The 114,495-nt window shown below is 62.6% G+C and carries 100 protein-coding genes and 1 tRNA gene (2 of these 101 cut by a window edge); 44 read left to right on the top strand and 57 right to left on the bottom strand.

All coding sequences use genetic code 11. The features are described 5' to 3' along the window. Both NKJ37_RS02785 and NKJ37_RS02780 read right to left on the bottom strand, forming a co-directional pair. Positions 1–1,261, bottom strand: the 5' end (the start) of a protein-coding gene (locus tag NKJ37_RS02785; protein WP_352772582.1) for an ABC transporter permease. The gene continues 1,289 nt to the left of window position 1, outside the view; 1,261 of the gene's 2,550 nt are visible here — the first part of the coding sequence; it begins with the start codon at positions 1,259–1,261; its stop codon lies beyond the left edge, outside the window. Then, positions 1,261–1,956, bottom strand: a complete 696-nt coding sequence (locus NKJ37_RS02780; RefSeq protein WP_023811310.1) for an ABC transporter ATP-binding protein — start codon at positions 1,954–1,956, stop codon at positions 1,261–1,263. Before NKJ37_RS02780 ends, NKJ37_RS02785 begins: the two co-directional genes overlap by 1 nt. Before the next feature lie 84 nt (positions 1,957–2,040). On the opposite strand from NKJ37_RS02780, the gene NKJ37_RS02775 reads away from it, so the two are divergent. Next, positions 2,041–2,685, top strand: a complete 645-nt coding sequence (locus NKJ37_RS02775; RefSeq protein WP_352772579.1) for an arylesterase — start codon at positions 2,041–2,043, stop codon at positions 2,683–2,685. 125 nt (positions 2,686–2,810) lie between these two features. Further along, a complete protein-coding gene (thpR, locus tag NKJ37_RS02770; protein ID WP_127382293.1) occupies positions 2,811–3,407 on the top strand; it encodes an RNA 2',3'-cyclic phosphodiesterase in 597 nt (198 codons plus the stop codon). Here the strand turns inward: thpR and NKJ37_RS02765 are convergent. Further along, positions 3,311–3,829 carry a low molecular weight protein-tyrosine-phosphatase gene (locus NKJ37_RS02765; protein ID WP_352772577.1) on the bottom strand — a complete coding sequence of 173 codons (519 nt, stop codon included), beginning with the start codon at positions 3,827–3,829 and terminating at the stop codon, positions 3,311–3,313. The genes thpR and NKJ37_RS02765 overlap by 97 nt on opposite strands. 50 nt (positions 3,830–3,879) lie before the next feature. Between NKJ37_RS02765 and NKJ37_RS02760 the strand changes: the two genes are divergently transcribed. From NKJ37_RS02760 to NKJ37_RS02735, 6 genes are all read left to right on the top strand, one after another. Beyond that, positions 3,880–4,176 (top strand): 4a-hydroxytetrahydrobiopterin dehydratase, encoded by a 297-nt coding sequence (locus NKJ37_RS02760; protein ID WP_023811314.1) that lies wholly within the window; start codon positions 3,880–3,882, stop codon positions 4,174–4,176. 123 nt (positions 4,177–4,299) lie between these two features. Next, complete coding sequence (locus NKJ37_RS02755; RefSeq protein ID WP_127413204.1) at positions 4,300–4,662, top strand: YkvA family protein; 363 nt, start codon at positions 4,300–4,302, stop codon at positions 4,660–4,662. 270 nt (positions 4,663–4,932) lie between these two features. Beyond that, a complete protein-coding gene (locus NKJ37_RS02750; protein ID WP_127296348.1) occupies positions 4,933–5,436 on the top strand; it encodes an invasion associated locus B family protein in 504 nt (167 codons plus the stop codon). 191 nt (positions 5,437–5,627) lie between these two features. Then, the gene (rlmN, locus tag NKJ37_RS02745) at positions 5,628–6,863 is read left to right on the top strand and encodes a dual-specificity RNA methyltransferase RlmN (RefSeq protein ID WP_023811317.1); all 1,236 of its coding nucleotides are present in this window, start codon (positions 5,628–5,630) and stop codon (positions 6,861–6,863) included. Continuing rightward, positions 6,860–7,309 carry a hypothetical protein gene (locus NKJ37_RS02740; RefSeq protein ID WP_128304282.1) on the top strand — a complete coding sequence of 150 codons (450 nt, stop codon included), beginning with the start codon at positions 6,860–6,862 and terminating at the stop codon, positions 7,307–7,309. Before rlmN ends, NKJ37_RS02740 begins: the two co-directional genes overlap by 4 nt. Then, positions 7,309–7,788 (top strand): hypothetical protein, encoded by a 480-nt coding sequence (locus NKJ37_RS02735; protein WP_352772572.1) that lies wholly within the window; start codon positions 7,309–7,311, stop codon positions 7,786–7,788. Before NKJ37_RS02740 ends, NKJ37_RS02735 begins: the two co-directional genes overlap by 1 nt. 6 nt (positions 7,789–7,794) lie before the next feature. Here NKJ37_RS02735 and NKJ37_RS02730 read toward each other — a convergent pair whose 3' ends face one another. Both NKJ37_RS02730 and NKJ37_RS02725 read right to left on the bottom strand, forming a co-directional pair. Further along, a complete protein-coding gene (locus NKJ37_RS02730) occupies positions 7,795–8,436 on the bottom strand; it encodes a LysE family translocator (protein WP_127296353.1) in 642 nt (213 codons plus the stop codon). A gap of 125 nt (positions 8,437–8,561) precedes the next feature. Continuing rightward, a complete protein-coding gene (locus NKJ37_RS02725) occupies positions 8,562–10,631 on the bottom strand; it encodes a putative bifunctional diguanylate cyclase/phosphodiesterase (protein WP_352772570.1) in 2,070 nt (689 codons plus the stop codon). 287 nt (positions 10,632–10,918) lie between these two features. On the opposite strand from NKJ37_RS02725, the gene NKJ37_RS02720 reads away from it, so the two are divergent. Together NKJ37_RS02720 and NKJ37_RS02715 are read left to right on the top strand one after the other, a co-directional pair. Further along, positions 10,919–12,142, top strand: coding sequence for an argininosuccinate synthase (locus NKJ37_RS02720; RefSeq protein WP_352772568.1), 1,224 nt, complete (start codon positions 10,919–10,921; stop codon positions 12,140–12,142). 5 nt (positions 12,143–12,147) lie between these two features. After that, on the top strand, positions 12,148–12,669 hold the full coding sequence (locus NKJ37_RS02715) for a hypothetical protein (protein WP_352772565.1): 522 nt from the start codon (positions 12,148–12,150) through the stop codon (positions 12,667–12,669). A gap of 71 nt (positions 12,670–12,740) precedes the next feature. On the opposite strand, the gene NKJ37_RS02710 is transcribed toward NKJ37_RS02715, so the two are convergent. After that, the gene (locus NKJ37_RS02710; RefSeq protein WP_128304286.1) at positions 12,741–13,538 is read right to left on the bottom strand and encodes a lytic murein transglycosylase; all 798 of its coding nucleotides are present in this window, start codon (positions 13,536–13,538) and stop codon (positions 12,741–12,743) included. Positions 13,539–13,679: 141 nt separating this feature from the next. On the opposite strand from NKJ37_RS02710, the gene NKJ37_RS02705 reads away from it, so the two are divergent. The 7 genes from NKJ37_RS02705 (at position 13,680) to rpsP (ending at position 20,652) form a co-directional block, all read left to right on the top strand. Continuing rightward, on the top strand, positions 13,680–14,930 hold the full coding sequence (locus NKJ37_RS02705; protein WP_352555592.1) for a flavin monoamine oxidase family protein: 1,251 nt from the start codon (positions 13,680–13,682) through the stop codon (positions 14,928–14,930). A 177-nt stretch (positions 14,931–15,107) separates the two neighbouring features. Next, a complete protein-coding gene (locus NKJ37_RS02700) occupies positions 15,108–16,205 on the top strand; it encodes a zinc-binding metallopeptidase family protein (protein WP_352759331.1) in 1,098 nt (365 codons plus the stop codon). 63 nt (positions 16,206–16,268) lie between these two features. Continuing rightward, entirely contained in the window at positions 16,269–16,868 is a 600-nt protein-coding gene (locus NKJ37_RS02695) for a DUF1236 domain-containing protein (protein ID WP_352772562.1), read from the top strand. Between the two features lie 171 nt (positions 16,869–17,039). After that, on the top strand, positions 17,040–17,990 hold the full coding sequence (locus NKJ37_RS02690) for a CPBP family intramembrane glutamic endopeptidase (protein ID WP_352555595.1): 951 nt from the start codon (positions 17,040–17,042) through the stop codon (positions 17,988–17,990). Positions 17,991–18,260: 270 nt separating this feature from the next. Next, positions 18,261–19,865, top strand: coding sequence for a signal recognition particle protein (gene ffh, locus NKJ37_RS02685; protein ID WP_352555597.1), 1,605 nt, complete (start codon positions 18,261–18,263; stop codon positions 19,863–19,865). Between the two features lie 7 nt (positions 19,866–19,872). After that, positions 19,873–20,199: a chorismate mutase gene (locus NKJ37_RS02680; RefSeq protein WP_023811329.1), complete on the top strand. Its 327-nt coding sequence runs from the start codon at positions 19,873–19,875 to the stop codon at positions 20,197–20,199. A gap of 51 nt (positions 20,200–20,250) precedes the next feature. Further along, positions 20,251–20,652, top strand: a complete 402-nt coding sequence (rpsP, locus tag NKJ37_RS02675; RefSeq protein ID WP_023811330.1) for a 30S ribosomal protein S16 — start codon at positions 20,251–20,253, stop codon at positions 20,650–20,652. Positions 20,653–20,733: 81 nt separating this feature from the next. On the opposite strand, the gene NKJ37_RS02670 is transcribed toward rpsP, so the two are convergent. The 3 genes from NKJ37_RS02670 to NKJ37_RS02660 form a co-directional block, all read right to left on the bottom strand. Beyond that, a complete protein-coding gene (locus NKJ37_RS02670; protein ID WP_023811331.1) occupies positions 20,734–20,997 on the bottom strand; it encodes a YMGG-like glycine zipper-containing protein in 264 nt (87 codons plus the stop codon). 134 nt (positions 20,998–21,131) lie between these two features. Then, complete coding sequence (locus NKJ37_RS02665; RefSeq protein ID WP_023811332.1) at positions 21,132–21,533, bottom strand: DoxX family protein; 402 nt, start codon at positions 21,531–21,533, stop codon at positions 21,132–21,134. Positions 21,534–21,642: 109 nt separating this feature from the next. After that, complete coding sequence (locus tag NKJ37_RS02660) at positions 21,643–22,572, bottom strand: bestrophin family protein (protein ID WP_245273215.1); 930 nt, start codon at positions 22,570–22,572, stop codon at positions 21,643–21,645. Positions 22,573–22,735: 163 nt separating this feature from the next. On the opposite strand from NKJ37_RS02660, the gene NKJ37_RS02655 reads away from it, so the two are divergent. Then, positions 22,736–23,143, top strand: a complete 408-nt coding sequence (locus tag NKJ37_RS02655) for an ACT domain-containing protein (protein WP_352772558.1) — start codon at positions 22,736–22,738, stop codon at positions 23,141–23,143. 174 nt (positions 23,144–23,317) lie between these two features. Here NKJ37_RS02655 and NKJ37_RS02650 read toward each other — a convergent pair whose 3' ends face one another. Next, positions 23,318–24,352 (bottom strand): aspartate-semialdehyde dehydrogenase, encoded by a 1,035-nt coding sequence (locus tag NKJ37_RS02650; protein WP_023814446.1) that lies wholly within the window; start codon positions 24,350–24,352, stop codon positions 23,318–23,320. A gap of 457 nt (positions 24,353–24,809) precedes the next feature. Between NKJ37_RS02650 and NKJ37_RS02645 the strand changes: the two genes are divergently transcribed. After that, entirely contained in the window at positions 24,810–26,684 is a 1,875-nt protein-coding gene (locus NKJ37_RS02645) for a DEAD/DEAH box helicase (protein ID WP_023814445.1), read from the top strand. Positions 26,685–26,782: 98 nt separating this feature from the next. Here NKJ37_RS02645 and NKJ37_RS02640 read toward each other — a convergent pair whose 3' ends face one another. Next, positions 26,783–27,889, bottom strand: a complete 1,107-nt coding sequence (locus tag NKJ37_RS02640; RefSeq protein ID WP_023814444.1) for a glycosyltransferase — start codon at positions 27,887–27,889, stop codon at positions 26,783–26,785. Positions 27,890–28,336: 447 nt separating this feature from the next. On the opposite strand from NKJ37_RS02640, the gene NKJ37_RS02635 reads away from it, so the two are divergent. Continuing rightward, positions 28,337–29,047, top strand: coding sequence for a DUF805 domain-containing protein (locus NKJ37_RS02635; RefSeq protein WP_023814443.1), 711 nt, complete (start codon positions 28,337–28,339; stop codon positions 29,045–29,047). Positions 29,048–29,110: 63 nt separating this feature from the next. Further along, entirely contained in the window at positions 29,111–29,773 is a 663-nt protein-coding gene (locus NKJ37_RS02630; protein WP_023814442.1) for a DUF805 domain-containing protein, read from the top strand. Here the strand turns inward: NKJ37_RS02630 and NKJ37_RS02625 are convergent. From NKJ37_RS02625 to leuD, 6 genes are all read right to left on the bottom strand, one after another. After that, positions 29,770–30,246: a GNAT family N-acetyltransferase gene (locus NKJ37_RS02625; protein WP_352759343.1), complete on the bottom strand. Its 477-nt coding sequence runs from the start codon at positions 30,244–30,246 to the stop codon at positions 29,770–29,772. The genes NKJ37_RS02630 and NKJ37_RS02625 overlap by 4 nt on opposite strands. Positions 30,247–30,250: 4 nt before the next feature. Further along, positions 30,251–31,354 carry a 3-isopropylmalate dehydrogenase gene (gene leuB, locus NKJ37_RS02620; protein ID WP_352677481.1) on the bottom strand — a complete coding sequence of 368 codons (1,104 nt, stop codon included), beginning with the start codon at positions 31,352–31,354 and terminating at the stop codon, positions 30,251–30,253. A 160-nt stretch (positions 31,355–31,514) separates the two neighbouring features. After that, positions 31,515–31,865 (bottom strand): VOC family protein, encoded by a 351-nt coding sequence (locus tag NKJ37_RS02615; protein WP_128304297.1) that lies wholly within the window; start codon positions 31,863–31,865, stop codon positions 31,515–31,517. Positions 31,866–31,878: 13 nt separating this feature from the next. Next, on the bottom strand, positions 31,879–32,262 hold the full coding sequence (locus NKJ37_RS02610) for a RidA family protein (protein ID WP_352723110.1): 384 nt from the start codon (positions 32,260–32,262) through the stop codon (positions 31,879–31,881). Between the two features lie 312 nt (positions 32,263–32,574). Next, positions 32,575–33,504, bottom strand: coding sequence for an Ivy family c-type lysozyme inhibitor (locus NKJ37_RS02605; protein ID WP_352772552.1), 930 nt, complete (start codon positions 33,502–33,504; stop codon positions 32,575–32,577). A gap of 84 nt (positions 33,505–33,588) precedes the next feature. Beyond that, complete coding sequence (gene leuD, locus NKJ37_RS02600; protein WP_023810900.1) at positions 33,589–34,194, bottom strand: 3-isopropylmalate dehydratase small subunit; 606 nt, start codon at positions 34,192–34,194, stop codon at positions 33,589–33,591. A gap of 127 nt (positions 34,195–34,321) precedes the next feature. Here leuD and NKJ37_RS02595 point away from each other — a divergent pair, with 127 nt between their 5' ends. Further along, complete coding sequence (locus NKJ37_RS02595) at positions 34,322–34,747, top strand: GNAT family N-acetyltransferase (protein ID WP_352555961.1); 426 nt, start codon at positions 34,322–34,324, stop codon at positions 34,745–34,747. A gap of 231 nt (positions 34,748–34,978) precedes the next feature. Here NKJ37_RS02595 and NKJ37_RS02590 read toward each other — a convergent pair whose 3' ends face one another. From NKJ37_RS02590 to NKJ37_RS02575, 4 genes are read right to left on the bottom strand one after another with little or no spacing between them, the layout of a single operon-like run. Continuing rightward, positions 34,979–36,145: an NAD(P)/FAD-dependent oxidoreductase gene (locus NKJ37_RS02590; protein WP_352772549.1), complete on the bottom strand. Its 1,167-nt coding sequence runs from the start codon at positions 36,143–36,145 to the stop codon at positions 34,979–34,981. A 29-nt stretch (positions 36,146–36,174) separates the two neighbouring features. After that, positions 36,175–37,776: an ATP-binding protein gene (locus NKJ37_RS02585; RefSeq protein ID WP_352772547.1), complete on the bottom strand. Its 1,602-nt coding sequence runs from the start codon at positions 37,774–37,776 to the stop codon at positions 36,175–36,177. Then, entirely contained in the window at positions 37,767–38,459 is a 693-nt protein-coding gene (locus NKJ37_RS02580) for a response regulator transcription factor (protein WP_128304302.1), read from the bottom strand. Before NKJ37_RS02580 ends, NKJ37_RS02585 begins: the two co-directional genes overlap by 10 nt. 3 nt (positions 38,460–38,462) lie before the next feature. Next, the gene (locus NKJ37_RS02575) at positions 38,463–40,001 is read right to left on the bottom strand and encodes a DUF4153 domain-containing protein (RefSeq protein ID WP_352772545.1); all 1,539 of its coding nucleotides are present in this window, start codon (positions 39,999–40,001) and stop codon (positions 38,463–38,465) included. Positions 40,002–40,423: 422 nt separating this feature from the next. Here NKJ37_RS02575 and NKJ37_RS02570 point away from each other — a divergent pair, with 422 nt between their 5' ends. Both NKJ37_RS02570 and NKJ37_RS02565 read left to right on the top strand, forming a co-directional pair. After that, on the top strand, positions 40,424–41,314 hold the full coding sequence (locus NKJ37_RS02570) for an HpcH/HpaI aldolase/citrate lyase family protein (RefSeq protein WP_352442389.1): 891 nt from the start codon (positions 40,424–40,426) through the stop codon (positions 41,312–41,314). Between the two features lie 51 nt (positions 41,315–41,365). After that, positions 41,366–41,572: a DUF1737 domain-containing protein gene (locus tag NKJ37_RS02565; protein WP_013528780.1), complete on the top strand. Its 207-nt coding sequence runs from the start codon at positions 41,366–41,368 to the stop codon at positions 41,570–41,572. On the opposite strand, the gene NKJ37_RS02560 is transcribed toward NKJ37_RS02565, so the two are convergent. Then, positions 41,559–42,245, bottom strand: coding sequence for a hypothetical protein (locus tag NKJ37_RS02560; RefSeq protein WP_352612530.1), 687 nt, complete (start codon positions 42,243–42,245; stop codon positions 41,559–41,561). The genes NKJ37_RS02565 and NKJ37_RS02560 overlap by 14 nt on opposite strands. Before the next feature lie 175 nt (positions 42,246–42,420). Here NKJ37_RS02560 and NKJ37_RS02555 point away from each other — a divergent pair, with 175 nt between their 5' ends. After that, the gene (locus NKJ37_RS02555) at positions 42,421–43,107 is read left to right on the top strand and encodes a TetR/AcrR family transcriptional regulator (protein ID WP_352723102.1); all 687 of its coding nucleotides are present in this window, start codon (positions 42,421–42,423) and stop codon (positions 43,105–43,107) included. A gap of 31 nt (positions 43,108–43,138) precedes the next feature. Here NKJ37_RS02555 and NKJ37_RS02550 read toward each other — a convergent pair whose 3' ends face one another. Further along, complete coding sequence (locus NKJ37_RS02550; RefSeq protein ID WP_023763026.1) at positions 43,139–43,561, bottom strand: metallopeptidase family protein; 423 nt, start codon at positions 43,559–43,561, stop codon at positions 43,139–43,141. Between the two features lie 183 nt (positions 43,562–43,744). Here NKJ37_RS02550 and NKJ37_RS02545 point away from each other — a divergent pair, with 183 nt between their 5' ends. Genes NKJ37_RS02545 through NKJ37_RS02535 form a run of 3 tightly spaced genes read left to right on the top strand, consistent with a single transcriptional unit; the run spans position 43,745 to position 49,543 of the window. Then, the gene (locus tag NKJ37_RS02545; RefSeq protein ID WP_352772542.1) at positions 43,745–44,782 is read left to right on the top strand and encodes an ImuA family protein; all 1,038 of its coding nucleotides are present in this window, start codon (positions 43,745–43,747) and stop codon (positions 44,780–44,782) included. Beyond that, positions 44,724–46,199, top strand: a complete 1,476-nt coding sequence (locus tag NKJ37_RS02540; RefSeq protein WP_352772539.1) for a DUF6504 family protein — start codon at positions 44,724–44,726, stop codon at positions 46,197–46,199. Before NKJ37_RS02545 ends, NKJ37_RS02540 begins: the two co-directional genes overlap by 59 nt. Continuing rightward, positions 46,196–49,543 carry an error-prone DNA polymerase gene (locus NKJ37_RS02535; RefSeq protein WP_352772536.1) on the top strand — a complete coding sequence of 1,116 codons (3,348 nt, stop codon included), beginning with the start codon at positions 46,196–46,198 and terminating at the stop codon, positions 49,541–49,543. The genes NKJ37_RS02540 and NKJ37_RS02535 overlap by 4 nt, the downstream gene beginning before the upstream one ends. A gap of 225 nt (positions 49,544–49,768) precedes the next feature. Here the strand turns inward: NKJ37_RS02535 and NKJ37_RS02530 are convergent, their stop codons facing one another. From NKJ37_RS02530 to NKJ37_RS02515, 4 genes are all read right to left on the bottom strand, one after another. After that, positions 49,769–50,011 (bottom strand): Trm112 family protein, encoded by a 243-nt coding sequence (locus NKJ37_RS02530; protein ID WP_127261272.1) that lies wholly within the window; start codon positions 50,009–50,011, stop codon positions 49,769–49,771. A gap of 197 nt (positions 50,012–50,208) precedes the next feature. After that, the gene (locus tag NKJ37_RS02525; RefSeq protein ID WP_023810888.1) at positions 50,209–50,880 is read right to left on the bottom strand and encodes an LON peptidase substrate-binding domain-containing protein; all 672 of its coding nucleotides are present in this window, start codon (positions 50,878–50,880) and stop codon (positions 50,209–50,211) included. A 103-nt stretch (positions 50,881–50,983) separates the two neighbouring features. Beyond that, positions 50,984–51,985: a thioredoxin gene (gene trxA / locus NKJ37_RS02520; protein ID WP_127297739.1), complete on the bottom strand. Its 1,002-nt coding sequence runs from the start codon at positions 51,983–51,985 to the stop codon at positions 50,984–50,986. An 84-nt stretch (positions 51,986–52,069) separates the two neighbouring features. Beyond that, positions 52,070–52,567 (bottom strand): prolyl-tRNA synthetase associated domain-containing protein, encoded by a 498-nt coding sequence (locus tag NKJ37_RS02515; protein ID WP_128304309.1) that lies wholly within the window; start codon positions 52,565–52,567, stop codon positions 52,070–52,072. Positions 52,568–52,797: 230 nt separating this feature from the next. Between NKJ37_RS02515 and NKJ37_RS02510 the strand changes: the two genes are divergently transcribed. After that, positions 52,798–52,872 (top strand) — tRNA-Gly (locus NKJ37_RS02510). A 148-nt stretch (positions 52,873–53,020) separates the two neighbouring features. On the opposite strand, the gene brxL is transcribed toward NKJ37_RS02510, so the two are convergent. From brxL to NKJ37_RS02460, 10 genes are all read right to left on the bottom strand, one after another. Then, on the bottom strand, positions 53,021–55,072 hold the full coding sequence (brxL, locus tag NKJ37_RS02505; protein ID WP_352772533.1) for a BREX system Lon protease-like protein BrxL: 2,052 nt from the start codon (positions 55,070–55,072) through the stop codon (positions 53,021–53,023). Next, positions 55,069–57,345 (bottom strand): BREX-1 system phosphatase PglZ type B, encoded by a 2,277-nt coding sequence (gene pglZ / locus NKJ37_RS02500; RefSeq protein ID WP_352772530.1) that lies wholly within the window; start codon positions 57,343–57,345, stop codon positions 55,069–55,071. Before pglZ ends, brxL begins: the two co-directional genes overlap by 4 nt. After that, positions 57,342–60,716 (bottom strand): Eco57I restriction-modification methylase domain-containing protein, encoded by a 3,375-nt coding sequence (locus NKJ37_RS02495; protein WP_352772527.1) that lies wholly within the window; start codon positions 60,714–60,716, stop codon positions 57,342–57,344. The genes pglZ and NKJ37_RS02495 overlap by 4 nt, the downstream gene beginning before the upstream one ends. A 4-nt stretch (positions 60,717–60,720) precedes the next feature. Beyond that, positions 60,721–64,134, bottom strand: coding sequence for a BREX system P-loop protein BrxC (brxC, locus tag NKJ37_RS02490; protein ID WP_352772524.1), 3,414 nt, complete (start codon positions 64,132–64,134; stop codon positions 60,721–60,723). A 31-nt stretch (positions 64,135–64,165) separates the two neighbouring features. Further along, on the bottom strand, positions 64,166–64,711 hold the full coding sequence (locus NKJ37_RS02485; RefSeq protein WP_352772521.1) for a hypothetical protein: 546 nt from the start codon (positions 64,709–64,711) through the stop codon (positions 64,166–64,168). Beyond that, the gene (locus NKJ37_RS02480; protein WP_352772518.1) at positions 64,698–65,582 is read right to left on the bottom strand and encodes a hypothetical protein; all 885 of its coding nucleotides are present in this window, start codon (positions 65,580–65,582) and stop codon (positions 64,698–64,700) included. Before NKJ37_RS02480 ends, NKJ37_RS02485 begins: the two co-directional genes overlap by 14 nt. 130 nt (positions 65,583–65,712) lie before the next feature. Further along, a complete protein-coding gene (locus NKJ37_RS02475; RefSeq protein ID WP_352772515.1) occupies positions 65,713–66,624 on the bottom strand; it encodes a hypothetical protein in 912 nt (303 codons plus the stop codon). A 1,166-nt stretch (positions 66,625–67,790) separates the two neighbouring features. Then, positions 67,791–68,252 carry a hypothetical protein gene (locus NKJ37_RS02470; protein WP_352772513.1) on the bottom strand — a complete coding sequence of 154 codons (462 nt, stop codon included), beginning with the start codon at positions 68,250–68,252 and terminating at the stop codon, positions 67,791–67,793. A 524-nt stretch (positions 68,253–68,776) separates the two neighbouring features. Next, positions 68,777–69,301 (bottom strand): ImmA/IrrE family metallo-endopeptidase, encoded by a 525-nt coding sequence (locus NKJ37_RS02465; RefSeq protein ID WP_352772510.1) that lies wholly within the window; start codon positions 69,299–69,301, stop codon positions 68,777–68,779. A gap of 52 nt (positions 69,302–69,353) precedes the next feature. Further along, complete coding sequence (locus tag NKJ37_RS02460) at positions 69,354–69,698, bottom strand: helix-turn-helix domain-containing protein (RefSeq protein ID WP_352772508.1); 345 nt, start codon at positions 69,696–69,698, stop codon at positions 69,354–69,356. Between the two features lie 123 nt (positions 69,699–69,821). On the opposite strand from NKJ37_RS02460, the gene NKJ37_RS02455 reads away from it, so the two are divergent. Genes NKJ37_RS02455 through NKJ37_RS02445 form a run of 3 tightly spaced genes read left to right on the top strand, consistent with a single transcriptional unit; the run spans position 69,822 to position 71,680 of the window. Beyond that, complete coding sequence (locus NKJ37_RS02455) at positions 69,822–70,106, top strand: multiubiquitin domain-containing protein (RefSeq protein ID WP_352772506.1); 285 nt, start codon at positions 69,822–69,824, stop codon at positions 70,104–70,106. Then, positions 70,081–71,262 carry a ThiF family adenylyltransferase gene (locus NKJ37_RS02450; RefSeq protein ID WP_352772503.1) on the top strand — a complete coding sequence of 394 codons (1,182 nt, stop codon included), beginning with the start codon at positions 70,081–70,083 and terminating at the stop codon, positions 71,260–71,262. The genes NKJ37_RS02455 and NKJ37_RS02450 overlap by 26 nt, the downstream gene beginning before the upstream one ends. Further along, positions 71,249–71,680 (top strand): ubiquitination-like system serine protease family protein, encoded by a 432-nt coding sequence (locus tag NKJ37_RS02445; protein WP_352772500.1) that lies wholly within the window; start codon positions 71,249–71,251, stop codon positions 71,678–71,680. Before NKJ37_RS02450 ends, NKJ37_RS02445 begins: the two co-directional genes overlap by 14 nt. Before the next feature lie 215 nt (positions 71,681–71,895). Here NKJ37_RS02445 and NKJ37_RS02440 read toward each other — a convergent pair whose 3' ends face one another. The 4 genes from NKJ37_RS02440 to NKJ37_RS02425 all read right to left on the bottom strand — a co-directional run bounded on the left by NKJ37_RS02440 (position 71,896) and on the right by NKJ37_RS02425 (position 76,099). After that, on the bottom strand, positions 71,896–72,405 hold the full coding sequence (locus NKJ37_RS02440; protein ID WP_352772497.1) for a hypothetical protein: 510 nt from the start codon (positions 72,403–72,405) through the stop codon (positions 71,896–71,898). Positions 72,406–72,843: 438 nt separating this feature from the next. Continuing rightward, on the bottom strand, positions 72,844–75,204 hold the full coding sequence (locus NKJ37_RS02435) for a primase-helicase family protein (protein WP_352772494.1): 2,361 nt from the start codon (positions 75,202–75,204) through the stop codon (positions 72,844–72,846). A 2-nt stretch (positions 75,205–75,206) separates the two neighbouring features. Continuing rightward, entirely contained in the window at positions 75,207–75,401 is a 195-nt protein-coding gene (locus tag NKJ37_RS02430) for a helix-turn-helix transcriptional regulator (protein WP_352772491.1), read from the bottom strand. A 98-nt stretch (positions 75,402–75,499) separates the two neighbouring features. Continuing rightward, positions 75,500–76,099 carry a hypothetical protein gene (locus NKJ37_RS02425; protein WP_352772488.1) on the bottom strand — a complete coding sequence of 200 codons (600 nt, stop codon included), beginning with the start codon at positions 76,097–76,099 and terminating at the stop codon, positions 75,500–75,502. 128 nt (positions 76,100–76,227) lie between these two features. On the opposite strand from NKJ37_RS02425, the gene NKJ37_RS02420 reads away from it, so the two are divergent. Together NKJ37_RS02420 and NKJ37_RS02415 are read left to right on the top strand one after the other, a co-directional pair. Further along, complete coding sequence (locus NKJ37_RS02420; protein ID WP_352772485.1) at positions 76,228–76,986, top strand: PGN_0703 family putative restriction endonuclease; 759 nt, start codon at positions 76,228–76,230, stop codon at positions 76,984–76,986. Positions 76,987–77,070: 84 nt separating this feature from the next. Continuing rightward, positions 77,071–77,829 (top strand): NYN domain-containing protein, encoded by a 759-nt coding sequence (locus NKJ37_RS02415; RefSeq protein WP_352460691.1) that lies wholly within the window; start codon positions 77,071–77,073, stop codon positions 77,827–77,829. A gap of 33 nt (positions 77,830–77,862) precedes the next feature. Here the strand turns inward: NKJ37_RS02415 and NKJ37_RS02410 are convergent, their stop codons facing one another. Continuing rightward, the gene (locus NKJ37_RS02410; protein ID WP_352772482.1) at positions 77,863–79,119 is read right to left on the bottom strand and encodes an integrase arm-type DNA-binding domain-containing protein; all 1,257 of its coding nucleotides are present in this window, start codon (positions 79,117–79,119) and stop codon (positions 77,863–77,865) included. 411 nt (positions 79,120–79,530) lie between these two features. Between NKJ37_RS02410 and NKJ37_RS02405 the strand changes: the two genes are divergently transcribed. Continuing rightward, positions 79,531–80,094: a type 1 glutamine amidotransferase domain-containing protein gene (locus tag NKJ37_RS02405; RefSeq protein WP_352581958.1), complete on the top strand. Its 564-nt coding sequence runs from the start codon at positions 79,531–79,533 to the stop codon at positions 80,092–80,094. Positions 80,095–80,155: 61 nt separating this feature from the next. Here NKJ37_RS02405 and NKJ37_RS02400 read toward each other — a convergent pair whose 3' ends face one another. After that, positions 80,156–80,947 carry a SapC family protein gene (locus tag NKJ37_RS02400; RefSeq protein WP_352772479.1) on the bottom strand — a complete coding sequence of 264 codons (792 nt, stop codon included), beginning with the start codon at positions 80,945–80,947 and terminating at the stop codon, positions 80,156–80,158. Between the two features lie 218 nt (positions 80,948–81,165). Between NKJ37_RS02400 and NKJ37_RS02395 the strand changes: the two genes are divergently transcribed. Then, positions 81,166–81,582 carry a DUF6916 family protein gene (locus NKJ37_RS02395; protein ID WP_352772476.1) on the top strand — a complete coding sequence of 139 codons (417 nt, stop codon included), beginning with the start codon at positions 81,166–81,168 and terminating at the stop codon, positions 81,580–81,582. A gap of 106 nt (positions 81,583–81,688) precedes the next feature. On the opposite strand, the gene NKJ37_RS02390 is transcribed toward NKJ37_RS02395, so the two are convergent. The 6 genes from NKJ37_RS02390 to NKJ37_RS02365 form a co-directional block, all read right to left on the bottom strand. Beyond that, positions 81,689–82,282, bottom strand: a complete 594-nt coding sequence (locus tag NKJ37_RS02390; RefSeq protein ID WP_023810882.1) for a GNAT family N-acetyltransferase — start codon at positions 82,280–82,282, stop codon at positions 81,689–81,691. A gap of 3 nt (positions 82,283–82,285) precedes the next feature. Continuing rightward, the gene (locus NKJ37_RS02385; RefSeq protein WP_023810881.1) at positions 82,286–83,608 is read right to left on the bottom strand and encodes a DUF8189 domain-containing protein; all 1,323 of its coding nucleotides are present in this window, start codon (positions 83,606–83,608) and stop codon (positions 82,286–82,288) included. A gap of 31 nt (positions 83,609–83,639) precedes the next feature. Then, a complete protein-coding gene (locus tag NKJ37_RS02380; protein ID WP_023810880.1) occupies positions 83,640–84,164 on the bottom strand; it encodes a phage tail protein in 525 nt (174 codons plus the stop codon). 9 nt (positions 84,165–84,173) lie between these two features. Then, positions 84,174–84,680, bottom strand: coding sequence for a phage tail protein (locus tag NKJ37_RS02375; RefSeq protein ID WP_023810879.1), 507 nt, complete (start codon positions 84,678–84,680; stop codon positions 84,174–84,176). A gap of 12 nt (positions 84,681–84,692) precedes the next feature. Next, positions 84,693–85,193, bottom strand: coding sequence for a phage tail protein (locus NKJ37_RS02370; protein ID WP_023810878.1), 501 nt, complete (start codon positions 85,191–85,193; stop codon positions 84,693–84,695). Positions 85,194–85,409: 216 nt separating this feature from the next. After that, positions 85,410–97,757 (bottom strand): inverse autotransporter beta domain-containing protein, encoded by a 12,348-nt coding sequence (locus NKJ37_RS02365; protein WP_352772471.1) that lies wholly within the window; start codon positions 97,755–97,757, stop codon positions 85,410–85,412. Between the two features lie 257 nt (positions 97,758–98,014). Between NKJ37_RS02365 and NKJ37_RS02360 the strand changes: the two genes are divergently transcribed. Both NKJ37_RS02360 and NKJ37_RS02355 read left to right on the top strand, forming a co-directional pair. Continuing rightward, entirely contained in the window at positions 98,015–98,581 is a 567-nt protein-coding gene (locus tag NKJ37_RS02360) for an invasion associated locus B family protein (RefSeq protein ID WP_352772469.1), read from the top strand. Positions 98,582–98,648: 67 nt separating this feature from the next. After that, entirely contained in the window at positions 98,649–99,893 is a 1,245-nt protein-coding gene (locus NKJ37_RS02355; protein ID WP_023810875.1) for a M24 family metallopeptidase, read from the top strand. A 281-nt stretch (positions 99,894–100,174) separates the two neighbouring features. Here NKJ37_RS02355 and NKJ37_RS02350 read toward each other — a convergent pair whose 3' ends face one another. The 5 genes from NKJ37_RS02350 to NKJ37_RS02330 all read right to left on the bottom strand — a co-directional run bounded on the left by NKJ37_RS02350 (position 100,175) and on the right by NKJ37_RS02330 (position 106,018). Continuing rightward, complete coding sequence (locus NKJ37_RS02350) at positions 100,175–101,611, bottom strand: amidase (protein WP_023814187.1); 1,437 nt, start codon at positions 101,609–101,611, stop codon at positions 100,175–100,177. Between the two features lie 321 nt (positions 101,612–101,932). Beyond that, positions 101,933–103,024 (bottom strand): Gfo/Idh/MocA family protein, encoded by a 1,092-nt coding sequence (locus tag NKJ37_RS02345; protein WP_128306114.1) that lies wholly within the window; start codon positions 103,022–103,024, stop codon positions 101,933–101,935. A gap of 75 nt (positions 103,025–103,099) precedes the next feature. After that, positions 103,100–104,263 (bottom strand): ABC transporter substrate-binding protein, encoded by a 1,164-nt coding sequence (locus NKJ37_RS02340; RefSeq protein ID WP_128305961.1) that lies wholly within the window; start codon positions 104,261–104,263, stop codon positions 103,100–103,102. A gap of 70 nt (positions 104,264–104,333) precedes the next feature. Continuing rightward, positions 104,334–105,194, bottom strand: coding sequence for an ABC transporter permease (locus NKJ37_RS02335; protein ID WP_128305960.1), 861 nt, complete (start codon positions 105,192–105,194; stop codon positions 104,334–104,336). Further along, positions 105,191–106,018: an ABC transporter ATP-binding protein gene (locus NKJ37_RS02330; RefSeq protein ID WP_352772465.1), complete on the bottom strand. Its 828-nt coding sequence runs from the start codon at positions 106,016–106,018 to the stop codon at positions 105,191–105,193. The genes NKJ37_RS02335 and NKJ37_RS02330 overlap by 4 nt, the downstream gene beginning before the upstream one ends. A gap of 336 nt (positions 106,019–106,354) precedes the next feature. Between NKJ37_RS02330 and NKJ37_RS02325 the strand changes: the two genes are divergently transcribed. Further along, entirely contained in the window at positions 106,355–107,299 is a 945-nt protein-coding gene (locus NKJ37_RS02325) for a MurR/RpiR family transcriptional regulator (RefSeq protein WP_128305959.1), read from the top strand. Between the two features lie 116 nt (positions 107,300–107,415). Next, on the top strand, positions 107,416–109,230 hold the full coding sequence (locus NKJ37_RS02320; protein ID WP_352772462.1) for an NAD(P)-binding domain-containing protein: 1,815 nt from the start codon (positions 107,416–107,418) through the stop codon (positions 109,228–109,230). 234 nt (positions 109,231–109,464) lie between these two features. Here the strand turns inward: NKJ37_RS02320 and NKJ37_RS02315 are convergent, their stop codons facing one another. Next, a complete protein-coding gene (locus NKJ37_RS02315; protein WP_352442370.1) occupies positions 109,465–110,697 on the bottom strand; it encodes an amidohydrolase/deacetylase family metallohydrolase in 1,233 nt (410 codons plus the stop codon). Positions 110,698–110,727: 30 nt separating this feature from the next. After that, complete coding sequence (locus NKJ37_RS02310; protein WP_352612550.1) at positions 110,728–111,093, bottom strand: RidA family protein; 366 nt, start codon at positions 111,091–111,093, stop codon at positions 110,728–110,730. Positions 111,094–111,314: 221 nt separating this feature from the next. Here NKJ37_RS02310 and NKJ37_RS02305 point away from each other — a divergent pair, with 221 nt between their 5' ends. Then, positions 111,315–111,800: a hypothetical protein gene (locus tag NKJ37_RS02305; RefSeq protein WP_352442369.1), complete on the top strand. Its 486-nt coding sequence runs from the start codon at positions 111,315–111,317 to the stop codon at positions 111,798–111,800. Between the two features lie 12 nt (positions 111,801–111,812). Here NKJ37_RS02305 and NKJ37_RS02300 read toward each other — a convergent pair whose 3' ends face one another. Next, positions 111,813–111,956, bottom strand: coding sequence for a hypothetical protein (locus NKJ37_RS02300; RefSeq protein WP_352442368.1), 144 nt, complete (start codon positions 111,954–111,956; stop codon positions 111,813–111,815). A 110-nt stretch (positions 111,957–112,066) separates the two neighbouring features. Between NKJ37_RS02300 and NKJ37_RS02295 the strand changes: the two genes are divergently transcribed. The 3 genes from NKJ37_RS02295 to NKJ37_RS02285 form a co-directional block, all read left to right on the top strand. Beyond that, complete coding sequence (locus tag NKJ37_RS02295; protein ID WP_352723092.1) at positions 112,067–112,858, top strand: COG4705 family protein; 792 nt, start codon at positions 112,067–112,069, stop codon at positions 112,856–112,858. A gap of 433 nt (positions 112,859–113,291) precedes the next feature. Next, on the top strand, positions 113,292–113,969 hold the full coding sequence (locus NKJ37_RS02290; RefSeq protein ID WP_352442366.1) for a winged helix-turn-helix domain-containing protein: 678 nt from the start codon (positions 113,292–113,294) through the stop codon (positions 113,967–113,969). Continuing rightward, positions 113,966–114,495 carry the beginning of a HAMP domain-containing sensor histidine kinase gene (locus tag NKJ37_RS02285; RefSeq protein WP_023813395.1) on the top strand. It continues 844 nt past the right edge of the window, so only the first 530 of its 1,374 coding nucleotides appear in the window; its start codon is at positions 113,966–113,968; its stop codon lies beyond the right edge, outside the window. Before NKJ37_RS02290 ends, NKJ37_RS02285 begins: the two co-directional genes overlap by 4 nt.

The following is a 114,495-nucleotide window of genomic DNA, read 5'->3' as shown; positions in this document are numbered from 1 at the left end:
CCGCAAGCAACAGCGCGATGCCTATGGCGGCCGCGACATAAGCGGGGCGCGGCAAGCCGCGGCCTTCCAGCCCCATTTCGCGAAACAGCGCGGTTGCCGGCACGTCGCGGGCGCGGCCGAGCGGCAGCAGCGCGAAAGCCAACGTCACCAGCAGGCCGAACAGCGCCGCCATACCGAGCGCGCCGGGATAGAAGCCGCCTTCGGCAGGCACCGGAATGACGGATTGCAAGGCCGCACTCGCCGCGAACGGCATCAGTGCGCCGAGCACAAGGCCCAGCACGATACCCAATCCGGCTATGATCAGGATCTGCACGAGATAGATGGCAAAGACGAAGCCGCCCGAAGCGCCCAGGCTCTTGAAGGTGGCGATGACGCCGCGCTTGCCGTCGAGATAGGCGCGTACCGCATTGGCGACGCCCACGCCGCCGACCACCAGCGCCGTCAGCCCGACCAGGGTCAGGAACTGCGAGAAACGTTCAATGTTGGACGACAGCGCGGGCGCCGCGTTGCTGCGTGTGCGGATCGACCAGCCTGCTTCGGGGAAATCCGTGGCGGCCTTGTCCTGGACGGCTTTCAGCCGCACCTCGTCGGCGTCTGCCGGCAGCCGGATCTTGTAGGCATTCTCGACCAGGCTGCCCGGCTGGATCAGTCCAGTGGCCGCCAGTCCGTCGGTCGAGATCATCAGCCTTGGGGCGAAGCCGAAACCGTCGGACACGGCGTCCGGTTCGGCGACCAGCCTGGCGCGCAGTTCGAAAGTGGCGGTGCCGAGCTTCAGCCGGTCGCCGATCTTGACGTGCAACCGCTCGAACAGAAGATCGGGTGCCGCCGCACCGAAGACGCCGAACTCTTCGCCGAACAGTTCCTGTTTCGACAGTGCCGGCTCGGTCTCCAGCGTGCCATAGAGCGGATAGGCATGGTCGACCGCCTTGGCCTCGACCAGCGCCTGGTCGGATCCGTCGGCCAGACGCGCCATCGAACGCATGCTGGCGGTCCGGGAAACCGTGCCGAGCCCGTCAAGGAAGCTGCGCTCCGCCCGGCTGGCGTCACGCTGGTTGATCTGGAAGCGAAGATCGCCGCCGAGCAGCGTCTGGCCCTGATTGGCGACACCGGCGGTGATCGAACGCGCCACCGAGTTGACGCCGCCGATGGCCGCGACGCCGAGCGCGATGCAGGCGAGGAAGATCAGGAAGCCGGACAGGCCGCCGCGCATCTCGCGCAGTGAGAAGCGGACCGCGAGCCTCAACGTCCGGGACAGCGGCATCAGGCCGTCACCTTGACGGGGGCCGGTGCCTCGATCCGGCCCGAGCGCATCGAAACCTGGCGCGAACAGCGCGCCGCGAGCGCCGGATCATGGGTCACCAGCACCAGCGTCATGCCGCGCTCGGCCGCCTTGGCAAACAAGAGGTCGGCGACCTGCCGCCCGGTCGCCTGGTCGAGATTGCCGGTCGGCTCGTCGGCGATCAGGATGCGCGGCGACGGCGCCAATGCGCGGGCGATCGCCACGCGCTGTTGCTCGCCGCCCGACAATTCGCCGGGATAGTGGGTGACGCGGTCGCTGAGGCCAACCGCCGCCAGCTCGCGCGCCGCCACCGAAAACGGATCGGCATGGCCGGCCAGTTCCAGCGGCACCGCGACATTTTCCAGCGCCGTCATGTTGGGAATGAGATGAAAGGACTGGAACACGATGCCAATGTTTCGGCCACGAAACGAAGCAATCTGGTCCTCGCTTTTGCCGTTGAGCAGCTCACCGGCGATTCGGACCGTACCCGAATCGACCCTTTCCAGGCCTGCCAGGACCATCAGCAATGTCGACTTGCCGGAACCCGAAGGCCCGACGATGCCGGTCGCCTCGCCGGTCGCCACATCGAGGCTCACCCCCTTCAGCACATGGACCGATGAAGCGCCCTCGCCAAGGGTCAGGGATACATCTTTCAGCGCGATGACGGCTTCTGTCAAAATGAAATCGTCCTATATCTGGAAAGGCTCTGCTTGCCGGAAGCCGTCGACTGAAGAATTCCTAGCTCATATGGGGCCTGCCGCATGTCTTTCAAACGCAGTATTGCCGCAGGCTTGATGGTTTTCCTCGCCATCAGCGGCGCCATGTCGTCGGCGAGCGCCGAGCCGTTCAAGATCGTCGGCTTCGGTGACAGCCTGATGGCGGGCTTCGGTCTTGGCCCGGACCAGGGCTTTACCGACAGGCTGCAGGCCGCGCTTGGCGCCAGGGGCCAGGATGTGATCGTCGCCAATGCCGGCGTCTCCGGCGACACGACGAGCGGCGGCCTGGCTCGGCTCGACTGGTCGGTGCCGGACGGCACGCAGCTTGTCATCCTCGAACTCGGCGCCAACGACATGCTGCGCGGCGTTTCGCCCGACATCACCAGGAAGAACCTCGACGAGATGCTGAGCAAGCTGAAGCAGCGCAAGATTGCCGTGCTTCTGGCCGGCATGCGTGCCGCACCCAATCTCGGTCCCGACTACCAGAATGCGTTCGACGCCATTTTTCCGGACCTGGCGAAGAAATACGAAGTCGTGCTCTACCCGTTCTTTCTCGAAGGCGTCGCCGGCCAGCCCGGCATGCAACTCGAGGACGGCCTGCATCCGAGCGCAAAAGGCGTCGACCAGATGGTCGAACGCATCCTGCCGACGGTAGAGAAGGTGATCGCGGCAGTGCCGGGCGATTCCTAGCGGATTGGAACTGTTTCCGCCCGGCAAACTTTTAACAGGGACTGTGGCCAACAAACCTCTTGCTCCGTTTGACTATCGATGATTCGCTATAGGTGACAGTTCGATTCGAGGAAGGGAGGCTCTTCATGCCGCGTCTTTTCACCGCCCTCGAAATTCCGCGTGACGCTGCCCTTTCGCTGTCGCTGCTGCGGGGCGGCTTGCCGGGAGCCCGCTGGATCGATGTCGAAAACTACCATCTGACGCTGCGCTTCATCGGCGATGTCCCCGGCCATGTCGCCGACGAGATCGCCAACGCGCTCGACCGCGTCCACCGCCCTTCCTTCTCGCTGGCGCTGTCCGGCGTCGGCGCTTTCGGGCAGAAGAAGCCGCATGCGGTGTGGGCGGGTGCTTCCGCCTCGCCCGGTCTGGCTGCCCTTCAGGGCGAGATCGACCGCATCTGCCAGCGGCTCGGCATCCCGGCCGATCCGCGCAAGTTCATGCCGCATGTGACGCTGGCGCGCTTACGCAATTCGACTCCGCTGGACGTCGCCCAATATCTGTCGGCGCGCGGCAATTTCTCGACGCTGCCGTTCCGCATCGGCCGTTTCGTGCTGATGTCGTCGCGCGATTCGGTCGGCGGCGGACCCTATATCGTCGAGGAAGCCTGGCCGCTGTCAGGCACGGACGCCCGCGCCTCCAGCCTTGTCGCCAGCGCCTCCGACGCCTCGCGGATCATGCGATAGGCGGAAGCGAAGGCTTCTGCCTCTTCATGATAAGGATCCGGCACGTCGCGTGCCTTTCCCTGCGCGAACTCCAGGAACAGATGGATGCGGTCCTGCACGGCCGCCGGCGCCAGCGCCTTCAGGTCGGCGACATTCGACCGGTCCATGCCGAGGATCAGGTCGAAACGGTGGAGGTCCTGCGGCGTGACCTTGCGCGCCCTCTGTCCGGAAATGTCTACGCCGTGCCGCACCGCGATCGCGATCGCGCGTCGATCGGGGGCAGAGCCGGCCTCCCAGTCACTGGTTCCCGCTGAATCGAGCAGGATATCCCGGGCCGATCCGCGCTCGGCCCAAACGGCGCGGAAGACACCTTCCGCCAGCGGCGACCGGCAGATGTTGCCGAGGCAGACGAAGAGAATGGAGTTTATGGGCTTCGCGCTCATCGATCCGTCGCTATGGTGAGGGTCGTTTTCGAATAGCACAGGATATGGACATGGCGAGAGAGAAACTGGGCAGGCAAGCCGCTGAAGCCGCATTGACCGGTCTCGACGGCTGGGCGCTGGCGGAAGACGGCGCCTCCATCAAGCGCACATTCACCTTCGCGAATTTCTCCGAGGCTTTCGCCTTCATGACCCGCGTCGCGCTTGCCGCCGAGACGATGGACCATCATCCCGACTGGTCGAATGTCTACAAGACAGTCGACGTGACGCTGAACACTCACGACGCCGGCGGCGTCACCGCGCTCGATATCGATCTGGCCAAGAAAATGAACCGTTTTGCCGGCGCCTGAGGCCTGGTATCGCCTCGGCAGGCTCAAATCGGCGCCGGCATCTTGTAGCGGGGGTCGGGTTTCACCACATTTTCCCCCGCGGGCATGCGCCGGATGCGCAGGGGCGCTCGCAAGGAGAGACTGATGGCGCAACAATCCGGTTTTGATTTCTTCGGCTTTGGCGGCAAGCTGGCGGACGAGAGCGAAGTGCGCGAGAAATTCTGGCGCACAGCCAAGAAGGCCGCACGGCAGATCCCCTTCATGGAAGAGGTCGTGGCCGCCTATTACTGCGCCATGGACAAGAACACGCCGCTGCGCGCCAAAGGCATTCTGCTCGCCGCGCTCGGCTATTTCGTGCTGCCGGTGGATGTCATCCCCGACTTCGTCTTCGGGCTTGGCTTCACCGACGACATCGCCGTGCTCACCGCCGCGATCACCGCCGTCAGTGCCCACATCACCACTGCGCACCGGCAGGCCGCCAGGGACGCCATGGCCGACAAGGGCTGAACTCGCGCACGGAACTCCGTTGAAGCCGGCTTTCTGCGGCAGCGTAAAAAGTCAAACTCTTGCCGCTTTCGTGGCCTCCAAGTCGCCAAAGGGATGTCGCGCCAGCCGCTCGCAAGGCGGCGGCGCGGGAATGGCGGCGGTTTCCTCGGGGTGAGGGTCCTTTTCTCTTCGGAAATTCACCGTTTGGTAACCCAGATTAAATCAAAATGAAGCGACGGGCAGGACGCCAAGCCGGCCTGCCTCCGCACCATTTGGAATACGGGAAAAGCGATGCGCGGATTGATTGCTATAGTTTCGAGTCTGGCCCTGGTGGCCGTGGCAGCGCCGGCACTGGCGCAGTCTGCGACCAAAATCGGCCAGCACAATGCCTGGGGCACCTACAGCTACCAGGCGTCGGGCGGCAAGGTCTGCTATGTCCTGACCGTGCCGACCGACAAGCAGCCGCCGACGCTCGACCATGGCGACATGTTCTTCTTCGTCAGCCAGCGGCCCGGCCAGCAAGTGTCCTACGAGCCGCAATTCATTGCCGGCTACAACTTCCAGGACGGCTCCAAGGCCACCGTGACCATCGATAAGAAGACGTTTTCGATGTTCACCCGCGGCAAATCGGCCTGGGTCGAGAATGCCGCCGAGGAGCCGGTGCTGATCGCCGCCATGAAGACCGGCACCGACATGAAGGTGACGGCGAAGTCCGGCCGCGGCAACCCGACCAGCTACGTCTTCTCGCTGAAGGGCATTTCGGCGGCGCTGACGTCGATTGCCAAGTGCAAATAGGCTAGGCTTTGTTTTAGTGAAAGGCCGGGCCGCAAAGCCCGGCCTTTCGTTTTTGGGTCTGTTGGTGGATCTCTGGCGAGGGTGCATCATCGCACAACCCATGACTCTGCCGTCAACCTGTGCTATGCGCCGCGCTTCCTTTCCGGCACGATGCGTGAAATCGGCCGCAAACCGCTTATATCAGTGCAACCATGACCCTTTCATTCGATCTCACCACTGACGGCGCCCGCGACGCGTTGCGTGCCCGCGCGGCACAGCCCGAAAAGCCGTCGCTGATCGGCCTGACGCGGGTCGAGCTCGCCGAGGCTCTGGTTGCATCAGGCACCGTGCCCGAGCGCCAGGCGAAAATGCGCGCCCAGCAGTTGTGGCACTGGATGTATGTGCGCGGCGTCTCCGATTTCGCCGGCATGTTCAACATCTCCAAGGATCTGCGCGCCGAGCTCGACAAGCATTTCACCGTCGCCAGGCCCGAGATCGTCGAGGAGCAGATTTCCGCCGACGGCACGCGAAAGTGGCTGTTCCGCTTTCCGCCGCGCGGCGCCGGCCGGCCGGTCGAGATCGAGACTGTCTACATTCCCGAAGAGGGTCGCGGCACGCTGTGCATCTCGTCACAGGTGGGCTGCACGCTGACCTGCTCGTTTTGCCACACCGGCACGCAGAAGCTGGTGCGCAATCTAACGGCTGAGGAGATCCTCGCCCAGCTGCTCACCGCCCGCGACCGGCTCGGCGATTTTCCCGACCGCGACACGCCCGACGGCGCCATCGTGCCGGCCGAGGGCCGCAAAGTGTCCAACGTCGTCATGATGGGCATGGGCGAACCGCTTTACAATTTCGAAGCGGTGAAGAAGGCGCTGCTGATCGCTTCCGACGGTGACGGCCTGTCCCTGTCGAAGCGGCGCATCACGCTGTCGACCTCCGGCGTCGTGCCGGAAATCTTCCGCACCGGCGAGGAGATCGGCGTCATGCTGGCGATCTCGCTGCACGCCACCAATGACGATCTGCGCGACTTGCTTGTGCCGATCAACAAGAAGTATCCGCTCAACGAGCTGATCGCCGCCTGCCGCGCCTATCCCGGCTTGTCGAACGCCAAGCGCATCACCTTCGAATATGTGATGCTGAAGGACGTCAACGATTCCATCGAGGACGCCAAGGGCCTGATCAAGCTGCTCAAGGGCATTCCGGCCAAGATCAACCTGATCCCGTTCAACCCGTGGCCGGGCACCAATTACCAGTGCTCGGACTGGGAGACGATCGAGAAATTCGCCGATTACATCAACAATGCCGGCTATGCCTCGCCGATCCGCACGCCGCGCGGCCGCGACATTCTCGCCGCCTGCGGCCAGCTCAAATCCGACTCCGAGCGCATGCGCAAGGTCGACCGGCTGGCGCTGGAAGCGATGATGATAGCGGGGCACGGCGAGGCGTGAGCCGCCCCTTCGCCTGGCTAAAACGCTTCGCCATCATGGCGGTCGGCTATGTCGCCGCGGTGCTGACCTCGATCCTGGTGCCGGTGCTGCTGATCGCTCTCCTGGAAGGCATCGAAGACGGCAACTGGTCCATCATTTTCGCTTTCGACTGGCTGGGCTCGTTCCCGCTCGCCGTCTTGACCGTAACGATCGGCGCGCTGTTGATCGTCGGCCCGGCGCTCTTTGTCGCCGAACGGTTTTCACTTCGGGGATGGTACTACTTCGCCGCCACCGGTGCGATCACGTCCATCGCCTTTGGCGTATCCATGCCGCGCTCGGCCAGCAGCTTTGTCTTCAATCCGGGCTTTCTGGGTTTTCTCGCCACCGCCGGCATCGCCGCCGGTTCGGTCTACTGGCTTCTGGCTGGACGCAGGTCCGGCACGCGACAGACTCTGGGCAGAGATTGATGGCGCGTCTCGTCGGCTACCTCGTCCGTTTCATTGTCATCCTGTTCGGCTATGCCGTCGCCTCGCTGGCGGCGAGTGCCTTCCTCAACATCCTGTTCCTGGCATCGCTCGGCTACACGCCGGAACATGCGCACCCGACGGCGACGGCTTCCCTGTATTTCTCAATTCCCTTCGCCGCCCTGTTCGTCGCCTATTTCGCCCTGATGCCGGCCTCTGTCGTCATCCTGCTTGCCGAAATCCTGGGCCGGCGCGACTGGCTGTTCTATGCGCTGGCAGGCGCGGTGGTTGCCGGTGTTTTCCTCGGGCTTGCCGACCGCAGCGATGACACCGCCTTCATCGTCAGGGACACCAGCGCCATCATGGCCGTGATCGGCAGCGGCATGGTCGGTGGTATCTTTTACTGGCTCAGCGCCGGGCGCTGGGCCGCAAGCTGGTGGCAAGGCGAACCAGGCTCAAAAGAGGATGGCCGGACAGGATGACGGCGCCTACTTCGCCTGGGCCGTCAGGATCTTGAGGGCGAAGGCGGAGAACACGCCGGCAAACAGATAGTCGACCACCCGCGTGACGCGCGGGCTGGCCTTCATCGCCGCCGAAAACTTTTCCGCCGCCAGCACCATCGGCACCGTCACCGGCACCGACAGCACGATGAACATCAGCCCAAGGAAAAACAGCTTTCCCGGTGCGTTCGGATCATGCGCGGAGACGAACTGCGGCAGGAAGGTCATGAAGAACAGGATGATCTTCGGGTTGAGCAGATTGACGCCGAGGCCCGCCGCCCAGCTGCGCAACAGCGAAATCTCGGGGCCTGTCTTCTTCTCCGGCGAAAATGCCGAGCCCCTGGTGATTGCCTGCCAGGCCAGGAAGACGAGATAGCCGGCGCCGAAGATCTTCAGCACGAAGAAAGCCATCGGCGAGGCGACGATCAGCGCCGAGACGCCGACCACCACCAGCGTGGTGTGGATGAGCGTGCCGCACAGCGCGCCAGCCATCGAGGCAAAGCCGGTGGCACGGCCCTGGCTCAGCGTGCGCGAGACGAACAGGGTCATGTCCGGCCCCGGCGTGATCGCCAGGATGACCGTGGCGATGGCGAACTGGATCAGCGTGGTGGTGTCTGGAATGAACGACATGAGCGGCCCCAAGGGATTGCGAGGCCTATACAGGATGCGCCATGACGATGCCAGACACAGCAGCGACCCGATCTCGATCCAGCAGGCGTCCGCACGGCATTCGCTGGACGGCCGGCCGCGGCGTCCTATGCCTGCCTGCTCAGCCGCATCCTCGCCGGCTCCTCCGCGACGAGTTGATCGTTGCGGACATCGGCGTCCCCGGTGATCTGGTCGATCGGCTTGGGCCGGCCGAGGAAATAGCCTTGCGCCTCGTTGCAGCCTTCGACCTGCAGGATGGTGAGCTGGACATGCGTCTCGACGCCTTCGGCAAGCACCGGAATGTCGAGGCTGCGGCCCAGCGTCAGCACCGCCCGGATGATGGCCTTGGCCTGCGGGCTTCGCTCGACGTCAGCCATGAATGAACGGTCGAGTTTGATCTTGTCGAACGGAAACGAGCGCAGCGTATCGAGCGACGAATAGCCGGTGCCGAAATCGTCGATCGCGATGGTCACGCCCAGCGCCTTGATCTGGCGCAGGACATGCAGCGTCCGCACCTTGTCGGCGACGATCGTCGATTCGGTCAGCTCCAGCTCCAGGCGTTTCGGCGACAGCCCGGTCTCGACCAGTATCTGGTGGACGAGCTTGGCGAGATCGGCATGGGCGAACTGCACCGGCGACAGATTGACCGCGATCTTGTGGCCATTGTCCCACGAGGCCGCCTGGCGGCACGCGGTCCGCAGCACCCATTCGCCGATCGCCATGATCGAGCCGTTCTCCTCGGCAATCGGGATGAATTCGGCGGGCGGGATCATGCCGTGCACCGGATGGGTCCAGCGCAGCAGCGCCTCGTAGCCGCAGGTAGCGCCGGTCGGGACCGAGGTCTGCACCTGATAGTGAAGCGAAAGCTCGCCGCGGTCGATCGCCTGGCGAAGGTCGGTGGCCAAGGCACGGCGCGCCCGCGCCGTCTCGTCCATGGCGGATTCGTAGAAGCAGACGGCTCGCGTGACGTCGTTCTTCGCCCGGTACATGGCAAGATCGGCATTGCTGACCAGCCGCTCGCGGTCGGCCCCGTCGCGCGGATAGACGGCGACGCCGATGCTGGCGCCGGCGGCGATTTCGAAATCGTCGAGCCGCAACGGCTCGAACAGGGATTTCTCCAGCCGCGAGACCAGCCCGAGAAGGTCCTTCTGATCCTTGAAGCGCTTGATCGCGGCGAACTCGTCACCGCCGAGCCGGGCGACGAATTCGCCCTCGCCGATGAGTTTCGATAGCCTGCGGGCGACGATCTTGAGCGCCTGGTCGCCGGCCGCATGCCCCCTGAGGTCGTTGATCTCCTTGAAGCGGTCGAGATCGATGACGATGACCGCCGTCATAGTGTCCTCGCCCTCGCATGCCCGGTCGATTTCATGGTCAAGGCGGTCGTTGAAGGAGACCCGGTTGGGAAGGCCGGTAAGGGCGTCGTTGAGGGCGAGATGCTGAAGCCGCTCGAAGCTCTCCAAACGACCACGCTCATCGATCAGATAGCTGGCGAAGCCGGTAGCCGCGACGATCAGGCCCACCACGGCGACGGCGACCGCCATTGCCACCAGAATATCGGGATTGGTGCCTGTGCTGATGAAGGACAGCGGCGTCACCGCCACCGCGGCCATAGCCGTGAAATGCAGGCCGACGATCGCCAGCACCAGCAGCCCGATGGCGAGGTAGTGCGACCAGCGGTATGGTCGACGCACGGCATGGCCGACAGCCACGGCGGAAAACGCCGCCGAAATCACCAGTGAAGCGGCAACATAGGAGCCGTCCCATTCGACGATGCCGGCAACGTGATAGGCCATCATGCCGGTGTAGTGCATGGCCGAGATCGCCAGCCCGACGACGCATCCGCCCCACTCCGGGACCAGACGCTTGTCGGAGGCAAGGGTGAAGCCCGCTCCGGTGCCGGCAATGGCGATGACCAGGGACACCATGGTCAAGACCGGATCGAAGGTGATCGGCGCGCCGGGCTCATAGGCCAGCATGGCGATAAAATGCGTGCACCAGATCGAGGAACCGGCCGCGACTGCGGTCAGGAACAGCCAGCCCCGCATCTGCACGCCGGCGGTTTTCCTGGCACGGTCGAAGAGGCCGATCGTCACCCAGCAGCCGGTGACGCACATCAGCGCCGCCAGCAGGACGAGCCACAGATTATGCTCCGTGGCGATACATGATATAACGCGCATCAGGAATGGCCCAGCCCGAGGGTGCCCGCGACGAGGCAAGGCCGTCTCGGCACTTCGCCTACACAGCTTGTCGTCATATTAGCGACGGAGCGTGAAAACTTGATTAAATCCCTCCAGCAAATGCAGCCCTTGATTGCAGCAGGTTGTTTTCCCTGCCCACCCCTCGCCATGGACTGGACCAGAAGCCATGCATGCACGTGTGCTTGCTCGCTCTGCCGTTCCTGCTAAAAGGCGCTGCGACAATCCGTGACGCCCAGGCTGGGGCGTCCGCCATCGACGGAGTAGAAATGTCCAAGGCCAAAGACGTCAAGAAGGTCGTGCTCGCCTATTCCGGCGGTCTCGACACATCCATCATCCTGAAATGGCTGCAGACTGAACTCGGCGCCGAAGTCGTGACTTTCACCGCCGATCTTGGCCAGGGCGGCGAACTCGAGCCGGCCCGTCGCAAGGCCGAGATGATGGGCATCAAGGACATCCGCGTCGTCGACGTGCGCGAGGAATTCGTGTCCGACTTCGTCTTCCCGATGTTTCGCGCCAACACCGTCTATGAAGGCACCTATCTGCTCGGCACCTCGATCGCGCGGCCGCTGATCTCCAAGCATCTGGTCGATATAGCCCGGGAAACCGGCGCCGACGCGATCGCGCATGGCGCCACCGGCAAGGGCAACGATCAGGTTCGCTTCGAGCTTTCAGCTTACGCACTGAACCCCGACATCAAGGTCATCGCGCCGTGGCGCGACTGGTCGTTCAAATCGCGTACCGACCTGATGAATTTCGCCGAGCAGCACCAGATCCCGGTGCCGAAGGACAAGAAGGGCGACGCACCGTTTTCGGTCGACGCCAACCTCTTGCATTCGTCCTCCGAGGGCAAGGTGCTGGAAGACCCGTGGGTGGAGCCGCCGGAATTCGTTCATCAGCGCACCGTTTCGCCGATGGACGCGCCGGACAAGGTCACCGAGATCGAGATCGAGTTCCTGAAGGGTGATCCGATCGCGCTGAACGGCAAGAACCTGTCGCCGGCGACCATGCTGGCGGCACTCAACGATCTTGGCCGCGACAATGGCATCGGCCGGCTCGACCTGGTCGAGAACCGCTTCGTCGGCATGAAATCGCGCGGCGTCTACGAAACACCAGGCGGCACCATCCTGATATCAGCCCATCGCGCCATCGAATCGATCACGCTCGACCGAGGTGCCGCCCACCTCAAGGACGAGTTCATGCCGCGCTATGCCGAGCTGATCTACAACGGCTTCTGGTTCGCGCCCGAACGGCTGATGCTGCAGGCGATGATCGACAAGAGCCAGGAAGACGTCGAAGGCACGGTGCGCCTCAAGCTCTACAAGGGCAATGTCATGGTCACCGGCCGCAAGTCGAAGAAGACGCTTTATTCGGATGCGCTGGTCACCTTCGAGGACGATCGCGGCGCCTACGACCAGAAGGACGCCGCCGGCTTCATCCGCCTCAACGCGCTGAGGCTAAGGACGCTGGCCGCGCGCAGCCGCACCAAGTAGCGCGGATGCGCGGTTTCGGTCGCTGCTTGGCGCCGCTGGTTGTTCTGGCGACGCCGGCCGCCGGCCAGGAGTTCGACCCCGCCTCTCTCGACCTTCCGGCCCTGATCGAGTGCAGGGCGGACGTTCCGACCTACAACGACTTTGCCCTGTGGCTGTCCAGCGCACTAGGTGCCGTTGAAACGCTTGGCTGGCAGGAGGTTGCCTCGGGCAATCCGTTTCTCAGCCAATACGAACTGCCGGCCAAAATCCGCGTGTTCAACCGCGAGACGGGATCGATCGTGTTTACCGCAGCCGGGCCGATGGCCGTGCTCGATGGCATTGCGGCGCCAGAGCTTGCCAGGGAGCTCAATGTCATTGCCGTTTTTTCGACGCCGGAAAAATTCCTTGGCGAGAAGGTCGTTGTCCAAAGCACCGAAGAGTCGGAAGGATTGACCTTCTCCACGGGCATCAAGCTCAACGTCTCGACCGTCGAGTCGCACCCCGGCAAGACGCTGGCGGGCTGCTCCTACACGCTCGAAATCAAATGAAACCCGACATTCGCGCCGGGTTTCCGATCAAGTCAAAAATAGCCGGGGCCTTCTGCCCGGAGCATGATCCGTCAATCGCCGTCGATCGCCGTGGCAATGCGGGCGATGGCCTGCTGATAGACGCTCGCGGAATTCCAGCCGGCAATCGCGCCCATATTCGCACTCGCGCTCGCGCCCGCCCGCCAGCCATGCCCCTTGAGGAAGTTGGCGGTGGAAGCCAGCGCCGTGCTCTTGTCGCGCAGGTTTCCGCCACCGACGCCATATTTCAGGACGTTTCCGGGCAGGAACTGCGTGTGTCCGATCTCGCCATGCGCGGCCCCGACCGACGAGGCTGTCAACGCCCCGCGATCAACCAGCTTCAGGGCTGCGATGGCATGCGGGTAGAAGAACCCCGGCCGGCGGCAATCATAGGCAAGCGTCAAAATGGCAGAGACGGTGTTCTGGTTGCCCATGGCCGAACCGAAGCCGGTTTCCATACCCCAGATGGCGAGCAACACGCCCGGCGACACGCCGTAATTCGCTTCGATCTTGGAGAACAGCGCCGCATTCGACTTTTTCAGCGACCGGCCCTTGGAAATAATCGCTGCGCCACCACGACGCCGCATGAAATCGTCCACCGAGCCGCTGAAGGCCTTGTGAATGCCGCGGTCGACTGAGATCGTCTTTGTCGCGTAGTTTGCCCCGGCCAGAGCGGCCAGCCCCTTGGCGCCTACACCTTCCGACCTGGCCTGCGCGGCAAAGTCCTGCTTCCAGGCGTCGAAGCCGGCGCCGGTCTTGCCGCAGCTGGCTGCCGCCTGTGCGCCCGTCGCCAGCGCAAGCACCGCCACCACGGCCGCTGCAAACATCTTTCCCTTGGCAAGAATTGCCATGTTGATCTCCTGGTTGCCTGAATCACGTCCCAATTGCGAACTTGCCAGCGAAACGCGCACTTGTCACTGTCACCGCTGCAATGCTGGCGAATGCCGTGGAATTTGCCTAGGATCAAGTGATTATTGTGGCAGGGGGGCTGCATGCAAGACGTTGATGTCGTCATCATCGGTGCCGGCTCGGCGGGTCTTGCCGCCGCCAGGAGCTTGCAGGCGGCGGGGCTTTCCTTCACGCTGCTCGAAGCGATAGACCGAATCGGCGGGCGAGCCTGGACCAGCGACCAGCATTTCGGCGTGCCTTTCGACATCGGCTGCGCCTGGCTGCATGCGGCCGACCGCAATCCCTATTTTCCCGAAGCCCAGGCGGCAGGCTGGACGTTGCATCATCACGACATGAACGTCGATCATCTCTACTACCGCGAGCGCAAGGCGAGCGAAGCGGAAGAAGCCGACATGAAGGCCGCCGACGCAAAGCTGTTCGAACTGCTGGCCAAGCATGAAGTGAAGGACGGAGATGACGATCGTCTTTCGGCGCTGTTGGCAAAAGGCCATGCACCGCGCGCCGCCGCCACCTTCGCCGGGCCGATGGATTTCGGTGCCGACGAGGACGAAATCTCGATCCTCGACTTCCAGGCCGCTGCCGATCTCGACCCGAACTACTTCAGCAAGGAGGGCCTTGGCGCGCTGGTGGCGCGTTTCGGCGCCGGCGTGCCGGTCGAACTTTCGACGCCGGTGCGCAAGATCCTGTGGGACGTGCCGGGCGTCGCCTGCGTCACCGATCGCGGCACCGTCCGCGCCAAGGCGGTGATCGTCACCGCTTCGCCGGCGGTGCTCGCCTTCGAGGAGATCGCGTTCTCGCCGGCCTTGCCAGACACGCATTTCGGCGCCTTCTTCGACCTGCCGATGGGCATGCTGACCAAATTGCCGGTCGAAATATCGGGCACCAGGCTCGGGCTGCAGCCCTTCGACGACCTGCTGATCGAACGGATGGCCAGGCACGACATCTATTTCCTGTGCTTCCCGTTCGACCTCGACCTGATGGTCGGCTTCGTCGGCGGCGATTTCGCCTGGGAAATGTCGGCGGCCGGCGAGGCGGCCGGCATCGACTTCGTCGTCGACCGGCTGTGCGGCATCTTCGGCGGCGATACGCGCAAACATGTCGGACGCGCCATGATGACCAATTGGGGCGGCGAGCGCTTCGTACGCGGTGCCTATGCCGCCGCTCGCCCCGGCCGTTCACTGGCGCGCGCCGCACTCATGCAGCCGGTGGCCGACAAGATCTTCTTCGCCGGCGAGCATCTGGCCGGTCCGCTGATGCAGACCTGTGGCGGCGCACGGCTGTCAGGCGAAGCGGTGGCAAGACAGGTTGTCACCCAGCTTGCGGCGAGGACATGATCCGAACCGAAGGACGGAACCAACGACAGGTGGAACCTGGTCTTCGCTTTGCGAAACCTCGTTCTGCAGAGATTATGTTCCAACAAGTTCGACAAAATGCGGAACGCCGCGCGGCTGTTCGCGTTGGGCACGGGCCGCCGTGAACATCTATGTCACCTCCGGTGAATTGAGACCGACATGAAACTCTTCGACTGCCCCCATTGCGGCCATCGCATCTATTTCGAGAACGCCAAGTGCCTGAACTGCGGGAACCCGGTGCTCTACGATCCCGAGCACGCGCGCTTTGCGCTGGCGGGCGTCGACGGCGTCTTCCAGTGCACCAACGCCGACGAATGCGCCTGCAACTGGATGGCGGAACCGGGTCACGCTTTTTGCCGCGCCTGCGTGCTGAACCAGCTGATCCCGGATCTCTCCGTCGACGGCAACCGCCGCCGCTGGATCCGTGTCGAAGCGGCGAAGAAGCGCGCCATCTACTCGCTGCTGGCCTTCGGGCTGCCGGTAGTCCCCAAGCAGACCCCTGCCGACGAGGTCGGCCTGGCCTTCGACTTCCTCGCCGATCCGATCGGTGGCGGCCCTGGTGGCGAGCGGATCCTCACCGGCCACGACAATGGTTTGATCACGCTCAATGTCGCCGAGGCGGATTCGGCCGAGCGCGAGAAGCGGCGCGTCGAGATGGGCGAGAACTACCGCACCTTGCTCGGCCATTTCCGCCATGAGCTCGGGCACTATTACTGGGACCGCCTCATCCGCGACGATCCGCACAGGCTCGAAGCTTTCCGCGCACTGTTCGGCGACGACCGTGCCGATTACGAACAGGCGCTGAAGGCCTATTATGCCGATGGTGCGCCGCCCGACTGGCAGCAGGGCCACATCTCGGCCTATGCGACCTCGCATCCTTGGGAGGACTGGGCCGAGACCTGGGCTCATCACCTGCACATCACCGACACGCTGGAAATGGTGCACGCACTGAACTTTCCGCTCGGCCGGCTGGAGACGGTGGAGGCCAACGACTTGCCGCGCGGCGACACCGGCGGCGAATTGCAGGCAGCACCCTCGGAGCCGGCGACCGCGCCGGAGCCTTTCGAAAAGATCCTTGCCCGCTGGCTGGTGCTGTCGGAGGCCTCCAATTCGATCAACCGCTGCATGGGCCTGCCCGACCTCTACCCCTTCGTCATTTCGGACGTCACGGCGCGGAAATTGGAATTCGTTCACGAACTTCTGACCGATTTGCCGAAAGAACACGGAACAAATCGTGAGTTGGCGCAGGCGCTTTAGCGGGAACGCATGAGCTGCTGCCCCGTTTTCGCTGGCGAGGGACCATGAAAACGGAGAGAAACCATGAAATCCCTATTGTTTCCTGCGGTAGCCGGAATGCTGACCGTGATGTCCGGCGCCGCGTTTGCCGATACCGCCGTCTCAGCCGTCACCGATCTTAACGTGCGCGCCGGGCCCGGCCCGCAATACCCTGTGATCGGCGTGCTCGCCGCCGGTCAGTCGGCAACGCTCAATGGCTGCATCGAAAACAGCAAATGGTGCACCATAGCCGAGGCCGGCGGCGAGGGCTGGGTCTATTCCGACTATGTGACGGCCGATATAGGCGGCAGCCGGGTGGTGCTGACGGAACGGCGCTCCAGCGTTGCTGTCGTCTCGCCGCCGGAGGACATCGGCAACTACTCGACCGATTATACCGGCGCGATCATCGCCAGCGATCCGGTCGTGGATGACTTCCCTTCGCCCCCGGCTGAAGTCCGCACCTATGTCGACACGCATCGCCTCGATCCCATCTATCTCGAAGGCGAAGTGGTGACCGGCGCGACCCTGCCCGACACCGTCGAGCTGCGCGAGATTCCGGACTACAATTACCGCTATGTCTATGTGAACGGCCAGCGGGCGCTGATCGATCCGCAGACCCGGCGCATCATGTACGTCGTTCGCTGACGACAAGCGGCACAAGCGGCCGCAGCGACAGCAGCGGCCGCCAGCAGGCGGCGCTGCCGCGCGGCGCTCTCCTGCGCCGACTTTGCTCTGGCTTAGTCTTTGCGGAAAACCATTCCGATTTTCCCGGCCATCGGTTAGTCAACAGGCGATGACTTTGGGAAGGGAGCCCGCGTGACCATCGATCCGGCCGCCTTCGAGCGTTACAGGCATTCGCCGAACGCCAGGACGACCTTACCGCGCCTGTTGCTCGGAACGGGGATCGTGGTCCTTTTTTGGGCAGCAACCACCGTGGCCGTGCTGGTCGGCGGCACCTATGCCTTCATCGCCTGGCAGGCGACCCCATCATCCGGCATTCAGGGCTTCCTCGCTTCGCCCCTCGGCATCCTCACCGCGCTCGTCTCGTTTGCCGGCATCTGGATCGGCCTGTGGGTCGCGATGCGCTGGGTGCATGGCGAGAAGCTGTCGGCGCTGCTCGGCAACAGCCGACGAGTTTCATGGCCCGGCTTCCTCAAAGGGCTGATCGCGGTGCTGATCACGTCGTTCATATCCGAAATCCTGCTCTATCTGCTGCAGCCGCAGATCACGCGTGGCCCGATCAGCCTGTCATCCTGGCTGCTGTTTGCGATCCCGATCGCCGCGCTTACCTTGGTGCAGACCTCTTCGGAAGAGCTGCTGTTTCGCGGCTACCTGCTGCGCGGTCTCGCCAGCCGGTTCACGAGCCCATTCGTCTGGGCCCTGCTGCCGGCCCTGCTGTTCACCTCGCTGCATTGGAGTGCGAGTTCGTCACCAGCCATCAATGCTTGCGTGCTGGCGTCGATCGCCGCTTTCGCGCTGCTGCTGACACTTGTCGTCTACGCAACCGGCAATCTCGGCGCCGCCTTGGGTGCTCATCTCGGCAACAACCTGACCGGGTTTCTCTTGATCTCGCATCAGGAAAGCTACAATTCCTTCGCCCTGTTCAATGCCAGGCCGCTCGAAGGACCGGGCTGGGCGACGTCGGATGCGGTTCTCATCGCCTTCATCGGCATCGCCTGCAGCCTGCTGACCATCGTGCTGCTTCTACATCCGCGTTCGCCGCTCAGGGTTGCCGCCGAATTTCCGGACCGGGCGAGCACGGCCTGATTGCAGGCCGGGAACGACGCAATCCGGTCTTTGTCTTGACTCCGTGTCCGATTTCCTGTCTACACGCCCCGAATTCCGCGACGAGTATCCCTCCGAGCAAGCCGACCAGGACGCCGAAGCCTCTTTGAGGTGAAGTGCTGTAAATCGATCCTGGAGGCCAACACCCGGCAGCGCTGAGCGCCCCCGGGTGGTTTTGGCTTTTGGTTGGACACTGGGCGCGAACGCATTACCTCTCGGGCATCATCCGGATGCCAGGGAAAAGGAAAACGAATGTTTGAATCGCTACAGGAACGTCTTGGTTCGATCCTGAACGGCCTGACCGGCCGCGGAGCCCTGTCGGAGGCTGATGTCTCGGCGGCGCTGCGCGAGGTGCGCCGGGCGCTGCTCGAAGCAGACGTGGCGCTGGAAGTGGTGCGCTCCTTCACCGACAAGGTGCGCGAGAAGGCCGTCGGCGCTGCCGTGGTCAAGTCTATCAAGCCCGGCCAGATGGTCGTCAAGATCGTCCATGACGAACTGGTCGACATGCTCGGCGCCGAAGGCGTCGCCATCGATCTCAATGCCCCGGCGCCGGTCGTCATCATGATGGTCGGCCTGCAGGGTTCCGGCAAGACGACCACTTCGGCCAAGATCGCCAAGCGTCTTTCCGAGCGTCAGAACAAGAAGGTCCTGATGGCCTCGCTCGACACGCGGCGCCCCGCTGCGCAGGAGCAGCTGCGCCAGCTCGGCGAACAGGTCAAGGTCGCCACGCTGCCGATCATCGACGGCCAGTCGCCGGTCGACATCGCCCGCCGCGCCGTGCAGGCGGCCAAGCTCGGCGGCCACGACATCGTCATCCTCGACACCGCCGGCCGCACCCATATCGACGAGCCGCTGATGGTTGAGATGGCCGACATCAAGAAGGTGTCGAGCCCGCACGAAATCCTGCTGGTCGCCGATTCGCTGACCGGCCAGGACGCCGTCAACCTGGCCAAGAGCTTCGACGAGCGCGTCGGCATCACCGGCCTCGTCCTGACCCGCATGGACGGCGACGGCCGCGGTGGTGCTGCACTCTCCATGCGCGCCGTCACCGGCAAGCCGATCAAGCTGATCGGCACTGGCGAAAAGATGGACGGGCTGGAGGAATTCCACCCCAAGCGCATCGCCGACCGCATCCTCGGCATGGGCGACATTGTCTCGCTCGTCGAAAAGGCCGCCGAGAACATCGACGCCGAACAGGCGGCGGCGATGGCCAAGAAGATGCAGTCGGGCAAGTTCGACCTGAACGATCTCGCCGGCCAGCTTCAGCAGATGTCGAAGATGGGCGGCATGGGCGGCATCATGGGCATGATGCCCGGCATGGGCAAGATGAAGGACCAGATGGCCGCCGCCGGTCTCGACGACAAGATGTTCGGCCGCCAGCTCGCCATCATCTCGTCGATGACCAAGGCCGAGCGCGCCAATCCCGATTTGCTCAAGCATTCGCGCAAGAAGCGCATCGCCGCCGGTTCCGGCACCGACGCGGCCGAAATCAACAAGCTGCTCAAGATGCATCGCGGCATGGCCGACATGATGAAGGCGATGGGCGGCAAGGGCAAAGGCGGCGGCCTGATGCGCGGCATGATGGGCGGCCTCGCCTCCAAGATGGGCCTCGGCGGCATGATGCCCGGCGGCCCCGGGGGCATGGGTGGCGGCATGATGGGCGGCGGCATGCCGGACCTGTCGAAGATGGATCCCAAGCAGCTCGAAGCCTTGCAGAAGCAGGCGCAAGCAGCCGGCCTCGGCGGCGGCATGAAAGGCCTTCCCGGCGGCGGCCTACCCGGACTGCCCGGCGGCATGAAGCTCCCCGGCCTGCCCGGAATGGGCGGCGGCCTGCCCGGCCTTGGCAAGAAGAAGTGAGGACGCCATGAACGAAGAGAAGGACATGGCCGACGCTCGCGCTCTCCTGGCCGATTACCGCGCCTCGATCGACAACATCGACGCGGCCCTCATCCACATGCTGGCCGAGCGCTTCCGCTGCACCAAGGCGGTCGGTGTGCTGAAGGCGACGCATGGCCTGCCCCCGGCCGACCCGGCACGCGAGCAGCAGCAGATCGCCCGGCTTCGCCAGCTGGCGAAGGATGCCCATCTCGACCCGGATTTCGCGGAAAAATTCCTCAACTTCGTCGTCCGCGAAGTGATCCGCCACCACGAACAGATCGCCGCTTCCAACGGCGTGATGAAAGCCGGCTGAGAAACCAGCCACCAACCGATCAACCAAATCAGCCTTTTTAGGAGAAAATAAATGCCCTTGAAGATCCGACTGGCCCGTGCGGGCTCGAAGAAGCGTCCTTACTACCACGTCGTCATTGCCGACGCCCGTTCGCCGCGTGACGGCCGGTTCATCGAGTCGATCGGCTCGTGGAACCCGCTGCTGCCCAAGGACGGCGAACGCGTCAAGGTCGACGCCGACCGCGTCAAGCATTGGCTGGCGCATGGCGCCCAGCCGACCGACCGCGTGCTGCGTTTCCTCGACGAGGCCGGCCTCGTCAAGCGCGACGCCCGTTCCAACCCGAAGAAGGCCGAGCCGGGCAAGAAGGCGCAGGAACGTGCTTCGCTCTTGAAGAAGGCGCAGGAAGACGCTGCTGCCGCGGCTGCGGCCGCCGCAGCAGCACCGGCCGAGGCGGAAGCCGCCACCGCCGAATAAGTATTGCCCTATCGCATCCAGGAAAACGGCGGGCCAAGGCCCGCCGTTTTGCTGTCCAGTTCTGTCTGTAAGAGCTGCCGATCAATAACCGCTCGGGCAGCGGTCGATGTAGACGCGGCCCCGCCGATCGCGATAGCGGCATTCGCCGCTCTCGCTTGCCCGGCCGATCAGCGCACCGGCAACAGCACCGACAGCGCCACCGACGACGGCGCCTTCAACCGGATCGCCGGCGACCGCCGCACCGACGGCAGCGCCACCGAGGCCGCCTACGGCCGCGCCTTTTTCCGTTTGCGAACAAGCGGCAAGCGGCACCAGCAGCGCCATCAAAAGCATCGTTTTCTTCATCGTCGTTCCTCTCCGATAGGAGCCGCCTCCGCCGCCAAGCGAATCTCTAACTCGCAACTCGGCGATTCGATCCCTAAGACATTGCCCGGCAAAGGGTTCCAGGCTTCGAGTTGAAAGCGATGCTTCGATCGGATCTATCGGCTGAACGGGATCAGCGCGCGGACCCTGGCATCGCGCAGATACAGGCCACCCCACAGGATAATGCCGAGATAGACGCCGAACAGCATGTGCGAGAACAGCGGGTTGTCGACGCGGACATTGGTGGCGATTGCGCCGCCCATATACGCGGTGAGCAGGATGGCGCCGAGCACCGCGGTGCGCGGCAAGGCGTAGAGCGCGGTCGAGATGACGCCAAGCATGCGCGCGACATTGGCATCGGCCGGCCAGCCGAGCGGCACCATCGTCTGGGTGACGACATCGAGCGGCGGCAGCTTGATGACGCCGTCGAAGATCATGAACAGCACGATGACGCCGCTGAGCACGCGGCCGGTCCACAAAGCGCCCGGCGAGACGGGCGCGGTTTCGGAAATGCTCATGGTGGTCCCTCCTGATGGTCGAGCCCTTTCGCAGGGGTCGACCCAAGGACGTGGCATGGGGCCGCGATCCGACAGCGGGGCGGATTCTTTTAAACCCGCGCGCCTTCGCCTACGAAAAATAGAACTTTTCCGCCGGGATCATCTTCGGCGGCGTTTCGCCCAGCGCCTCGAACACCGAGATCTCGCAGACGCGGCAGAGACCGTCGAGGGCGAGGTCGTTGGCCTCGGTGCCGAACGGATCCTCGAGCTCTTCCGAAAGCGCGTCGAGGCCGAAGAAGGTGTAGGCGATCAGCGCCGTGAACAGCGGCGTCGCCCAACCGGTGGTCGAGATCAGGCCGATCGGCAGCAGCAGGCAGACGATATAGGCCGTGCGATGCACCAGCAGCGTGTAGGCGAAAGGTAACGGCGTACCGGCGATCCGCTCGCAGCCGGCCTGGATGGCCGCGATCGACGCGAGCCTCTCATCGAGGATACGAAAGCCGATCGAGTCGACGTCGCCCGCCCGGCGCTGCGCATTGGCACGCCGGCCCATGCGCCTGACCATCTCATCCGCCGGATTGGAAAAGGCTGCTGCCTTGTCCGCCTCGGCGTCGATGAAGGCGCGGGCATCCTTCATGCTGTCGATCTTGCGCAACTGCCCGCGCAGGAAATGACAGAAGGCGAGCGCTTCCATCAGCAAGGCGCGCTGTTCGGTCTGGTCCGGGATGAGGCTGGTGGTGGCGCGTGCCAGGTTGCGCATTTCGAAGACCAGCGCGCCCCACAGCTTGCGCGCCTCCCACCAACGGTCGTAGGCGGCGTTGTTGCGGAACGAGAGATAGATCGACAATGTCACGCCGACCAGGCCGAAAGGCGTGATGTTGAAGACGCTGAAATCAAGCTGGAACCGGCGCGCCACGGCCAGGATGATCGCGGAATAAAGCGCGAAGCCCAATATCTGCGGCAGGATACGTGGCACGACCGAACCGCGCATGATGAAGAACAGCTGTAGGAATGTGGGGCGCGGGCGAACGATCATCGAAGGCCTTTCACGGACCGCCATCGGCCCTCACCTCCTTTATTGTGCGATGCGACAGCTCTGCAAGCCCAGCCACCAGCGACACCGCCATGTCGTCCTTGCAGCGCCTGGACTATCGGCACGCGCCGGTCGCGGATATTGAAGAGCACATGGGCTGCGGCCCATTTCTGCAAGCGAGAGAAACCGAATGACCGGCGAGACCGATCTGAAGACACTGCTGGCATCGATGACGCCGGAACTGCTCGCCGGCACCTATGTCTTCGCCATGCTGGCGCCCGGCGTCGTTCAGCCGGAAGGCCTCGAGCCGGTGATGATCTTTCGTGAGCGCGAGGGCGTGACACTGATCGTAACCGAGGAGAAGGCCATCGCTGCGGCACTGACCGCGTCATTCCGCTGCCGGATGGTCACGCTGAACATCCATTCGTCGCTGGAAGCCGTCGGCTTTCTCGCCGCCATCACCACGCGCCTCGCCGCCGCCGGCATGGGCGTGAACCCGGTTTCGGCCTTCTACCACGACCATCTGTTCGTGCTGGTCGACCGGGCGGAGGAAGCGCTGGGGCTGTTGAACCAGCTGGCCAGGGAGAACAGAGCGTAGCGCATCGGCCAGAGCTGCCGATCTCCCCCTCGTGGGGAGATCGGCATCCATCAATGCCTTCGCTAACCTTCAGCACCCGGCCGAAGGCCGAGCCCGCGACTGCGGGCCGCCGGTCGTCCGGCGCCCCCGCGGAGCGCCCGCCGCGGCAGCGGCGATACGGCCCGTGAGCGAAAACTAAGCCGCCTTCTTCTTCGGCTGGATCAGGCCGCGCTCGACCAGCAACTCGGCGATCTGCACTGCGTTGAGCGCCGCGCCCTTGCGCAGATTGTCGGAGACGATCCACATCGACAGGCCGTTGTCGATGGTCGAATCCTCGCGGATGCGCGAGATGAAGGTGGCGTCTTCGCCGGCCGATTCCAGCGGCGTGATGTAGCCGCCGTCCTCGCGCTTGTCCAAGACCTGACAGCCCGGCGCCTCGCGCAGGATATCGCGCGCCTCGTCGGCGGTGATCGGCTTTTCGAACTCGATGTTGACCGCTTCCGAATGGCCGATGAACACCGGCACGCGCACGCAGGTCGCCGTCAGCTTGATCTTGGGGTCGAGCATCTTCTTGGTCTCGGCGACCATCTTCCACTCTTCCTTAGTGGAGCCGTCATCAAGGAAGACATCGATGTGCGGGATGACGTTGAAGGCGATGCGCTTGGTGAACTTCTTGACCTCGACGCCATCGGCGACGAAGACCGCGCGGGTCTGGGTAAAGAGTTCGTCCATACCTTCCTTGCCGGCGCCCGACACCGACTGGTAGGTGGCGACAACGACACGCTTGATGGTGGCGAAGTCATGCAGCGGCTTCAATGCCACTACCAGCTGCGCCGTCGAGCAATTCGGATTGGCGATGATGTTCTTGCGCGTGAACAGCGAGATCGCGTCCGGGTTCACTTCCGGCACGATCAACGGCACGTCCTGATCGTAGCGGAAGGCCGACGAATTATCGATGACGACGCAGCCCTGCTTGCCGATCTTCGGCGACCATTCCTTGGAGACGCTGCCGCCAGCCGACATGATGCAGATGTCGGTGTCGGAAAAATCATACTGGTCGAGCGTCTTCACCTTCAGCGTGCGGTCGCCGAACGACACTTCCGTGCCCTGGCTGCGCCGCGACGCCAGCGCCACGACTTCGCTTACCGGAAAGCCGCGCTCTTCCAGTATGTTGAGCATTTCCCGGCCCACATTGCCCGTGGCGCCGACGATCGCTACCTTGAAACTCATCGAAAAATCTCCTGTCCCTCTCCGCTTGGTTTTTGGAGAAACCCGCTGGCCGATGCGGGTTCCGTCCCCCGGGCCGAACCCGGGAGAGGGTGGTTAGGCCAAGGGAGTCACACCGTTTTGGTGGTGGTTTTGGTAGTTTTTTTGGCCAAGAATGGGGTTTTGCTGGAACGAGGGGACGCGCCGACGCGCCCGGCCCAATGATGTGCATTGAGGCTGGGGGCATCGAATGCAAGAAGAGCCATCAAAAGGCCGCGCATCGAAAAAACGATCCCGTTCAAAGCGGGCTTTTACGCGGTTTGCGTCAAGAGTCAATTGCGATGAGCGTCCTGTTGCCCTGTACAATCGCGGCGGCACGAAGTACGAACGGCATGACCATCCGGCTCATGGAGCGTCCCGACGCCCGCCGAAGACAGGCCCATTGCTGGGCATATAAGAATCCGAATTCCGAAAGAGTAAGATGTCCAACTTCGATGCACTCGTTCCCGCGCTGGCAAGGGCGCTGGAAAAACGCGGCTATTCCGAGCTGACGCCCGTCCAGAAGGCGGTTGTGGCGCCGGAACTCGGCGAGGCCGATGCGCTGGTTTCGGCGCAGACAGGCTCCGGCAAGACGGTGGCCTTCGGCCTCGCTCTGGCGCCGACCCTGCTTGAGGGCGCGGAGCGCTTTGGCCACGCCGCCGCACCGCTGGCGCTGGCGGTGGCGCCGACGCGCGAACTCGCCTTGCAGGTGACGCGCGAGCTGGAATGGCTCTACGAACTGACCGGCGCCACCGTGGCGTCCTGCGTCGGCGGCATGGACATGCGCTCGGAGCGGCGTGTGCTGGAGCGCGGCGCCCATATCGTCGTCGGCACGCCCGGCCGGCTGCGCGACCACATCACCCGGCGCTCGCTCGACATGTCGGCGCTGAAGGCGGTGGTGCTCGACGAGGCCGACGAGATGCTCGATCTGGGCTTTCGCGAAGACCTCGAATTCATCCTCGACGCCGCTCCTGCCGAACGCCGGACGCTGATGTTCTCGGCCACGGTGCCGCGCTCGATCGCCACGCTCGCGCAGGGCTATCAGCGCGATGCGGTGCGCATCTCGGCCGCCGGCGAGGAGAAGCAGCATCTCGACATCGAATACCGGGCGCTGAGCGTCGCCCAGCCCGACCGGGAAAACGCCATCATCAACGTTCTGCGCTATTACGAAGCTAAGAACGCGCTGGTGTTCTGCAACACGCGTGCCGCCGTCAATCATCTGACCGCGCGCTTCAACAACCGCAACTTCTCCGTCGTCGCCCTCTCCGGCGAGCTCAGCCAGAACGAGCGCAGCCATGCGCTGCAGGCAATGCGCGACGGCCGCGCAAAAGTCTGCATCGCCACCGATGTCGCGGCGCGCGGCATCGACCTGCCCAACCTCGAACTGGTCATCCACGCCGACCTGCCGACCAACCCGGAAACGCTGCTGCACCGCAGCGGCCGCACCGGCCGCGCCGGGCGCAAGGGCGTCAGCGCGCTGATCGTGCCCAACAGTGCCCGCAAGCGCACCGAGCGGCTGTTGCAGAACGCCGGCCTCAAGGCGACATGGGCGAGCCCGCCCTCGGCCGACGACGTGATGCGGCGCGACGACGAGCGCATCCTGGCCGATCCGGTTTTCGACGAGCCGGTGAAGGACGACGAACGCGGTTTCATCGACGCGCTGCTCGCAAGACATGGCGCCGAGCAAGTGGCTGCCGCCTTCGTGCGCCAGTGCCGCGCCAGCCGCTCGGCCCCCGAGGACCTCATGGAGATCGCGCCCTTCACGCCGTCGCGTGAAAGACCGGCAGGCGAAGGTTTCGCGCGCCGCGACGAGGCGCCCAGCCGTCGCGACGATTTCGGTGACAGCGTCTGGTTCTCGTTGTCGATCGGGCGCCGGCAGAATGCCGAGCCGCGCTGGCTCATCCCGATGCTGTGCCGCACCGGCAGCATCTCGAAGCGCGAGATCGGCGCCATCAAGATGCAGCCGGAAGAGACCTACGTGCAGATATCAGCCGACTGGGCCGACCGCTTCCTGGCCGCGATCGGTCCCGATCGCAAGCTGCAAGGCAACATCCTGGTGAAGCGGCTCGAGGGCACGCCCGATCTGTCGCGCGCCGGCTACCAGCCGCCAAGCCCCGACAAGAAACCGCATCGCGGCAAGGCGCCATTCGACCCCAACGCGCCGAAGCGCAAATTCGAAAAACGTGCACCGGCAGCAGTCGATCAGCGCCCGGCCACCGCGCATGAGGCAAAGCCATGGGCGAAGAAGCCGGGCAAGCCGAAATTCGACACCACCGGCGCGCCCAAGCACAAGAAAGCGAAGAAGCGGCCCACCTAGAGCATTTCACCGTTTCACGGAAACGGCGATCTGCTCTAACTCTTTGTTTTGACGCAATTCTAGACGGAAAACCGCGTCACACCTTTCCTAGAATTGCTCTAGGACTTCGGCCGGAGGGACGCGCTTGCCTGCAGGCCAGCCTTGATGGCAGCCCAGCTGGCCGATGCCGGCGTCGGGCGATGCTGCTTTGCGATGCGTTCCGTCAGCGATGAGCGCCAGTCCGGGTCTTCCGCCATCCTGCGGATCGCAGCGTACCAGCCGGCCTGGTCATTGGAATCGATCGCCGGCATCAGCCCGCCGCTCGCCTCGATCAGCGACGGCGCGGTCGAGACGATGACGGGAACGCCGAAATCGAGACATTCCGAGGCGCCATAGCCCCAGCCCTCGATATGCGAGGGAAAGACGCCGAAGGAAGCGCTGCGATAATATCGGATGAGTTCCTCATCGCTGATCGCTCCGGTGAACGTAACCCGCTCGAGCAGTCTCGGATGGGCCTTGAGATAGGCGCGCAGCGGATCGATCATCCAGCCCCAGCGCCCGGCGCAGACGAGCCTCGGCAGCTTGACGCCCTCGTCGAGCGCCTGCTGCCATATCCGTGCCAGCAGGATGTGGTTCTTGCGCACTTCGATGGTCGAACAATAGAGCACGAACGGCTCGTCGGCCTCGATGCGCGAAGTCTCGCCCATGCGCGAAGCCGTCTCGTACAGGATGGAAGGCATCGGAAACCGGTATACCACCGGCTGCGTGACGCCTGCCTGTTGCATATGATCGGTCAGCGTCGCACCAACTTCGTCGGATGCACAAAATGCCGGCGCGCCGGAACGCACGAGGTGCTCGAGATATGACCCGTAGCGAGCCTCGCCAGGGCTCATACCAACCATGTCGGGGCGCAGTGTCGGGATGAGGTCGTGGCAAAGAAACGCGAGGCCACCGGCGCGCCCGGAGACGGCGGCTCGGTCGTCCCCGGTCAGAATGTGATGGCTGATCAAGACAAAGCCGCGTTCAGTCTCGTCCGGTTGGCTTGGAGCCTGACGCGGGGCCGACCGGATCCGCGCCCGCTGGTACAGACGATAGGCCCGGATCAGCAGCCTCGTCGCCTGATAGGCAATCCCTTTGCGGCCATGGGTCATCGTCTTTGCGAGATGGCGGTCGGCGTCGCGCTTGCCCCATGGCTGCTGCCTCACCGCTTCGAGGGCCTGCGACATCGCCGTGCGTCTCCCAGGCCATCGTTTGAGGCGCCAGGGTGAAATCTCGCCCGTCGCGACATGGTCCTGCTCGAAAGGAGCGAGGGGGCGAAACCGGCCTTCCCACGGTCGGAACGCCACCACCTCCACGCAAGGGTCGGGATCGGCCAGGGCTGCGCTGACGAGAAAGCTTTCCACCCGTGGGATGCCGACAAGTCCCTGGCCGGACGGCCAGAACGTCAGGCCGGTGGCGTCGATGGCCAGCCTGGGAGGTCTTCTTTCCCCTCCATCTTCATTTACGGTTTTACTGTCAGGACTCTCGACTGTCATGTCTGCTTCTGTCGAAGGCGGTTGCACTCGATGCCTTATGCTTCATTTGCCGCGAAGAGGGTAGCCATGCTGGCCGTCTTGCCCATCGGCACGGCCCTGTGCCACCTTCGGCTAGGACGTGGCGAGCGGGGGTGGCAAATGCGCGGCGAAGTGCTTCACTATGACGAGGTCCAGGGCTTCGGCTTCATCACCGGCGCCGACGGCAGCCAATACACCTTCACCCGAGAAAACCTGCGCCGTGAAACTGCCATGCGGAAGGGCGCGTCCGTCGAGTTTCAGGCGGGCGGCGGCCAGGCTCACGACGTCTTTTCGATTGCCGCCCAGACCGCTACTTCGGCCACTGACGCCGGCACGAACCCCGCACCGACTCAAGCCGGCAGCAAGGCCGCGGCAACCCCGCCCCCGGCACAGCATTTCGGCCGCTCCTCCGAGCCGGCCGAACCCAGCGATCTCTGGGGCTATTTCTGGCGCGGCGTGACGCAGAACTACTTCAATTTCGCCGGCCGCGCCCGCCGCAAGGAATATTGGGGCTACTGCCTGTTCTGGACGGTTTGCCTGCTGATCATCGGCGGCATCGGCCTGTACACCGATATGGATATGGGCGGTTTCGACAGTGATATTTCGGGCGCGATAACGGTCGGGCTGTGCGGCACGTTCCTGCTGGCGACACTGCTCCCTAGCCTCGGCATGATCGTGCGCCGGCTCCACGACATCGGCCTGTCAGGCTGGCTCAGCCTGCTGATCCTGATCCCGACCATCGGCAGCCTGATCATCCTGGTCTTCGCGCTGATCCCGACGCAGGCCCGGGAAAACCAGTGGGGGCCGGTGCCGGCGGGTGTCAGGATTTAGCCGCCACGTGTATTGCAATCACAAACAACCCTGGGTAGTATTTGCGCAACGCGGGGGAGAAACATGCGTGGCACGATATTCCACTACGATCAGGATCAGGACTACGGCTACATCGACGGAATCGACAGCAAGCGTTATATCTTTGCCCGTGACGATGTGAGCCATGAAGTGACCCTCGCCAGGGGCACCCTTGTCGAGTTTCAACCGGATGACGGTACGGCGCACGATATAGTCGCCGTCACCCCGACAGCGCCATCGCCAAGCACGGGCCAGCCACGCCGTTCGGCCGAGAGCAGGCCCGCCTATTCCATGGGTCTGTGGGCTTACTTCTGGCGCGCGATAATTGCGGACTATAGCAATTTCAAAGGTCGCGCCCGCCGCAAGGAATTCTGGGCCTTCTGGCTATTCTACACCCTCGGGATATTGGCGCTTCTAGGCTTCGGAATACTCGTTGACCTAGCGTTCAATGGCTTCAAAACCAATGCGGACAGGACGACGATGAGGGCCATAGGGCTCATACCCTTCCTGGTTTTCTTTTCGGGATTGATCCTGCCGTCGATTGCCCTCGTCGTGCGGCGTGTGCATGACGCGGGTCTGAGCGGCTGGTTTGCACTGCTGGGCTTCATCACTCCCATTGGCAGCATTGCCTTGCTGGTCTTCGGACTTCTGCCGTCCCAGGTGGGCGAAAATCCTTGGGGACCAGTGCCGGCAGGCGTCAGGATCTAGCCGCTTTTCAACGCCTCACCCGAAAGTCTGAGAAAGACCTTCTGGCCGTGGCGTTCGGCGCCAAGCCGGTCGTAGAAGCGCAGCGCGCCTTCGTTCCAGTCCTCGGTGGTCAGGTCGATGCGGCCGATGCCTTCGCGCAGGCAATGATCGGCGAGAAAGCCGATCATTGCTCGGCCGACGCCGGCGTTGCGGGCTTTGTCGCGCACGAACAAATCCTTGAGGAACAGCAGCCGCTCAAGATCGATGCCGGGATGCGCGATCGCCACCGACGCCAGGCCGCTGACCTCGCCCTCGACGAAGGCGAGCGCGAAATGCGGATAGGCCGGGCTTTCCTCGCCAAGCCATTTTCGTGCGGCAGACACGGCCCGGCCGGCATCGAGAGGTGGCTGCCGGTAGTGAACCGCCATCTCGCACAATATGGCCGCGAGCGCCGTCGCGTCCTCGATCGTCGCCCAGCGGACGTCGACCGTCACGATATCAGCCCAGGAATTTGGCGATGATCGCGTCGCCCATCTGAACCGTACCGACCTCGGTCATGCCATCGGACATGATGTCTTTCGTCCGCAGGCCCGCGTCGAGCACGGCGGCGATCGCGCCTTCGACGCGGTCGGCTTCATCGACCATGCCGAAGGAATAGCGCAGGCACATGGCGAAGGAAGCGATCATGGCGATCGGGTTGGCGATGCCCTTGCCGGCAATGTCGGGCGCCGAGCCGTGCACCGGTTCGTAGAGTGCCTTGCGCTTCTTGGTTTTCACATCAGGCGCGCCGAGCGAGGCCGACGGCAGCATGCCGATCGAGCCGGTCAGCATGGCGGCGATGTCGGACAGCATGTCGCCGAACAGATTGTCGGTGACAATGACGTCGAACTGTTTTGGCCAGCGCACCAGCTGCATGCCGCCGGCATCGGCCAGCATGTGGTCGAGCTTGACGTCGGAATAGCGTGCCTTGTGGGTCTGGGTGACGACCTCGTTCCACAACACGCCCGACTTCATCACATTGCGCTTTTCCATCGAGGTGACGTGGTTCTTGCGCGTGCGTGCCAGTTCGAAAGCGACGCCCGAAATGCGCTCGATCTCGAACGTGTCGTAGACCTGCGTGTCGATGCCGCGCTTCTGGCCGTTGCCGAGATCGATGATCTGCTTGGGCTCGCCGAAATAGACGCCGCCGGTCAGCTCGCGCACGATCAATATGTCGAGGCCTTCGACCACCTCCTGCTTGAGCGAGGAGGACGCCGCCAGCGCCGGGTAGCAGATGGCCGGGCGCAGATTGGCAAACAGCTCCATGTCCTTGCGCAGCCGCAGCAGGCCGGCCTCAGGGCGCACCTCGTAGGGCACCGCATCCCATTTCGGACCGCCGACGGCGCCGAACAGCACCGCGTCGGCCGCCATCGCCTTTTCCATGTCGGCATCGGAGATCGCCGCGCCATGCGCGTCATAGGCGCAGCCGCCGACCAGCCCCTCATCGGTGGCAAAACCGCTGCCGAGCTTGTCGTTCATGACCGCGATCAGTTTCTTGACCTCGGCCATGGCCTCGGGACCGATGCCGTCACCGGGGAGCAGGAAAAGATGCTTCGTTGCCATGGAGAAACCGTCCTGGAAAGATTTGAACCGCGGCCTTGCTAAACGCCAAGCCGGTTGTGCGCAAGGAGTAACGCAGCGATCAAGAACAACCTCGTTCGTTTGCGATCCTTCGCGCCCCCCTCTGCCCCGCCAGCCTCCCGCAAATTGCAGCGCCTTGCCTTCACCGATGCGAGAGAATGTTGACCAGCCTGCCGAACGGATCGCGGACGTAGAAGCGGCGCACGCCCCAGGGCTCGTCGGCCGGTCCGTATTCGATGGCGAAGCCCGCCGCTTTCATGGCATCGAGCGCCGCATCGACGTCATCGACCTCGATCGAAAGATCCGGCACCGGCGTTTCGGAGCCGCCTTGCGCCATGAAACTGACCTGGACATCCATCTTTGCTTGCGAGCCGTAGGTGGCGATCCAGCCAAGATCCATCAAAAGGTCGAGGCCCAGCACATCCTGGTAGAAGCGCTTTGCCGCCACGATGTCCGATGTCTCAATGTTGGCAACGATGCGCCGGACTTTCATCGTCGGTCGCCTTTCAAGCCGTGCGCCGCAGCGCCGTTACCTCGATCTCGATCTTCATTTCCGGTTTGTTGAGCTGGCAGACGATCATCGTCGCCGCCGGCCTGATATCGCCGAACGTCTCGCCCAGAATCGGGAAGACGATGTCCACGAAGGCCTGGTCGGTGATGTAGTAATGCGCCCGCACCACGTCGGCCATGTCGAAACCGCCATCCTGCAGCGCCTTGGCAATCGTCGCCAGGCAATTGCGCGTCTGCGCCTCCACCGGCTCCGGCATCGTCATCGTCGCATAGTCGTAACCGGTCGTTCCGGAGACGAAACACCAGTCGCCCTGCACCACGGCGCGCGAATAGCCGGCGGTCTTTTCGAAGGGGGAACCGGTGGAGATGAGTTTTCGCATGGGGTTCTCGTGAGTTGTGGTGGGCCATTTTGCAGGGAAAGGGCAGATCTGACCATGGGTCAACGCAGAGCGACTGGCGCTGCAAAGGCATTTTTATGCCGGCGGGACAGCACCCCCCTCTGGCCTGCCGGCCATCTCCCCCGCAAGGAGGGAGATCGGATGTCTCGAATGCTTTCGCCAGTTACAAACGGTGCAGAGATAGGCAGAGCGGCCAAGCTGCCGATCTCCCCCCTTGCGGGGGAGATGCCCGGCAGGGCAGAGGGGGGTGTGAAGGATCGCGGCGAAACAGTTTTTGGTTCACCGCCGAAATGCCTAGTTCGCAGACCCCAGCGCCTTGTCCAACGCCGCCTTCACATCGGCCGGCCATGTCGCCACATCAGGCCACGCCTGCGGCTTGCCATTGTCGCCGCGGCGCGCAAAATAGAGCCTGTGCTGGGCTGGGTCGACCGCCATGAAGCCGTCATTGCCGCCGCAGTCATGCGGCACGCAGCCGCTGGCGAAGAAGGCGCCCGAAGCGGTCTTTTCCGTGCCGCCGCCGACCAGCAGGCTGGTTGCCATATCGGGCATGTCCTTGCCGAGCAGCTTTTCCGCTTCCTTGTAGACAGCCTCGTTGTGGAAGGCGTCGGTGATGTTCTGGTACTTTTCCGGATCGATGTCTTTCCAGTCCGTGCCGGGTTCCGGCATGTAGGTCAGATTGCCCGAAATCGTCAGCCCATCGGTCGGCGACCATTGCAAAGCCGGCTTCTCATCCCCCGGCAGCAGATAGGGCACGAAATAGATGGCGTTGTCGGACACCGCCGAGGGCGGGGCGCCGCACTGGTCCTGCTCGACCATTGTGCTCTGGATCGTGCCACCTTCCGGTTTCCAGACGATCACCGTCGCCGGCCCGCATTGGTTGCCGCCGTCGCCGACATCGAACAGCGCCACCTTGACGCCGCCGACTTCCACGATTCTGTCAAAGAAGACGTCATAGTTCGTGGCCAGCTGCTGGCCGTCATAGGCAAGCACCTTCTCGCCATACTGTTCCTTCTGGGTGATGGTCAGCGTGCCGCCTTCGAAAGGGACGGGCGCCTGCTTGTCGTCATCGGCAGCGTCGGCGGCCTTCGTCCCCTGATCGGCGGACGGCTGGTCCGTCGCCGGGGCCGGCTGGGTGGCGGGTGCCTGTGTCTGCGCAAACGCGCTCACGGTTTGCCCCAGCAACAAGGCCAGCCCGCAAACGCCGGCAAGAAGCAAACGTGTCATGACTGTCCCTCCACTCAGTCGCAACGAACCCGGCGCAACGAAGGCCTGAAAAGCGGCCGGGCCTCCGCCTGGAGTGTGTACCGCTCAGGCCCAGGGGCGCTGTTCGGCGTTTCGCTTCTCGAACGAGGCGATGGCGCCGGCCTTCTCCATGGTCAGGCCGATGTCGTCGAGCCCGTTGAGCAGGCAGTGCCGCTTGAAGTCGTCGAGGTCGAAGGTCACGACACCGCCGTCGGGACCACGGATTTCCTTGGCTTCGAGGTCGACCGACACGGTGGCATTGGAGCCGCGCGAGGCGTCGTCCATCAGCTTCTCGAGATCCTCGGGGCTGACGGTGATCGGCAGGATGCCGTTCTTGAAGCAGTTGTTGTAGAAAATGTCGGCGAACGAGGTCGAGATGACGCAGCGAATGCCGAAGTCGAGCAGCGCCCATGGTGCGTGCTCGCGGCTGGAACCGCAGCCGAAATTATCGCCGGCGACCAGGATCTGCGCCTTGCGGTAGGCCGGCTTGTTGAGCACGAAATCCGGGTTTTCCGAGCCGTCGTCCTTGTAGCGCATTTCGGCGAACAGGCCTGTGCCGAGTCCGGTGCGCTTGATCGTCTTGAGGTAATCCTTCGGAATGATCATGTCGGTGTCGACATTGACGATCGGCATCGGAGCGGCGACGCCGGTGAGCTTGGTGAACTTTTCCATGGCTTTTGCCCGTGTTTTCGTTGCGGGGGAATTTGCTGACGCCGGTTTACACAAAGCCGGCGGCAAATAAAAGGCAACTGTTCGTGCATGGTGGCACAAGCCAGCCCGATGGTGCAGTCTGACGGCCATGGCAGAAAACGCACACGTCCTCTATAACAGCGAAGCCGCGCTCGACATCGCCGAATTCCGGCGCGTGCTGGTCGAATCCGGCCTCGGCGAGACACGACCGGTCGATGATGAAGCACGGCTGCGGGCGATGCTGTCGGGCGCCAACCTGGTGCTGACCGCGCGTCTCGACGTCGAAGGCAAGCCGCTGGTCGGCGTGATCAGAGGCATCACCGACTTCTCCTGGGTCTGCTATATCTCCGAACTCGCCGTTTCCCAATCGGCGCAGGGGCTCGGCATAGGCAAGGGCCTGATGGACGAGGCGCGGCGGCAGCTTGGACCGTCGGTCGCCATCAGCCTGATCTCCATGCCCGATGCCGTAGGCTTCTACGAACGTATCGGCATGAAGCGCATGGCGGATGCCTTCTGGTTCGACCGCAAGGGCTGACGTGCGGTCACCTGCCTTGCAACGGCTAGCGGGACAGCGCCCCCCTCTGTCCTGCCGGACATCTCCCCCGCAAGGGGGGAGATTGAGCGCTCAACCGCTTTCGCCAATTCCTGCGTCGCAGGAAAGAGCAAGGCGCTGAAGCTGCCGATCTCCCTCCTTCCCGGAGAGATGGCCGGCAGGCCAGAGGGGGGTGGGCGGGAACTCGACAGAACGGCGGTCTGCGCTGATCGCTCAAATCACATTCAATTCCCGAAACGCCCGCCCTTCCGCGACACGGCCATACCCGAACGCCGAGCAGTCCACCGTGCGGTAGCCACCATGCACGATCAGTTCGGCCAGCGCCTTGCCGACCGCCGGCGCCTGCTGCAGGCCGTGGCCGGAGAATCCGTTGGCGAAGATGAAATTGCCGACTTCGGGATGCGGACCGATCACCGCGTTCTGGTCGAGCGTGTTGTAGTCGTAGTGGCCGGCCCAGGCGCGGGTCGGCTTGATTGCCTCGAAGGCGGGAATGCGGGTCGCCAGCACCGGCCAGATTACCTCTTCGAACAGCGGCCAGCTTACCTCGAAGTCACCGGGATCGGGTGCGCGGTCGCCTTCCTCCGGTTCGGCGCCGCCGGTGAGGTAGACCGAGCCTTCCGGACGAACATAGATGCCGGAGGGATCGACCAGCAGCGGCATGTCGGCATATTTCTCGCGCGCCTCGAAGACGAAGACATTGCGCTTGCGCGGCTCGACCGGGAGTTCAAGCCCGGCCATGGCAGCCACCTTGCCGGCGTTCGGGCCGGCGGCGTTGACGACGATGCCGGCCTTCAGCGTCTCGCCATTGCCGAGGCTCACTCCCGTGACGCGGTTGCCATCGCGCGCGATGCTGGTGACATCGGCGGCGATGAAATCGACTTTCTTCTGCCGCAGCGCCTTTCGGAACAGCGTCAGCATCGCATGCGCGTCGAACCAGCCTTCGCCGGTGCGGCCATAGGCGCCGGCTGAAATGCCCTCGGTCGACAGCCACGGGAACCGGCGCGTAAGCTGGTCGGCATCCTCGAGCACGATGTCGGCGCCCTCCGCGATCTGCGCCTCGTGATTGCTCTTGAGGATCGGCAAGCCGTCCTCGCCGGCAAGGATGAGGTAGCCGCCCTCGCGAAAGCCGATATCGGCATCATCCCCGAACTCTTCCTTCAGCCGCCGGAACAGTTTTAGCGTGAACTGCGACAGGCGGATGTTTTCCGGGATCGAGAATTGCTGGCGGATCGAAGCCATGGACAGCGTCGTTGCCGCATGCGCGAATTGCGGATCACGCTCGACCAGCGCGATCGTGCCGGAAAACCCTTGCTCACGCAGGTAATAGGCGACCGAGGAGCCGACGATGGCTCCACCGATGATGACGATGTCGTAGGGCATTTTTTCTCCGATCCGGCCGATGGTGTCCGTCACGCCACCGGCACAATGATCTCGAAGCGCGTGCCGCGTTCGCTGTCAACCAGCGCGATCATACCATCATGCGCTTTCAGGAGGGCCAGCACGATGCCGAGCCCCATGCCGGTGCCGCCCTGTTCGCGCCGCGTGGTGAAGAACGGCTCGAAAATGCGCGCCCGATTGCTCGGCGAAATGCCGGCGCCGTCGTCGCTGACCAGGATGCTCGCCTTGCCGTCGGCGCTCGTAGCGGAGACAGAAACCGCCGTCGCGCCGTGCCTGGCCGAATTGTCGATGAGATTGGCCAGCACGATAGCCGCGTTCTCGGCCGATATGCGCAATCTGATGTCGCCGCCGGCTCCGACGCAAACCGCCAGCCTGTTGTCGACGGGCAGCAGCGCCAGCGCCGCACCGATCGATGTGCTTTCGCCGCTCGGCGCCAGGTTTTCGGCACGCGCTAGGTCGAGCAGACGGCGAACCAGCAGATTGAGCCGCCCGGCGTCGGTGACGATATTGTCGGAAAAGCGCCGCCGCTCCGTATCGTCCATCGCGCCACCGGAATCGCGCAGCAGTTCGGCCGCGCCCTGGATCGCCGTCAGCGGCGATTTGAGCTCGTGCGAGACATGGGTGGCGAAAGTCTGGATGCTGTCCGACCGCGCCTGAAGCTTTTCGGCCATGTCGAGGAAGGCTGCGGACAGCTCCGCCATCTCTCGCGTGCCGTGATGGTCGAGCGGCCGGATCGCCGTGCGGTCGCCGGCGGCGATGCGCTCGGTGCGGTCGATCAGCGCATAGATCGGCCGGCTGACGGTGCGCAGGAAGATGAGACCGATGAGCAGCGTGCCGCCGAGAATGGCAATCGCCGCCAAGGTCACCTTGCCGCGTTCGCCATAGAGATGCTTGATGATGTTGTTGGGCGTCCGCGACACATAGACAACGCCGGCGACCTGGCCATCGACGGCGACCGGCAGGGCGACGAAGATACGCACCTTGGTGCCGCGGCTGACTGAATAGAGCGGTGGCGTCGGCTGGTCGGGAATGCGCAGCCTGAGCGCGCTGGCATAGTGACCGGCAAGTGCTGTGCGCACCTCCTCGGCCGCACCGAGCGACTGGCCGACCTCGCCACGACCGGCGATGACGACGCCCCGGGGATCGAGCAGCCGGAAGCCGGCCAGCGTGGTTTTCTGCGTGGCGTCGAGAATACCGGACAGACGGGTGCCGATCGCGGCAAAGGCGGGATCGACGATCGCCGGCATCGCCGCCGGCCGGGTCGGCAGCACATAATCCGAGGCAAGATCGAGTTGCGGTTCGATTGGCCTGTAGAGCGGGTCCGGATTGACGCTTCGGCTTGAATCCCCGCCTGGCCCCGGCATCGGCGCGCCGAGCTTGTCCGCCGCAATGCCGGCGTCACGCACATCCTGCGCATAGATGGCGGCGATGGCCGCCCCTTGCGCGATCAGCTCCGCTTCGGTCTGACGGATCAGCTGGTTCTCGTAGAGGCGGAAGAAGAACAGGCCGACCAATGGCAGGGCCATCACCATGATCAAGATGGCGACGACGACCGTGGCAAGCCGTGGCCGCCATTTGCGGCCGACCCATTTGCCGGAAGTCGTCAGCCGCATCGGCCGAGCCGGAAGCCGACGCCATGCACCGTCTCGATAACATCCAGGCAACCCACTGCTGCCAGCTTGGCGCGGATGTTGCGGATATGGCTGTCGACGGTGCGGCCGGCGACATGGATGTTTGCGGCATAGGCGCTGGCCATCACTGCGTCGCGGTCGAGCACATGCGCGGGCCGCGTCAGAAACCCTTTTAAAATCGAGAATTCGATCCCCGTCAGGGCAAGCGCCTTGCCATCGAAGCTGGCAGCGTGACTGGCCGGCGCCAGAGCCAGTTTGCCATGCGAAAACTGCCTGTCGTCGACCGGTTCGGGCGCCGCCGGGCGGGCGCGCCGCAGGATGACGTTGACGCGGGCGACCAGCTCGCGCGGGCTGAATGGTTTCGTTACATAGTCGTCGCCGCCCATTTCGAGCCCGAGGATGCGGTCGATCTCCTCGTCGCGCGCGGACAGGAACAGCACCGGCACATCGGATGTGTGCCGCAGTCGCCGGCAGACCTCCAGCCCGTCCATCTCCGGCATGCCGATGTCGAGCACGACAAGATCCGGCGCCCGGCGGCCGATCGCTTGCAGGGCGGCGGCACCGTCGGCCACCCCTGTCGTTTTCATGCCGGCCTTTTCCAGCGCAAAGCAGATCACCTCGCGGATGTGCGGGTCATCGTCGGCGACGAGGATGTGATGCGGCATGGATCAGCGGCCCGGCATGGAAAGTTCGATTGCGGAGGGAATCACGAACGGCCCCTTGGTGTCGAGATATCGAAGCAGCCGCCAGTCGCGAAAGCTCCAGGCCCGCCAGTTCTGCTGGATAGTTCGATACCAGATTTCATCGCTGCCGCGCACGCCGGCCAGTTCGCGGACAGTGCCGGCGGCCGCCGTCTTGCCCTGCTGCTCGAGGAACCGATCGAGTGCGGGAAACGCGCCCGGACCGAGCGAGTGAAGATACCAGGCGTCTAGGGGAATGCCCTGGCCGGTCATTTCGAGGGAATGGTCGACATTGTAGTTGGCGATCGTCGCTGCAAAATTGATGAAACAGCCGGCATAAAGCGCCAGAGATAACGTCAGAAGATTGGCGGACAGCAGCCATTCGTTGGATTTTCCCAGTGCGATGCGGGCGATGATCAGGGCAAGCCCCGATGCGACCAGCCCCATCCAGACGAAGGCGGCGACGCGCCAGTAGGTCAATGCATAGATGCCGACATAGAGGTCGAGCCGCAGGATCGACGAAATGACCAGCATGATGTTCTGCGCCACCCAGGCATAGACCAGCCGGCGGATGAGCGGATCGGCCGATGTCTCGCTGCCTGGTCGCAGCGCCGTCAGCACGAAGCCGGCGGCAAGCAGCGCAGTGACGATCAGGGGATAGGCGCCACGATGCGCGTAGGCCGCGTAGCTCAGCCCGTCGGGAAGGGCCGCCCCGCCCCACAGATAGGTGGCGTCGAGCGCCGTCTGCAGCGCAAACAGGACGTTGAAGATGATCAGGGCGCGCAGGATGGCGGCCTTGCCGAACAGGATGTCTTCGATGGTGGTGACGGTTTTGTCGGCTTGAGCGCTGACGGCCGGCGCCGCGTGCGGGATGCGACGAACTAGGCGCGGCAGGCGCGGCCGCAGAAAAGCCCAGACAGCAGCTAGCACGAACAGCCAGAAGGCAATCCGCGCCAGTTGGATAAGATCGAGCAGCCTCACGAGGTCGATCAGCGACAGCCAGTAGTCGATCACCGGATTGGCGGCGCCGAACAGCGCCAGGAAGACCGCACCCAGCGTCAGCGGCATCACCCAGACAGCGATCGCCGCCAGCCGGATGCGCCGTCGGCCGAACCGGCGCGCCGTCTTGCGCCAGCGGATGAAATCATTGGCGAAGCGGAACGGCGCCGCCAGCCCGAACAGCGCGATCTGGCCGGCAATGCGGGCGATGCTGTGCCGCAGCCGCCCGCTCAGCGAAAGCGCAAAGACGGTCAGCGCCGCCAGCGCGATCGAAACTGACAGGGTGCTGACGTTTTCAGCCAGCGGCAGCAGCGCGACAAGCAAGGCGGCGGGCTTGAGCCAGACCCTGCCGTCGCTGAAGGCCGCGGGATGCACGGCGACCACCGCGGCGGCAATCAGGGTGGCAAACAGGAAAACCGTGATGCCGGCGGGTTGGCCATAAAAGAGAGAATCCGCAAGTGCTGCCAGCAGGATGGCGACACCGAAGCGGCTGCAATAGCTCGGCGCGGCGGTGAAGAAGGATATCATGACCTGGCCTTCCTGATGGCGTCCGGCCGGATTGCCGGCGGGGTTCTGCGGACAAAGGGAATGAGGATCGCCGTGGCGTTCGCGCGCGGCGATCGGCCAGCCACCAGCCTTCGCTGCGCAGCCGGTGAGGCAGGAACCAATAGGGTTTTGCTCGCTTTTGCATGCCGCCTGTTTGTCAGGCCGACGGGGAAAGGGTGGGGCGGATGCGAGGAGGTTTTCCGCAGGCATGTGCAGTTTTCGTGCAGGGTCGGGACGCCGAGCGTCTACCTCCCCCTTGTGGGAGGTCGGACCGCAGGTCCGGGTGGGGGTCCGGCGCCGCACCCCCACCCCGCTGCTTCGCAGCGACCCTCCCCACAAGGGGGAGGGTGGGCGCACAGCCCTGCGCGCTTGCCTCCAACAACCGCAGGCGGCATAGATCACCCATGGAAACCTATCGCCCGCGCCGCTCCGTGCTCTACATCCCGGCCTCCAATGACAAGGCCTTGGCCAAGATCGCGCAGCTTGCCTGCGACGCAATCATCATCGACCTGGAAGACGCCGTCGCTCCGGCCGACAAGATCACTGCCCGCGAAAAACTGGCCAGCATTTTCGCCGGCCATCCCGTTGCCAGCCATATTGGCAGACGCTGCGAGATGATCGTGCGCATCAATGCGATATCAAGCGAATGGGGCGCCGACGACCTGCTGGCTGCCGCAAGCTGTGAGCCCGACGGCATCCTTCTGCCCAAGGTCGACACGCCGCGCGACCTGCTCGAGGCCGGCGATGTGCTTGACGACAATTTTGTCCCCGATAGCGTGAAACTATGGGCGATGATCGAGACGCCCAAGGCGCTGCTCAACATCGGCGCCATCGCCGAGCTTGGCCGTGATCCGGCCTCGCGGCTAAATTGTTTCGTTGCCGGAACGAATGATCTGGTCAAGGAGACCGGCATTCTGGCAACGCCTGATCGACGCTACCTCGTGCCATGGCTGATGCAGATGGTGCTGGCCGCGCGCGCCGGCGGCATCGACATGCTCGACGGCGTCTCCAACGATTTTCGTGACCTCGACGCTTTCACACATGAATGCGCGGAAGCCGCAGCCATGGGGTTCGACGGCAAGAGCCTTATCCACCCGGCCCAGATCGAAGCCGCGAACCGAGCCTTTGCGCCGTCCATGGAAGCGGTGGCCGAGGCGCGCTCGGTGAAGGAAGCCTTCGCGCTGCCGGAAAATGCCGGCAAGGGCGTGATCGCGCTGAACGGCAGGATGGTCGAGCGGCTGCACTTGGCGCAGGCCGAAAAACTGCTGGCGAAGGCAGCCGCCATCGGGTCATAAATGCTCGATGGATGCGGGCGAGCTATAGCTACTCACGACAGGAATTGAACAATGAAACTCTACCGCTTTCTGTCCGCTCCGGACGATGCCAGCTTCTGCCACAAGGTGACGGCGGCGCTGAACAAGGGCTGGCACCTGTTCGGCTCGCCGACCTATGCCTACGACAAGAAGGCCAAAGCGATGCGTTGCGGCCAGGCCGTGGTCAAGGATATAGACGGCCAGGAATACGGACCCGATACGAAGCTCAGCGACTGGTAGGCTCCGCTCGCATCCACAGCCAGCCGGCCAGCCAGGCGATGGCTGCCGCAAGCGTCACCAGGCCCAGGTCAAGAGCCCACTCCGGCACGAACGCACGGAGCGCGATAGGCACCGCGCCAATGAAATAGAGGGCGAGTGGAATGCGCGGAACGCCTCTTGCAACGACAAGAGAGATTACAAACGCAAGTGTCCCAAGCAGAAAAAGGAACGAACTGACGACCAAAGCCAGTCCGAGAGGGCCGGCGCGCAGCTCGATGATGGTTGTCAGCGGAAGTTTCGAAAATACCAGATTGATCACCACTTCCACACCGACCAAACTTGCCAGTGCAACGAAGTTGATGACAAACGCGATGGTGCCGAACAGGCCCGCGCGCCGGCCAAACGCAAGAAACAGGCCGACGACAAGACCAAGCGCCAATATCTCGGCGACCGGTGCGAGAAGTTGCGTCAGATCGGTGGTCGCGATGAGCGAGCTGCGTTTGGCCGCGTTGACCAGGAGAATAAGCGCGCTTCCGACGCCGGCCGCGGAGGCAAGCCGATAAAGCGTAGCGCTGGGCACAGCCGCGCTCGACTGGATGGTCGTGGAATTCTCTTTGCGCTGAGGTTCTTCGGCTGAACTCCTCAGCGAAATGAGCGATTGCGGACGGCGGGGTTCGGCGGTTCTGGCAAGCATCTTCGTTTCCTCATCCGGGAAAACGGGAGCCGCGAAGACCGCAGGCCTGTTCCGATCCCATCTGTAATCACTGCTTACATGCTCTTGCCTGCATTGTAAACAGTGATTACATAAATCGCGGATCGTGCTACAGATGCGTGAAGCAGGCCTCCGGAACGAAAACGAAGGAGAAGAGATGGCAAACGCCAAGACGCCTCACCGCACCGGCTACCACCATGGCCATTTGCGGGACACGTTGATCGATGCTGCAATTCAACTTGTCGAGGAAGGCGGCCCCGACAATGTAAGCGTGCGCGAAGCCGCAAAGCGGGCCGGCGTTTCCCCCGGCGCCCCCTTCCGGCATTTTCAGTCGAAAACAGCGCTGCTGACCGCGGTCGCCGAACAGGCCATGAACCGGCTGACAGAGGCCGTTGCCAATGCACTTTCAGCAGTCGACAGCGCGGATCCCATCGTGGCCTTCGAAGCAATCGGACAAGGCTATCTGGAATGGGCGATCGCCAATCCCACGCATTTCCAGATCATCAGTTCCCGAACCCTGATTGATTTCGACGCGTCGGACAGTCTTCGCGGTCAGAATGAGGCCATTCGCCGGAAGATGATCGACCTGCTGACCCAAGCGCAACACCAGGGTCAACTGGCTGCGAACGCGGATTTCGATCATCTGGTTCTTGCCGCTCGTGCCTTTGTCTATGGGTTGGCACGAATGGTGGTTGATGGTCATTTTCCGGAGTGGCATCCGTCCGAGCCGCCATCGCTCGCCGTGCGCAAGGCGCTGCATCTTTTCATCAGCCGAATGACCAACCTATCTGAAGCGGGATCCCAGAAACCCTTGCCGCCGCTGGGTTGTGGACCGACTGGATAGGAATGGACATTTCACGCGACGCAGGAACCAGCTATTCCGCCGCCTCTTCGATCTTCTCCATATCATCGTCCGACAGGCCGAAATGGTGGCCGATCTCGTGGATCAGCACGTGGGTGACGATGTCGCCCAGCGTCTCTTCGTTCTCGGACCAGTAGTCGAGGATGGCGCGGCGATAGAGCGTGATCCGGTTTGGGCCTTCGCCGGTCTGCGGGTTCCAGCGCTCGGCGATGCCGCGTCCCTCGAACAGACCGAGCAGGTCGAACGGCGTTTCTAGCGACAGATCGTCCATGATCTCGTCGGTCGGGAATTCGGCGATCTGGATAACGATCTCGCCGGTCAGCTTGCGAAAATCCTCCGGCAGATGGGCGTACGCCTCCAGCGCCAGGAACTCCATTTCGTCCATCGAGGGCGAGAGTTCGTCGTGCCAGGTGCGGGTCTTGTAGATGCGGGCCATGCTTTGTCCTTTGATCCCGGCATATAGGCTTTCGCACCGTAATCGGCAAATGACACGGGCCGATGCGCCTGCGCCATCCGCGCGGAGAGGAATAAATTCCCCATGTGTCTGCTTGACTCTTGGGATGCGCTCTGGAATCTATAGGGAACATAACAGGAACAATGTGAGTGGAAGCTGACCGTCATGGCGATGACCGCCGTGGCGCGGGAGACTGTTTTTGCCCTGCGCCGCCAGATCGCGAAAATCGAGGGAACGCTGCCCGAGCGCTTGGCTGCGCCGGCCGCCGCGCCCTTTGATGCCGACGTCAACACCGATCTCACAATCGTCCGGCGTGGCATTGCCGCGGCGTTGCCGGATGCGTTCCTGCCTATTGGCGTCGAGCGCCTCGACGCCGCCCTGAGCGGCGGCCTGCCGAAGGCCGCCCTGAGCGAAATCCATGGCACGCAAACCCGCGATGCCGGGGCCGTCGCCGGCTTCGCTTTGTCGCTCACAAGCCTGATCCTCAAGCAAACGCCGGGGCTGCCGGTGCTGTGGATCGGCACATCGGAGATCTTTCGCGAGGCCGGCTTTCCCTATGCCAGGGGGCTTCACGCCTCGTTCGGCATCGAGCCGGAGCAATTGCTGTTTTCCGAGGCACCGAGACTTGTCGATGCGCTGTGGGTCGCCGAGGAGGCGGCCCGGATGACGGCGCTCGCCGCGGTCATCCTCGAAATTCGCGGCAATCCGCAGCGGCTTGACCTGACCGCGACACGCCGGCTGCATGCAAGGGCGCAAGCGGCCGGCCGCCCGGTGTTCCTGCTGCGGCAGGCGGCCGAGCCCGAACCGACGGCGGCACCCGTCCGCCTCATCGTCACGTCGGCACCGGCGGTGCCGCGCGACACCATCGCCGGGCCGCTGGCCGGCTCGATCGGCCGCCCGGCCTTCACCCTCACCATCGGCAAGAGCCGCACGGCCCTGCCTGGACAATTCACACTGGAGTGGAATCCCGATGAATGCGCATTCGACGAAAGATGGGGTGACGAAAGAAGGAGCGAGGGAAGAGACCGGGCAAAGAATCCTGTCCCTGTGGTTTCCCTATCTGGCGGCGGAAAGAATCCTGCGGCAGCGTCTGGGGCGGTCCTGGCGTTCCCGGCCGTCGGATCACCCATCTCACCCGCCGCTCGTGATCAGCCATCGCGACCGCAACGCACAGCGCATCTCGGCCCTCGACGAGCGGGCTGAGGCGCTGCATCTGAAGCGCGACATGGGCATTGCCGATGCGCGCGCCATGCATCCGTCGATCGACATCGTCGAGGCCGATCCGGAAGCCGACCGCCGCCTGCTCGAAGGCCTTGCCGACTGGTGCGACCGCTACACCCCGCTGGTGGCGCTGGATGGCGCGGACGGCCTGTTTCTCGACGTCACCGGCTGCACCCATCTGTTCGGCGGCGAACGTGCCATGCTGGACGACATCCTGTCGCGCTTCTTCCATCAGGGTTTCGATGTCCGTGCCGGGCTTGCCGCGACGCCGGGCGCGGCCTGGGCGGCGGCACGGTTTTGCGGCGACCGCATCGTTGGGTCAGGCGAGGAGGAAGCGCTGCTGGCACCCCTGCCGCTGGCCGCGCTGCGCATTGAGCCGGCGACCCGCACCAGCCTGGAAAGCGTCGGCCTGCGCACGGCGGGCGCCGTCATGGCGGCACCGCGCGTGCCGCTCGCCCGCCGCTTTGGCGCCTTGCTGCTCCTGCGCCTCGACCAGGCGCTTGGCCGTCTCGACGAAGCGGTGTCGCCGCGCCTTCCCGTCGCGCCGCTTTCGGTCGAACGCCATCTCGCCGAACCCGTCACCCTGACCGAGGACATCGAACGGCTGGTGGGCATGCTGGCGGCGACCTTGAAAACCGATCTCGAGCGCCGCGGCGAGGGTGCCAGGACACTGGCGCTGCTGCTCTTTCGGGTCGACGGCGCCGTCAGCCGCATCGCGCTCGGCACCTCGCGGCCGATGCGCGAACCCATGCTGATCCAGAAACTGTTCCATGAGCGGCTGGCCGCGCTCGAACAGGATATCGATGCCGGTTATGGCTTCGACTTGGTGCGGCTTTCGGTGCTGGCGGCAGCCACCTTCGACATGCAGCAGGCCGATCTGACTGGCGAAACGGCCGACGACGGTGCCGACATCGCGCTGTTCGCCGACCGCATCCGCGCCCGGCTCGGCGAGGGCGCGGTTCTCCGGCCGGTCGCGGTCGAAAGCCATCTGCCGGAGCGTGCCGTCGCCACGATCCCCTTCACCGAAGCGCCACGCCGGACCACGCCGCCGAAGAAGCCGGACAGGCTGCAGGCACCAAAAACCATATTTCCGCCGGAACGGCCGATCCGGCTGTTCCGCTCGCCCGAACCCATCGATGTGCCGGCCACTGAAATGCCTGAAGGACCACCGCTGAACTTCCGCTGGCGGCGCGCGCTCTACCGGGTCACGCGCGCCGAAGGGCCGGAACGCATCGCCGCCGAATGGTGGCGCGAGGCAGCGAGCGACCCGATCACGTCAACCCGCGACTATTTCCGTATCGAGGACGCCGATGGTCGCCGCTATTGGCTTTACCGGCAAGGTCTTTACGGCAACACGCAGGTGCCGCCGCGCTGGTTCATGCATGGTGTCTTCGCATGAACGCGCTGACCGTCATTCCCTTTGCCGAGTTCGGCATCCAGTCGAATTTCTCCTTCCTGCGCGGCGCCTCCAAGCCGGAGGAGCTGGTGGTCGCGGCCAAGCTCCTGGGCTTCTCGGCGATCGGGCTTGCCGACCGCAACACGGTGGCCGGCGTGGTGCGCGCCTGGCAGCAGGCCAAGGTCGAGACACTCTCCTATCATCCCGGCTGCCGGCTGGTTTTTGGCGACGGCACGCCGGACATCCTCGCCTATCCCCAGGACCGCAAGGGCTGGGGGCATCTGTGCCGCATGCTCACCCAGGCCAATCTGCGCGACGAGAACGAAAAGGGCGCCACCCTTCTCCAGCGCAGCGACCTGCTCGAATGGGGGGATCTGATGTCGCTGGCAGTCCTGCCCGATCTGTCGGCGGGGGCGCAGGACGGTCTCGCCTTGCTTCGGCTGCTCAAGGATCGTTTCGGCAGAAATCTCCGTCTGGCCGTTTCGCCCGACTACGCCGGCAATGACCGTTTCCGCATCGAGCAGGCCGCGGCTCTTGCCGAGAGCGTCGGTATTCCGCTGATGGCGACCAACGACGTTCTCTATCACACCGCCGAACGGCGCCCGCTGCAGGACGTGCTGACCGCGATCCGCCTCAACACGCCCGTCGCCGAGGTCGGGCTGCAACTCACCGCCAATGCCGAGCGTCATCTGAAGCCGCCAATGGAGATGGCGCGCCTGTTCCGCAGGCATCCGCAAGCATTGGCCGAGACCTTGCGGTTTGCGGAAGAATTGACCTTTTCGTTGAGCGACCTTCAGTACAATTATCCGGACGAGCCGACGGAATCGGGTCTTGGCCCACAGGCTGAACTGGAGCGGCTGGCTCGGGAGGGAGCGGCCAACCGCTATCCGGCGGGTGTGCCGGATTCGGTGATCAAGCGCATCCAGGAAGAGCTCACTCTCATCGAGCGCCTCAACTACGCCCGCTATTTCCTGACCGTCTACGACATCATCAAATTCGCCCGTGGCCAGGGCATTCTCTGCCAAGGACGTGGTTCGGCCGCCAATTCGATCATCTGCTTCTGCATCGGCATCACCGAAGTCGGACCCGACAAGATCGATACGCTCTTCGAGCGCTTCATTTCCGAGGAGAGGAACGAGCCGCCGGATATCGACGTCGACTTCGAGCATGAGCGACGCGAAGAGGTGATGCAATACATCTATGAGAAATACAGCGGCAAGCGCACGGCACTTGCCGCCGCCGTCATCAGCTATCGCGGCCGGTCGGCGCTGCGCGAAGTGTCGAAGGCAATGGGTCTGTCCGAGGATATCAGGACGTCCCTTTCCGGCTCGATCTGGGGCTGGTCGACCTCGGAGCTCGGCGAGAAGGAAGCCCGCGCCGGCGGCCTCGACCGCACCGATCCGGTGTCTCGGCATGTGATGGAACGCGCCAACGAGATCATGGGGTTTCCCCGCCATTTGTCGCAGCATGTCGGCGGCTTCGTCATCACCAGGGACCGGCTCGATGAGATCGTGCCCATCGTCAAGACGGCGATGGACGAGCGCAAGATGGTCGAATGGGACAAGGACGATCTCGACGCGGTGAAGATCCTCAAGGTCGACATCCTGGCGCTCGGCATGCTGACCTGCCTGCAACGCGCCTTCACCTTGCTCACGGATCACTATCCTAATGCGCGGGATGACTATGGGCAGCCCTATGTGCTGGCCACCCTGCCGCCGGAAGATAAGCAGGTCTACAAGATGATCTGCCGCGCCGATACGCTCGGCGTCTTCCAGATCGAATCGCGCGCCCAGATGTCGATGCTGCCGCGTCTCCAGCCAGACAATTTTTACGATCTCGTCATCGAGGTGGCGATCGTGCGGCCGGGCCCGATCCAGGGCGATATGGTCCATCCCTATCTGCGCCGCCGGCAAGGCAAGGAAAAACCCGAGTATCAAAAGCCGGAGCTGGAGGCGATCCTCAGCAAGACGCTTGGTGTGCCGCTGTTCCAGGAGCAGGCGATGAAGATCGCCATTGTTGCCGGCGGCTTCAAGCCGGGCGAGGCCGATGAACTGCGCCGTGCCATGGCCACCTTCAAGCGCACCGGCACCATCGGCAATTATCGTCTCCGCATGATCAAAGGCATGGTCGACAAAGGTTACACGAAGGACTTCGCCGAGCGCTGCTTCAAGCAGATCGAGGGTTTTGGCGAATACGGCTTTCCCGAAAGCCATGCCGCTTCCTTCGCCCTGCTCGTCTATGCCTCCTGCTGGTTCAAGACCTTCTATCCCGACGTGTTCTGCGCCGCGATCCTGAATTCACAGCCGATGGGGTTTTACCAGCCGGCCCAGCTGGTGCGCGACGCAAGCGACCATGGTGTCGACATTCGTGACGTCGACGTCAATTTTTCGGTGTGGGATTGTGCGCTGGAAAAGGCGCCGTTCGATCCGGCCCGCATCATCCCACGCCATGCCGAAATGCGCGGCGTCATCGAGACGAAGCATGCCGTCCGGCTCGGCTTCAGGCAGATCAAGGGCCTGTCGAAGGAGCGCATGGAGGCTTTCGTCGAACAGCGCAGCTCAGGCTATGTATCCGTCAGGGATGTCTGGCTGCGCTCCAGTCTCGATGTCGGCGAGATCGAAAAACTGGCGCAGGCCGATGCCTTCCGCTCGCTCGGCCTTGATCGTCGCGAAGCCTTGTGGGCGGTGCGCGCGCTCGACGGCAAGAGCGCCGCCGAAAGGCTGCCGCTGTTCGACCAGCCGGCGCTTCGCCTGCGCGAGCTGGAGCCTGAGACGAAGCTGCCGAAAATGCCGCTCGGCGAGCATGTCATCCATGATTACCGCGCGCTCGGCCTGTCGCTGAAGGCGCATCCGGTCGCCTTCCTGCGCGAGCGGCTCGACCGCGCCGGCGTCATCCCCAATGCGAACCTGCCTTCCGTGCGCGACGGCAGGCGCGTCTCCGTCGCCGGCCTCGTGCTGGTGCGGCAGCGCCCCGGCAAGGGCAATGCGATCTTCCTGACGCTGGAGGACGACAAGGCGGTTGCCAACGTCATCTTCTGGCAAAGAACCTTCGACCGTTACCGACCCATCGTCATGGGCGCCCGGTTCGTCAAGGTCACCGGAAAATTGCAGTCGGAATCGGGCGTGGTCCACATCGTCGCCGAGAGGATCGAGGATCTGACGCCCTGGCTGACCGTACTTCTGGAGAAGGTCAGCGGGGCCGAACCAGCGGTTTCTCCGAGAGACCTCGCCAAGGAGCGTTCGGATCACTCCAGCCCCGCCAAACAAAGCGCACCGATCCGGCAGGATCTCGCAACGCTGTCCGAAGAAGCGGAAAGGGTCATGCCCAAGGGGCGGAATTTTCAGTAGTGTCAAAAACTTCGATGGCAGCGGGACAGCACCCCCCTCTGTCCTGCCGGACATCTCCCCCGCAAGGAGGGAGATTGGCAGCTTTGGCGCTTTCGCACATTCCAGCAACCGTGGAGATTAGCGAAAGCCGAGACTACATCCAATCTCCCCCCTTGCGGGGGAGATGGCCGGTAGGCCAGAGGGGGGTGCTGTCCCGCCCACCTCACCAGCCTGTGGTGCAAGAACTCAGCCCGGCCCACCCAAGCGTGGCGGCGGCGGGGCGAGCACGTCCTCCACCGAAAGCGTCCGCGCCTCGGAGGGCAGCATGATCGGGATGCCGTCACGCACCGGATAGGCAATCTTGGCGACCCTGGAAATCAGTTCGCCGCGCTCTGGATCCCAGGCCAGCGGCCCCTTGGTCAGCGGGCAGGCCAGCAGCTCCAGCAGCTTGGGATCGACCTTCCTCTCGTCACGTCCGTCCGCCGCCATAAGATTCTCTTCCCAGCCAGTTGCGGGCCTAAGATGTGCCGAGATTCAGGTCAGGCCGAGTCGAAAATGGCTGATACCGAGAACCGGAGCGGAGCGTACTTTTCGTACGTGAGCTCAGTTCTACCGCAACGCGGTAGAACGGGGAAGCGCAGGAAGCCGCCACTTGCAGGCCGGTCTCACCTGAATATCGACACATCTTACTGCAAACTCGAGCCAAAGTCCTCATTCTCGCGCGCCAGCGCCATTTCGGTGATGGCGATCAGCGTCTCCGCCCGGGTCTTCAGGTCGGCTGCTTCGAGCAGCGCCTGTTTCTCGGCCGGCCCGTAGGGCGCCATCATCGACAGCGCATTGACCAGCATGGCATTTTCGGCGCGGCTGACGCTTTCCCAGTCGGCCTCCAAATCGTTGGCCTGCAGATAGGCGCGAAACGCCTTGAGCAGCGATGGCCGGTCGATCTCGTTGTCCGCCTGATCCTCGTCGAGATCGGCAAGGAAAGGCGCGGGCTTGCACTGGCGAAACGGCGTCTTGACCGTCAATTCGTGGGCGATGCGGAACCGGCACACGCCCTGCAGCGAAATCAGGTAGCGGCCGTCGCCACTCTCGGAAAAGGCGATGATGCGCCCGGCGCAACCGACATTGCAGAGCTCCGGCTCGCCATCGCCGCGCAAGGCGCCGTCGAGACTGGGCTGGATGACGCCGATGAGCCGCGAGCCGGCGATCGCCTCGTCCACCATCTGCAGATAGCGCGGCTCGAAGATGTTGAGCGGCATGCGGCCTCCCGGCAGCAAAAGCGCACCCTCGAGCGGAAAGATCGGGATCGTCGACGGCAAATCCTTGGCGAGCCGGTAATGCGCGTTTCCCGCTTGCACCATATTCCTCCGATCGCTTCACCAGAAGCGCGTCATGGCAGTTCTAATTTGGCGCAGTCATGGCCGACGCCAAGCCCGTGCGGCAAAACAACCGGCAAACGGCTCAGGAAAACAGCAATGCCGACAATTTGCGGCGCGCGGCAAGCGTTGCCTCGTCGGTCATGCCCCATGCCTCGAACAGCTGCAGCAATTGCGTCCTGGCGCCATCCTCGTTCCAGCTTCGGTCGGCCTTGATGATGGCCAGCAGATTGTCTGCGGCCGCAGTGCGGTCGCCGTTGGCGTTCTGGATCATGGCCAGATCGAAGCGCGCCTGGTGATCCCCAGGATTTTCCGCCAGCCGGCGCTCGAACTCGGCTGGATTGCCGAGAGCCGCCGCTTGCGCCGCAACCGCCATCCTGGCGCGCAGGGCTGCCAGCGGCGGCGCATCCTTCTTGGCCTCCGGGGCTGTTGCCAAAAGCGCCTCGGCGCCTTCCGTGTCGCCGGCGTCGAACAACAGTTCGCCCAGTCCGGCGATCGCCTCGATCGTCTCCGGCGCCTGCGCCAGGATGGCGTCATAAATGTCGGCCGCGGTCTGCATGTCGCCGGCCTCGCGCGCTTCGGTCGCCGCGGCCAGGGCTTCCGCCACCGGCGGCGCGCCATTGCCCTTGCCGCCGACCTTGGTGATGAATTCGTTGATCTGGCTCTCCGGGATGGCGCCCATGAAGCCATCGACCGGCTGGCCGTCCTTGAAGGCGATGACCGCCGGGATAGACTGGATGCCGAGCTGGCCGGCGATCGAGGGATGGTCGTCGATGTTCATCTTGACCAGCTTGACCCTGCCGCCGGCGGCCTTGACCGCCTTCTCCAACTGCGGCGTCAGCTGCTTGCAAGGCCCGCACCAGGGCGCCCAGAAATCGACCAGCACCGGCTGGCGGCGCGATTCCTGGATGACATCGGCGGCAAAGGCAGCCGTCGTCGTGTCCTTGATCACATCGGCGGGAGCGGCGGGCGCATCGCCAAGCGCGACTTTCGCCGGCGCCGGCGCCGCTCCACCATACTGCACCGAGGTGGTGTACTGGCCGCCATTACCGCCAAAGGAGCCGCCGAACGGATTGTTGTCGCTCATCTCTTTACCCTTCCGTGGCGCCGCCGGCCGGCGGCCAGGCGCCCTATGCTTCAGACCATCTGACTCAAGCCATCCATGTGGCGATCACACGGAGACTTTCAAGATAGCAGCATCGTGCCCGGTTGCCTCGACGAATCTGATCAGGTCCCGCGCCGCGATCGATGTCGTCGCCTCATTGGTCAGCGGATGCCCATTGATCACCGCATGCTCCATCAAATCCTTGTCGAGCACGAGCTTGACCCTGTTTGCCGTGTCGTTGATGACGCCAAAGACCGTCACGGCGCCCGGTGTGACGCCGAGCAGCTCCATCAGCATCTCCGGCTTGCCGAAGGAGACCCGGCTGGCGGCGCCGATCACCTGGTGGATCTGCTTCAGGTCGACGACCGCGTCCTCGCCGACGGTGACCAGGAAGAAATTATCCTTCTTGTCCTTCAGGAACAGGTTCTTCGTGTGCGAGCCGGCGATTTCGCCGCGCAACGCCTGCGAATCCGCGACCGTGTAGAGCGGCGGATGGCGCTTCGTCGAGGCGGCAATCCCGAGTTCAGCGAGAAAGGCCATCAAATCGGCTTCGGTCTTCGGCATCGGTTTCGTTCCGTTTCTCAAGCCAGCCGTTTACGGCCAATGGGGCAGCCGACACAAGACCGTCATGCGACATCATGGGGAGCGGCACCGCCCTTCGCGCTGGCGCCCCGCCGCCCGCCGGCGGCTTGCCGGCCCGGCGCGGCGTGTCACAAAAAGCCTGCGATTTCCCTGTTGCAATCGCCGCGCTCTTCAGCCATATAGGCCCGGCTTGCGGCCAAGACGCCGTGCGAGCGGGTGTAGCTCAGGGGTAGAGCACAACCTTGCCAAGGTTGGGGTCGAGCGTTCGAATCGCTTCACCCGCTCCAAATCTTCTTAGATTTGAAAAGCATAGAGGGCCCGGGTAACCGGGCCTTTTTGCTGTCTGGCGCCGGGGAGCGAGCGGGGGAGTAATTGGTAGCTGTCTGTGAGGCTTGTCCCGACTTGCATTTTGGACATGCCCATGCAAGCCGCACGCTATTCGTGCAGCACTTTCCTCAGCGCGTCAGACGCATCGGCATAAAACAAAACCTGGATTTTCGTTGCCACGTCGTCGGAGAGATCGATGAGGGCTCGCCGACAGGACACCGGCATAGCGACAGTCGAAGCGCCTTTTTCCAGCGCTAATTCCACAACGTCAATTGGATTGTGGATCGGATCAATGGAGCCACCAAGATTGATCCCGCCAACGATGATAAGACCGCCTTTGAGTGGCTTTCCCAGCAATGCCGAACATAGAGAGATGAGCACGCCGACCCCAGTTTGGGACCCGCTGCGGGCTGCATCAAACGACCGTATCTGCACGGCAAATTCATGCTCACGCGGGTTCCTGTCGCCGACCAGCTCGCGGGCTCGCGAATAGAGATTCTGCTCCGCGATTTTCACACTCTCGCGGAAAGGTGCCGGCGGCGACTGATTGAGAATGCGCACGCCCCCGCCAGGACTTTCCGTCACTTCGATGCGGAACAGCCCGCGTCCCTCGTCTTGGCCACCAGGACTGATCGCCCAAACCTGGCCCGCCGGTAGTGGGTCGGACCCAATGCTGTCTTCGCTCTGAAGTTCAGGGGTGGCGACGAATTTCTCCACGCCGTCCATGCCCATCATGTAGCTGAACTGCGTATTCCGGAACTCTGCGGAGCCAATACGCTTCTGTTGCTCCTTCACCCTGCGACGAACTTCCAAGGCAAGGCGAACCGCCCATTCCAAATCCTCGTCCGAAACCTTCATGGTTGAGTCCGGATAAAGCAGCTTCAGAAGACCGGAAACGGTCTTGTTTACAGCGTTCTGGTCGCGTCCGGACAATGCTCCACCGAAATGCACGCGGCCGGGCAGAACATTGACGCGCGTCTGCGCTCGCAATCGCGAGAAGCATTCCGCCAATACATCGCTCACCATGCCAAAACGGCTGGTGAACAGGTCCTTGTTGATTTTCGGAATGTCCCATCCCGGCAGATAGCAATGGATTCGATCCATGAAGGCCGTATCGTTGCGCATTTCAGGCGGCATCGGCCCGAAGAGATGGCCAACGCGCTGCTGGTGTTGCACGTCCACGTCGAAATTGCCGACCATGACGATGCTGCCCTCGGCACGAATGCTCTCCCGGCCGCGCGAGAACTCGCCCGATTCCATGTAACCCTTCATGATGTTGACGCCGTCCTTCTGATCGAAGGAAATCCCTGATACCTCGTCGAAGCACACGACATCATACTGGCAGACCAGGCCGCGCTGCCCGTTCGCCATGTTCACAAACATCCGCGCAACAGTCGCCTTGCCGCCGGAGACGAGGTGCGCATAGGGTGAGACCTGCTGGAAAAGATGGCTCTTGCCGGTGCCGCGAGGCCCGAGCTCAACCATGTTGTAGTTGCTCTCGACGAACGGGACCATGCGCAACAACATGGCGTCTTGCGCCCGTGTCGACAGCGTGCCAGGTTCCAGCCCAACGCTGCGCAGCAGGAAATCCCGCCACTCTGCCGTGGTTAATTTCGCTCGGCCCTCGGCGATCTTTTGCAAAATATCGCGGCTGGAAAGCTGGATTTCCCGCATGCTCAGAACCTGGAAAGGCCGGCCGCCTTTCTCTTGAGCTATGCTTCCGTCATACCCGAGCTCAATCTCGGCGTAAAAACCTCCGGTGAGCATACGCTCGTGCGCTTGGACGAGTTTGTCGTCGATACGCACATCGGTCAGCCGTAAACTTGGGAGCGTGGCCAGATAGCTGTCGGTTTTCGCATCCAGCCTTGCGGTGACGATGTCTATGATCCGTACCGAACGGTGATCGCGCGCCCTGGATTTGAACAGCTCTTCCTCACCCGCTCTAACGGTGCGGTCGGAAAGCTGAGACTGTACCATCTCCAGGCCTTCCTCGATCTCCTGCGGGTCGGTGCTGGCGGCGTACCGCCCAAGCATGAACTCGACGACATAAGTCGGGACAGGAAACTGGCCCCGGAAACGCCGCACCAAATCCTTGCGCACGATATGGCCCGGAAAGGCTTCGGCGGCCTTGCGATCGAGAGCATCCAGTTCCAGCATCATTCTCCCCCGACAGTCAGCAGGCGATGCGCCAGGACTTTTCCGCCTTCATCGAGCACGACCAGGCAGACCGTTTGACCCTCTTGGTCGTCTCCGACCAGAAACGAGGTCTTGCCCTTTTCGTCGAGCACCCGGACGCCCTTGATTAGACTTGGGCCACTGGTTTCCCCACCCAAGCGCAGATCTACATGTAGATCGGCTCCCCCAGAAGCCTCGACCCGAAGCCTCAATCCCTCCCAGCGGGTCCTTATCTCGGCGACATCTGCTTTTTGTGGTCCGCTCGCGGCGACGTCCAGCACGGGCAAGACGCATTCCTGTGGGCTCACGCCACCATGCGCGTATTCCTGGCCAACATAGAAGGAATGCGCGCCGGTCGCGGCCGCCACGAAGATATCACTGTTCCAGCTCCAAGGGATTTGGAGATAGGAGGTCTGGGCCTTCGGCTTCACCATCGCGCAGCGGCTCCGTTTTCCCTGTGGTTCGGCGAGACCGGTCTCCAGCGCGGCTTTTGGGAGCCCGCCCGGCATCAACAGCCAGCCGTGATCGGTGACGATGCGCACGCGCCGTCCGGCCCGCACCAGTTGCAAAACGCTATCCGCCACATCGCGAATCCCGGCGGCCAGCTGGCCCGCGAGCCGCGCGCCCAGCGCATGTCCGTCCTCGTCGAAGCGGCCGGCTTCCGTCCACAGCTTGGTATCGGCCAACAGTGAATTGCCCGTCTCCCAACCGTCGCTCTCCAGCAGCTTGTAAAGAACTGGTTTCGTGGCCGGCTTGCCATCTCCGGTCCAGGGAAGCACGTCCGATGTGGTCGGTGGACCGGTGAGTAAGGATGCCACTGGTGAGACCAGCGCTTTGCAGGTTGCGGTCACTGTGGGAAATCCCGACCATTGCCAGGAAAGATCGACGTTCAATCCTTCCGCAGCGAGCAAGCCCCTGAGGTCCCGCGCCAAATCCATACGCAGCCCATCGACGAATAGGATTGTCGTCGCTTCCTTATTCGCCGCCTCTGGCTTTGCCAGCTTCACGCCACCTACGCGAATCAGTTCCTGGAGCGCGTTCGCGCCCTCTTCGAGCCAGGGCAGATAGATTGCCCGAAGGGCAATCGACACAGCGTTGCGATCGACATCGCGAGGGGCTGCTGCCAGCGCTCGCATCGCGGCGCCATCCACGGCCGCACCATCCTCGGCATAGGATTCCGCAAGTGCTTTCCCGTCATGCGCCGGAAGCGGTTTCGCCGTCGCGATCCCTGAAAGGAAAGCCAGCGCCTGCGCCAATGGTGCTTCGCCACGCTTGGCCCAGACCGTCTCACGACGCCAAGCGTGATTCGCGTCGAATTCAACGATCCGCGTCCGCGCCTCGGCAGCCGACAGGCTTCCCAGCTTGGACAGGCTGTCCCTGAGTTCATTCTCGCCCTTCAGGTTTTGCTTCGGATAGGCCTCAACATTCTCGAAGAGCGAAGTCGGCTCCTCCGCCCCCAACAGACCGACGACACCGCCATATCCTGTCCCCGAGGCGAAGCGGGACCACACCTCCGTCCATTTCCCCTCGCGCTGCGCAAGACGTTTCGCGGCATCCTGCGGCGAGAGTTTTCGGGGATCGAATTTGAGCTGCTTATCGGCAATGCTGGCGAAGGCCGTGAAACGGGCCGGGTCTGCAGTCGCGTCGAGTGCACCGTCCATCCAGTCCAGCATGTCAGCGGAAAGATCAGGCGCGAGCAGGGCGTTAAGTGCGTCCGCGTCCCAGCGTTTTGATTTCAGCTCTTCGAGCGGCTTGGCGCAGAAACGCAACGCCGCGTCGGAAAGCGCTATCCGGGTGACGGCGTCATCGGCGACGTTTAGTTTCAACGCGCCGCGCTCCGAAGTCAAAAAGGCGCGCAGTGTCCAGTCCTTACCATTGGTATGGCCGAACAGATTACCGGCAACGGTGAACCATACCAGCGGCTGCAATAGAGCCGGACAGTCCTCAGCGCCCTTCAGCACCTCGCGCCCCACGCCGGGAACGTAGAGGATCGGCGTCACGCCCTCGGACAATGGGATCGAGGGGACCGCTCGCACTGTGGCCGCCCGCAGCCAGACGGCCGGTCCAGTCCGTGTTTGCGGATCGTAGTCGCCATAGGTCAGCAATTCGAGCAGGCGCTCACGCAGTGCCGGAATAAGGGCCAAGAACTCGGAATTGGGGTCGCACCAAAGCACCGCTTCCGGCGGCGATTCCGCGCCGGGATTGTAACCGGCTGTGTCGTGCAGCGCGGCGGCCAATGCGTCCAGCGGCGTCGTCACTGGGCGGCTGCCGCTTGTGACTTACTGGCTCGCGCCGTACGCTTCTCGTCAAGCGTGGTGTGGTGGTCATTGATCCGCTCGCCCTTGAAGACCGGATACCAAGGCGCGGAAGGCACATCATTGCCGCGATCCTTGACCCATTTGATTCCCTTGGGTGGCTCGCGCAGAATTCCGGCCTCCATGAACGGACGGATGTTCATGCGCACGCCGTCATCGAGATCAGGGTCCCAGCCGAGCGGCTGCTCAGTCAGCGGCTTCCAGCGCACAAAAATGTCTAGGGGCGCTTCGCCTTCGAGTACCTTCTCCAGCTTCTGCTGAAGCTCGCGGCCCTTTTCGTAGCGGAGATCATTGCTTTCCGCCTTTGCACGCGCCAGCCAGTCGCCGAGCGTGGTGTAGGTCAGCTTGCGCAGGCTTGATCGAGTGAAGCGGTGATAGTGGACAATCACCGAGAACCCGTCCTTCAGCCCGTCCCAGATATGCCAAAGGAAGGGGCGCTGGTGGAAAAGCCCACAGTGCTGCCGAAAAGCGCGGTCACATAACCAGGCTTCCAAGGAACCGTCCTTGGCCGTTTTTTTGTCCAGCGCCTCGTCGGCCTCGGCTACCAAACGGCGTTCCAGGGCGTCGGACCAATCCACGCCAAATGCAGCGGCGAGAAGACTGCGCAATCGGTCAGCCAGCGGCTTCTCGCCCGCGACGCCAGAAAGTGCGAGCAAGCCATCATTGTCCCCCTCGGGAAGTATCGTCGTCTTCGCAATCCATTCGCGCGCTTCGGAAGAAAGGCGCATGTCCTTGTCGGATTCCGCTGGCCAACGATAGCCGCTGAGGCGGGCGAGTGCGACATGCAGTGCGGAGCCCCTGTCAGTCTTGGCTGGATGGCCGTGGAAGAGCCATTGGGTAGGGTCGGCGGAATAGGGCTCGGGAAGGCCGCCCTCGCACTCGGCGGCCGCTACCAGTTCCCAATGCTGAAGGTCGAAGGGTACTTTTAAGAGAGTTAGCGTCGGAACTTTGAGAGATTTATCAATTTGGCGAACGCTATCCGCAAATTGCTTTGAACGTAGGAAGCACCACATTGCAGGCAATATGGCACTGTTTTTTGGAATAATCGCACCAGTGCTCTCGTCAAAAAGAGTTCCAGAATAGAGCGTTGCAGGCAAACTTCCCATTTGCGCAACGGCCACGCCGGCGTTCCCCCAAGCTGCGCCGCCACGTAGCCACGCACCTACTCCATTCTTTCCTAAACGATCTTCAACAAACGACAGAAGTGAGCCCTTCCCATTTTCCCATCGCAGCACGGCTGCCCTTGCCGTGAAGTCGCCAGTCGATGTCGGAGGCTCTTGGAGCAGCGACCAAACTGGATCGAGATGGGAGAATTCCCAGAAGCGGAAAATAAACTGCGACATGTCGCCCGTCGCAATGCCCTTAAAAGAGCTAGCAAAATCACGGAGGAGGGGGACTTCGGATGATTGTGAAATTGCAATACGACTGTCGGGATTTGCTCCTTGTGCGCTCTGAGTCAGTGTGCGCACAGCACCATGAACAAGGGCGGTTGATTTTGCGCGCGCGTCCAAACCGCCATTTGCATCGATCCCGGCCATTGTTGAACCTGGATTTGGGTGCGTGTTAATAAGCCCGACAAGCGCAGTGTTTACGACTTCGCCGCTAATAGTCTCAAAGGCGCGTGAGCCGAGAGCACCAATAAAATTGAAGGTTATACGTGAGAGAAAATCTTGGCGGAACTTCTTATATCCGCCAGAAAATAACCAGCTTTGAGGTGTGACTGCCGCCACAACTCCGCCCTTGGATGCAAGATTCATCATACGTGACAGCATAGCGGTGGCGAGATCGGATTTGGCATCCTCATATACGCGTTCGATAAAGCTCGCCAAGATATGGGTCTGCTTCCCTCTACCCAAATACGGTACATTGGTCACTTGTAGCGTGTACTTGCGGGTAAGAAACGCTGTCGCATCTGCCATGCCTCGTGCTGCGACAACTCCCTCCACCTGTACCGGCTCCGCTTTTCTTGCTCTGACCAGAAGCGGTTCCAGCAGGTCTTCCACACGCGCAATTCGCATCGGATTGACTAGATCGCCGCCCGTTGGCTCCAATAGGCTGCCTAGGATCGGTGCTTGCGTGAACAAGTCATGTAGCGATGCAAGGGCACGCTCGAGTTCCTTGTTGCCTTCTGCGAGCTCCATAAACTCGGCCTTGGGCAGAGGCGGTGGCGCACCGACCCACGCGATATGTGGCAGTGGCAGGGTTTGCCAACCCCCGATACGCCACGCGGTGAGCGCCACAGCAAATGCTGCTATCTGCACGCAGCGCCCGTCGATCTCCAGTCCATAAAGATTGTCTCGCAGCACGACAGTGACGGCCTCGGCCTGTGACAGGCCTTCCTCCGCATGACGTAGCGCGGTGAGAATCGCCAGCGCCTCGGTCAGAAAATGCCCAGACCCGCAGCACGGGTCGAGCACAGTGATGGGCTTGGCCGCCTTTGGCCAACCCGGAAATATTCCCGCCGCCGGCCGCCAGGGGCCGACACCTTCCTTAACAAAGCGCAGCATGTCGAAGGCGTAACCCGGCAGGCTACATGCACTCCGAAGCGTGTCCTCATCCAGCGCAGTCTGTGCGAGCTCCGTGTCGGCTGCGAGAACCTTGCCGGCCCACCACGCCCCAAGCGTGTTGTGCAGCAAAAAGCGCACCATGTAAGGCTCGGTGAACAATTGGGTCACGGCAGAGATCTCATCCGCGCCGATCTTGTCGCCCTTTTTGTTGACCGCATCTTTTTCCGCCGCGCGCCAGAACTGGTACGTCCAGCCGAGGCTGTCCTCCGCCTGGAACACGTCGTCATCTAGATCGGTCACCAGTCGATGCAACGCCTGTCCCTGCCCTGGATCGAGGGTCAGCGAAAGAACCGGATCGTCGATGGGGAAGACAGCCGGCAACATGGATGCCGCATAGCGTTCGGCAACTGTCCAGGCGTCAACCGATCCTTCCTCTTGCGCGATTTCCCGGCAATCCTCCAATGATACCGGCACATTGTGCTCCGGATGCCTGAGCAGTCCGCGTTCGGCCAGGAATCGGGCAAACAGCATGCGGTGCCAATGCGCGTAGGCCGCAGCCTCTGTGAGCCTTCTGATTTCCTGTTCGTCGCTGCCCTTGTCGAATCTGTCACCCAGCGTTCGTGCATGCGCCCGCAATCGCCTGCGGAGTTCCCTGTCGTTATTTGAAAGGTAGTCAGGAGCTTTTGCCTGGGCGACCCCTAGACGGCGGATCGTTTCGGCTGCGCCAGCTTCGGCAACGAGGCGGGCTTCCTTGATGGTCCTTTCGAGCGCGCGGCGGAGCGGCGTGGCGAGATAGTGCTGACTCATGTCGTCATACCTTTGGTATTACAGGGCCATTGGCCAGCGCATCCTTCAGCGATGCGCGCGCGGCCTGAATCCATGCGTCTAGGTCCTGCTCGGTCTTCAACAGGCCGCCTGGCAGGCTGATTGTCTGGGCCTTGGGTTCTAGCAGGATTGCCGCGCTCGCTAGGGCTTCATCAATCCGTGTTGGTAGTGCCTTCGTTGCGTTCTCCCAGCCGATGAAACTGCGCTGCCCTAGTGATTCGGTTATCGACGCGGGGGTGTCCAATTCTGGCTTCGTCAACGGCAGGATTTTCTCCGCCTCCCGGATCGAATGCTTCTGTTCGGGCAAGAGCTTGTTCCAGGTCTCACTGGTCGCAAGCCTGGTCTCGCCGGCGTCCCAGGACTTCTTCCAGGATTCGAAAGCTGCGTTCAGCCTTCCGCGTAGCGCGTTGGCTGCAGCGGAGATGACGGGAGGCATCGGGTCTGGATCGGCGAGCAACTGCCGGTTGGCCTTGATCGTGTCGAGATCGGACTTCTGTTCCGACGCGCCTAGTTGCACGAGCCTCTCCGCTACCCGGAAATTCGGCAGCCTTTGGCCAATTTTCGCCGTCGCCGCCTTCCAGGCCTTCAGTTTGTCGCGCAATCGCGTAGCGTCTTCGGCGATCGCCGCTAACAAGTCGTTGCCTGACAATGACTTCAGATGGTTGAGATTCGGCACCGCGTCCGGCTCAGGGGCAGGCGCTTCGTCTCCGGATTCCTTTGCTGCGCCTTGCAGTCGGTCGAGCAAGGACGACAAGGCATAGGCTTCCTGACCGTTCTCAAAATGAACGCCTGCCTCGGTGAGCAAGCCCCGTGCGGCCATGCGCTGTGTAACGGTAATAACCGTGGTTTCAGCCCTAAAAGTGCAGACGCCGATCTTTTGGCGCGGCAGATCAGGCAGCGAAACCTGTTTGCCATCCTCGCCGGTCACCCTGATCTGTCCCGCATTGGCGAGCACGACCAGTGCGCCATCTACGGCGTCCTGCGGCCAGCCATAATCCGGCTCAGTGAACTTCGTTCTGAGATACGACCCCTTTCGACCGGGCCCGAGCTCGCCAAGGATTGCCTTGCAGACCGGGTGGGTCTCAGGCGCGCCGGAATGATCCACGGCCTTCATGGCATCCGGGTCCTTCTTCATCGCCCGTTCGTAGACCTTGCCCCAGCCAGCATTGTCCCCTTCGGCAAACTTCGGATAAAGCCTTGCAAGCGCATTTGACGCCGCTTCTTTGACAGCTTCGGCGAGCGCGCCGTTTAGGGCCTTTCCGCCCGCCTGCATGATCTTTGCTTGACCCATCGCCTCGCGGATCAATGCGTTCGAAGCGGACAGCGCCTTGGCCGAACGTGACTGCATGGCTTTCTGCGCTTCGACTCCCGCATCGGTGCCCGGCACGCCCTTGAGTTGTAAGACGCTGTCGGCAGCCCGCCAAGCCGCGATCTCGCGCGTCAAGTCCTCAGCACGATGTCTGGGCAGCAGCAGGTGGATGGTCGGGTCATTGGGCGAGGAACCAGCGATGTCCTTTTCGGCCGTCGCCAAATCCTCGTCCCAGCCAATACGCATCCGAAGCGGCACCCCATCCGACGGGGCTTTCTCGTTCACATCCAGGCGATGAATCCTGCGCGCTTGCTTGCTCGCGCCATGAAAAACGCTTGATGCGCCGGCGAGCGCTGTTTCGATCGCTCCGCTCAGCAGTTGCCGACGCTTGCCCGAGATGCTCGCCTGGTCAGCGAGTATTGATTTCACTTCGGTTCGATAGAGATTTTCCCACTCGGCACTCTCTTTGGTTTGGAGACGCCATTCGCCGCCGACCTCTATCGCGGCCCCATCCGCGTGGAGCTCTGCCAGAAGCTCTGGCACCTCTTTGCGCAGGCCATCTTCGCCACCAAGATCGACGACCATCAAATCAGCAATGGTTTCCGGTGTGGCCCGGACACCATGACGATCTGCCTCGCCTGATATGCGACCGAGCATATAGACCAGCATCAAGACGCGAGCCTTCTGTTTCTCGCGCTCGCTACCGCCCTTCAGTGTTTCGATCCGGTTGCGGGTTTCGCCTGGCAGAAGCCCGGCATTGTATGCGTCCGTTTCGAACCTGCCATAGAGATAGTCGACGGGCACAGCGTGGCCGAGCGGCCTGCCCGCATAGGCCTTCGCGGCGTCAAGCGTTGTCTTCAATTGCCCACGAAGTGTCCCGCCCAAGCCGGTGCGATCGAGTTCCCGCAGAATGTGCTCCCAGACACGACGGCGCGACGGTAGCAGCGGCCAATCGAGGACTGCCTCGTCATTGTCATGGACCGTGTGGGCAAGCTTACTGCCATGAAGCTGCCGGCTGATTTCGCCGGCATTCTTGTTCAGCATATCTTTGATATCGTTCTCCGCACCGGGCTTCTTGCGCAGCACGGTCTTCCGGATGACGGTGTCGATGTCTGCTTCGCCGAGCGCAATCTGCACCGGGAAACGATCAAGGAGCTTTTGCAGATTCTGCACGTCGCTCAACGCTTGCTGTCCCGTCGCCACCAGAAGCAGCCGCCCATTGAACCGGCCTGAAAGGCGTTCAGCCAGGGTCTGAATTTTCAGGGTGAGGCTCGGGTCCTGGCGGATGAACTGCTGCACCTCATCGAGCACTATTAGTGTGAGCGGCAATTCGTTTCGCCCGAGGAGCAGGGCGCGGCGAGCCATGGTTTCCAACAGATCGACGGTAACGGGCGGCGGCTCGGGAAACAGCGCCTGGAGCTTGGAACCCAATTCACGCGACGTTTCAGCTAGTTCAGGCTTTGCCTTCAGCACCGACGCACCGAATTTCGGCGACAGGATGAAGTTGCGGATATGGGTGTCGAAGCCGTCACCGAGATCTTTACGAACGGCGCCCAAAATCCCAGTGTCGTCCAGCCAGAAGGCAACTTGGGCTGCCCGCAAATCGCTGGGCAGTCCGACGGCACGCAGAATTATTCCAAGAGTTGCCTCGGCGGGATCCGCCGCGCCTGTGCCGAGGGTGTCGCCGGCGGCGACTACACCGCCGGCGCGCTTGGCGGCGATCCGAAGTTCTTTCAACGGCGCGGCGACTTCCGGCGGGAGCGAAGCCAGCCCTTCGGCGGTTGCCCCGTCCGAGAATTCAAGGTTCGTCCATAGAGCCGCCAGCATGCTCGCCAGATGTGATTTGCCAGAACCATAAAAGCCGGAAATCCAGACTGCCGGCGCTGCGCCATTCTTATCCACGGAGCCGAGGAACGCTTCGAGTATGCGCGAGAGGCCGTTTGCATACGCTCCGTCGCACACGAATGTCTCCAGTTCGCCGCGAAGGGTGGCCACCGCCTCGGGGGTCGGAGGAAACTGGATTTTGGCGACACCTTGGTTCGCAAGCCGGTAGTCGGCCGGGTCTTTATAGAACGTGTCCTTGTTAAGCATTCAGTCAGCCCCCCTCATTGATTCAGCCCCGTCACAAAGCGTGGTCTGGCGGGATCGGTATCGCGTGATAATTCCAGCCGTCGCGTGCATCCAGCAGCCGGTAAATCCCGGCGGCATGTTTTCCTGGAAACGACACGAGCATTCGACCAGGGATAGAGTCAGCGACCTTGCTGATAAGCGCCGATACGCGGGCGAGCCCAAACAGCGAGCCGCAACCGTCCAGCGCCAAAACGTCATTTGAATTGGTTGCTGCGAGCTCGGACTTCAGGTGATGGATTAGGGCCGATTCTGCGTCCGCCAACAGCCCTCGAATTTCCTGCGGATGATCGAGCAGCGCTTCGAAGAACTCATTACCCGCGATCCACTGCCCGAACCATGGCGCAAGGCTCACCTGCCGCCAACCGCGTCCGGTCTTCATCGTCGCATGTTCGAATTCACCGATCCGGCCTGTAAACTTCCGCTGCATCGACTTGTCAAACCACAAGAGCCAGACCCGCCCGGCGGGCGGCGCATCGTCGAGCCACGGCAGTTGGACCTGCCGCTCATAGGCTTTCAGCAAGTCGTCAAACGTGTTCAAGGTCAGGCACCCCCAATGTGGCCGCGAGCTGCTGCCTCACGGAAATCTCGATTACGTCTCCCGCCGCTCTTACCCTTGCCAATCCGCGCGCCTCCGCCGACCTTAGCATATCGAGTGCGGCGTTCGGGTCGAGATCCAGAATCTTGAACCAGGCCGAAGACAGCATCGCGGGCCCGCTGAAGCCGCAAACGGTTGCGATCAAAGCCGCAAGCGCCGCAACGGGAGCGGTTGCATGGACCTTTCGTCTTTTCTTGTCGTAACGTCCTTCGAGATGGCCAGTCTGCGTCCAGGTGGAAGCACAATTCTGAGCCAGCGACCGCAGCATTTTCTCGCTGAATCGGCCGGAATGCGCGCGAGTTACCGCATTAGCGAGTACCGGCCATTGCACCAACTCGCCAACCAGCGCCTCGACGACCGGCTGCGCCGTATCCCGAAGCAGAGGATCGCGCGCTAAGGCAACCAGCAATGCGAGCAGTGGTCGGCTTTGGGCGTCACCCTTCGCCAGTTCGAAGAATGCCTTCGTTATCGCAGGCACATTGGACAGGCCGTAAAGCGAAGACAGATTTCGATAAATGGATAAGCGCCCGCTGGCCGTCGCCTTTCCAAGGACGTTTTCGCCAAGTATTTTGCCGCGAAAATCCGCGCCGGCAGCAGAGCTGGCGGATACCAAAGCGCCAATTTCGCTGAGCATCAGCGTCTTGGATTGGTGCGCGCCGCCGCCTTCCAATCGGACGCCGAAACGCATCATGCGCGCATCGTCGCGGCCTGCGAACCACCCTGACCCTACGGCGCCGAAGGGTAAAGAGGCGTCAACTTTTTCCAACGGTGTACCCCATGCTTCGAAGCGTTGTGCGCGATTTAGCTCGCGCATATCAAGCCCTTCAGCGCTTGGCCGAGTGCCCAGGGAAAAGCGAACGGTCGATATGCTGCAAGTTTGTGCCGACTTCCAGTGAACCGCGCGGCTATGAAATCAGTTGCACACGGCCGGCTCACGCCCCCTGTCAATCGGGCGCAGAACTGTCTCCGAAGTTCATGTCGCGGGTGGCTCGAGCTATTAGGAAGGCATCTAAGCCAGGATAAGGCGGCACTGCCGCGCGTTCCTTCTCGTTGTACTTAACCACAACCTCTCTCCAGGTCATATCTGAATGGGGGCCTGACCTGATGGACAACCGCCCCTCTCTAATTCGATACGAGGAAAGAAGATGTGCCCGGACTTGGTCGCAAACCAGATTGGCGGCTCTCGTAAGTTCTAAAATAAGGTCCTGCACCAAATCAACGTGATGGTCGTACTGACGGGCCAAGCGGTGATAAAGCTCCGGGTTCCATTCTTCGATCGCATAGAACTTCTTTGTCCAGATTTCGTCTGCCTCTGCAAATGGTTTCTCGGCGTGTTTGTTGAACACTCGAAGGAAATCTTGAAGCACGCGGGCGAAGTTTTGCATGGCCGCTTCAAGCGAGGGGTATCGACCCGGCCAAATACGCTTTAGCGTCCAACGGCCAAGCTCGAACAAATCTTCACTCACTGCCACATCAAGGCTTGGCTGACCATTTGAGAGCACAGCGCTAGTCCATGCCGTCCACTCTTCTAAGTGGCAGCGCTTGCTCCATTCGTCGATATATCCCGCGTAAGTTTCCTCGTCCCTCTGTTTCAGTGCGTCGAAGCCTGGAAGTGACTGCCTCACCCAAGTTTCGTGATCCGCTTTAATCTGATGTAGGCGCTCAACGGGCCAGGTCGCTGGCTGACGATCGATTTCTCCGTGGTGATTCCTGCAGAGCAGAATCAGATTTCCGTAAAGGTCGCGCTGTTCAGGTGTGAGCGGAGATACGCCACGGGGCCCATCCTCGCTTTCCGCAACCATATGCGCCATCTCGCCGACAAGCGCCGGGTCATCAGTCTCGGTTTCGTCAAGCACCAGCGGAATCCGGCAATTCGGCATTGAACAGCGGCCTGCCGCTCGTCCCCAAAGCATTTTGGCCGTTTTCGATGAGATCGTCATTCGCGTCCATGCAGAAACGATACTGAAGGTGGCTGTTTAGACCAAAGTGACGATCGACGGAACTCGCCTGGAGCGTCCACTCACAGATTCGCCGCGCTGGACCGTGGCGGCGGTCGCAGATCGCCCATGCTCGACACGATCCGGCATTATTCCAACAAAGGTCGGCTGTCCGACCCCGTTTGGCGATGGCCCCTAGATGTGGCAAGTTTCAAGCTCTAAATTCTATCTAGGGTGCGACTGCCGCATGAAACCTCATTCTCAGCCTTCTCCGTTGTCTTCACTCGTAAGCGGAGGATTTCATCTGGTTGGGAAATGGTCGACAGCGGATGGCGAATTGATCGAGCTTGACTTTACAAGCGAGCGGACGCCAGGCGTCTATGCCTATGTTGTGGATGGGACTGTCTGTTACGTGGGGTCGGCGCAGCGCGGATTTGCTAGCAGATTTCGACGGTACTCGACATCAAAGACCTTGCGAACTTCTGCTCGCGTGCGGGGCGAGATTCTCAATTGTCTGGCGAATGGCTCGACGGTGGAAATCTACACCCTCACGCCGCCCGCGCTGACGTGGGGCGGATTACCTGTAAACTTGATAGCTGGCCTTGAGGAAGGGCTGATCCGCCGCCTGCGCCCTCCCTGGAATAGGCGTAGCAACAGGCCCGAATGAAATAGGAGGACATCGCGACTGTCATGGCTCCGAAACAATCCAAAGGTGTGCATTGAGGACGCCCGTTGTAATCATTTCTCTCTTGGCGAACATGGCTTCCGGGTTCGCCGATCCCACAGATGACTATGTCGCCTGCCTTATTGGTCGATCGGCGGTCGCCCTTAACCAGCAAACCGGGACGAAGGATAGCGTCGCGGCTCAAAAGGTCGCGTACTCACGTTGCAAGGAGCCGAAAGGGCTAGATCAGAACGACAGTGAGGGGCTTTCGGACTTTGTCAACATCGCGGTCGAGGCAATTGCGCGAGGTGTTTGGCCGGACATGAGCAAATAGAGTTGGCGGCCCATTTCTCCGGGTCCGCAAATGCGCGACCGACCGGCTGCAGATCGAGGGCTGACCGAGCGGGGCGCTGCATCAACATTATGGGCTGGTAGCGGCGTTGAGGTCCTCTTCAGTAATGCCCTTGGACCTCAAAAGGCCCATCACCTCACGACGGCCCAAGCCGTCCAGGGTCATGTTAGGTGTAAAGTCCACGCAACGAACTTCATCGGCCAACGACGCGTTCTTGGCCAATGCGCGATCCCTGACCAAGTTGCATTCGGTTAGTGATTCAAAGTCATCCATGTATCGACCGGCGACCTCGCTGGGCTTCGAGCCGAGTGCCTGTGTAAACAGCATCGTCACGCCCTCTTTGCTTCCAGTACCGGGTGTGAACTCCACGCAGAAGACCTGCTCTGGGCGAACGTCGGTCTTTTCGAGGCCAAGACTTCTGCCGGCGGCACAAGCCGGCATTGAATCGAAGGTCTTGATATACTTGCCGACTACCCAACCGTCGGTTTTTGCTGCCTGGAGCAAAATCAGTACGACTGCGGCGGTCCCCATTTTTAGCCTTCCCTCCCGTGCAGCTCGATCTCGTCGGCTTCAACTCCGTCACGATGATAGCGCACAAGGTGCCGGACCGATACACGGCGCCATATTGGCATCGGGTGTACGGCCTTGCCTTCTGTCGCTTACCTGCAGTGGTGCGCCGCGCCGGCATTTCGGTGACGACTCTGGGAACAAAGCCCAGCATACTCCAACTGAGGTTAGGGTGCCGGGCCGCAAAGCGGCGCGGCAGGCCGGGTGCCGTCGGGCCGAAAGCGGCTCGGGGGAGCGCAGGGGGAGCGCCGCCCAGATTTGGCCCTAAAGTGTGATCGCACCGATGACCGCTTAGACCTTGAAACGCGGAAAGAAGGTGCTCTCTTATCGAGGGCGCAGAGCATCGGCTTCCTATTCGCAATGACCTCCCCCTCCCCGGTCAAAAAAACGCTGGCACCGGTTTCTTTCGGGTCCCCTCTCGCGGCAACCGCGCAGCGATGGGGGCCAGTCCGCCAGCTCAGCTCAACACGCGGCGCCTTATCGCCAGCCTAGGAAGTGGCGCCGGCGCGATTGCGGCTGCCCGCACCGACCCGGCGCGCATGGATGGTGTGGGCGCCGCTGACGCGCAATCGATAGTCGAGCATTGGTTGGCTGACGCCGTACAGCTGCTTTGCAACCGATACCAGCCCTTGGCTGACGATATTGAGCGCTGCTTCATTCGAGATGAGTAGACAGCCGCCAAGAAAATTGGCTTCCGCCTCTACACCACCATCGCGGGCGCGGGCACCCTCCTCCGTCAGCGGCGGCGTGCCTTTATGTCCAAGGAAGCAATGCGCCAGTTCGTGGCAGATGTTGCTGCGCTGTCGGAGCGGATGGTGCGAATCGTTGTGGACGATCGCAGTGGTCGCACCGCGCGGCACGGTCACGGCAGAAAATGCCGACTGATCCCTGCCGAGAAATGCTCTGGCGTCGCAGCCGAGTTCGCTGAGCTTCAGCAAGACAATGTCAAACTCGGAGCAAATCGCGACGGGATCGATCGGATCGATCGGCCCAAGGCCCATCTGCTCGCGCACCTTAAGCGCGATGCGGTTGGCGTCCGCCTTGAAGCCATGCCGAAATGCCAAGTCAGCTCTCCTTCAACCTGTTGTAGGTGCTGAGAACAATCTCTTCCATCAGCTTGGCGTTCGTCGGCGTAAGGTTTGGATCAGCGCGTAAAAGCGCGGTGATTTTGGCCAGGGGCAGTGCCTCGCCTGCTGTTGTTCCAGGAATAAACGATTCGGCCTTGAGCTTCGACCATTTCAGAAGGGCAGCTAGCCCGTTCACATCGGGTTTTGCGCCCTGGCCCATCCGAGATAATGTGGAGGCGGCAACTCCAGTCGCCTCCGCGACATCTTTCCAAGTCATTTGCTTGCTCAGGCGAGTCGCGTTCAGTGCTGCGAAGAATGATTCCGTATCAAAGTTGTCTGTCACGTCGTCTCCGTTGCGAAAAAGGGATCGATTGCGATCTTGCAATTCTCCCGAATCTCCCTTACTGGTATCAAATCGATTGCGATTTCGCAATTGATTGCTCAAACCAGCATCAAGGAGAAAGCCATGGACGTCGCCGACGCCGCACAAAATGCCCCACACGGGAAAGAGAAGACCGTCACGATCATCGTGAACGGACGTGCGAAAACCTTGCCCAAGAAGGAGGAGATCTCCTTCGACGAGGTGGTCGAGATCGCCTTTCCCGGCCATCCAACCGGCGATGGTATCCAGTACACGGTCCAGTACACCCGCGGACAAGGAAACAAGCCGGCGGGCACGTTGGTCGAAAGCCAGTCGGTGAAAATCAAGGACGGGATGGAGTTCGATGTCACGTCGACCAATCGCTCTTAGTTCTGATCTGCTCCGTCTGCAAAACGAGGGCTATGACATCGACATTCGGGACGGTTTCTTGCTTGTCAGGAACGTCCCCTTTGTCACTTCCACATGCAGCATAGAACGCGCGACACTGATCTCGCCTCTGTCACTGTCGGGGGATGTCACCGAGAAGCCCGACAAGCATGTCTGCTACTGGACTGGAGCACACCCGTGCCATGCAGACGGCGCCAAAATCAGGTCAATCGAAAATGGAGCCGGGCCGCAGGACCTGGCCCCTGGCCTGCATGCGGCCTTTACCTTCTCCGCCAAGGCCGACTACCGCGACTACCACCACAAGATGACCACATACATAGGGCGCATCGCCGGCGCGGCAGCAAAGCTCGATCCGACCGCCACAGCCCGGATTTTTCCAGCTATCGCAGCCGAACCCGAGGAGTCAGTGTTCCAGTATGTCGACACGGCAACGAGCCGCGCGGGTATCGGCGCGATTAACTCGAAGGTTGCCGGACAAAAGATCGGCATTGCGGGCCTCGGCGGCACTGGCAGCTATATTCTTGATCTTGTCGCGAAGAGCTCGGTCGCTGAAATCCATCTCTTCGATGGAGACGTGTTTTCCCAGCACAACGCATTCCGGGCACCAGGTGCAGCCAGCCTGGATGAATTGAAGGATGGCACGCTAAAAGTCGACCGATTTACCGGCATTTATTCGCGCTTGCACCGTGGAATCAAACCGCACGCATTTTTTCTCGACGAGACCAACGTGGGGGCGTTAGCCGGCCTCGATTTCGTGTTCGTCTGCATGGATGTCGGCCAAGCCAAGCGCGCAGTCATTGACTATCTCCTGGCCAATGGCATCTCGTTCGCCGACGCCGGCATGGGCGTGACAGTCGACGACGGGCGACTTGGGGGCATCGTACGTGTCACCGTCAGCACGCCCGGAACCCGCGACCTCGCCGCGCCGCATATTTCCTACGCGGACGACGCTGGCGGTGCCAATGAGTATACCAGCAACATCCAGATCGCCGAGCTAAACGCGCTAAACGCCGCCTTAGCGGTCATTCAATGGAAGAAGCTGGCGACGATCTATCGGGATAGTCGACAGTCGGTCTACCTCGGATACTCCATAGCAAGCGGCGAAATCATCACCGAGGGACCTGATGGCGCCGGTTGATCGTCTTCAGCCAAGGTTCGTCGAATACATCCCCGACGATGTTCAGGCGGGCGTCCTATATATCTCGCGGCGTTTTTCGACGGCCACCCATCTGTGCTGCTGCGGCTGCGGTCTTGAAGTGGTGACGCCGTTGAATCCCGCCAAATGGGGCGTAGTCGAACGAAATGGCAGGGTCTCGCTGACCCCTTCCGTTGGCAATTGGAGTTTTCCTTGCCGGTCGCATTACATCGTTTCGGACAACCGTGTTCTATGGGCAAGTTCGATGTCACCTGAGGCAATTACCGCTGTGCAAAGGCGGGATGTCGAAGATGCTGTGCGCCTTGCACCACCGAGGCCCAGTTGGGGTCGCCGACTCCTGGCAGGCGCTCTGGTTGCCTGGAGGTCGACAATTGCAGCGATAAGAGAGCTGTGGCGCTAATGCCCTGCGACTGTGCCTTCCCGAAGGCCGCTGAAGTGCCGACTTATCCAAGGACAGGAGGCGGTCGGCCAGATGGATCTGTCGTTGATGCGCGCGCGACGATCGCATCATCGCCACCGTTATGATGTCGACGCAGTCGGCGGGTCCCCTCGTCGGAATTGCGGGGGACTGGAGGGTAGTCCGCCGCGATTTCTGCCTCTGCAGTTCAGCAGAAGTCACTCACCGATTGCCGGCTCAGTCGGGGCCGGTGTCGTCGGGTCCCAATCTGAGCTAAGTGCACGCTCCGACAATGGGCGAGGTTCCGGCACGGCCCCAGAGCTGCCAAAGATGGCATTCCCGGGACGCCAGCCTGTTCCATAGCCAGATTGTGCGCACCAGGAAGTCGCGTTCCATATCAGCTCGAGCGTCTTTTGCACCTTTGGATCGAATTCGTATTCATCGATGTCGGCCCGCTCCAACAAAGAATCAACAGCGAACCAGATGCCGTTAAGCGCTCCCTTGGCCCCATCGTCGGTGAACCCATGATCCAGTGCGGAAATAACAAGGGCAAAGCCAGCCGCTGCTAACGCGGCACCAGGAATGGTTTCGGCCGCATCGTCCCAGTGGCCGTTCATTAGGTTGTGCAGCAGATATTCGAGATTTTCTGAGCTCCAGTCCTCCCATCCGCCGAACCGGCGGCGGGACTCCGCATAGGCATCTTCGGGTTGGTCCGCTTCTGTTGACATCTAGTCGTCCTTTCTTTTGCTCCCCACGACCAGCCGTGGAGGTGAGACAAAGGAAATCACGACGCAGTGGCGCCAGCACCAGGACCAAACCCTCTGGGGCGAGGGCTATTAAGTCATATTGACTGAAGGGCGGCTCTTCCGCGCTCGGCCGAGAAGTCCTGGGACTCGGACGACCGCGAGCCGGCTTCGGTTCGTAAGCTGATGTTCTGCCTTCGGCGCAAGAGGCGTTTTTTGGCATCGTTGCGCAGGGGTAAAAACAAAACAAAGGAGCGCCGGCTTGACCGAATCAACCGCATTCTTCTGAGATGCTCTAGATCCAAGGGCGAAATCACTACACGAATTTCATACAAAGTAGGTCAAGGCGGTGAAGTCGGTTAAGCGCCTCAGCGATCATAAGAAATATGTTACCGACCTACCGCCGAGATAGCCGGCAACCAGCTAGAATGGGGGACTGCCATTCCAGTCGACCGAGTCGTGAAGTCGTTCCCACTCCCCCGTTGTGGGCCAAACATGCCGGAAGCGCGCCTTGTCCCAAATCTCACGAGCCTTCTCCAACCTGGGGATGCGGAACCCTCGCGGCCGCCTGCTGTCGTCCTTCACGAAACCCATGCCAGGAGCTGAATTTCGGCCCGCTCCAAGGAAAGCGGCCACCTTCACGCTCGTCACGCCCCATCGGTTCGTTTTAGATAGATGTTCCGCGAGGCGACTGGTCGGCATAAACGCCTCGTCACCAATGTCGAGCTGGGCGAAAGGCGGCAGTTCACCACTAACCAAACAGTCAAACCAGAACTGATCAATAGGTGACAGACTTTCGGCCTGCTGCTGAGCTAGGGCATCAGTCTTCGGGATGCCCTGCCTTGGGTGCCAGCCGGCAAGATCCATCTGCTGCAAATCTATCAGCATGGCTGCCAGCCCGCCTTCGTTGTAGAGCTGGTAGTGGAGTGCGTGGAAGTAGGCGTCATCGCCAGCCCGGTGCGAAGCTAGATCGAATATGGCGAAGCGCCTCTCGTCCATCGACGCCGGCACGACCCAGTTCTCGTTGCTAGCCATCAGGACATGAAGACGGTTCGTCGACTTGACCATGTCGACGCCCTTCGCTTCAATCGCGATCTCCGGTTCAGTGATCAAACCCTTCAACGCGCCCTCGGCGCTCTTGTCGCCGGGCCAGTAAGCCTCATCCGCGAAGAGCAGGCAGACGTCTCGCAAATGCGCGTTGAAGCGTCCGACCAGGCTCTCAGCGCTGAATACATGGAGCGCATGCTGTCCGAATATAGTGCAAAGCGCATTTCCGAAAGTACCTTTGCCGGTGCCCTTCCCACCGATAAACACGAGCGCGACCTCGGCAGCGCGATCAGGATTCTGGATCGCCCACGCAGTCCATCGGATGATATAGTTGCTCCATGCTTCGTTGCCCTTAGCCAGCACCTCAAGAATATGCTGACGCATCAAGGACCAGTCTCCAGGTAGGGGCTCAACAGCGAATCCGGTCCAAAGGTTGAGCTGATCGGAAGCAGCCTTGTCCAATGGATCGAATACGATCTCGCGGTACTGACGCCGCATCGGGTGCTCCAGCCACCATTTGCCCAGCGGCACTTCCTTTGACATCGCTCCTGTAGTTCCTACTGGAACCCGCTTATTAAGGTAGCCATCCCTTATGTCTTGAAATGTCTGCATGCTGATGGTGGATCGGTTCGAATGCGCTTCCTTTCCGAAGGTGGCAATCCGACACTTTCCGCCCCAGTCCAGAATCACGGCATGCCGTTCATTCAGGTCCCTTAGGTAGGGGTGGATTATGAACTCCTTAGCCCTCTCTATCTGCCGTATGGCATATCGCGAGCTGTTCCTGCCCTTGTCCAGAACGCTTTCGGAGATGGCAAAGCTAGGGTCCAAAATGATTGAATGGATGATCTCGTCCGGCACTTGCGCTCGAACGAGGCCACATACTGCATCAAAGAGCCAGGCGGACCGGCTGTCGTCCGCTTTCGTTTTAGCCGTCGCAGGATCGCGACCCTGCACGCAGACAATTTTCAAGCGCTCATCGACGTTCCACCGATCCAGTTCGTTAATCGAAACCAGAAATTTTGGGGCGGCCGGAACGAACACTTGACCCGCAGGTGCATTGACCACATCGGCTTGCACGGCTGGCGCAGGTTCGAAAGAATCGAGTGTGTACCCGAGCCCTTCATTAAACGACCACACGGTCGCCAACGCCGGCAGCCTTCCCTTCCGCAATTTGTTTTCATCGGGGACATTGACGGTCCCTGGCAGGCGAGCGATCCGATCGATGTTGTGGCAGGCGTCGCCGCCCAGGACCGTCGCCAGCCCGAGGTTGTAGCGCTCCAAAAGATCAATTTCGTCGGCGCCGGTGATCGCTTTGGGCGGCTCCAGTTTCCAGATAGCCCAGTAGCCTCCGCCACTATCCAAAACAACAGATGGTTCAGGGACAAAGGGGGGCCTGCCGGTGGTGAGAAGCTCCAGGATCCGCTTGCGTTCATCCGTCAAATTCTCCCCTGAACGCGGATCGAGATCCACGTGGAGACACGACGCTACGGCGATGTCGTCCTTGGCGGCCTTCTTGTTCAGCGGCCTCTTTATCTGATTCAGCGAAAAGTAGATGTTCTCCCGGCCGTTCCGGCCATCGATCCAGGTTCGACATTGCTCGGCTTCCGCTGCGGAGAATGTAGCCGACCTGATCGACTTACGATCAGGGGATATGGCGGTCAGATGCCAATGGCCTTCTGGTGCATATTTCAGAAGGAAGGCGATTGCAACTGCGGTATCTGGTGCAACGGAAGACATGGCTATGCCCTCCCTTGGCCGGAGGTCGTCCGGCTAAGAATCCATGCATCGATCTCGTCGGCGGAGAAAGCGATGCGGGCAGGACCGAGCCTGATTGGGATTGGGAATGTGCCGGCACGGATGCGGCGGTAGATCTCGGTCTTGGACAGCGGGATGCGCTCCAAGACCTGCTTCATTGAGAGAAGTCGCTGTGACATTTCATGGATCTCCTTGAGGTTGCGTGGAGGACCATGATCGAATTGGAGGGGGATGTGGCGTTGAACAAATACCCGCTAGATAGCAGGGATAAGTCAGATCATTTTACGGTTCTGTTTCTTTTGATGTACTCAAGCGTGCTGACTGCATTGGCTCGGGTGTAGCCGGATTCGGGAAGATGCTGGGTTGCGTCCATCAGGAACTTCAACCCCTCTGACCCAGGCACAAGGATGCCCTTGTCCTTGGTAGCGCCGGGCAGCTCAAAATCCTCGATGGTCATGTGTCCAAAAGGTTTTCCCGTGGTATTGATCCAAAATGCATAGAGGACCTCGGTGAAGGCTCGATACGGAGCAAGGGCGAGCGCTTTTTCTTCCGTGTTTATGATGTCTTCATCCCCTTCCCGCAGCGGTTCGCTCCGCGATTTGCCACCACTGCCGGGCGGTCTCCGAAAATGGTGGGTGAAATCCTGTAGCAGCTCGACCATTTGTTTTAGCGGTGGTTGGACTGGATCTTTTGTGGTCGCCGGACTCCTGAACGTGCCGACTTGCAGACCGACATCTTTGGGGAGGTCGCCCCAACGTTCAAGCGCAATCTCCAATGGTGCCAAGACCTTCTCTACACCTGATAAAATCGTTCGCGCATCCTCGCGCAGTGCTGCCGCCCGCAATTCTGCATCGTATCGCTCAAGAGCCTTCTCCATTGATCGCTGCAACTTCACAAAGGGCAGAGTATAATCGGACGCGATTTTCTCAAGCGATTTTGGAGGTTGACTTCTAGCCATTGTCGAGACCTGATTGGGTTGATCACTTTAATCTGCGGCGAGCGCCAGTGTCATCCTTTCGAGAGGCCATTTTTTTGCCCGGCGTCCCGACCGACCACGTTCTTCTGCGATTGTCGAAGGCTGGTGGCAATGAGGTCGAGAGCGGAAAGCTCGCGAGCCCCGAGAGTTCAGCGGCGCTCGCAGTAAACACATTCGGCTGGTTCGCGGCCCTGCCGCACTTGTTGCCTTCCTTTCCTGGACTGGATGCGGACTGGCCACCAACTTTGGTGGAAGTGGAATACTGCGCCCGCTTCCCGTGGTCGGGTGGACGTCACCCCTGGCTTGATGCATTCGTTGAAACACCAGCTTGTATCATCGGTGTGGAATCCAAGCGGTTCGAGCCGTTTCGCGACAAAAAGACGGTCTCTCTGTCCCCCGCTTACGACCGACCGGTCTGGGGCAGCGGTATGCGGCCATTCGAACTTTTGAGGGATCAACTGCGCACTGGCGAGGCTACGTTCGCATATGTCGACGCGGCCCAGCTTGTGAAGCACGCGTTCGGACTGGTCACCGAGTCCAGCCGCAAAAGGAAGGCTTCCATTCTCTTTTATATCTTTGCCGAACCAACGCAGTTGGGCGGTCGCAATATCGACCAAGACGTCATCATGAAGCACCGTAAAGAGGTGCAGCTGTTCAGCGACATGGTGGCAGGTGCCGCCGTGAAATTTGTGTCATGCAGTTATCGAGAGTGGCTAGCGACCTGGCCGGCAGCGAACATCGAAGTGCAGCGTCACGGACAAGCTGTATTGGAAACGTTTCGCCCCTAAGCCCTGGGGTGTGTGTCGAGCAGCCCGGACGCACTCGACACAGCTACAGTGTGCAACGATCATCCCTTTCTGTAAGGATAGCTGATGGCTGCTGAAACACGCTCCCCCCGCCTCGCGGTCTTGATCGATGCCGACAATGCCTCGGCGAAGATCGCCGATGGGCTATTCGAAGAGATAGCGAAGATCGGCGAAGCCAGTGTCCGTCGGATTTATGGTGACTTTTCGAATGATCGCTCCAAGGGGTGGGCAAACACCCTGTCGAAGCACGCGATCATCCCGCAACAGCAGTTTGCTTACACAACTGGCAAGAATGCCTCCGACATTACGCTGGTGATCGACGCGATGGACCTTCTTCACAGCGGTAGGTTCGACGGTTTCTGCCTAGTATCCTCGGATAGCGATTTCACCCGACTTGCCGCCCGTATCCGGGAACAGGGTGTTGATGTTTTTGGCTTCGGGGAACAGAAGACCCCGGAGAGCTTTCGTCAGGCCTGCCGAAAGTTTGTGTACACGGAGAACCTGTTACCGACGGCTGCCGCGAACAATCTAGACGCCGCCCAAACGACCAAGTCTCTTCAACCTTCCAGCGCCGCGACTCCCATAATCAAGAAGGTTATCGCGCGGGAAGAGACCGAGGACGGCTGGGTAACTCTCAGCGCGGTCGGTAAGCAACTGGCCAATCTGGCTTCAGATTTTGATCCGAGAACATTCGGATTTCGCAAGCTGAGCGACCTGGTGCGCAACACCAACTCATTCGAAATTGACCATCCAAAGGGTGGCACGATGCGAATTCGGATAAAACCACTCCCGACAAAGAAACCCAAAGCAGCGCAGCAATCATAAACCTACTGTCGGCTCAGGCCAGCGCTGTTCCGCTCACTGCACGATGCCCATTAGATGCTCGCCGTAGGCCTGCAGGGCGGCCCTCTTCTCCTGCAGATAATCATGCTTGTTGTAGGTTTTTTGCAATCCCGGCTTTGCGTGGCCAAGCACCGCGTCACGAACCTCCTGGTTGAAGCCGAGATGCGCCAGTCGTGTCTCACACGTCACGCGAAAGTCGTGGACGCGGTAATGCTGAAAGGTCGCAGCCTTATCGCCAAGCTCCTCACGCAGATGATTCTGTGCTGCATCGTCCAGCGCTTGCTTGCCCTGGGAAAAGCCCGCCACCGGAACCCGTCCGTGCCTTGACGAGAAGACAAAGTAGTCGTTTCCACCTGTCCAGACCGGCAACCGCTCGAACAGCGTCCAAAGCGCCCCCGACATCGGCACGATGTGCTCTCGACGACTCTTGAAGCGCTCTTTGCCAAGGTCCAGCCACCGATTGTCGGTATCGATCTCGGATCGCTTGCAGAAGGCCCATTCTGCCCGGCGTTGTCCGGTAAGCATTAGCGTCTGGTAGAGCGAACCAAAAGGATAACGCAAATCGTTCGCGGCCATCCAGATCGAGCGGATTTCGATGTCGCTAAGAGCTCGCCCGGCCTCCGTGTTTCGCGCTAGGTCATTTCGCTTCATGCCGCTAAGTGGATTGGTAGCGATAAGCTCGCGGTCAGCCGCCCAGTTGAAGATGCGCGACATCTGCTTGCGGACCTCACGCGCCGTTCCAATCCGGCCGCTGGCAACAATGTTGTCGATGATTTCGTGCACGTCGGATCGCCGGATATCCGCAATAGGTCTATCGCCCAAATGCGGCACCACGTGCAGGCGCAACACTCGCTCGACGTTCGGCCAGCTTGATATGGTGCGGGCCGCGTCTTGCTTGATGTGACGTTCGAGGACAGCGGCAAAAGTGTTTGCCCGTCGTTCCTTCACTACCGCAATAAGCTCGGCTCTCGGGTCCGTCCCCTCGTTGGCTTTGGCGATGATCGATCGCGCGCGGTCCCTCGCGTGCGCAAGACTGATCACGGGCCACTTGCCCAAAGTTATGCGATGCTGTTTGCCGGCTAATGGGCGGCCGGTCTCGGTCTCGCCACCCTCTCCTAAGACGCGGTAGATAACCGAGAAAGACTTAGAACCCTGCTCGCTTATGCGCAGGATCAGCCCTGGGCAAAGCTCGTCGCTCATCTCAAGCCGTCCCGACTTTGGCGCAGTCATGCGCTCCAGCACTTGGTTCGTTAGTCGCTTCTTGGCTGTCATGACTTACCGCTCCCCCGGTCAGGATAGATGGACCGGATTGATCTTCCCTGGGTTTCCACGGGGAGCCGCGAGGCTCGGTTTTCAGTGGAACCCTATGGGACTGATCGTGTCCGCTCCCCGGAGCTACGGCAATCATTTTTGGTATGAATACGTTACTCTATGTGTCTGAAAGTGTCGTCGAATCAATGGGTTGCCAAGGTTGGGGTCGAGCGTTCGAATCGCTTCACCCGCTCCAGTTTCCTCCAGGGGACTAAGCATCGAAAAGCCGCGGAACTCCGCGGCTTTTTCGTTTTTGGGCTTGCCTGGCTAAGAGTTTCGGCGGAATTCCCCAGGAGTCACATAAAATTACAGCGAGGAACGGTTCCCGCCTCGCCTCGTTAGCGCTCCATCAACGCAACGATGGAGAAAGCCATGCAGGACATTTCCGGCAAGCACGTCGCTATCCTGGCGACGAACGGGTTCGAGCAATCCGAACTTGAGGTGCCGCTGAAGAAGCTGCGCGAGGCGGGCGCCAAGGTCGATGTCGTGTCGCTCGCAAGCGGCAAGATCAGAGGCTGGGATCTCAAGGACTGGGGCCGAGAAGTTCCCGTCGACAAGACTTTGGATGAGGCGCGAGCGGACGCCTATGACGCGATCGTCCTGCCCGGCGGGGTCATCAATCCCGATCTGCTGCGTGTCGAGCGAAAGGCCCTGGGCTTCATCGAATCGTTCTGGTCGGCCAAGAAGGTCGTCGGCGCGATCTTTCATGCGCCCTGGCTTCTCATCGAGACCGGCATCGTAAGGGGTCGCCGGGTCACATCTTACAAATCGATCAAGACCGATGTGATCAACGCCGGCGGTCTGTGGGAGGACAGCAAGGTCGTTACCGACCAGGGACTTGTCACCAGCCGCAACCCCGGCGATCTCGAGGCGTTCTGCGACAAGCTCGCCGAGGAGATCAGCGAAGGGCGGCACGACAGAAGGGTTGCTGCCTAGCCGGCTGTCCGCCCGGACGCATCGAGTGGAAGGTTACGCCGAGAAAACCGCACCGTTTTCCTCAGGCGCTCTTCGCCCCATCCGCCTTCCGCAGCGACGCCTGATGCACCAGCGAGGTCCAGCTGTTGGTCGAGGCGAGGTGGCAATAGAGCAGGCCGAGCGCGCCTGATTTGCGCAGGTCGAGAAACGCCTCGTCGCTCAATCTGTTGAAGGCCGGCTCGTCGATCACCTGGAAATCGGTGAGGTTGAGCACCTCGCCGCCTTCCAGCGTCACCTTGCTCTGGCGCGGTGAAAACAGGCTGTGTGCATCGATCTTTTCGACCATCTCGCGGGTGGCTCTGAAGTCGATCTGGAACTGGTTGCAGAAGGCGAGCGCCTGTTTGGTCGCTTCGGTCGGCTCGTTGCCGGTGAAGAACGGCAGGATCTTGTCATCGCGGGACGGCGCCGGCAACTGGTCGACGACCCGGTCGCTGGCCCGTTCGACGCACAGCGTCAGCCGGCCGGCCGATGTCGGGTCTTCGGCCAGGATGAAGGGATAGCGGCGGACATAGGCGGGGATGTAGTGCGGCGCGGTCCATTTGCCGTCGGCATCGACGAACAGGTTCTCGTTCTGGCGCACACCGGTGATGATCACCGGCGACTTGGCCGGGCCGATAAAGACGATCGGGTAGGAGCGCATCGCCGCCGGCATTTCCGACGCGACCACCGGAATGGCGTGCGCAGAGCGGGCGAAGCCGAAGTCGCTGCGCGCGGTCAGGCCAAGCGAGCCGTGCCGCGCCGGATTGAGCGCCTCGGGCCTCGAATAGAACAGCGGCAACGCATCGCCCGTCCCGTTCGTCTTTGCATCCGCCATCATCCGTCTCCCGCACGCCCATCAGGCTGCCAATGGTCCCGAAGCCGGGATCTATGCTTGTTTGCGCTGATCTTGGATCGAAAGGAATCCCGCGCAGGAACAAAGTACTACAGCGTCTCTTGCGCGCATAAAAGGACAGGCGGTGCTGTATTTTGGGGTTTTGCGGCGGCCGATTGTCTTGGGGAGCGCGACCGCCGGCCTGCCCGCCTCTGGACAGCTTGCGGCGAAGCGGCGACAGTGCCTCCGCTGGAGCAAATTCCAGGAAAAGTGTGGAGCGGTTTTCCCTTGGCAATTGCGAAGAAACAAAAGCCGGATCAGCGATCCGAACGCTGAACCGCTCCAGCGGACAGATTGAGGGAAACGGAATGGCGTCGGTGTCGGATTTCGAGCAGGGACAAACCTTCACCGTCGAAGCCGGGGGCCGGCAGATCCCGCTCGAACTGAGCGCGGTCAAGCCCATCGCCGCCAGCCCGCGCCCGGGTGGCGGTTTCTCGCTGCTGTTCAAAGGCCCGCGCGAAATCGCATTGCCGCAGGCGACCTATCTTTTCACGGGGGAAAGCGGCAGCCACGAGATCTTCATCGTGCCGGTCGCCGCCGATGCGACCGGGCGGCTTTACGAAGCGGTGTTCAATTAGAGGCTTGACGCAGGGAGGGTCTGATCGCTTCGAAATTAGCTGAAGCCTCTCCTCTTCGTTCGTCATCCTAGGGTCTGCGCCGCGTCGCTCCGCTCCTTGCTCCGCCCTAGGATGACGAAGCTGGTGAGAGCCGCCGCTTGCGATGCTCGCCGTCACATACCAGCCCCGCCGCCCCCGGCGCACAGTCCATCAGGTCATAAACGCCCTTGTCCTCGACGACCGCGAAGCCCAGCGCGGCATAAAGCCGTCTCGCCGGATTGTGCTTCTCGACATGGATCGATGCTGATTTGCCGGCTAACCATGCCTCGTCGATGAGGTCACAGAGCAGTGCGGTGCCGTAGCCCTTGCGGCGATGATGCGGCAGGAAGGCAATGTCGATGATGCGGTGCTGGCTTGGCCAGCGCTCGACATAGAGGCGGCCGATGTCTTCGCTATCGCGTTCCACCACCAGCCAGTCGGCCTCGGGATAGTGTTTTCGGTAATGCGCATGCTGGGCCTGGAACTGCATGCCGAGGAATTCGGCCTTCTGCGCCTCGCTCCACGACGTCACTGCGAGTTCTTCGAAGCGGGTCGAGGCATAGAGCCGCGACAGGAACGGCAAATCCGCTTCCGTCGCAGCGCGGAAGCCGAGCCCGGCCGTGTCAGACCGGGGCCAGACCGGACGGGCCTGCTTCGCTTGCGCCACGCTGGCGTAAATCAACCGTCAGACCGGCGGCGTCAGGTCGCGCACGACGACGATCTGCTTGAGATTGTTGTCGGTCAGCGACGTCCAGTTATACTCCCATTCGGAACTGTCGATGCCCATCTGGTTGATCGTCCACAGGCCGTTGGTGCCGTCCGGCATGAGCGCCAGGCTGAACAAAGCGAGCCGGCCGTCGGCATTGTAGTTGAGCGTCAGGCGCGTCGAGCGAAGGGATGCGCCGAAATCGCGCCATCCCGACCAGTTCTGGGTATAGGCATCCCATTGCGCGTTGAATTGGAGGAAGTGCTGCTGGTCGGCGGCGACCAGCACGATATCGCCGTCGCCCTGGATGCCGGCGGCAAGCGCAAGGTTGGGCGCCCTGGAGTAGCCGGGTGTCGCCCACTGCGTCCACGTATCCGATCCGGCGGGCATCTGGCGCGTGTGCAGCACCTGGCCGTTCTGGGTCAGGGCGAACAGATTGGTGGCGCCCAGCGGGCCGACGACCGGCGCCATCTCGATGAAGCCACCTGTCTGGGTCGTGTCGATCTGCACCCAACCCGTCCAGTCGGCGGCCTTCAGGGCCTGCGCCTTCGCCTGCTGGCAGCGATAGAGATGCAGGTTCGAATTGATGCCGAACAGGGCGATGCGGCCGTCGCCCTGGCGTATCGCCGAAACCGTCACCAGCCCGCCGGGGATCTGGATCCAGTCGCTCCACGGTTTGGCCGGCGGCGTCAGCACGTCGACGGTGACGACGATCGGTGTCGTCGTGCCCGGCGGCGTGATGGTTTTCTGCACCTGCACGATCTGGTCCGGATTCTGGTAGATCCACCAGATGCGGCCCTGATTGTCAGTGACGAAGACCTCGATGCGGCCGTCGGCATCGCGCGCCATCGAAAGCTTCTGATAGGAGGTGGCGCCGGGCGGCGTGCCGATGCCCATCGGCGCGGTCCATTTCTCGACCGGGCCGATCTGGTTGGCGTCTTCGGTGATGAAGGACAGATTGGTGGTTCCCGATGGCTGCGCGACCACGGCGACACGGCCGTCCTTGGTGAGGCCCGCCGTCATGATCACCCAGGCGCCGGGCGCGATGAACGACCAGGCCGAAGGCCATGGCCCGTTCGGCGAAAGCTGCGCCTTCTGGATCAACTGCCCCTTGGCGGAATCGATCCCCACCACCATCAGCCGCGACAGTTCGAAAAACGACGTGCCGGCCGGCTTGTGCTGGTAGACGGGCGCGGGACCGGAGCGCACCGGACGCCCGCCATCCCTGGCCTTGGAAGCCGCCCTTGGCGCTGGCGTCTTCGCGGCGGGGGCTTTCGACTCTGATGCTGCTTTCTTGGCCATCGTATTGGTCCCTGCCCTGTTGGCTCGGAATTCAGGTTCTTGGTGGGAAGACGCCTTGCAGTGCGATGCAGAAATAGAGCGTCAGATAGGGCTGCAGATTGTTGTGTGGCAGGTCGCCGCCGGCGGGGGGGAGCGATTGAGGACTCATCTGCGTCAGGTTGGCCGCCGGGGTATAGATTGTTGCGTTGGTGGATTTGGCCAGGCTTCGCGTCGATGACGGCGCATTGAGCTCGCCCAGATCAATGTCATGGTCGCGCATTGCGTGAGTGTGGTTAGGAATTTCCGATTCGAGCAGGGTTACCGTTTCCGTACCGCCAGGCTCGCCAAGATCGTGCAGGGACAAGCCCGGCCCCTGACCCCAGAACATCGGCGCACGGCCTTGCAGATCGGGCAAAGCGAAATTGGACTTGCCGTCGCCGCCATAAGTGGTGCCTAGCAGCGAAAACAGCGCCGTGTTCTGCGACAGCGGCAGCAACTGCCCGTCGCACCACGCCCAGCCCCTGGGCGCGAAATTGAACGGAAAGATCCGGATTTCGGCGACGAACGGGTCAGCCATGATGTCCTCTCAGGTGGGCGACGGAAAGATGCCGAAAAGTGAAATGATAAAGCTGATGCAAAGATACGGCTGGAAATTGTTGTGCGGCTGGCTGCCGCCAACGGCTGTTACAGCCTGCTGGGCCATGTTGGTATCGGTCGTGTCCTGGATGTAGGGCAAGGCGCCACCGCCAATCTGTGCAACGACCTTCCCGCTGGGACTGGTATCTTGACCAATATTCAGGGACGCGACCATTGGATGGCTGTGTGAAGGAATCTGGGAAATTGTCATATTGACTTCCTCCACGCCTCCCGTCTCCGCGAGGATAAAGCCGTTGCCCTGATGGAGCGGAACACGGCCTTGCAGGTCGGGCAGCGCAAAGGTGCTCTCGCCATCGCCGCCATAGGTTGTGCCAATCAGCTGGAAAAGTGTCTCGTTCTCCGAGATCGGCAGCAATTGTCCCTCGCAGAACATCCAGCCGGCCGGCGCGAAGTTGCCGGCAAACATGCGTATCTCGCCAACGTAAGGCTGTGCCATGGTCGCGCCTCCTTAATTTGGCGAAGGAAAAATGCCCTGCAGGGCGATGCAGAAGCTCAGCGTCAGGAACGGCTGCATGTTGAGATGCGCCTGACTGCCGCCAATACTGGCAATTGTGCTCGGGCTCAGCGTCGTCACGTTCGCGAAGTCGCTATACAGCCGCCCCGGAACCACCCCCAAAACGTTCCCAACACCATCTTGGCTACTACCGGTGTTTGTGCTGGCCTGCGCAAAATGAACGTGTGTCGGCATTTCGGAAATCGACAGCGTGTGGTTTTGCTCGCCACCGCGCTCGCCAAGTGTGTGACTGCTTCCGACGTGGATTGGGATACGTCCCCGATAATCGGGCAGTGCGAAATTGACCTGGCCGTCACCGCCGAAAGTGGTTCCGAGCAGTGAGAATAACGCCTGGTTCTGGTTGATTGGCAAAAGCTGCCCGTTACAGAGTGCCCAACCCTTGGGCGGGAAGACAAATGACATAATCCTGATTTCCGATAGAAATGGCTCGGCCATGTCTCGCGCCCTCATAAGATATCAGTAGAATACACGGAACGACACAAAAGTCTACTTGGCTCTCTAACAAAATAGGTACTTTATAAAATAATAGACAGTATTTAAATAACGAGAGGCGCAGGAAGACAGTACACATCCAAGGCTGTAGATCATCGCACCAAGATCACGGCACTGAACCGGCCGAGTGGTGGCCTTTCTACCTCATCAGCGTCGTCATCACGGGAACGGCGGCGTGGCGAGCCCGGTAAATCCGGTCGAGTCGGCCGTCGCAGTTGATGCAGAAACAACTGTATTGCGGCTGTTCAGATAGGCGATGGCGGCGGCCAGATCCGTGGGGGCCCCGGCATAGCCACTAAGGTTGATCGTCCCGTTGTTGCGTTGACGTACCCGGATGTCGCCGGCCGCCATGGTGCCGCCAAGCGAATGCGTGAAGGTGTTGGCCAGAGCGCCGGCGCCGCCTATGTTCAAATCGATGGATGAACCATCTCCCGTCGGCGACGTGATGCCCGACTGAACGAGAATGCCAGCGGCTGCATTTCCAACGCCATCCAGTTTGATGTCAATCGCGTTGCCGGTTATCTGGGCCAGGATGCTGCCCGCGCCGTCCTGTCCGGTCTGGACAAGGATGGCGCGTTGCGTACCGGCATAGTCGATGGTGTTGTTCTTGATTCCGACCCGCATGGCACCGCCGCCGGCATTGAATACCGCTATGCCGTCCGCTGTCAGCCCGTTTGCGACCGTGATGGTGTTGTTTTCAATTCGAGCGTCAAAAGTGAAGCCGTTGTCGAACGCCGAGCCGAGTAGGCTCACCACGACGAAGTCGCCCGTGGCCGTACTGCTCAGCGTGTTGCCGGTGGCGACGAGGCTCACATCGCTGTTGTCCCCGGCGCTGACGGACAGCTGATCGTTGTTGCTGCTCGACGTGCTGTTGATGACGTTCAGGTTCATCGTGGAGCTGTCGAACGCATCGGCGACGATTCCACCGCTGAAGTTGTTGCTCGAATTGGCACCCGAGAAGTTGATCGTGGCGTTCGACGTTCCACGGATGCCGAACAGATACCCGCTGCCAAGCACGGCGCCGGTCGAGCTGCCGCCTGAAATCGTCAGTGCGAGCGTGCCGGACTGGGTCTGCAGCTGGAAGTTGTCGTCGCCGCTGCCTGTGATCGTGGTGCTGGTGACCGCGCTGGTGCCGGACATGTTGTAGAAATGGATGCCGTCTTCGTCCGCGCCATTGCCCGCATTCGATATGCTGCTGTTGCTGAGCGTGAAGTTCGAAACAGTATTGCCGTTGATGCCTTGCTCGGCGCCGCCCGAAATGGCGATCCGGTCCAGCGTCGCCGTAGAGACGTTTTGAAGGTGGATGGCCGCGTTGGTCGCGAGGTTGTCACCGGTCGAAAGCCCTGAATTGTCGGCGTCGAGATCGGTGGTTCCGGCATTGGTGAAATTCATGTTCTTCAGCGTGATGTTGCTCGCGCTGATGAAACTGGCGCCGCGCCCGGTTGTGTTCTGAATGGTGCCGCCCGAGCCGGCGGTGGTGCCGACACCTGTCACGGTCAATCCACCCGAGCCCGTTGTGTTGAGCACGATGCCGTTGGTGCCGCCATTCGCCGAAATGCTCTGGAAATTCAGCCCGCTGGCGCCGATCGTCGTGTTGACCACGTTGAGCGCCGTGCCTGTGCCGGAGGTGATCGTGTTGCCGGTGCCCTGCACCGTCACCGTCCCTCCGCCCGTGGCGCTGAAGCCGCCGCCGCTCGTTGTGTTGATAATCAGCCCGCCATTGGTGAAGTTGATGGTCGCGCCGGGGTTGCTGGTCAGGATGACGGCGGCATTAACACCGGTCGAGAGCGTCTTGACCGCGCCGCCGAAGTTGATCGTGCCGCCGGCGTTGCTGAGCACGGCAATGCCCAGCCCGCCATCGCTGCGGATGATCGAGCTGGCGCTGTCGAAATTGATTAAACCGCCGGCCATGCCGCGGATATTTGCGACATTGCCGCCGGGGTTGGTGATGTCGACATTGTTCAGGTTGACGACCGCGCTGACGTCGTCATTGCCTGGCGTGCCCTGGTCGCCGTCGACGACAAAGGCATGGTTCGCAGCCCCCGCGTCGGTCTGGATGGCGACATTGTTGAAGGTGTAGGTGCCGGTCGCGTTGTTCAGCGAATCGCCGAGAATGGTGATGCCGGCCGTGCCCGTCAGGCTGGCATTGTTGACGGTGACGCTGCCCGCCGCCCCGTCGATCACAATGCCGGTGCCGCCGGTGTCGTTGAGCCCGTTCGCCACGGCAGTGGTGAAATTCACCGAACCGCCGGCGGTGTCGGCGACGACGATCATGCGCTGGCCGGTGGTGGCTTGCGTGATCGTGCCGGCATAGGTGACGGTGGCGGTGCCGCCATTGACATTGAACGCGGTGCCGCTTGGGCTGATGATCGAGGTGCCGGTGCCGAAATTGAACGTGCCGCCCGAGCCGTTGAGGATGTCGACGCTGGCATTGCCGCCATTCAGCGTCGTCGTGCCGACGAAACTGTAGATGCCGTCCGCATTGTCCAACTGCAGGCCGGTGCCGTTCGTCGCCGACAGCGCGCCGGTGGCGAAGTTGAGCGTGCCGCTGTGGCCGCCCGCGACGCTGACCAGGGTGGCATTGTTCGACTGACTGACATTGCCGGTATAGTTGAGGTTGGCGGTGCCGCCGCTGACGGCGATGGTTGCCGAGCTGCCGCCGACCAGCGAGCCGGCGCCGAGATTGATCGTCCCCGACCCGATGACGTTGGTGAGGACGACGGCGCTGTTGCCGCCGGCGCCGTTGCTGGTCGAGGAAAAATTCATGCCGGTGGCCGCGACGGTGACGCCGCTCAGGTTCATCGCCACACCGGTGCCCGTGGCGATGGAGTTGCCCACGCCGGTGACGCTGACCGTGCCGGTGCCCGTGGCATTGAAGCCGGCGCCTGCCGAGGTCACGATCGCCAGCCCGCCGCCGTTGAAATTGACCGTCACCGGGGCGCTGTTGCCGGCAATATCGACGCCAAGCCCGCCGCCGCTCATGCCGATGGCGTAGCTGGCGCCGCTGATGTTGTAGGTGCCGCCGGTGTTGGCGGTGATCGATATGCCGGTGCCCCCACCGGTAAAGCTGTTCGAGGCGCCGGACACCGTCACCGTGCCGCCTGCATTGTTGTTCAGCGATACGCCCAGCCCGCTGGCCGTCAGATTGCCGCTCAGGGCGACGAGGCCGGCGCCGGCAAGCCGGCTCTGGACATTCAGCGCCGGACTGAATGCGCCCGAATTGTTGACCGTGCCCGAATAGCTCACGGCAGCCGTGCCGCCGACGACATTGAAGGACGCGCCCGTCGCCCCGCTGAGCGCGCCGGTGCCGAGATTGAGCGCTCCGCTGACATTGGTCAGGCTGACATTGTTGACGCCGCCGGCCGACGAGGTCGAATCGAGCGCGATGGTGGCGGCAACACCGGAGAGATTGATCGCTGTGCCGCCGGTTGCGTTCACCGTCTGGGCGGCAGCCGTAGCGGTGATGCCCATCGTGCCGCCGGTGGCGAGAATGCCGGTGCCGGCGGTGGTGTCGATGGTGACGCCATTGGTGAAGCTGGTTGTGCCGCCGGCCTGCCAGAGACCAACGCCGCTGGTCGTGTCGATGTTGGCGAGACCGGTGACGTTGAGCGTGCCGGTCTGGACTCGGATGCCGCCGCCTGTGTTGGGGACGGTGACATTGTTCACCGTCACCGTGTTGAAGTTGAAGGTGCCAGTGTTGGTGTTGATGGCATCGATGCCGAAGCCCGTCGTGTTGGTGATGCTTGTCCCGCCGGTGACGGTGAAGGTCCCGGCGACGCCGTCGAAGATGATGCCGCTGGCGCCGCCTAGGGCGCTGACGGTGGCAAACGTCATGTTGACGGTCAGCGGATCGAGATCGAATGCCGCGCCGTTGTTGGTGGTGACCACGCCACCGCTGTTGTTCAGCGTGAAATTGGTGGTTTTGGTGTTGGCGATGACACCGGTGCCGCCATTGTTGGCAAGGCTGAGCGTGCCCAGATCAAGGGTACCGCTGGTGTTGGTGAAACTGAGGCCATTGCCCTGCACGCGAGCGCCTGGGTTACCGATGCCGAGCGTGCCGGCACTGACCGTGCCGCCGGCGCCGTCGGAATCGAAGCGGACATTGTTGAAGGCGATGCCGCCGCTGCCGGCGCCGCCGGTCACCTTGATGCCGGCAAACGACCTGATCGCAATTGAGTTGTCGGTTGCATTGATGTTCTGACCGGCGAAGGACGCTGCGAGGCCGGAGCCGGTCGATTGCAGCGTGTTGCCGTCAATCGACAGCAGAAGCGTATTGGCCGGAGCTCCCGTGGTGGAGAAATCGAGCGCGTTGCCGCCGGCGGCGATGGTGTTGTTCCTGACGAAGAAACTGGAGGCGCCGGTGGCGTTGGCGGCAACGCCCGCACCGGAACCGAGATTGCTGACGATCAGGTTCTGGATGCCGCCCGTGAAGATGCCGCTGCCTGATGTCGCCAGGTTGATGACCTGCGTGGCGTTGTTGCTCTGCAGGACCGGCCGCAGCGTGTCGATGCCCCCCGGCGCCGAAATGATCGGCGAGTTCTGCACCGTGGTGAAGTGGAACGCGGCGGAGGCGCCGCTGCTGGTGTCGACACCGAGCTGCGAAACATCGACGGCCGCGTCGCCGCTCTTGAAGGCGAGCAGCACCTGCCCGTCATCGAGGTTGAACGTGGTGCCGCTGAGGTCGATGGTTTCCTGGGCGCCGTTGACGTTCTTGTCGATCAGCACCACGACGTTGGCCGTGGAAGCCTGTGCGCCCGCGTAACTGCCCGGATTGGCGAGGCTGCCGTCGCCGGTGCCGCCTTCGGTGACGTAGTAGACGCTGATCGATGACAGGTTGGAAACGTCGCCGGTGAAATTGACGTCGTTGAAATTGTAGTCGCCATTGGTCGGCAAACTATCGGTGGTGTGGATGACGTGGCCGCCGGTGGTTGCGATCGACGACTCGGCCGGGCCGGCGCCGTCGCCGAACACCAGCCTGGCGTTGGTGGCGCTGGAGAACTGCACGCCATAGCCGACATTGGCGATAGTCGATTTCTGGCCGGCCGGATTGTTGTTGACGGTGTCGCCGAGCTGGATCGTGCCCGTGCCGGTGGTGCCGGCCATGTCGATTCCGATCGTGCCGGCGAAGCCGCCGCCGTCTACATCAAAATCGTCCGCGGTGATGTTGCTCGCGCCGAGCGCCGCGCCGTTGAGGTCGAGGCCGACCGCATTGGCGGCATTGAGCCCGATGGTCAGGCTGGCGAAATTCAGCGTCGAGCCGAGCGTGCCAGAGACCTGGACGCCGGTCGTGGTGACGCCCTGCAGGTCGACCGCGCCGAGATTGAGGGTGCCGCCGCTGACATTGTTGAGCGATATGCCGGTCGCCGCGCCATTGACCGAAATCGTATCGAACTTGATACCACCGGCGCCGACCGTCGCGCCTTTCGCCCCGGCGACGACCGCCGTCGCGTCGCCAAGCTTCAGCGCCGTGCCCGTGCCGGTGGTGATGGTGTTGCCGTCGCCGGTGACGCTGATCGTGCCGGGGCCAAAGGTGCTGGCGGTGAAGCCGGCGCCGCTGCTGGTGGTGATGACGAGGCCGCCATTGGTGAAGTTGAGCGTGCCCCTGGTCTGCGGGTCCATCACGTACGACGGTGCCTTGACGATGGCATCGTTGGCGCCGGTGTTGAATATCTTCGACGTACCAGAGAAGGTGACCGTGCCGTTGGCCGAGCCGCCGATGGCGACACCCTCGCCACCGCTGTGATCGATGGTGCTCGAAATATCGTATATGCCTTCGGCATGGCCAAAGAAGTCGAAGGCCGTCGATGACGTGGTGGAAACGACGGAACCGCTCATGTTCAGACGGGTCGCATCGCCGCTGGCGCTTATCACCGATCCCGCACCGACCGTGATCGAACCTTTGTAGGTCAGCGTGGTGAAGGCCAGGTCATTGCCGCCGCCGAGGCTGATAGCCGAGACGGTGGTGTTCGTGATGCTGGCGCTGCCGTTGACGCCGACGTTGACGGTCCCGCCCTGCGAGCTCTGTATGATGCCGAACTGGCCGCCATCGATGGTCAGGGTGGATCCGGCGACATTGGCGATGTTGACGGTGCCAACCTCGGGACCGCCGATATCGAACCCGGCATATTGGACGTCGAGATCGATCGTGCCGGTGAAGTTGACCTCCCCGGTGCCACTCAGGGCGTACAGCCAGGCGCCGGTGTATCCAGTATCCCTCAGGCCGCCGATGTTGACATCCCCGACGAGATTGGCGCCCAACAGCGTCACGCCGGCACCGCCGGGGTCGCCGGGAAGAGCAGGGATCGTGGAGTCCGCCGAGATGCTGTCGAAGGTAATGCCGGCGCTGCCGACATTGGCACCATACACCACAAGTCCGTCGCTGCCGGCATTGATCTCGTTGCCGGCGCCGGTGACGGTAATGATGGTGGAGGTTGCGCCAGCCGGGCCTAAATCGCCAATTGCGACGAAGCCCGCCCCGGTCATTGTCGTTATAGCAAGGCCACCATTGGTGAAGTCGATCGTGCTGTTGGTATTGAGTGCCGGGACGGCTGAAGCGTAATTGCCAATGATGCCCAAGCTCACGCCGTCCGTCGCGCCCGAGCTGATCACCTTGCTGGTGCCCGAGAAGGTGATCGCGGCCGCGTCGTTGCCGGCAACGACGATGTTGCCGCCGGCCGCCGCATTGGTATCGGTGAGATTGCCCGACAGCGTCACCGAGCCGCCGGTCATGCTCTGGATCGACACCGCGGCGCCCGTGCCGTTGCTGGCGATCGTGCCGCCATAGGAAATCGTCGCGTTGCCGCCGCTGGCTGCGGTCCCCGAGCCGACATTGAACGACGTGCCCGAACCGGTGTTGGTCAGCGTACCGGTGCCGAAGCTTGCCGTGCCGCTGAGGTTCTGCAGGTCGACGCCGCTGCCGGAAGCGAATGTGGCACTTGTCGAGGCGAAGTTGATACCGGCCGTGATGCCGTCGAGCGCCGCCGCCTGCGCGTTGGTGGCGTTGATCGTGCCGGTCACGACATTGACCGTGCCGCCGCCGGTGGCGCTGAACGCTGTCACGCCGTTCGTGGAGACATCCAGATCCGCGAAGGTGATGACAGAGCCCGTATTGCCGGTCAGCGAAACGCCGCTGCCGTTGACCGTCGCCTTGTCGGCGAAATCGACCGTGCCGCCGGTGCGGTTGGCGATCGAGATGCCGCCGCCGGTCAGCGTGCCCGCCGGTCCGCTGTTGGGCAAGGTGCCGCGCGTGACCGTGATGTTGCCGGTGCCGCCATCGACGTCGAGCAGCGTGCCGGCAACGTTGATGTTGTTGTCTGTGATCGACAAATTGCTGTCGAGGCCGGCAACCTTGAACGCCGTCTGGCCGGTGGCGACATTGCTGACCGTGACGCCCTGGATGACGATACCGCCGACATTGCTGAAGCCGGCAGCATTCTGGTCGATGGTGAAGACCGAACCGCTGCCGCCAGTGAAGTCGAATGCGGTGTCGCGCACCTGATTGCTGCCGAGCAGCTGCAACGTATCGCCGCCCGTGCTCTTGACCACGCCCTCATTGCCGGTGACGTTGCCGCCGGTGGCGCCGAGATTGCCCTGGACATTGATCGGCTGGATGGTGCCGGAGGTGATGATCGAACTGCCGTTGCCGAAGCCGGCGATCGACTGGCCCGAATCGAGCGTGAACGGCATGGCGCTCAGATCGACCGTGCCGACAAAGGCGAAGGTCAATGTGCCGGTCATGGCATCGGCCTGGGCGGCCGTGACCGTGGTCACCGCGGCGCTGAGCCCGTTGGTGCCGGCAGCGATCACGCCACCGTCCTGGGAAATCATGACGACCCCGCCGACCGCGCTGGCCAGATTGGCGCTGCCGGTGAAGGCGACATCGTCGAAATCATAATTGCCGAGCGTCGGATCGAGCCCGATCGTGTTGACCGTGTAGCCGCCACTGGCCGCGCTGATGAAGGATTCCAGCCCGTCGCCCGCATTGCCGTCGCCAAAGGTGAAATTGGCGTTGGCCGACGTCGCCGTTGTGCCGCCGGACGACAGTTCGACGCCGACGCCGACCTTCGAGATGCTGGAGCCCTGCAGGAAGGTGATGGTCTTGTTGCCGATGGTCGACGACAGGTCGATGCCGCGCGAGGTCAGGTCGTCGGTGCCGGTGATCGTCGTCACGCCGAAATCGGCTGTCGTTGACGAACCGCTGAAGTCGATGCCGGTCTGGTTGGCGCCGGCGCCCAGCGTCACATTGGTTGTTCCAAATGTGACATCGGCATTGGTCAGGGCGAAGTTGATGCCGGCTGGACCTACGGTCGAACCCATCGTCACGCTGGTGGTGCCGAAGGTGACGGCGCCGGCATTGTTGGTGATGTCGATGCCATTGCCCGTGGCGCCCGACACGGTCACCGCCCCGAAGGTCGCCGATGCGGTGCTGGCGACATTGGCGACGGCCAGGCCAGTAGCCGTCGCGCCGGTGATCGACAGCGGAGCTGTGACGTTCAGCGTCGCGGTGCCGGCAAGGCCGGTGACGACGGCGCCACCGCCGCCCGTCGCAGACAGCGTCGAGCCGATGAAGCTGATCGCGCCGCCGACCGGGGGCAGCGACGAGCCGATCGCGAAAAGATTGCCGGTGCCGGTCGAGGTGATGCTGCCGCTGAAGGTCACCGAGCCGCCGGTGGTGCCGTCGACCTTGACCGCCGTGCCTGGCACGGTTGCCGAGCTGGAGATGTTGGCCGCTACACCGATTGTCGCGCTGCCACCGGAAACGACGACACCGTCGCCAACGCCCGAATTGGTGATGGTGCCACCGAGGATCGTGATCGAGCCCGTGTTGTTGGTCAGGCTGACATCGGTGCCCGCGACATTGGTCGTCACCAAATTGGTGATGGTGAAGGTCGATGACGAAGCGTTGATTGCAACGCCGTTGATGCCGGCACCGGTGCCACCGATAGTGACATTGCCACCCAGGAACTGGCCGCCCGAGACGGCATTGAAATTGAGCGCTGTGGCTGCCACGACGCCTGTCGTGATGCTGTCGAACGCCATGCCGCCGGTGCCGATGGTGACGCCGTCGAGATAGATCGCGTGGCCGGTGCCGGTGGTGATCTGCTCCGTGCCTGCGGCCGCGACTGTGATCGTGCCGCCCCCGGTGGCGCTGAAGCCGGTGCCGATCGTCGTGGTCAGATCCAGCCCGCCGGTGAATTTGATTGTGCCGCCGGTGTTGCCACTCAGGTTGATCGCGAAGGCGGTGGCGGTGCTGGCGGTGATCGCTCCGCCGAACGTGGCGCTGCCGCCGCTCATGCCGGAGATCGTCACCGCGCTGGTAGCAGCGGTCTGGTTGATGGTGCCGTTGTAGGTCACGTTGGGCGTCGAGTTGCTGATGGAGAAGGCGTTGCTGCTCGTGTTGGCGATGGAACTCCCGACCCCGAAGGTCAAGGTTCCGCTGGAACCGCCGACGATGCCTATGCCTACGCCGCCGCCGGTGATGTCGAGATCGTCGAAGGTGGCGATGCCGTCGAAATTGTTGGTGGACAGCGCGGCACTGGTGGCGTTGGTGATCTTGGTGTTGCCGGTGAAATTGACGGTCGCGCTCGAACCGACAAGCGCGATGCCGGTTTGAGATGCGGTCTGGACGGTCAGGTCGTCGACCGAGACCGTACCGGTCACTCCATCGAGGAAGAGGCCGGTAGCGACATTGCTGACCGTCACGCCTTGGACGGTCAGGCCATTGATGCCCAGGCCGTGTATGCCGGCGGCGGCGCCACCGGAAATATTGAAATCGAGCAACGTGTTGCCGTTCCCCAGCGTCACGACATCGCCGCCGCCGGAACTGGTCAGCGTTGCCGCGCCCGCGGAATCCGAGATGGATTCGTCGTGATGGACGTTGGTGCCGGTGACATTCAACGGCACCCCGCCGAGCGAGAACTCGCGGCCGTTGCCGAACGAGGCCAGTTCCTGTCCGTCGCTCAGCGAGAAGCCGGTGGCGTCGTCGATTGTGCCGCGGTTGACCAGCACAATGATGGCGTCGCTGGCGGTAATGCTGTCGGCATAATCGATCGAGGCGAGGTCGGTGATCGACGTGCCGCCGCCCGAAGCCCCGGCCGCGACGAAGATGTAGTTGCGCAGATCGTAAAGTTGCGGGCCGGTAAACTGTGTCGTGCCGAAGGCGTAGTGGCCGCTGCCCTCATTGAGCCCGCGCGCATCGAGCGAGGCGGTGATGCCGGAGATGGAGCTGGAATCGCCGCCGAAGGTAAATTCGGCGTTGGCCGTGGCCCCCGGCGTGCCGGCTATGCCCAGCCGCACGCCGGTATCGACATTGGTGATGACGCCGCCAACGGTGATGGTGATGACCGCCCCGCCAACACTCGGTGAGGTCAGGTCGATGCCGATCGAGCCGGCAGCACCGGTGCCGGTGATGTTGAGCGACTGCGCGGTGAAATTGGTCCTGGATCCGGAGAAGTCGAGGCCGGTGCCGACACCCAGTCCGGAGATGACGATGTTGCCGGCGACCACCGCCGCATTGACGCCGGCAAACGAGATGCCGTCGGCGCCGGGGTTGGTGATGCTGATGTCGCCGAAGCGGATCGTCGCCGGCGAATCCGAAATGGCGATCGCTGGTCCGGTCGTGTTGGAGATCGTCGTCGCACCGTTGACCGTGAAGCTGCCCGCGACATTCTCGAGCACGACACCCGACGTGCCGCCGCTCTGGCTGATCGAGTCCAGCACCACATGAGCGGTGATCGGATCGATGAAGACGGCGGTGCCGCCATTGCCCGATATTGTGCCGCCGGTGGTGGTGAACGTCCCGCCGGTCGAGGTGCCCTGCACGGTGATGCCGCGGTCGGTATTGTCCTGCGCATTGACGGTGGCGAAGGTGTAGGTGCCCTTGCCGGTGATATCGAGACCGTCGTCGAGATTGCCCTGCAGCAGCGTCGTGCCGGTGAAATTGTAGGTGCCGTCGCCGTCGATGTGCAGACCGTCGAGGCCGTTGCCGGGGGCGGTGAAGTTGGAGCCGGTGATGCCGGTCGAGCTGCCCGTGAAGTCGGCGCCGTTGCCGCCCGCACCGGTGACCGTCACATTGGTCAGCGTCGCGCCGGTGATGTTGTTGCCCAAAATGCCGTTGGCGCCGCCCGTGATGGTGATGCCGTTGAGCGTGTTGCCGTTGCCCAGCGTGATGACGGGGTTGACGACGTTGGTGCCCTGGATCGTGCCGTCGCTGCCGCCCAGGTTGAAGGTGCTGGTGCCGCCACCGAACAGCCTGGCGGTGACGCTTTCGCCGCCGCCGATGACGGTCTGGCCATTGGCGAGCGTCACGCCGCCGGTCGTCAGATTGCCGTTGCCGCCAAGCGCGACGACAAAGCCGTTCGCACCCGACTTGGTCACGGCGTCGTCCAGCGTCGTCGGGTCGGCCAGCGTGCCGGCGCCGGCGAGGCCGCCGTCGGCGAAATAGAACTTGCCGAAGGCGGCACTGGTGGCGGCGTTGATGGCGATGCGCGTGGTCGTGCCGCCGGTCAGCGTCTGCGACTGGACGCGGACGCCGATGTCGCCACGCACCCGTTCGTTGACGCGCTTGCGAAGGCCTTCGCTGACCGGATAGACCGGCTCCGCCCCGCTATCGGTCCCGTCTGCATTGTCCGAGCCGCTGCCAGGATTGAACGGGATGTTCAGCCGCACACTGCCGGCGAACTGGGTGTCGTCGCGATTGTCGTTGCGGACCTCGCCGGCGAAGACCAGTTCCGTGTTGCTGCCGAAGACATCGCCGATCGTATACTCGAACCCGGCCTTGGCGCCGGTGACGCTGCCGTCGTCGCCATGCGGATCCTCGAAATGATAGCCGCCGATGTCGAGCCGCAGCGAATGCTTGTCGGGCAGGGCGACCGGCACCTGCGCACCGATCTCGCCCTCGATGCCCCACGCCGCGTAGTCGCGGTGGTCGATGACCGAGATCTGCTCGATCAGCTGGTTGCTGACCATCGACAGGGTCGAGCTGGCCGAGTGATCCGTTGAATCGCCCTTGATCGGCAGATAGACGTTCACATGCGCATCGAAATGAGGCGTGATCGCCTCGGCGCCCAGCGTGGCGGCGGTGAACTGGGTGGAGTTGTAGTTCTCGATGTTGAGGTAGGCGTGGCCGCCGATCATCAGGTCCGGGTTGACGATGCGGCGAATGCCGAGGCCGACATCCTGGCCGAAACCATCCTTGAAATCGTGCTTGGCCCGGACATCCAGGAACAGCACGGATTCGGCCGTCTGCTTGAGCGGGATGAAACCTTCGAGCGCGGCGTTGCCGCCATTGTTGTCGGCGCCGATGATAGCGCGGATCTGCGGCTGCCACAGGCCGTTCGGATCGGCATGGGCCGCCGGACCGGAAAGGCCGAGCGCCAGCGTCGTCAGCGCCGTCGTCTTCCAGAGATGCCTGGCGATTCGCGAACGGCGATAGCCGGCGCGAGCGTGGAAATCCTCCCCACGCGCCGCTATCTCACCAACTTGCCGAGAAGTCTCGGTAGTTCCCATCCCTGGCGAGTCCTTCGGGGACTACACGCGCCCCGTGTAAATCCTTAATCGAATTCTATTGTATAGCGAGTCTCGGGCGCTCCGATTTCTGAAAGCCCCCTGTAAAATTGTTCGCTGTATCCGAAAGGTCACAGTAATTTCGCCGGCTTTCTTGCCTCCGGTCGAGCTTTCGAAACAGTCGCGGGTGTTGTATCAAGCCGTGCTCGGGAGAATACCGGGCGCGGTGAGGAAACATGCAAGACGTCCGGCAAAATAACATGACAGCTACTTTAGCGAAGTCTAATTTACTTGGCGTGGCCGCGGGGCTGACCGCCCTGTGGCTTGGTCTGGCCGCCGGCCCAGCCCTTGCCGAAGATGCCAAGCCGGCCCAGCCAAAGCCGGCTGAAAGCAATGCAAAACCGGCCGATGCCAATCCATGGGCAGTGAACTGCTCCAGCGGTTCGGCGACCAGCGAGCTTCAGTGCCAGGTTTCGCAGAACCTGACCGAGGCCAAGACCGGGCAGCGCGTGCTGACCGTGACCGTGCGCCGCGACAACGGCAATGGCAGCCTCGCCATGCTGCTTGCCCTGCCACACGGCCTGTTCCTGCCGTCCGGCGCCTCCTTCCAGATCGACCAGGGCCAGAAGACGACGATTGCCATCCAGACCAGCGACCAGAACGGCGCTTATGCCGCCACGCCGCTGTCGGCGGATCTCATCAAGGCAATGAAGTCCGGCACCAATCTGAACATCGGCATGGAATCGGTCACCCGCAAGCCGGTCACCATCCCGATATCGCTGGCTGGCTTCACGGCCGCCGTCGCCAAGCTGGAATCGATCAAGTAGCTGCTGTCAGCGGCTTGATTGTCGATGCGCGGAGTGCTTCGTTGCCGCTTCGAACAGTGGGGAAATCATGACAGGCTTTGTCGATCGCAGGCGCGCGGCGCAACTGATGAAGCGCGCGGGCATCGCGGCGCTGGTGCTGTGCGCACCCGAGGCCTTCCACTATGCGACCGGCGCCTCGATCGGCCCGGCGGGACTGTTCCGGCGCGCCGGCGCCGGCTTCGTCGTCATCCCGGCCCGCCAAGGCCTGCCGATCGGCGTGGTGGTGGCGGATTTCAATGCGGGACAGTTGCAACTGGCTCTGCCCGACGCCGTCATCCGCAGCCACCCGATCTGGATCGAATTCGCCACGTTTGACGCCTCGAGGCCAGCGCAAGGGCTGGCGCGGCGCATAGTGGCCGGCTTTGGCTCGTCCGGCTGGACGCCTGCCATTACCCGGCCCGCTACATTCGAGTTGGCCAATTCCGTCCATGAGCTGAAGCAGATCCTGACCGGGTTCGGTCTCGAGCGCGCAACGATCGGCGTCGATCTCGATTTTGTTCCCGCCGCTGATTTCGCTGCCATGCAGGCGCTGCTGCCGGGCTGCACGATGGTCGACGGCTCGGCGGTGCTCGACAGGCTGCGGGCCGTCAAGTCGCCGCGCGAGATCGATCTGCTGCAGCAAGGCATCATCCTGTCGGAGGCCGGGCTGGAGCGGCTGCAGGTCGATGCCATGGCCGGCATGCGTCAGGCCGATCTCATTGCCCTCTATCGGCAAGGCGTCGCCACGGCCGCGGCCGGCCTGTCCCATCCGGTCGCCACAGCCGAATATGTGACGCTCGGCGCCCGGCTCAAAAGCACCGATGCGAAAGCCATGCCGGGCGATCCGCTGAAGTGCGACATGGTCTGCACGGTCGGCGGCTACGCCTCCGACATGTCGCGCAACTTCACCTTCGGGCCGCCATCCGCCGAGCAGGCCGAACTGCACGCGATCGCCGAGCGGACCTTTGACGACGGGCTGGCATCCCTTGTTCCGGGAACCACGCTCGCCCAAGTGCATCGCGTCGCCACCGACAGCCTGGCGCGGCAAGGGCTGCGTACCTACCGCCGCGGCCATTTCGGCCATGGCGTCGGCCAGTCCGTCTTCTCAGAGCAATGGCCGTTCATTGCGGCCGACAGCGATGTCGTGATCGAAGCCGGCATGGTGCTGGCCTTCGAAATCCCGCTCTACATAGACCGCCTCGCCAGCTTCAATCTCGAGGACCAGTTCCTGATCACACCGGACGGGCCTGTTGCCATGAATCGTCTGCCGAGACGGTTGGAGAGGATTGGATAGCCGGCTTTGAGTCTGCACGCTGGAGATTGGCCGAAGCCTCCCCACCTTCGTCATCCACGGGCGGAGCAGGAGCGAAGCTCCGTCGCGGAGCCCCGAGGATCCATGCCGTGACCTTGGCCGAGGAATGCAGCGGAGCAGAACTCTTCATCGTAGCGACGCTTTGAAGTCGCGGCATGGATCCTCGGGTCTGCGCTGCGTCGCTGCGCTCCTTGCTCCGCCCGTGGATGACGAAGCGATGGGCGGATTTGGCCAATCTCGAAGCCGCACGCGGTGCCCAGCACCTACCCACTCACCGCCGGCCGCCGCCCCTTCCACGGCATCTCTCGCTCCAACTGTGCCGACGCGGCCAGCACCGTTGCCTCGTCGCCGTAGCGGCCGACGAGCTGCACGCCGATCGGGACGCCGCCTTTCGACCAGCCGAGCGGCAGCGAGATCGCCGGTTGGCCGGAGATGTTGAAGGGGAAGGCAAACACCGAGTCCGCCCATTTGGCGTTGTAGCGATCGATGTCTGTTTCCGACATGTCGTAATAGCCGAACGGGCGCGGCAGCTGCGTCAGGGTCGGGGTGATGAAGAGATCGTAGGCGCCGAGGTCGCCGACGATGTCGCGGCCGACCTGCCTGAGTTGCTCGACATCGGAGATGTGCCTGATGCCGCTGGTCGAGCGGCCGCGCTCGATGATTGCCCAAGTCACCGCCTCGACATCGCCTGGCGTCACCGGCCGCCCCACCACCGTCTCAAGGTAGTCGAACGTCGCCGCCGTCTGCACGCAGGTCATGTTGGTGTAGGTCTTCCACACAGCATTGGCGTCGAGCGGCATGTCATGCTCTTCGACGTGGTGGCCGAGGCGCTCGAGTGCCGCCACGGTCGCCAGCACCGCCGCCTTCACCTCCGCATCGATCGCCGTGCCGTTGGGCGGCGTGACGGAAAAGCCGATGCGCAGCTTCTTTGGCGCTCGCGCCGAGAGGCTGAGCCAGCTGCCATCTGGAACCGGCGGCGTGTAGGGATCGCCGGGCAGCGCGCCGGCAACCGCATCGAGATAGGCCGCGGTGTCGCGCACGGTGCGCGAGCAGCAGAGAAAATAGGCGCCGCCGTACCAATAGTCGCCGAACGGCGCGAGGCTGACACGTCCGCGCGACGGTTTTAAGCCCACAATGCCGCAGCAGGAGGCCGGGATGCGGATCGAGCCGGCGCCATCGCTGGCCTCGGCGATCGGCACCATGCGCGACGCGATGGCCGCGGCAGCGCCGCCGCTCGAGCCGCCGGGCGTGATGCCTTCCTTCCACGGGTTCTTGGTCACACCGTAGAGTTTCGGCTCGGTGGTGATCGACCAGCCATTTTCCGGCGCGTTCGACTTGCCGACCAGCACCAGCCCGGCCGCCTTCATGCGGCGAACGACCTCGGTGTCGAAATCGGCAACGACATCCCTGAGGTAGAAAGAAGAATTGGTGTTCGGCGCCCCGGTCCAGGACGAGGCCAGCTCCTTGAGCAGGAACGGCACACCGGCGAAGGGCGCTGATGTGTCGACCGTTTCGGCCTGCGCCCGCGCCATGTCGTAGAGGCGATGGATGACCGCATTGAGCGCCGGGTTGAGCCGCTCGACCAGCGTGATCGCTGCCTCCACCAGTTCCGCCGGTGAAACCTGGCCGCTGTGCACCAGTCCGGCCAGGTCGAGCGCGTCGGACTCGGCATAGGTTTTCAGCAGACTTTCGGTGACCATGTCTCTCTCCCAATTTTTCAACGTCGTTCGTTGATCTTGCCAACGTTTGGCGCCGCCTCCCGGCACCCTCTGTCGAGAGGGACCAAGGCACTCAAGAAACCTAGCTTTTCGCCCTACGAATACCCCCACCCCTAACCCCTCCCCACAAGGTGGAGGGGGATTCTGTAGGCGCTGAACTCGGCAAATCACAGGCGTTTAACACCGAGGATGAAGAGCGCGGCAGCTTCCCTCCCCCTTGTGGGGAGGGTTAGGGTGGGGGTCCTTCTTCGCCAGAATCCATATGCGACAGCCTCGAATGGGGACGGGGAGACGGGAATTGCGTCAGGCCAGGTCGATGGTCCGCCCGAGCGCGATGCTCTGTTCGGCGGCGAGCACGATGCGCAGGCTGTTGACCGCTGCATCCATCTGCTCGGTCAGGTCGAGATCCTCGCGGATGGCGCGCAGGAAGAAGGCCTGCTCGCGGTCGCAGAGTTCCTGGTGGCCGGGCTCGTCCTCCATGCTGACGATCTCGTCGGGCTTGGAGAAATTCTTGTCGCCATCGACAGCGGCATAGTGGATCTTCAGCGCGTCGGTCTTGGTGTGGCGGTCGATGTCGGCGGAGTTCGACACCTCGGCGGTGTCGGCGGCGCTGCTCGCCTGCTGTCCGGCGACGATCGACACCGCGCCCTTGGGGCCGACCACGTCCTTCACGAAATAGGCCGTCTCGCTCATCATCGGACCCCAGCCGGCTTCGTACCAGCCGACCGAACCGTCATCGAAGGTGACGTGCAGATGGCCGTAATTCTGCTTGTCGGCCTCCGCCCAGAGCTTGGCGCCGATGCCATGCACGCGCACCGGTTTGGCGCCGGTCAGCTGGCACATGACGTCGACATAGTGGACGCCGCAATCGACGATCGGGATCAGCGAATCGATCAGGTTCTTGTGCCAGTGCCAGGCGCTGCCGCTGCTCTGCTGGTTGAGGTTGAGCCGCATCACCAGCGGCTTGCCGAGCGTCTTGCCGACCTCGATGAACTTGATCCATGACGGGTGGACGCGCAAGATATAGCCGAGCACCAGCTTGCGGTTCTTGGCGCGCGCCGCCGCGACAACCTTCTCGGCATCCTCATTGTTGGTGGCGAGCGGCTTTTCCATGAACACATGGCAGTTGGCGGCGATTGCCTTCAGCGCATATTCGGCATGGGTGTTCGGCCAGCTATTGATCGAGACGGCGTCCGGCCTGGTCTCCTTCAGCGCCTGGTCGAAATCCTCGTAGAGTGGGTAGCCGGCTAATTCTCCTGATATCTTCGTGTTGCTCTTGATCGAGCGGCTCATGATGCCTACGATCTGAAAACCGTCGAGCCGGTGATACGCGCTGGCATGCGACGCACCCATATTGCCGAGCCCCACCACCAGCACTTTAACCTTGTCGGACACCGCTACCTCCCACGCTTTCATTCAATGGATTGCGGGCGGCAATCGTGTCGCCGCCCGGTCTTGTCGTCGCCGATCCTACTTGATCGCCGAATCGAACAGATGCGCCTTGATCTTCTCGACGTCGAGCGCGGCGAAGCCTTCCGACAGTTTTGCGCCGTCGGCATCGGCCTTGACCTTGGCCTTGTCGAAATCATTGGCCGGACCGATCAGGTCGTTGGTGCAGACATCCTCGGCCTTCACCGGGGCGGTGATCTGGCCGATCTTGTGGATCTCGTCGAAAAAGCCCTGCCAGCTCGCCATGTCGTGCGAGCCCCAGCCGCCGCGCTTGTCCATGTCGCCACGGAAGACATTGATCTGCTGCAGGATCGAGGTGGTGCCGAGCTCGGGCCCGAGATTCTTGGCCAGCGTCGGGAACTGCTCGAACACCGCTTCGACCGCCGCGCGGGGATTCTGGTAGCCGAATTCGAGGCCCATCGCCCAGCCGCGCAGATACTTTTCCAGCAACGCCTTCTTGTCGGCATCCTCGAGGTCGGCGGCGCGCACGACGAAGGTGTTGGCCGGCAGCTTGGAATTCTGCACGCCGAGCCAGTATTCGAAGTCGAGCCCCTTGGCGATCCATTCGGCACGCAGCCCTTCCCATGCCAAAGCGGCGTCGCCCTGGCCACCGGCAAGGGCGGTGCCCCATGTCGGCCAGCCGGCCTCGACATACTTGACCTTCTTGATGTCGACGCCTTGCGCGGCCAGCAGCGGGTCGGTGATCGACTGCCATGCGGCGGAGCCGAGCAGGATGGTCTTGCCTTCCAGCTTCTTCAGGTCGTTCGACCCCTCGCCCTTGCGGAAGGCGATGCTGAACGTGTCGCGGGCGCCCATGTGGAACACCGACTTCAGCTTCATGCCGTTCTGGATGGCGAAGGAGAACACGCCGGGCGACGGGAAGCCCATATCGGCCTGGCCGACATCAACGAACTTCACCGTCGCGGTGCCGTCCGACGGCCCCGGCTGCATATCGGTGTCCAGCCCATCGAAATAGCCGGCCTTCTTGGCCGCCCAGTAGGGATAGTCGTCGAGCACTTCGAGCGTGCCGCGCGGCGAGATCCAGGTGAATTTGCCGTAAGGCTCGGCTCTCGCCTTCAGGCCCGTGGCGCCGAGCGCCGTGGCCGTCACCAGCCCGGCACCGGTCACCTGCAGGAAGTAGCGGCGGCTGATCCCCGCCGGGTGGATCGAGTTCTCTTTGGTCATGGCATTCCCCTTTTTTGTTTGATGTCAGTCTCTTGCCGCCCGCCTCCCGGGCGCCGTCTTATCCCTGTGTTCAAGCCTCCCAGCTCGCCCATTTCTTGCCGATCAGGAAGAACAGCACGTAGATCAGGATGCCGAGCGTCGACAGGATCAGCACCACGGCGAAGAACTGCGGCATCTGGATCATCGACGAATAGGTGGTCAGCCGGTTGCCGAGGCCGAAGCCGCCGCCGACCATCTCGGCGCCGACCGCGGTGAGCAGGCCGAAAATGGCGCCGATCATCAGCCCGACCAGGATCATCGGCAGCGCCATCGGCGCGCGGATCTTCCAGAATATCTGCAAGGTGCTGGCGCCGTAGGAGCGCGCCAGCGCGATCTTGGCGCTGTCGACGCGGCGAAAGCCTGTCGCCGCATTGATCATCACCATCGGCCCGGCAGCCAGCGCCACCGCGATGATGCGCGGCGTGTAGCCGAAACCGAAGCGCAGGATCAAAAGCGGCACCAGCGCCAGCATCGGCGTGGTGACGAGCAGCAGGATGTAGGGCGCGACGATTTTTTCAGCGAACGGAAACTGGGTGATGACGGCGGCCAGAACGAGGCCGATAACGGCGCCGATCGCAAAGCCGGACACCAGCTCGACCAGCGTGTAGCCGAGATGCGGCGCGATCAGCGGGAACTCGTCGAACAGCGCATAGGCGATCGAGCTCGGCGGCGGCATGATGTAAAGCGGCACGTGGAACAGCCGCAGCGCCAGTTCGATGCCGCCGATGATGATCACCGCCACGGCAAGAATGGCCGCCACCTCCTTGCCCGACTTGATGCCGGGGCCGCTGGCGAAGGCCGACAGATTGGTCAGGCTGACCTCTTGGCCGTCGCCCGACTTGGCACCCGACTTGGACTTCGAAAATTCCGGAATGGCGTCGCCTCCGCTCACGGCCTGATCCTCACGATCTCGGCGCTCGGGCGCTCCGGCGCTTTTGGCCGCGTGCGTTCGCCGACAATGTCCATCTTGATACGGTTGGTGAGGTCGAAGACCTCTTTCGTCGCCATGATCTCCAGCGAGCGTGGCCGGGGAAACGGCACGCGATATTCCTTGGCGACGCGCCCCGGCCGGGCGCTCAGCACCACGACGCGGTCGGAGAGGAAGATCGCTTCCTCGATGGAGTGGGTGATGAAGACGATGGTTGTCTTGGTGTCGAGCCAGATCTCCTCGACCAGCCGGTTCATCTCCTCGCGGGTGAAGCTGTCGAGCGCGCCGAACGGCTCGTCCATCAAAAGCACCGAGGGCTTCAGCGCCAGCGCCCGCACGATCGCCGCACGCTGCTGCATGCCGCCCGACAACTCGCGCGGAAATTTGCCGCCGAAGCCGTCGAGCCCGACCCGGTTGAGCAGATGCGCGATCCACGCCCGGTCCGGCTTCTCGCCCTTGATCTCGAAGGGAAAGCGGATGTTGGCATCGAGATTGCGCCACGGCAGAAGGTTCGCTTCCTGGAAAACGATGCCGATATCGGGATGCGGACCGGTGATGGCCTTGCCGTCGAGCCGGATCTCGCCGCTGGCCAGGCTGTGCAGGCCCGACATCGACCACAAGAGCGTGGTCTTGCCGCAACCGGAAGGACCGACGATCGAGACGATTTCATTGGCGCTGACATCGAGGCTGCAACGGTCCAGCGCCAGCAGGTCGCCGGAGGCCGTGTGATAGATCTTGGTCGCTGCCTGCACGCCAAGTTTCGGCTTTTTTGCATCGCCCGTGTTCATCTGCCCCCCGGGAAGATTGCGCGATGATCCATTGACTCATCCCTGCGAAAATCAGTCTGTAACTATCCTACTTTCCTGTCAAGCACCGGCGATGATAACTGTATCACGAAAATCGGGTGATATACCTATCTGGTTGTTTTAATGGTATTTTCACGCCCTTGAAATGCATGTTGCTTTCCTACATACTTCTGGACCGACACGGACTGGAGAGGAGAGGAGGAAGGTGAGCTTTCCCCAACGACACGCTGCGGTTGCGATGCGGTCGGGCACGTGGAGCCAAGGCGTGCAAACATGCTAAGACGGCAGCCTCGCAACCCAGGGAAAGACCAGGACCCCATGACCGAAGCTGGCAGCCAGGACGAGCCTGTTCCAGACCCCGATACCGAGGGGCGCGATCCTGTCCGGCGCATTCCCGACATCATTTCGCTGGTCAAGGATTCCTACAGCGAATTGCGCCCTGCCGAACGGCGTGTCGCCGACGTCGTGCTCGACGACGTCAAATATGCCGTCGACGCGTCCAACGCCGCCCTTGCCCAGCGCGCCGGGGTCAGCGAACCGACGGTGACCCGGTTCTGCCGCGCCATCGGCTGCGAGGGTGTGCGTGACTTCAAGCTGAAGCTGGCGCAGAGCCTCGTCGTCGGCGCGCTTTATCTGGCCAAGTCGCCCTCCGTCAGCAATGACAATGGCATGCCGTTCTGGAACGCCGTGTTCGGCGAGGCGCGCCGGGCGCTGCAGGAGGCCGAGCGGCAGCTCGACCCGGCGCAGCTGCAGAAAGCCGCCGAGCTGATCGCCAAGGCGCGCCAGGTTACGGTCTTCGGCCTCGGCGGCAGCTCCTCGGCGCTGGCGCAGGAAACCCAATACCGGCTGTTCCGCTACGGCATCACAGTCAGCTCCCAGTGCGACCCCTATCTGATGCGCATGACCGCCTCGACGCTCAAGCCGGGCGATCTGGTGATCGCCATTTCGGCGACGGGACGCACCCGCGAGGTGATCGAGGCCGTCGAGCTCGCCAAGCATTACCGCGCCAACGCGATCGCCGTGACCGCGCCCGACACCGAACTCGCCCGCGCCTGCGACGTCAGGCTGACGGTGGCGGTGCCCGAATACCCCGACACGCTGAAGCCGACGGCCTCGCGCTTCGCCTTCCTGGCGGCGATCGACCTTCTGGCGGTGGCCTCGGCCTACAAGCTCGACGGTTCGGCCCGCGAGACGGTGCGCCGCATCAAATACAACGCCCAGATCCACCGCACCGGCAAGGAGATGGAGCCGCTCGGAGACTAGCTCCCTTCTCCCCGTTCACGGGGAGAAGGTGCCGGCAGGCGGATGAGGGGCGGCGCCGCGTTCGATAATTGAGATTTTTACGCCGTGTGCGGCGTGTTGCAGGAAGAGGGAAAGACATGCTCGAGATAGCCCCATCGAAACAGGCAGCCGCATGGCTCGGGTCCTTTGCCAAGGTACTCGAAGCGGGAGACGCGGCGGCCGCGACGAACCTGTTTGTCGATGACTGCTACTGGCGCGATCTCCTGACCTTCACCTGGAACATCACCACAATGGAAGGCCGCTCGGCGATCGCCGACATGCTGGCGACGACGCTGGCGACGGCCAAGCCGAGCGCGTGGCAACTTACCGGCGAGGCGATCTCGGACGAGGGCATCATCGAGGCCTGGTTCAGCTTCGAAACCGTGGTGGCCAGGGGAGAGGGCATCATGCGGCTTCGCGACGGACGCTGCCGCACGCTGTTCACGGCAATGACAGACCTGAAAGGGTTCGAGGAGCGCAAGGGCGCAGACCGGCCACTCGGCGTGCGCCACAAGGCCGATCCCCAGCGCGAGACCTGGTCGGAGGCGCGGGCGCGCGAGACGCGCGAGCTCGGCACTGATGAACAGCCCTATTGCCTGGTCATCGGCGGCGGCCAGGGCGGCATCATGCTGGGGGCGCGGCTGCGCCAGCTCGGCGTGCCCACCATCGTCATCGAGAAAAATGCGCGGCCGGGCGATTCCTGGCGCAACCGCTACCGCACGCTCGTGCTGCACGATCCGGTCTGGTACGACCATCTGCCCTATATCCCCTTCCCCGAAAACTGGCCGGTGTTCACGCCCAAGGACAAGATGGGCGACTGGCTGGAAATGTACACGCGCGTCATGGAGCTCAATTACTGGGTCGCCACCAAATGCCTCAGCGCGTCCTATGATGAGGCCGAAAAAGTCTGGACCGTGGTGGTCGACCGCGTCGGCCGCCAGATCACACTGAAGCCGAAGCATATCGTCTTCGCCACCGGCGCCTACGGCCCGCCACGGCGGATCGATCTTCCGGGCGCCGACCGGTTCAAGGGCGAATTGCTGCACTCCAGCCAGTATGCCAGCGGCGACAAATTCCGCGGCAGACGCGTCGCCGTCATCGGCGCTGCAAGCTCCGGCCACGATGTCTGCGTCGACCTCTGGGAAAGCGGCGCCGAGGTCACCATGATCCAGCGTTCGCCGACCACAGTGGTCAAATCGAGCACGCTGATGGAAGTCGGCTTCGAGATCTTCTCGGAAGACGCACTGGCGCGCGGCATCACCACCGAGAAAGCCGACATGATCGTAGCCTCGACACCGTTCGCGCTGGTGCCCAAGGGCCAGCGGGCGCTCTACGAGGTGATCAAGGCGCGCGATGCCGCGTTCTACGACCGCCTGCGCGCCGCCGGCTTCGCCCTCGATTTCGGCGACGACGAGACCGGCCTTCTGATGAAGGCCTACCGCACCGGCTCCGGCTACTATATCGATGTCGGCGCTTCCGACCTGATCATCGACGGCAAGATCGGCATCCGCAGCGGCGTCGCCATCAAATCGCTGACCCCGAGCGGCATCCTGTTCGAGGACGGCAGCGAACTCGCCGCCGACGCCATCATCGCCTGCACAGGCTATCAGTCGATGAACGAGACGGTGGCGGCGATCGTCTCACGTGAAGTCGCCGACAAGGTCGGCCCCTGCTGGGGATTGGGCTCTGGCGTCAAGGGCGACCCCGGCCCTTGGCAGGGCGAGCTGCGCAACATGTGGAAGCCGACCGCGCAGGAAGCGCTGTGGTTCCACGGCGGCAATCTGGCGCTGTCGCGCTTCTATTCGAAATATGTGGCGCTGCAGATCAAGGCGCGGATGGAAGGCATTGAGACGCCGGTTTTTGGGGCGGTTAGCAATTCAAGCAACGAGCGTCCTATGGATTCGTCATCCTAGGGCGAAGCAAGGAGCGAAGCGACGCGGCGCAGACCCTAGGATCCATGCCGCGCCATTCGTGCACGCGAAAGCGGACCAGAATCGGCTTTCAATGCACCAACGGCGATGAAGGGCCTATCGAACAACCATCCTGATCCGTCGCATTCTTCGGCAATGGTCACGGCATGGATCCTCGGGTCTGCGCGTCCGCTTCGCTTCCGCTCCGCCTGTGGATGACGAAGTCGCGCAGAACTTTCACTCATGCCGGTGCCCAAAGTGCCTCGCCGCCACCTCGACATGCGTGTGTGACGCCTGCGCCACGAAACGCTCGGTCTCGTTGTGATCAGCCGCCTCGTTCGGCCACCAGGTGCCGCCAATAACGATGCCTTCCGACACCAGCCTCTGGTCGGCGACCAATGACGCGCCGACCGCATCGACAAAGGTGAAGCGGCCCGGGCGCTGCCGGAGCACGGCGACATCGCCGACGGTGCCCACCGCCAGCGTGCCGAGATCAGGCCGCGCGATCGCCCTCGCCGGCGCTTGCGTGGCGGCGCGCAGGACCTCGACCAGCGGCATGCCGAGCGCCAGCAGCTTCGACATGCAGACCAGGATGTCGAAGGCCGGCCCATCGACGCAGTAGAGATGCACGTCGCTCGAGATCACGTCCGGGGCCAGCCCTTCCTCAAGCATGGCGCGGGCGACGGCGAAATCGAACGAGCCCATGCCGTGGCCGATGTCGAAGATGACGCCGCGCTCGCGCGCCAGCCGCATGTCGGGCCGCACCGCGCCGGAGGCGAACACCGGCGCATTGGGAAACGGCCGGAAGCAGTGGGTGAGGATGTCACCCTTGCGCAGGCGCGGCAGCACTTCCGAGCGGCCGGGCGGCGGCTCATCGATATGCGCCATCAGCGGCAGGCCAGCCTGGTCGGCGGCCTCCAGCGCCAGATCCACCGGGGCGATGCCGCTGGTGCCGCCGGCATGCTTGCCGGAGCGGACTTTTACGCCGACCACGACATCGCGGTGTTCACGCACCGCCGCGACCACCTCGCGCGGCTCGCACAGCCTGAGGTCGCTGCACTCGCCGACCGACACTGTCTGCGAGAAGCCGAAAATGCCGGCAAAGGAAATGTTGACATAGGCCAGGATGCGGACCTTCGACCGCTCCATGACATGGCGGCGGAAGCCGAGGAAATTGCCGGCTCCCGCACTGCCCGCATCGATGAAGGTGGTGGTGCCGCTCTTGGCGGCCAGCCGGTCGGCATCGACGCCGAGCGACGTGCCGCCCCAATAGACGTGGCTGTGCAGGTCGACCAGGCCCGGCGTGACGATGCAGCCGCCGGCATCGACGATCTGCGCGGCGCTGGTCACCGGGATATCGGCATCGACAGCGGCAACGCGGCCATTGGCGATGGCGACATCGCGCGGCGCATCGATCCCGGACGCCGGATCGATCAGCCGTCCGCCCTTCAGCAGGAGGTCGAATTGCATTGGGGTAACCTCCGCTTCGTTGCTTTTTGCTCAGAGAGGCCGGTAGGCGACCGCCTCGACCTCGATCTTGATGTCGATCATCAGCCGCGATTCGACCGTGGTGCGGGCCGGCGGGTCTTTGGGGAAGTGCCGGGCATAGACCGCGTTGAAGGCGCCGAAATCGCGCGCATCCTCCAGCCAGACCGTGGTCTTCACCACATCGTCCATGGTGCAGCCGGCCAGCGCCAGCGCGGCCTTGATGTTGGCGAGCACCTGCTCGGTCTGCTCCGTTATGCCGCCCTTGACCACGATGCCATCGCTGCCGACAGGCACTTGCCCCGAGACATAGACGAGATCACAGGCCCGCACGGCTGGCGACAACGGCACATGCGATGTTCCAAAACACTGTTTCGGCAAGGGACAAGCCTCCTCTGATGACAGGACGGGGTGCCATGGCAGCGCCCGCTTCGATCGACACTTACGCCGATCGGGGCGATCCTCATAGGGGGCTTGTTGGAAAGCAACATTCTTCGAAATCCGCGTTGCTTTATTACAAGAGCGCTTGCATCGTACGCGCTGGCGGGCGACTTGGGAGCCGTAACGCACAGACGCATTTGCCAGAGCGGAGACACCCAGCAATGACTTACGACAAGAACCCGTTTCCATCAGGCGATACCGATCGCCACGCGCTCTGGGAAATGCTGGTGCGGCGCGACATCGACGCTTTCATCGGCCAGGACTGGGCCATGGTCGAGGATGATTTCGTCGCCTCGAGCTTCTTCGGCATGCATGCGCATTTCCTCAGCAATGCCGATGCCTGGCGGCTGCAGTTTCCGCGACTGGAGATCTATCGCGACGAGTGGCTGCGCCAGGCGAAGGAGACGGCGGCGACCAAATTCGCCGAGCCGCTGCGCGAGGCGCTGTTTCGCGTCACCAACATGCGCGACATCGATGTCGACGGCGACCGCGCCGTGCTGCACAAGAAATTCGACGGCTCGGTTGCCAAGGCGGACGGCAGCGTCGATCGCTTGAAATGGCAGACGCTGTATTTCTGCAGCAAGGTCGGCGGCAGCTGGAAGATCGCCGGCTTCGTCGGCTACATGCCGCATCCGCTCGGCAGCTAGAACCACCGATCACTAGAGCGCAGGGTGGGTCGGGCCGAACGTGCGGCCCGGCATCGCGCCCGCCATCAGCGCGCCGTTGAGCAGCAATGGCGGATGCAAGGCGCCGCATTCCATCAAACGCACCGCCAGGCATTCCCAATGCCTTTTGCGCGCCATTCTTACGAATTTGTATGCCGCCGGACAGGCCGGTGTGAACTCGTTTGCTTACGATGCGCGGGGTGGATCGCCACCGCCCCGCCGCAACCGTCGACCTCTGGACTTCAGCCATGCTCGCGCCCAACAGGCAACAACCCGCCGCACCGAGCCACAGCAGGGTTCCCGACGTCACCCTCGACTTCTGGCTGGTCAAGCTGATGGCGGTCACCACGGGCGAGACCGCGGCGGATTATCTTGCCGACACACTCGGGCTTGGGCTGACCGCCACCTCGCTGATCATGACCGGCATCCTGACCACGGCCCTCGTCCTGCAGTTTACGCGGAAACGCTATATGCCGTGGGCTTATTGGCCGGCGGTGGTGCTGATCAGCATCGTCGGCACGCTGGTGACGGACAGCCTCGTCGACAGTTTCGGCGTGCGCCTGCAGACGGCAACCATCGCCTTCTCGGTCGCGCTCGCTGCGACATTCGCGGTCTGGTACGCCAGCGAAAGGACGCTGTCGATCCACACCATCTTCACCACCAGGCGCGAGATCTTCTACTGGCTGGCGATCCTGCTGACCTTCGCGCTCGGCACCGCCGCCGGCGATCTCGTCGCCGAAAGCTTCGACATGGGCTACCTCACGACGGGGCTGCTGTTCGGCGGCGTCATCGCGCTGATAGCGCTCGCCTACTGGCTGCTCAGTCTCGACGGCATCCTGGCCTTCTGGCTCGCCTATATCCTGACGCGGCCGCTCGGCGCCTCATTCGGTGACCTGCTGTCGCGGTCGGCCAGGCATGGCGGCCTGGGCTTCGGCACCATCTTCACCAGCCTGCTCTTCCTTGGCTGCATCATCGCCCTCGTCCTGCACATGACCCTGAAGGGCGACGAGGCCGATGAGATCCTCCTGGAATCGGATTGACCTCAGCGTGTGCGTGCGCTGACCAAGTGCAGAGCAGAATGGAAGTTTCCTTCAGTAGCGATCCTTCACACCCCCCTCTGGCCTGCCGGCCATCTCCCCCGCAAGGGGGGAGATTGACTGTACCTCCGCTTTCGCCAATCTCGAATGTTGCAAGAGTTGCAAGAGGGGTGGGGGATCGAAGCTGCCGATCTCCCCCCTTGCTTGCGGGGGAGATGCCCGGAAGGGCAGAGGGGGGTGCTGTCCCGCGGACGTCGGGTTCCGCATCGCTACGCGGCTCGGAGATGTCACGGCATCCCAAGGACGAAGCCAGGAAAGCTTCCGCCAATCGCGAATGTATGACGAAAGCGCCACCATACCTGCGCCTTCGTGACATCCTAGGAACAAGCCCGTGCCGGTGATAGCCTCTCCATCTCGGCAACGGACCGGACCTTTCATGCGACTGCTTCTCGTCGAGGACGACCACAGGACGGCCGACTATATCGTCAGGGGACTGACCGAGGCCGGCCATGTCTGCGACCTGCTGCGCAACGGACATGACGCGCTGTTCGCGGCGACCCGGGGCAATTACGACGTGATCATCGCCGATCGGATGATCCCCGGCCTCGACGGCCTGTCGATGATCAAGGCGGTCCGCGCCGCCGGCGTGCGGACGCCGGCGATCTTTCTCACCTCGGTCGGCGGCATCGACGACCGCGTCGAGGGGCTCGAGGCCGGCGGCGACGACTATCTGGTCAAGCCCTTCGCCTTTTCCGAGCTTCTCGCCCGCATCAACGCGCTCGGCCGGCGGCCGGCGGCGCAGGAGCAGAAAACCGTTCTACGGGTTGCCGACCTCGAGATGGACCTGATCATGCGACGCGTCATCAGGCGGGGCCAGACGATCGACCTGCAGCCGCGGGAATTCAGCCTGCTGGAAGTGCTGATGCGCGGCGAAGGCCGTGTCATCACCCGCACCATGCTTCTGGAGCGCGTCTGGGATTTTCATTTCGATCCCAGGACCAGCGTCGTCGAGACCCATATCAGCCGGCTGCGGGCCAAGGTCGACAAGCCCTTCGAAACCCAGCTCATCCACACCGTCCGCAACACCGGCTACAGCCTGCACGCGCCGTCATGACCGGAACATGGTCCCGCCTGCTGCGCAGCACGCCGTTCCGGCTGGCCCTGACCTTCGCCTTCCTGTTCGTGCTGGCCTTCGTCCTGTCGGGCGCCATCGTCTACCAGATGATGAGCGCCGATCTTGCCGAGCGGCTCGACGACACCATCAAGGAGACCTACGCGGTGGTCGCCGCGACCTATGCCGAGAACGATCTCAAGGAGCTGGTTGAGACCGTCGGCAGCCACTCCCTGCGCAGCCTCAAGAAGGAGCAGCTGTTTTCGCTGACCGACGCGACGGGCAATCGCCTGGCCGGCAACTTCACCGCGGCAGGGCTCCCCGACGGCTTCTCGATGTTCGACACCGAAATGCCCGGCGTGCCGCCCGGCGCCGAGTACCGCGCCTATTCCGGTCCGGTCGGCGGCAACACCCTGACCGTCGCCTTCAGCCTTTCCGAGACGGAGGAGCTGGAGAGGATCGTGCTGATGAGCTTTGGCTGGGGAACCCTGATCATCACCGGGCTGGCGGTCGCCGGCGGCGCCCTGCT

Source organism: Mesorhizobium sp. M0140 (assembly GCF_040322475.1).
GTDB lineage: Bacteria > Pseudomonadota > Alphaproteobacteria > Rhizobiales > Rhizobiaceae > Mesorhizobium.
This window is presented reverse-complemented; position numbering and strand designations above follow the sequence as displayed.

Excerpts from the sequence above, each read along its gene's own strand:
- NKJ37_RS02775 (WP_352772579.1), top strand. The coding sequence starts at position 2,041 with ATGTCTTTCAAACGCAGTATTGCCGCAGGCTTGATGGTTTTCCTCGCC.
- thpR (WP_127382293.1), top strand. The coding sequence starts at position 2,811 with ATGCCGCGTCTTTTCACCGCCCTCGAAATTCCGCGTGACGCTGCCCTT.
- NKJ37_RS02765 (WP_352772577.1), bottom strand. The coding sequence starts at position 3,829 with ATGAGCGCGAAGCCCATAAACTCCATTCTCTTCGTCTGCCTCGGCAAC.
- NKJ37_RS02760 (WP_023811314.1), top strand. The coding sequence starts at position 3,880 with ATGGCGAGAGAGAAACTGGGCAGGCAAGCCGCTGAAGCCGCATTGACC.
- NKJ37_RS02755 (WP_127413204.1), top strand. The coding sequence starts at position 4,300 with ATGGCGCAACAATCCGGTTTTGATTTCTTCGGCTTTGGCGGCAAGCTG.
- NKJ37_RS02750 (WP_127296348.1), top strand. The coding sequence starts at position 4,933 with ATGCGCGGATTGATTGCTATAGTTTCGAGTCTGGCCCTGGTGGCCGTG.
- rlmN (WP_023811317.1), top strand. The coding sequence starts at position 5,628 with ATGACCCTTTCATTCGATCTCACCACTGACGGCGCCCGCGACGCGTTG.
- NKJ37_RS02735 (WP_352772572.1), top strand. The coding sequence starts at position 7,309 with ATGGCGCGTCTCGTCGGCTACCTCGTCCGTTTCATTGTCATCCTGTTC.
- NKJ37_RS02730 (WP_127296353.1), bottom strand. The coding sequence starts at position 8,436 with ATGTCGTTCATTCCAGACACCACCACGCTGATCCAGTTCGCCATCGCC.
- NKJ37_RS02725 (WP_352772570.1), bottom strand. The coding sequence starts at position 10,631 with ATGCGCGTTATATCATGTATCGCCACGGAGCATAATCTGTGGCTCGTC.
- NKJ37_RS02720 (WP_352772568.1), top strand. The coding sequence starts at position 10,919 with ATGTCCAAGGCCAAAGACGTCAAGAAGGTCGTGCTCGCCTATTCCGGC.
- NKJ37_RS02715 (WP_352772565.1), top strand. The coding sequence starts at position 12,148 with ATGCGCGGTTTCGGTCGCTGCTTGGCGCCGCTGGTTGTTCTGGCGACG.
- NKJ37_RS02710 (WP_128304286.1), bottom strand. The coding sequence starts at position 13,538 with ATGGCAATTCTTGCCAAGGGAAAGATGTTTGCAGCGGCCGTGGTGGCG.
- NKJ37_RS02705 (WP_352555592.1), top strand. The coding sequence starts at position 13,680 with ATGCAAGACGTTGATGTCGTCATCATCGGTGCCGGCTCGGCGGGTCTT.
- NKJ37_RS02700 (WP_352759331.1), top strand. The coding sequence starts at position 15,108 with ATGAAACTCTTCGACTGCCCCCATTGCGGCCATCGCATCTATTTCGAG.
- NKJ37_RS02695 (WP_352772562.1), top strand. The coding sequence starts at position 16,269 with ATGAAATCCCTATTGTTTCCTGCGGTAGCCGGAATGCTGACCGTGATG.
- ffh (WP_352555597.1), top strand. The coding sequence starts at position 18,261 with ATGTTTGAATCGCTACAGGAACGTCTTGGTTCGATCCTGAACGGCCTG.
- NKJ37_RS02680 (WP_023811329.1), top strand. The coding sequence starts at position 19,873 with ATGAACGAAGAGAAGGACATGGCCGACGCTCGCGCTCTCCTGGCCGAT.
- rpsP (WP_023811330.1), top strand. The coding sequence starts at position 20,251 with ATGCCCTTGAAGATCCGACTGGCCCGTGCGGGCTCGAAGAAGCGTCCT.
- NKJ37_RS02670 (WP_023811331.1), bottom strand. The coding sequence starts at position 20,997 with ATGAAGAAAACGATGCTTTTGATGGCGCTGCTGGTGCCGCTTGCCGCT.
- NKJ37_RS02665 (WP_023811332.1), bottom strand. The coding sequence starts at position 21,533 with ATGAGCATTTCCGAAACCGCGCCCGTCTCGCCGGGCGCTTTGTGGACC.
- NKJ37_RS02660 (WP_245273215.1), bottom strand. The coding sequence starts at position 22,572 with ATGGCGGTCCGTGAAAGGCCTTCGATGATCGTTCGCCCGCGCCCCACA.
- NKJ37_RS02655 (WP_352772558.1), top strand. The coding sequence starts at position 22,736 with ATGACCGGCGAGACCGATCTGAAGACACTGCTGGCATCGATGACGCCG.
- NKJ37_RS02650 (WP_023814446.1), bottom strand. The coding sequence starts at position 24,352 with ATGAGTTTCAAGGTAGCGATCGTCGGCGCCACGGGCAATGTGGGCCGG.
- NKJ37_RS02645 (WP_023814445.1), top strand. The coding sequence starts at position 24,810 with ATGTCCAACTTCGATGCACTCGTTCCCGCGCTGGCAAGGGCGCTGGAA.
- NKJ37_RS02640 (WP_023814444.1), bottom strand. The coding sequence starts at position 27,889 with ATGTCGCAGGCCCTCGAAGCGGTGAGGCAGCAGCCATGGGGCAAGCGC.
- NKJ37_RS02635 (WP_023814443.1), top strand. The coding sequence starts at position 28,337 with ATGCGCGGCGAAGTGCTTCACTATGACGAGGTCCAGGGCTTCGGCTTC.
- NKJ37_RS02630 (WP_023814442.1), top strand. The coding sequence starts at position 29,111 with ATGCGTGGCACGATATTCCACTACGATCAGGATCAGGACTACGGCTAC.
- leuB (WP_352677481.1), bottom strand. The coding sequence starts at position 31,354 with ATGGCAACGAAGCATCTTTTCCTGCTCCCCGGTGACGGCATCGGTCCC.
- NKJ37_RS02615 (WP_128304297.1), bottom strand. The coding sequence starts at position 31,865 with ATGAAAGTCCGGCGCATCGTTGCCAACATTGAGACATCGGACATCGTG.
- NKJ37_RS02610 (WP_352723110.1), bottom strand. The coding sequence starts at position 32,262 with ATGCGAAAACTCATCTCCACCGGTTCCCCCTTCGAAAAGACCGCCGGC.
- NKJ37_RS02605 (WP_352772552.1), bottom strand. The coding sequence starts at position 33,504 with ATGACACGTTTGCTTCTTGCCGGCGTTTGCGGGCTGGCCTTGTTGCTG.
- leuD (WP_023810900.1), bottom strand. The coding sequence starts at position 34,194 with ATGGAAAAGTTCACCAAGCTCACCGGCGTCGCCGCTCCGATGCCGATC.
- NKJ37_RS02595 (WP_352555961.1), top strand. The coding sequence starts at position 34,322 with ATGGCAGAAAACGCACACGTCCTCTATAACAGCGAAGCCGCGCTCGAC.
- NKJ37_RS02590 (WP_352772549.1), bottom strand. The coding sequence starts at position 36,145 with ATGCCCTACGACATCGTCATCATCGGTGGAGCCATCGTCGGCTCCTCG.
- NKJ37_RS02585 (WP_352772547.1), bottom strand. The coding sequence starts at position 37,776 with ATGCGGCTGACGACTTCCGGCAAATGGGTCGGCCGCAAATGGCGGCCA.
- NKJ37_RS02580 (WP_128304302.1), bottom strand. The coding sequence starts at position 38,459 with ATGCCGCATCACATCCTCGTCGCCGACGATGACCCGCACATCCGCGAG.
- NKJ37_RS02575 (WP_352772545.1), bottom strand. The coding sequence starts at position 40,001 with ATGATATCCTTCTTCACCGCCGCGCCGAGCTATTGCAGCCGCTTCGGT.
- NKJ37_RS02570 (WP_352442389.1), top strand. The coding sequence starts at position 40,424 with ATGGAAACCTATCGCCCGCGCCGCTCCGTGCTCTACATCCCGGCCTCC.
- NKJ37_RS02565 (WP_013528780.1), top strand. The coding sequence starts at position 41,366 with ATGAAACTCTACCGCTTTCTGTCCGCTCCGGACGATGCCAGCTTCTGC.
- NKJ37_RS02560 (WP_352612530.1), bottom strand. The coding sequence starts at position 42,245 with ATGCTTGCCAGAACCGCCGAACCCCGCCGTCCGCAATCGCTCATTTCG.
- NKJ37_RS02555 (WP_352723102.1), top strand. The coding sequence starts at position 42,421 with ATGGCAAACGCCAAGACGCCTCACCGCACCGGCTACCACCATGGCCAT.
- NKJ37_RS02550 (WP_023763026.1), bottom strand. The coding sequence starts at position 43,561 with ATGGCCCGCATCTACAAGACCCGCACCTGGCACGACGAACTCTCGCCC.
- NKJ37_RS02545 (WP_352772542.1), top strand. The coding sequence starts at position 43,745 with ATGGCGATGACCGCCGTGGCGCGGGAGACTGTTTTTGCCCTGCGCCGC.
- NKJ37_RS02535 (WP_352772536.1), top strand. The coding sequence starts at position 46,196 with ATGAACGCGCTGACCGTCATTCCCTTTGCCGAGTTCGGCATCCAGTCG.
- NKJ37_RS02530 (WP_127261272.1), bottom strand. The coding sequence starts at position 50,011 with ATGGCGGCGGACGGACGTGACGAGAGGAAGGTCGATCCCAAGCTGCTG.
- trxA (WP_127297739.1), bottom strand. The coding sequence starts at position 51,985 with ATGAGCGACAACAATCCGTTCGGCGGCTCCTTTGGCGGTAATGGCGGC.
- NKJ37_RS02515 (WP_128304309.1), bottom strand. The coding sequence starts at position 52,567 with ATGCCGAAGACCGAAGCCGATTTGATGGCCTTTCTCGCTGAACTCGGG.
- brxL (WP_352772533.1), bottom strand. The coding sequence starts at position 55,072 with ATGATGCTGGAACTGGATGCTCTCGATCGCAAGGCCGCCGAAGCCTTT.
- NKJ37_RS02495 (WP_352772527.1), bottom strand. The coding sequence starts at position 60,716 with ATGAGTCAGCACTATCTCGCCACGCCGCTCCGCCGCGCGCTCGAAAGG.
- brxC (WP_352772524.1), bottom strand. The coding sequence starts at position 64,134 with ATGCTTAACAAGGACACGTTCTATAAAGACCCGGCCGACTACCGGCTT.
- NKJ37_RS02480 (WP_352772518.1), bottom strand. The coding sequence starts at position 65,582 with ATGCGCGAGCTAAATCGCGCACAACGCTTCGAAGCATGGGGTACACCG.
- NKJ37_RS02470 (WP_352772513.1), bottom strand. The coding sequence starts at position 68,252 with ATGGGGACCGCCGCAGTCGTACTGATTTTGCTCCAGGCAGCAAAAACC.
- NKJ37_RS02455 (WP_352772506.1), top strand. The coding sequence starts at position 69,822 with ATGGACGTCGCCGACGCCGCACAAAATGCCCCACACGGGAAAGAGAAG.
- NKJ37_RS02450 (WP_352772503.1), top strand. The coding sequence starts at position 70,081 with ATGTCACGTCGACCAATCGCTCTTAGTTCTGATCTGCTCCGTCTGCAA.
- NKJ37_RS02445 (WP_352772500.1), top strand. The coding sequence starts at position 71,249 with ATGGCGCCGGTTGATCGTCTTCAGCCAAGGTTCGTCGAATACATCCCC.
- NKJ37_RS02440 (WP_352772497.1), bottom strand. The coding sequence starts at position 72,405 with ATGTCAACAGAAGCGGACCAACCCGAAGATGCCTATGCGGAGTCCCGC.
- NKJ37_RS02435 (WP_352772494.1), bottom strand. The coding sequence starts at position 75,204 with ATGTCTTCCGTTGCACCAGATACCGCAGTTGCAATCGCCTTCCTTCTG.
- NKJ37_RS02430 (WP_352772491.1), bottom strand. The coding sequence starts at position 75,401 with ATGTCACAGCGACTTCTCTCAATGAAGCAGGTCTTGGAGCGCATCCCG.
- NKJ37_RS02425 (WP_352772488.1), bottom strand. The coding sequence starts at position 76,099 with ATGGAGAAGGCTCTTGAGCGATACGATGCAGAATTGCGGGCGGCAGCA.
- NKJ37_RS02415 (WP_352460691.1), top strand. The coding sequence starts at position 77,071 with ATGGCTGCTGAAACACGCTCCCCCCGCCTCGCGGTCTTGATCGATGCC.
- NKJ37_RS02410 (WP_352772482.1), bottom strand. The coding sequence starts at position 79,119 with ATGACAGCCAAGAAGCGACTAACGAACCAAGTGCTGGAGCGCATGACT.
- NKJ37_RS02405 (WP_352581958.1), top strand. The coding sequence starts at position 79,531 with ATGCAGGACATTTCCGGCAAGCACGTCGCTATCCTGGCGACGAACGGG.
- NKJ37_RS02400 (WP_352772479.1), bottom strand. The coding sequence starts at position 80,947 with ATGGCGGATGCAAAGACGAACGGGACGGGCGATGCGTTGCCGCTGTTC.
- NKJ37_RS02385 (WP_023810881.1), bottom strand. The coding sequence starts at position 83,608 with ATGGCCAAGAAAGCAGCATCAGAGTCGAAAGCCCCCGCCGCGAAGACG.
- NKJ37_RS02380 (WP_023810880.1), bottom strand. The coding sequence starts at position 84,164 with ATGGCTGACCCGTTCGTCGCCGAAATCCGGATCTTTCCGTTCAATTTC.
- NKJ37_RS02375 (WP_023810879.1), bottom strand. The coding sequence starts at position 84,680 with ATGGCACAGCCTTACGTTGGCGAGATACGCATGTTTGCCGGCAACTTC.
- NKJ37_RS02370 (WP_023810878.1), bottom strand. The coding sequence starts at position 85,193 with ATGGCCGAGCCATTTCTATCGGAAATCAGGATTATGTCATTTGTCTTC.
- NKJ37_RS02365 (WP_352772471.1), bottom strand. The coding sequence starts at position 97,757 with ATGGGAACTACCGAGACTTCTCGGCAAGTTGGTGAGATAGCGGCGCGT.
- NKJ37_RS02360 (WP_352772469.1), top strand. The coding sequence starts at position 98,015 with ATGACAGCTACTTTAGCGAAGTCTAATTTACTTGGCGTGGCCGCGGGG.
- NKJ37_RS02355 (WP_023810875.1), top strand. The coding sequence starts at position 98,649 with ATGACAGGCTTTGTCGATCGCAGGCGCGCGGCGCAACTGATGAAGCGC.
- NKJ37_RS02350 (WP_023814187.1), bottom strand. The coding sequence starts at position 101,611 with ATGGTCACCGAAAGTCTGCTGAAAACCTATGCCGAGTCCGACGCGCTC.
- NKJ37_RS02340 (WP_128305961.1), bottom strand. The coding sequence starts at position 104,263 with ATGACCAAAGAGAACTCGATCCACCCGGCGGGGATCAGCCGCCGCTAC.
- NKJ37_RS02330 (WP_352772465.1), bottom strand. The coding sequence starts at position 106,018 with ATGAACACGGGCGATGCAAAAAAGCCGAAACTTGGCGTGCAGGCAGCG.
- NKJ37_RS02325 (WP_128305959.1), top strand. The coding sequence starts at position 106,355 with ATGACCGAAGCTGGCAGCCAGGACGAGCCTGTTCCAGACCCCGATACC.
- NKJ37_RS02320 (WP_352772462.1), top strand. The coding sequence starts at position 107,416 with ATGCTCGAGATAGCCCCATCGAAACAGGCAGCCGCATGGCTCGGGTCC.
- NKJ37_RS02315 (WP_352442370.1), bottom strand. The coding sequence starts at position 110,697 with ATGCAATTCGACCTCCTGCTGAAGGGCGGACGGCTGATCGATCCGGCG.
- NKJ37_RS02305 (WP_352442369.1), top strand. The coding sequence starts at position 111,315 with ATGACTTACGACAAGAACCCGTTTCCATCAGGCGATACCGATCGCCAC.
- NKJ37_RS02300 (WP_352442368.1), bottom strand. The coding sequence starts at position 111,956 with ATGGCGCGCAAAAGGCATTGGGAATGCCTGGCGGTGCGTTTGATGGAA.
- NKJ37_RS02295 (WP_352723092.1), top strand. The coding sequence starts at position 112,067 with ATGCTCGCGCCCAACAGGCAACAACCCGCCGCACCGAGCCACAGCAGG.
- NKJ37_RS02290 (WP_352442366.1), top strand. The coding sequence starts at position 113,292 with ATGCGACTGCTTCTCGTCGAGGACGACCACAGGACGGCCGACTATATC.